Source organism: Plantibacter sp. 2H11-2, assembly GCF_050031945.1.
GTDB classification, from domain to species: Bacteria; Actinomycetota; Actinomycetes; order Actinomycetales; family Microbacteriaceae; genus Plantibacter; species Plantibacter auratus.
The window spans coordinates 225,038-334,936 of record NZ_JBNBBL010000004.1; the positions used below are offsets into that span (position 1 = coordinate 225,038).

General features: G+C 69.6%; 111 protein-coding genes (2 of these 111 only partly in view). 51 read left to right on the forward strand and 60 right to left on the reverse strand.

Annotation, left to right across the window (positions count from 1 at the left end; genetic code table 11):
* Positions 1–623: the 5' end (the start) of a DUF222 domain-containing protein gene (locus tag ACQG07_RS10530; RefSeq protein ID WP_426738255.1), read on the reverse strand. 799 nt of this gene lie to the left of the window's left edge; the window shows 623 of its 1,422 coding nt (coding positions 1–623); its start codon is at positions 621–623; the stop codon falls past the left edge of the window.
* 146 nt (positions 624–769) lie between these two features.
* Between ACQG07_RS10530 and ACQG07_RS10535 the strand changes: the two genes are divergently transcribed.
* Complete coding sequence (locus ACQG07_RS10535; protein WP_426738330.1) at positions 770–2,224, forward strand: threonine/serine ThrE exporter family protein; 1,455 nt, start codon at positions 770–772, stop codon at positions 2,222–2,224.
* Between the two features lie 10 nt (positions 2,225–2,234).
* Here ACQG07_RS10535 and ACQG07_RS10540 read toward each other — a convergent pair whose 3' ends face one another.
* The 11 genes from ACQG07_RS10540 to ACQG07_RS10590 form a co-directional block, all read right to left on the reverse strand.
* A complete protein-coding gene (locus tag ACQG07_RS10540; protein WP_426738256.1) occupies positions 2,235–3,464 on the reverse strand; it encodes an MFS transporter in 1,230 nt (409 codons plus the stop codon).
* A 138-nt stretch (positions 3,465–3,602) separates the two neighbouring features.
* Positions 3,603–3,743 (reverse strand): hypothetical protein, encoded by a 141-nt coding sequence (locus ACQG07_RS10545; protein WP_159877259.1) that lies wholly within the window; start codon positions 3,741–3,743, stop codon positions 3,603–3,605.
* A complete protein-coding gene (locus ACQG07_RS10550) occupies positions 3,733–4,185 on the reverse strand; it encodes an SRPBCC family protein (protein WP_124768446.1) in 453 nt (150 codons plus the stop codon). The genes ACQG07_RS10545 and ACQG07_RS10550 overlap by 11 nt, the downstream gene beginning before the upstream one ends.
* 154 nt (positions 4,186–4,339) lie before the next feature.
* Entirely contained in the window at positions 4,340–5,026 is a 687-nt protein-coding gene (locus ACQG07_RS10555; RefSeq protein WP_191940289.1) for a response regulator, read from the reverse strand.
* Positions 5,023–7,518 carry a DUF4118 domain-containing protein gene (locus tag ACQG07_RS10560; protein WP_426738257.1) on the reverse strand — a complete coding sequence of 832 codons (2,496 nt, stop codon included), beginning with the start codon at positions 7,516–7,518 and terminating at the stop codon, positions 5,023–5,025. The genes ACQG07_RS10555 and ACQG07_RS10560 overlap by 4 nt, the downstream gene beginning before the upstream one ends.
* A 76-nt stretch (positions 7,519–7,594) precedes the next feature.
* Positions 7,595–8,203 (reverse strand): potassium-transporting ATPase subunit KdpC, encoded by a 609-nt coding sequence (gene kdpC, locus ACQG07_RS10565; protein WP_426738258.1) that lies wholly within the window; start codon positions 8,201–8,203, stop codon positions 7,595–7,597.
* A gap of 92 nt (positions 8,204–8,295) precedes the next feature.
* Positions 8,296–10,461, reverse strand: a complete 2,166-nt coding sequence (kdpB, locus tag ACQG07_RS10570) for a potassium-transporting ATPase subunit KdpB (protein WP_426738259.1) — start codon at positions 10,459–10,461, stop codon at positions 8,296–8,298.
* 3 nt (positions 10,462–10,464) lie between these two features.
* Entirely contained in the window at positions 10,465–12,138 is a 1,674-nt protein-coding gene (gene kdpA / locus ACQG07_RS10575) for a potassium-transporting ATPase subunit KdpA (protein WP_192004347.1), read from the reverse strand.
* Positions 12,138–12,227: a K(+)-transporting ATPase subunit F gene (kdpF, locus tag ACQG07_RS10580; protein ID WP_056009336.1), complete on the reverse strand. Its 90-nt coding sequence runs from the start codon at positions 12,225–12,227 to the stop codon at positions 12,138–12,140. The genes kdpA and kdpF overlap by 1 nt, the downstream gene beginning before the upstream one ends.
* Positions 12,228–12,436: 209 nt before the next feature.
* On the reverse strand, positions 12,437–13,375 hold the full coding sequence (locus ACQG07_RS10585; protein ID WP_426738260.1) for a hypothetical protein: 939 nt from the start codon (positions 13,373–13,375) through the stop codon (positions 12,437–12,439).
* Positions 13,372–13,818 (reverse strand): carboxymuconolactone decarboxylase family protein, encoded by a 447-nt coding sequence (locus ACQG07_RS10590; RefSeq protein WP_426738261.1) that lies wholly within the window; start codon positions 13,816–13,818, stop codon positions 13,372–13,374. The genes ACQG07_RS10585 and ACQG07_RS10590 overlap by 4 nt, the downstream gene beginning before the upstream one ends.
* 14 nt (positions 13,819–13,832) lie before the next feature.
* On the opposite strand from ACQG07_RS10590, the gene ACQG07_RS10595 reads away from it, so the two are divergent.
* A complete protein-coding gene (locus ACQG07_RS10595; protein WP_426738262.1) occupies positions 13,833–14,369 on the forward strand; it encodes a CGNR zinc finger domain-containing protein in 537 nt (178 codons plus the stop codon).
* Positions 14,370–14,422: 53 nt separating this feature from the next.
* Here the strand turns inward: ACQG07_RS10595 and ppk2 are convergent, their stop codons facing one another.
* Together ppk2 and ACQG07_RS10605 are read right to left on the reverse strand one after the other, a co-directional pair.
* Entirely contained in the window at positions 14,423–15,247 is an 825-nt protein-coding gene (gene ppk2, locus ACQG07_RS10600; RefSeq protein ID WP_426738263.1) for a polyphosphate kinase 2, read from the reverse strand.
* Positions 15,248–15,427: 180 nt separating this feature from the next.
* A complete protein-coding gene (locus tag ACQG07_RS10605) occupies positions 15,428–16,105 on the reverse strand; it encodes a FadR/GntR family transcriptional regulator (RefSeq protein ID WP_426738264.1) in 678 nt (225 codons plus the stop codon).
* A 138-nt stretch (positions 16,106–16,243) separates the two neighbouring features.
* Here ACQG07_RS10605 and ACQG07_RS10610 point away from each other — a divergent pair, with 138 nt between their 5' ends.
* The 3 genes from ACQG07_RS10610 (at position 16,244) to ACQG07_RS10620 (ending at position 20,117) form a co-directional block, all read left to right on the forward strand.
* Entirely contained in the window at positions 16,244–17,914 is a 1,671-nt protein-coding gene (locus ACQG07_RS10610; RefSeq protein WP_426738331.1) for a 2-isopropylmalate synthase, read from the forward strand.
* A 50-nt stretch (positions 17,915–17,964) separates the two neighbouring features.
* Entirely contained in the window at positions 17,965–19,131 is a 1,167-nt protein-coding gene (locus tag ACQG07_RS10615; RefSeq protein WP_426738265.1) for a hypothetical protein, read from the forward strand.
* 119 nt (positions 19,132–19,250) lie between these two features.
* Complete coding sequence (locus tag ACQG07_RS10620; protein ID WP_426738266.1) at positions 19,251–20,117, forward strand: AraC family transcriptional regulator; 867 nt, start codon at positions 19,251–19,253, stop codon at positions 20,115–20,117.
* A gap of 25 nt (positions 20,118–20,142) precedes the next feature.
* On the opposite strand, the gene ACQG07_RS10625 is transcribed toward ACQG07_RS10620, so the two are convergent.
* Positions 20,143–21,369 carry an MFS transporter gene (locus ACQG07_RS10625; protein ID WP_426738267.1) on the reverse strand — a complete coding sequence of 409 codons (1,227 nt, stop codon included), beginning with the start codon at positions 21,367–21,369 and terminating at the stop codon, positions 20,143–20,145.
* A gap of 227 nt (positions 21,370–21,596) precedes the next feature.
* Between ACQG07_RS10625 and ACQG07_RS10630 the strand changes: the two genes are divergently transcribed.
* The gene (locus ACQG07_RS10630; RefSeq protein ID WP_064296018.1) at positions 21,597–22,244 is read left to right on the forward strand and encodes a TetR/AcrR family transcriptional regulator; all 648 of its coding nucleotides are present in this window, start codon (positions 21,597–21,599) and stop codon (positions 22,242–22,244) included.
* A 62-nt stretch (positions 22,245–22,306) separates the two neighbouring features.
* The gene (locus ACQG07_RS10635; RefSeq protein WP_426738268.1) at positions 22,307–25,201 is read left to right on the forward strand and encodes an MMPL family transporter; all 2,895 of its coding nucleotides are present in this window, start codon (positions 22,307–22,309) and stop codon (positions 25,199–25,201) included.
* 103 nt (positions 25,202–25,304) lie between these two features.
* On the opposite strand, the gene ACQG07_RS10640 is transcribed toward ACQG07_RS10635, so the two are convergent.
* Positions 25,305–25,952 carry a pyridoxal 5'-phosphate synthase gene (locus ACQG07_RS10640; RefSeq protein ID WP_426738269.1) on the reverse strand — a complete coding sequence of 216 codons (648 nt, stop codon included), beginning with the start codon at positions 25,950–25,952 and terminating at the stop codon, positions 25,305–25,307.
* A 157-nt stretch (positions 25,953–26,109) separates the two neighbouring features.
* On the opposite strand from ACQG07_RS10640, the gene ACQG07_RS10645 reads away from it, so the two are divergent.
* Complete coding sequence (locus ACQG07_RS10645) at positions 26,110–26,958, forward strand: alpha/beta fold hydrolase (RefSeq protein ID WP_426738270.1); 849 nt, start codon at positions 26,110–26,112, stop codon at positions 26,956–26,958.
* A gap of 51 nt (positions 26,959–27,009) precedes the next feature.
* On the opposite strand, the gene ACQG07_RS10650 is transcribed toward ACQG07_RS10645, so the two are convergent.
* Positions 27,010–28,509, reverse strand: coding sequence for a PucR family transcriptional regulator (locus ACQG07_RS10650; protein ID WP_426738271.1), 1,500 nt, complete (start codon positions 28,507–28,509; stop codon positions 27,010–27,012).
* A gap of 73 nt (positions 28,510–28,582) precedes the next feature.
* Here ACQG07_RS10650 and ACQG07_RS10655 point away from each other — a divergent pair, with 73 nt between their 5' ends.
* The 7 genes from ACQG07_RS10655 to ACQG07_RS10685 all read left to right on the forward strand — a co-directional run bounded on the left by ACQG07_RS10655 (position 28,583) and on the right by ACQG07_RS10685 (position 38,472).
* On the forward strand, positions 28,583–29,719 hold the full coding sequence (locus ACQG07_RS10655) for a DUF917 domain-containing protein (protein WP_426738272.1): 1,137 nt from the start codon (positions 28,583–28,585) through the stop codon (positions 29,717–29,719).
* The gene (locus ACQG07_RS10660; RefSeq protein WP_426738273.1) at positions 29,716–31,320 is read left to right on the forward strand and encodes a hydantoinase/oxoprolinase N-terminal domain-containing protein; all 1,605 of its coding nucleotides are present in this window, start codon (positions 29,716–29,718) and stop codon (positions 31,318–31,320) included. The genes ACQG07_RS10655 and ACQG07_RS10660 overlap by 4 nt, the downstream gene beginning before the upstream one ends.
* A 106-nt stretch (positions 31,321–31,426) precedes the next feature.
* Positions 31,427–33,019, forward strand: coding sequence for an ABC transporter substrate-binding protein (locus tag ACQG07_RS10665; RefSeq protein ID WP_194599538.1), 1,593 nt, complete (start codon positions 31,427–31,429; stop codon positions 33,017–33,019).
* Between the two features lie 2 nt (positions 33,020–33,021).
* Entirely contained in the window at positions 33,022–34,074 is a 1,053-nt protein-coding gene (locus ACQG07_RS10670) for an ABC transporter permease (protein ID WP_426738274.1), read from the forward strand.
* A 4-nt stretch (positions 34,075–34,078) separates the two neighbouring features.
* Entirely contained in the window at positions 34,079–35,920 is a 1,842-nt protein-coding gene (locus tag ACQG07_RS10675) for a dipeptide/oligopeptide/nickel ABC transporter permease/ATP-binding protein (RefSeq protein ID WP_426738275.1), read from the forward strand.
* Complete coding sequence (locus ACQG07_RS10680) at positions 35,917–36,705, forward strand: ABC transporter ATP-binding protein (RefSeq protein ID WP_079704789.1); 789 nt, start codon at positions 35,917–35,919, stop codon at positions 36,703–36,705. Before ACQG07_RS10675 ends, ACQG07_RS10680 begins: the two co-directional genes overlap by 4 nt.
* Positions 36,706–37,137: 432 nt before the next feature.
* On the forward strand, positions 37,138–38,472 hold the full coding sequence (locus ACQG07_RS10685; RefSeq protein WP_426738276.1) for a reverse transcriptase domain-containing protein: 1,335 nt from the start codon (positions 37,138–37,140) through the stop codon (positions 38,470–38,472).
* 111 nt (positions 38,473–38,583) lie between these two features.
* Here the strand turns inward: ACQG07_RS10685 and ACQG07_RS10690 are convergent, their stop codons facing one another.
* The 7 genes from ACQG07_RS10690 to ACQG07_RS10720 form a co-directional block, all read right to left on the reverse strand.
* Entirely contained in the window at positions 38,584–39,123 is a 540-nt protein-coding gene (locus tag ACQG07_RS10690) for a hypothetical protein (protein WP_426738277.1), read from the reverse strand.
* Complete coding sequence (locus ACQG07_RS10695; protein ID WP_426738278.1) at positions 39,120–40,298, reverse strand: XRE family transcriptional regulator; 1,179 nt, start codon at positions 40,296–40,298, stop codon at positions 39,120–39,122. Before ACQG07_RS10695 ends, ACQG07_RS10690 begins: the two co-directional genes overlap by 4 nt.
* A 410-nt stretch (positions 40,299–40,708) precedes the next feature.
* Complete coding sequence (locus ACQG07_RS10700; RefSeq protein WP_426738279.1) at positions 40,709–42,073, reverse strand: MFS transporter; 1,365 nt, start codon at positions 42,071–42,073, stop codon at positions 40,709–40,711.
* A 176-nt stretch (positions 42,074–42,249) separates the two neighbouring features.
* Positions 42,250–43,248, reverse strand: coding sequence for an ABC transporter substrate-binding protein (locus ACQG07_RS10705; protein ID WP_137242509.1), 999 nt, complete (start codon positions 43,246–43,248; stop codon positions 42,250–42,252).
* 60 nt (positions 43,249–43,308) lie between these two features.
* Positions 43,309–44,160, reverse strand: a complete 852-nt coding sequence (locus tag ACQG07_RS10710) for an ABC transporter ATP-binding protein (RefSeq protein WP_426738280.1) — start codon at positions 44,158–44,160, stop codon at positions 43,309–43,311.
* On the reverse strand, positions 44,157–45,212 hold the full coding sequence (locus ACQG07_RS10715) for a FecCD family ABC transporter permease (protein WP_064297044.1): 1,056 nt from the start codon (positions 45,210–45,212) through the stop codon (positions 44,157–44,159). The genes ACQG07_RS10710 and ACQG07_RS10715 overlap by 4 nt, the downstream gene beginning before the upstream one ends.
* Positions 45,209–46,219: a FecCD family ABC transporter permease gene (locus ACQG07_RS10720; RefSeq protein ID WP_426738281.1), complete on the reverse strand. Its 1,011-nt coding sequence runs from the start codon at positions 46,217–46,219 to the stop codon at positions 45,209–45,211. The genes ACQG07_RS10715 and ACQG07_RS10720 overlap by 4 nt, the downstream gene beginning before the upstream one ends.
* A 169-nt stretch (positions 46,220–46,388) precedes the next feature.
* Between ACQG07_RS10720 and ACQG07_RS10725 the strand changes: the two genes are divergently transcribed.
* Together ACQG07_RS10725 and ACQG07_RS10730 are read left to right on the forward strand one after the other, a co-directional pair.
* Complete coding sequence (locus tag ACQG07_RS10725; protein WP_426738282.1) at positions 46,389–47,663, forward strand: CaiB/BaiF CoA transferase family protein; 1,275 nt, start codon at positions 46,389–46,391, stop codon at positions 47,661–47,663.
* Positions 47,663–48,496, forward strand: coding sequence for an FAS1-like dehydratase domain-containing protein (locus ACQG07_RS10730; RefSeq protein ID WP_426738283.1), 834 nt, complete (start codon positions 47,663–47,665; stop codon positions 48,494–48,496). The genes ACQG07_RS10725 and ACQG07_RS10730 overlap by 1 nt, the downstream gene beginning before the upstream one ends.
* A gap of 316 nt (positions 48,497–48,812) precedes the next feature.
* On the opposite strand, the gene ACQG07_RS10735 is transcribed toward ACQG07_RS10730, so the two are convergent.
* The 3 genes from ACQG07_RS10735 to ACQG07_RS10745 form a co-directional block, all read right to left on the reverse strand.
* Positions 48,813–49,757, reverse strand: coding sequence for a PDR/VanB family oxidoreductase (locus ACQG07_RS10735; protein WP_426738284.1), 945 nt, complete (start codon positions 49,755–49,757; stop codon positions 48,813–48,815).
* On the reverse strand, positions 49,757–50,383 hold the full coding sequence (locus tag ACQG07_RS10740; RefSeq protein WP_139382378.1) for an MSMEG_1061 family FMN-dependent PPOX-type flavoprotein: 627 nt from the start codon (positions 50,381–50,383) through the stop codon (positions 49,757–49,759). The genes ACQG07_RS10735 and ACQG07_RS10740 overlap by 1 nt, the downstream gene beginning before the upstream one ends.
* Before the next feature lie 125 nt (positions 50,384–50,508).
* The gene (locus tag ACQG07_RS10745; protein ID WP_079704796.1) at positions 50,509–51,066 is read right to left on the reverse strand and encodes a TetR/AcrR family transcriptional regulator; all 558 of its coding nucleotides are present in this window, start codon (positions 51,064–51,066) and stop codon (positions 50,509–50,511) included.
* 172 nt (positions 51,067–51,238) lie between these two features.
* Here ACQG07_RS10745 and ACQG07_RS10750 point away from each other — a divergent pair, with 172 nt between their 5' ends.
* A complete protein-coding gene (locus ACQG07_RS10750) occupies positions 51,239–52,243 on the forward strand; it encodes an SDR family NAD(P)-dependent oxidoreductase (RefSeq protein ID WP_274499233.1) in 1,005 nt (334 codons plus the stop codon).
* Positions 52,244–52,500: 257 nt separating this feature from the next.
* Here ACQG07_RS10750 and ACQG07_RS10755 read toward each other — a convergent pair whose 3' ends face one another.
* Positions 52,501–53,697: an ROK family protein gene (locus ACQG07_RS10755; protein WP_426738285.1), complete on the reverse strand. Its 1,197-nt coding sequence runs from the start codon at positions 53,695–53,697 to the stop codon at positions 52,501–52,503.
* A 117-nt stretch (positions 53,698–53,814) separates the two neighbouring features.
* Here ACQG07_RS10755 and ACQG07_RS10760 point away from each other — a divergent pair, with 117 nt between their 5' ends.
* From ACQG07_RS10760 to ACQG07_RS10770, 3 genes are read left to right on the forward strand one after another with little or no spacing between them, the layout of a single operon-like run.
* Positions 53,815–54,951: a Gfo/Idh/MocA family protein gene (locus ACQG07_RS10760; protein ID WP_426738286.1), complete on the forward strand. Its 1,137-nt coding sequence runs from the start codon at positions 53,815–53,817 to the stop codon at positions 54,949–54,951.
* Positions 54,948–55,703, forward strand: a complete 756-nt coding sequence (locus ACQG07_RS10765) for a ThuA domain-containing protein (RefSeq protein ID WP_426738287.1) — start codon at positions 54,948–54,950, stop codon at positions 55,701–55,703. Before ACQG07_RS10760 ends, ACQG07_RS10765 begins: the two co-directional genes overlap by 4 nt.
* A 29-nt stretch (positions 55,704–55,732) precedes the next feature.
* Positions 55,733–55,999, forward strand: coding sequence for a DUF7218 family protein (locus tag ACQG07_RS10770; protein WP_426738288.1), 267 nt, complete (start codon positions 55,733–55,735; stop codon positions 55,997–55,999).
* A 22-nt stretch (positions 56,000–56,021) separates the two neighbouring features.
* On the opposite strand, the gene ACQG07_RS10775 is transcribed toward ACQG07_RS10770, so the two are convergent.
* The gene (locus tag ACQG07_RS10775; protein WP_124768476.1) at positions 56,022–56,339 is read right to left on the reverse strand and encodes a hypothetical protein; all 318 of its coding nucleotides are present in this window, start codon (positions 56,337–56,339) and stop codon (positions 56,022–56,024) included.
* A gap of 251 nt (positions 56,340–56,590) precedes the next feature.
* On the opposite strand from ACQG07_RS10775, the gene ACQG07_RS10780 reads away from it, so the two are divergent.
* Positions 56,591–56,872, forward strand: a complete 282-nt coding sequence (locus ACQG07_RS10780) for a hypothetical protein (protein ID WP_426738289.1) — start codon at positions 56,591–56,593, stop codon at positions 56,870–56,872.
* A 60-nt stretch (positions 56,873–56,932) separates the two neighbouring features.
* Complete coding sequence (locus ACQG07_RS10785; RefSeq protein ID WP_164486912.1) at positions 56,933–57,100, forward strand: hypothetical protein; 168 nt, start codon at positions 56,933–56,935, stop codon at positions 57,098–57,100.
* Positions 57,101–57,128: 28 nt separating this feature from the next.
* Here ACQG07_RS10785 and ACQG07_RS10790 read toward each other — a convergent pair whose 3' ends face one another.
* Positions 57,129–57,329 carry a hypothetical protein gene (locus tag ACQG07_RS10790; RefSeq protein ID WP_085512068.1) on the reverse strand — a complete coding sequence of 67 codons (201 nt, stop codon included), beginning with the start codon at positions 57,327–57,329 and terminating at the stop codon, positions 57,129–57,131.
* A gap of 102 nt (positions 57,330–57,431) precedes the next feature.
* Here ACQG07_RS10790 and ACQG07_RS10795 point away from each other — a divergent pair, with 102 nt between their 5' ends.
* Positions 57,432–57,773: a hypothetical protein gene (locus ACQG07_RS10795; RefSeq protein ID WP_138946167.1), complete on the forward strand. Its 342-nt coding sequence runs from the start codon at positions 57,432–57,434 to the stop codon at positions 57,771–57,773.
* A 28-nt stretch (positions 57,774–57,801) separates the two neighbouring features.
* Here the strand turns inward: ACQG07_RS10795 and ACQG07_RS10800 are convergent, their stop codons facing one another.
* The 4 genes from ACQG07_RS10800 to ACQG07_RS10815 all read right to left on the reverse strand — a co-directional run bounded on the left by ACQG07_RS10800 (position 57,802) and on the right by ACQG07_RS10815 (position 60,080).
* Positions 57,802–58,107 (reverse strand): ATP-dependent DNA ligase, encoded by a 306-nt coding sequence (locus tag ACQG07_RS10800; RefSeq protein WP_138946168.1) that lies wholly within the window; start codon positions 58,105–58,107, stop codon positions 57,802–57,804.
* A gap of 160 nt (positions 58,108–58,267) precedes the next feature.
* A complete protein-coding gene (locus ACQG07_RS10805; RefSeq protein ID WP_158596586.1) occupies positions 58,268–58,468 on the reverse strand; it encodes a DUF2795 domain-containing protein in 201 nt (66 codons plus the stop codon).
* Positions 58,469–58,638: 170 nt separating this feature from the next.
* Positions 58,639–59,379 carry an ANTAR domain-containing protein gene (locus ACQG07_RS10810; RefSeq protein ID WP_426738290.1) on the reverse strand — a complete coding sequence of 247 codons (741 nt, stop codon included), beginning with the start codon at positions 59,377–59,379 and terminating at the stop codon, positions 58,639–58,641.
* Positions 59,376–60,080 carry a GAF and ANTAR domain-containing protein gene (locus ACQG07_RS10815; RefSeq protein WP_159877321.1) on the reverse strand — a complete coding sequence of 235 codons (705 nt, stop codon included), beginning with the start codon at positions 60,078–60,080 and terminating at the stop codon, positions 59,376–59,378. Before ACQG07_RS10815 ends, ACQG07_RS10810 begins: the two co-directional genes overlap by 4 nt.
* Positions 60,081–60,288: 208 nt before the next feature.
* Between ACQG07_RS10815 and ACQG07_RS10820 the strand changes: the two genes are divergently transcribed.
* The 7 genes from ACQG07_RS10820 (at position 60,289) to ACQG07_RS10850 (ending at position 66,176) form a co-directional block, all read left to right on the forward strand.
* The gene (locus ACQG07_RS10820) at positions 60,289–61,287 is read left to right on the forward strand and encodes an SDR family oxidoreductase (protein ID WP_426738291.1); all 999 of its coding nucleotides are present in this window, start codon (positions 60,289–60,291) and stop codon (positions 61,285–61,287) included.
* A 5-nt stretch (positions 61,288–61,292) separates the two neighbouring features.
* Entirely contained in the window at positions 61,293–62,771 is a 1,479-nt protein-coding gene (locus ACQG07_RS10825; RefSeq protein WP_426738292.1) for a phytoene desaturase family protein, read from the forward strand.
* 33 nt (positions 62,772–62,804) lie between these two features.
* Positions 62,805–63,386 (forward strand): SRPBCC family protein, encoded by a 582-nt coding sequence (locus ACQG07_RS10830; RefSeq protein ID WP_426738293.1) that lies wholly within the window; start codon positions 62,805–62,807, stop codon positions 63,384–63,386.
* 12 nt (positions 63,387–63,398) lie between these two features.
* The gene (locus ACQG07_RS10835; RefSeq protein WP_137242490.1) at positions 63,399–63,905 is read left to right on the forward strand and encodes a DUF6328 family protein; all 507 of its coding nucleotides are present in this window, start codon (positions 63,399–63,401) and stop codon (positions 63,903–63,905) included.
* A 40-nt stretch (positions 63,906–63,945) separates the two neighbouring features.
* The gene (locus ACQG07_RS10840; RefSeq protein WP_274499241.1) at positions 63,946–64,368 is read left to right on the forward strand and encodes an HIT family protein; all 423 of its coding nucleotides are present in this window, start codon (positions 63,946–63,948) and stop codon (positions 64,366–64,368) included.
* 78 nt (positions 64,369–64,446) lie between these two features.
* A complete protein-coding gene (locus tag ACQG07_RS10845) occupies positions 64,447–65,544 on the forward strand; it encodes a type I restriction endonuclease (protein ID WP_274499242.1) in 1,098 nt (365 codons plus the stop codon).
* A 92-nt stretch (positions 65,545–65,636) separates the two neighbouring features.
* Positions 65,637–66,176 (forward strand): flavin reductase family protein, encoded by a 540-nt coding sequence (locus ACQG07_RS10850; protein WP_082916284.1) that lies wholly within the window; start codon positions 65,637–65,639, stop codon positions 66,174–66,176.
* On the opposite strand, the gene ACQG07_RS10855 is transcribed toward ACQG07_RS10850, so the two are convergent.
* A complete protein-coding gene (locus tag ACQG07_RS10855; protein WP_426738294.1) occupies positions 66,177–67,139 on the reverse strand; it encodes a proline dehydrogenase family protein in 963 nt (320 codons plus the stop codon).
* A 119-nt stretch (positions 67,140–67,258) separates the two neighbouring features.
* On the opposite strand from ACQG07_RS10855, the gene ACQG07_RS10860 reads away from it, so the two are divergent.
* Both ACQG07_RS10860 and ACQG07_RS10865 read left to right on the forward strand, forming a co-directional pair.
* Positions 67,259–67,831: a YdeI/OmpD-associated family protein gene (locus ACQG07_RS10860; protein WP_426738295.1), complete on the forward strand. Its 573-nt coding sequence runs from the start codon at positions 67,259–67,261 to the stop codon at positions 67,829–67,831.
* A 19-nt stretch (positions 67,832–67,850) separates the two neighbouring features.
* Positions 67,851–68,456 carry a maleylpyruvate isomerase family mycothiol-dependent enzyme gene (locus ACQG07_RS10865; RefSeq protein WP_426738296.1) on the forward strand — a complete coding sequence of 202 codons (606 nt, stop codon included), beginning with the start codon at positions 67,851–67,853 and terminating at the stop codon, positions 68,454–68,456.
* A gap of 318 nt (positions 68,457–68,774) precedes the next feature.
* On the opposite strand, the gene ACQG07_RS10870 is transcribed toward ACQG07_RS10865, so the two are convergent.
* The 3 genes from ACQG07_RS10870 to ACQG07_RS10880 form a co-directional block, all read right to left on the reverse strand.
* Positions 68,775–70,046, reverse strand: coding sequence for a DUF222 domain-containing protein (locus ACQG07_RS10870; RefSeq protein WP_426738297.1), 1,272 nt, complete (start codon positions 70,044–70,046; stop codon positions 68,775–68,777).
* Positions 70,047–70,530: 484 nt separating this feature from the next.
* Complete coding sequence (locus ACQG07_RS10875) at positions 70,531–70,962, reverse strand: hypothetical protein (RefSeq protein WP_124768492.1); 432 nt, start codon at positions 70,960–70,962, stop codon at positions 70,531–70,533.
* A gap of 142 nt (positions 70,963–71,104) precedes the next feature.
* The gene (locus ACQG07_RS10880; RefSeq protein WP_064297068.1) at positions 71,105–71,752 is read right to left on the reverse strand and encodes a TetR/AcrR family transcriptional regulator; all 648 of its coding nucleotides are present in this window, start codon (positions 71,750–71,752) and stop codon (positions 71,105–71,107) included.
* A 132-nt stretch (positions 71,753–71,884) separates the two neighbouring features.
* On the opposite strand from ACQG07_RS10880, the gene ACQG07_RS10885 reads away from it, so the two are divergent.
* From ACQG07_RS10885 to ACQG07_RS10910, 6 genes are all read left to right on the forward strand, one after another.
* Positions 71,885–73,543: an ABC transporter substrate-binding protein gene (locus ACQG07_RS10885; RefSeq protein ID WP_426738298.1), complete on the forward strand. Its 1,659-nt coding sequence runs from the start codon at positions 71,885–71,887 to the stop codon at positions 73,541–73,543.
* Positions 73,544–73,711: 168 nt separating this feature from the next.
* Positions 73,712–74,584, forward strand: coding sequence for an ABC transporter ATP-binding protein (locus tag ACQG07_RS10890; RefSeq protein ID WP_138946183.1), 873 nt, complete (start codon positions 73,712–73,714; stop codon positions 74,582–74,584).
* On the forward strand, positions 74,581–75,378 hold the full coding sequence (locus tag ACQG07_RS10895; protein ID WP_056009243.1) for an ABC transporter ATP-binding protein: 798 nt from the start codon (positions 74,581–74,583) through the stop codon (positions 75,376–75,378). Before ACQG07_RS10890 ends, ACQG07_RS10895 begins: the two co-directional genes overlap by 4 nt.
* Positions 75,375–76,358 carry an ABC transporter permease gene (locus tag ACQG07_RS10900; RefSeq protein WP_194643585.1) on the forward strand — a complete coding sequence of 328 codons (984 nt, stop codon included), beginning with the start codon at positions 75,375–75,377 and terminating at the stop codon, positions 76,356–76,358. The genes ACQG07_RS10895 and ACQG07_RS10900 overlap by 4 nt, the downstream gene beginning before the upstream one ends.
* Before the next feature lies 1 nt (position 76,359).
* A complete protein-coding gene (locus ACQG07_RS10905) occupies positions 76,360–77,412 on the forward strand; it encodes an ABC transporter permease (protein WP_079704857.1) in 1,053 nt (350 codons plus the stop codon).
* The gene (locus tag ACQG07_RS10910; protein WP_426738299.1) at positions 77,409–79,721 is read left to right on the forward strand and encodes a glycoside hydrolase family 3 N-terminal domain-containing protein; all 2,313 of its coding nucleotides are present in this window, start codon (positions 77,409–77,411) and stop codon (positions 79,719–79,721) included. The genes ACQG07_RS10905 and ACQG07_RS10910 overlap by 4 nt, the downstream gene beginning before the upstream one ends.
* 79 nt (positions 79,722–79,800) lie before the next feature.
* On the opposite strand, the gene ACQG07_RS10915 is transcribed toward ACQG07_RS10910, so the two are convergent.
* The 3 genes from ACQG07_RS10915 to ACQG07_RS10925 form a co-directional block, all read right to left on the reverse strand.
* The gene (locus ACQG07_RS10915; RefSeq protein WP_085512050.1) at positions 79,801–80,103 is read right to left on the reverse strand and encodes a hypothetical protein; all 303 of its coding nucleotides are present in this window, start codon (positions 80,101–80,103) and stop codon (positions 79,801–79,803) included.
* 181 nt (positions 80,104–80,284) lie between these two features.
* Positions 80,285–80,551, reverse strand: coding sequence for a hypothetical protein (locus tag ACQG07_RS10920; protein ID WP_086472956.1), 267 nt, complete (start codon positions 80,549–80,551; stop codon positions 80,285–80,287).
* Entirely contained in the window at positions 80,548–80,868 is a 321-nt protein-coding gene (locus tag ACQG07_RS10925; RefSeq protein ID WP_064297077.1) for a hypothetical protein, read from the reverse strand. Before ACQG07_RS10925 ends, ACQG07_RS10920 begins: the two co-directional genes overlap by 4 nt.
* A gap of 188 nt (positions 80,869–81,056) precedes the next feature.
* Here ACQG07_RS10925 and ACQG07_RS10930 point away from each other — a divergent pair, with 188 nt between their 5' ends.
* Complete coding sequence (locus ACQG07_RS10930; RefSeq protein WP_086472957.1) at positions 81,057–81,620, forward strand: Dps family protein; 564 nt, start codon at positions 81,057–81,059, stop codon at positions 81,618–81,620.
* Positions 81,621–81,712: 92 nt separating this feature from the next.
* On the opposite strand, the gene ACQG07_RS10935 is transcribed toward ACQG07_RS10930, so the two are convergent.
* Positions 81,713–81,841, reverse strand: coding sequence for a hypothetical protein (locus ACQG07_RS10935; protein ID WP_255467562.1), 129 nt, complete (start codon positions 81,839–81,841; stop codon positions 81,713–81,715).
* Positions 81,842–81,958: 117 nt separating this feature from the next.
* Here ACQG07_RS10935 and ACQG07_RS10940 point away from each other — a divergent pair, with 117 nt between their 5' ends.
* Positions 81,959–83,137 (forward strand): FUSC family protein, encoded by a 1,179-nt coding sequence (locus ACQG07_RS10940; protein WP_137242480.1) that lies wholly within the window; start codon positions 81,959–81,961, stop codon positions 83,135–83,137.
* 23 nt (positions 83,138–83,160) lie between these two features.
* On the opposite strand, the gene ACQG07_RS10945 is transcribed toward ACQG07_RS10940, so the two are convergent.
* Positions 83,161–84,000 (reverse strand): SDR family oxidoreductase, encoded by an 840-nt coding sequence (locus ACQG07_RS10945; protein WP_229939522.1) that lies wholly within the window; start codon positions 83,998–84,000, stop codon positions 83,161–83,163.
* A gap of 202 nt (positions 84,001–84,202) precedes the next feature.
* On the opposite strand from ACQG07_RS10945, the gene ACQG07_RS10950 reads away from it, so the two are divergent.
* From ACQG07_RS10950 to ACQG07_RS10960, 3 genes are all read left to right on the forward strand, one after another.
* A complete protein-coding gene (locus ACQG07_RS10950) occupies positions 84,203–85,987 on the forward strand; it encodes a glycoside hydrolase family 15 protein (protein ID WP_426738300.1) in 1,785 nt (594 codons plus the stop codon).
* A gap of 133 nt (positions 85,988–86,120) precedes the next feature.
* Positions 86,121–87,029, forward strand: coding sequence for an SMP-30/gluconolactonase/LRE family protein (locus tag ACQG07_RS10955; protein ID WP_426738301.1), 909 nt, complete (start codon positions 86,121–86,123; stop codon positions 87,027–87,029).
* A 58-nt stretch (positions 87,030–87,087) separates the two neighbouring features.
* On the forward strand, positions 87,088–87,984 hold the full coding sequence (locus tag ACQG07_RS10960) for an SDR family oxidoreductase (RefSeq protein WP_426738302.1): 897 nt from the start codon (positions 87,088–87,090) through the stop codon (positions 87,982–87,984).
* Positions 87,985–88,079: 95 nt separating this feature from the next.
* Here the strand turns inward: ACQG07_RS10960 and ACQG07_RS10965 are convergent, their stop codons facing one another.
* The 3 genes from ACQG07_RS10965 to ACQG07_RS10975 are packed head-to-tail and all read right to left on the reverse strand — an operon-like array spanning position 88,080 to position 89,840.
* Complete coding sequence (locus ACQG07_RS10965) at positions 88,080–89,153, reverse strand: YihY/virulence factor BrkB family protein (protein ID WP_274499252.1); 1,074 nt, start codon at positions 89,151–89,153, stop codon at positions 88,080–88,082.
* On the reverse strand, positions 89,146–89,388 hold the full coding sequence (locus ACQG07_RS10970; protein WP_064297084.1) for a DUF3618 domain-containing protein: 243 nt from the start codon (positions 89,386–89,388) through the stop codon (positions 89,146–89,148). Before ACQG07_RS10970 ends, ACQG07_RS10965 begins: the two co-directional genes overlap by 8 nt.
* Positions 89,385–89,840: a phage holin family protein gene (locus ACQG07_RS10975; RefSeq protein WP_071261765.1), complete on the reverse strand. Its 456-nt coding sequence runs from the start codon at positions 89,838–89,840 to the stop codon at positions 89,385–89,387. The genes ACQG07_RS10970 and ACQG07_RS10975 overlap by 4 nt, the downstream gene beginning before the upstream one ends.
* Positions 89,841–90,007: 167 nt before the next feature.
* Between ACQG07_RS10975 and ACQG07_RS10980 the strand changes: the two genes are divergently transcribed.
* Both ACQG07_RS10980 and ACQG07_RS10985 read left to right on the forward strand, forming a co-directional pair.
* The gene (locus ACQG07_RS10980; RefSeq protein WP_426738303.1) at positions 90,008–90,922 is read left to right on the forward strand and encodes a VOC family protein; all 915 of its coding nucleotides are present in this window, start codon (positions 90,008–90,010) and stop codon (positions 90,920–90,922) included.
* A complete protein-coding gene (locus tag ACQG07_RS10985; protein WP_426738304.1) occupies positions 90,919–91,551 on the forward strand; it encodes an alpha/beta hydrolase in 633 nt (210 codons plus the stop codon). The genes ACQG07_RS10980 and ACQG07_RS10985 overlap by 4 nt, the downstream gene beginning before the upstream one ends.
* A gap of 4 nt (positions 91,552–91,555) precedes the next feature.
* On the opposite strand, the gene ACQG07_RS10990 is transcribed toward ACQG07_RS10985, so the two are convergent.
* The gene (locus tag ACQG07_RS10990; protein WP_426738305.1) at positions 91,556–92,020 is read right to left on the reverse strand and encodes an Lrp/AsnC family transcriptional regulator; all 465 of its coding nucleotides are present in this window, start codon (positions 92,018–92,020) and stop codon (positions 91,556–91,558) included.
* 106 nt (positions 92,021–92,126) lie between these two features.
* Here ACQG07_RS10990 and ACQG07_RS10995 point away from each other — a divergent pair, with 106 nt between their 5' ends.
* Both ACQG07_RS10995 and ACQG07_RS11000 read left to right on the forward strand, forming a co-directional pair.
* Positions 92,127–92,600 (forward strand): DUF2000 domain-containing protein, encoded by a 474-nt coding sequence (locus ACQG07_RS10995; protein ID WP_426738306.1) that lies wholly within the window; start codon positions 92,127–92,129, stop codon positions 92,598–92,600.
* Between the two features lie 59 nt (positions 92,601–92,659).
* Positions 92,660–93,358: a Pr6Pr family membrane protein gene (locus ACQG07_RS11000; protein WP_426738307.1), complete on the forward strand. Its 699-nt coding sequence runs from the start codon at positions 92,660–92,662 to the stop codon at positions 93,356–93,358.
* 68 nt (positions 93,359–93,426) lie between these two features.
* On the opposite strand, the gene ACQG07_RS11005 is transcribed toward ACQG07_RS11000, so the two are convergent.
* Positions 93,427–94,467 (reverse strand): medium chain dehydrogenase/reductase family protein, encoded by a 1,041-nt coding sequence (locus ACQG07_RS11005; protein WP_426738308.1) that lies wholly within the window; start codon positions 94,465–94,467, stop codon positions 93,427–93,429.
* Positions 94,468–94,560: 93 nt separating this feature from the next.
* Positions 94,561–95,106, reverse strand: coding sequence for a TetR/AcrR family transcriptional regulator (locus tag ACQG07_RS11010; RefSeq protein WP_079704875.1), 546 nt, complete (start codon positions 95,104–95,106; stop codon positions 94,561–94,563).
* Between the two features lie 57 nt (positions 95,107–95,163).
* Here ACQG07_RS11010 and ACQG07_RS11015 point away from each other — a divergent pair, with 57 nt between their 5' ends.
* On the forward strand, positions 95,164–95,649 hold the full coding sequence (locus tag ACQG07_RS11015) for an SRPBCC family protein (RefSeq protein ID WP_085512028.1): 486 nt from the start codon (positions 95,164–95,166) through the stop codon (positions 95,647–95,649).
* Positions 95,650–95,657: 8 nt separating this feature from the next.
* On the opposite strand, the gene ACQG07_RS11020 is transcribed toward ACQG07_RS11015, so the two are convergent.
* Both ACQG07_RS11020 and ACQG07_RS11025 read right to left on the reverse strand, forming a co-directional pair.
* Complete coding sequence (locus tag ACQG07_RS11020; protein WP_426738309.1) at positions 95,658–96,410, reverse strand: YqjF family protein; 753 nt, start codon at positions 96,408–96,410, stop codon at positions 95,658–95,660.
* On the reverse strand, positions 96,407–97,615 hold the full coding sequence (locus ACQG07_RS11025; protein ID WP_426738310.1) for an FAD-dependent monooxygenase: 1,209 nt from the start codon (positions 97,613–97,615) through the stop codon (positions 96,407–96,409). The genes ACQG07_RS11020 and ACQG07_RS11025 overlap by 4 nt, the downstream gene beginning before the upstream one ends.
* 129 nt (positions 97,616–97,744) lie before the next feature.
* Here ACQG07_RS11025 and ACQG07_RS11030 point away from each other — a divergent pair, with 129 nt between their 5' ends.
* On the forward strand, positions 97,745–98,728 hold the full coding sequence (locus ACQG07_RS11030) for an alpha/beta fold hydrolase (protein ID WP_124768512.1): 984 nt from the start codon (positions 97,745–97,747) through the stop codon (positions 98,726–98,728).
* Between the two features lie 62 nt (positions 98,729–98,790).
* On the opposite strand, the gene ACQG07_RS11035 is transcribed toward ACQG07_RS11030, so the two are convergent.
* The 5 genes from ACQG07_RS11035 to ACQG07_RS11055 all read right to left on the reverse strand — a co-directional run bounded on the left by ACQG07_RS11035 (position 98,791) and on the right by ACQG07_RS11055 (position 105,035).
* Positions 98,791–100,254: an FAD-dependent monooxygenase gene (locus tag ACQG07_RS11035; protein ID WP_426738332.1), complete on the reverse strand. Its 1,464-nt coding sequence runs from the start codon at positions 100,252–100,254 to the stop codon at positions 98,791–98,793.
* A 159-nt stretch (positions 100,255–100,413) separates the two neighbouring features.
* Positions 100,414–101,019 (reverse strand): class I SAM-dependent methyltransferase, encoded by a 606-nt coding sequence (locus ACQG07_RS11040; protein ID WP_124768514.1) that lies wholly within the window; start codon positions 101,017–101,019, stop codon positions 100,414–100,416.
* 26 nt (positions 101,020–101,045) lie between these two features.
* On the reverse strand, positions 101,046–102,281 hold the full coding sequence (locus tag ACQG07_RS11045; RefSeq protein ID WP_426738311.1) for an MFS transporter: 1,236 nt from the start codon (positions 102,279–102,281) through the stop codon (positions 101,046–101,048).
* Between the two features lie 155 nt (positions 102,282–102,436).
* The gene (locus tag ACQG07_RS11050; RefSeq protein ID WP_426738312.1) at positions 102,437–103,834 is read right to left on the reverse strand and encodes an alpha/beta fold hydrolase; all 1,398 of its coding nucleotides are present in this window, start codon (positions 103,832–103,834) and stop codon (positions 102,437–102,439) included.
* Between the two features lie 4 nt (positions 103,835–103,838).
* Positions 103,839–105,035 (reverse strand): DUF418 domain-containing protein, encoded by a 1,197-nt coding sequence (locus ACQG07_RS11055; RefSeq protein ID WP_426738313.1) that lies wholly within the window; start codon positions 105,033–105,035, stop codon positions 103,839–103,841.
* A 46-nt stretch (positions 105,036–105,081) separates the two neighbouring features.
* On the opposite strand from ACQG07_RS11055, the gene ACQG07_RS11060 reads away from it, so the two are divergent.
* Entirely contained in the window at positions 105,082–105,660 is a 579-nt protein-coding gene (locus ACQG07_RS11060; RefSeq protein WP_167374516.1) for a TetR/AcrR family transcriptional regulator, read from the forward strand.
* Between the two features lie 16 nt (positions 105,661–105,676).
* Here ACQG07_RS11060 and ACQG07_RS11065 read toward each other — a convergent pair whose 3' ends face one another.
* The 4 genes from ACQG07_RS11065 to hpaE form a co-directional block, all read right to left on the reverse strand.
* Positions 105,677–106,888 (reverse strand): GNAT family N-acetyltransferase, encoded by a 1,212-nt coding sequence (locus tag ACQG07_RS11065; RefSeq protein ID WP_426738314.1) that lies wholly within the window; start codon positions 106,886–106,888, stop codon positions 105,677–105,679.
* Between the two features lie 96 nt (positions 106,889–106,984).
* On the reverse strand, positions 106,985–107,833 hold the full coding sequence (locus ACQG07_RS11070; RefSeq protein WP_426738315.1) for an Ltp family lipoprotein: 849 nt from the start codon (positions 107,831–107,833) through the stop codon (positions 106,985–106,987).
* Positions 107,834–107,986: 153 nt separating this feature from the next.
* Positions 107,987–109,126 (reverse strand): 3,4-dihydroxyphenylacetate 2,3-dioxygenase, encoded by a 1,140-nt coding sequence (hpaD, locus tag ACQG07_RS11075; protein WP_426738316.1) that lies wholly within the window; start codon positions 109,124–109,126, stop codon positions 107,987–107,989.
* A gap of 52 nt (positions 109,127–109,178) precedes the next feature.
* A protein-coding gene (gene hpaE / locus ACQG07_RS11080) for a 5-carboxymethyl-2-hydroxymuconate semialdehyde dehydrogenase (RefSeq protein WP_426738317.1) crosses the window boundary here: on the reverse strand, positions 109,179–109,899 show its final stretch. It continues 794 nt past the right edge of the window; only the last 721 of its 1,515 coding nucleotides appear in the window; its start codon lies off the right edge, out of view; the stop codon is at positions 109,179–109,181.

A 109,899-nucleotide genomic window follows, 5' to 3' on the forward strand; every position in this document is an offset into this window, starting at 1 on the left:
ATGCCGTCGGCCGCAGCTTCGAGCTCGACACGACGGTCGGTGATCGAGCGCGTGCGGCGAGCGGTGATCGATTCGGGGTGCAACCGCTCCCGCACGACCCTCGCGCGCTGCCGGAGGCGTGCGGTCGTCGATCGGAGGGCCACGGGCAGCACCTGCTCGAGGAACACCGTGCGGCCCTCCGCCGGGACGTCGCGCAGCTGGTCGGTGATCGCGCGGGCGTGACCGCCGCTGATGGAACCCTGCGCGAGCGCCTCGAGCACGACGGGTGCGTGGTGGACGAGCGCCTCGGCGTCGCCGACCCGCGCCTGGAGCGTCGGCTCGGACATCCTCGTGGCGATCGCGAGCGACGCGCACATCGACCGCCGCGCGAGGTCGCGGGCGTCGGTCGAGGTGGTGCTCGCGGAGACGAGCGCTGACGCGGTCGCATCGGCGTAGGAGAAGGCTTCGGCCAGCAGCTGCGCCTCCTCGGCGTCGAGCGCCGCGCGGCGGCGGGTGAGATCGACGAAGCGGTCGGTGAACGACGCCATCCGAGCAGCGAACACATCGCTCGGGTGTTCCGGGTGCTCCGGATACCCCGAGCGCTCGTGCACCTCGGGGTCGTCGAACGTGGCGGTCTCGGTCATGACTCCAGTCCAACATGGACCACTGACATTCGAGATGATCACCAGGATTCGGGCCGATCGGACCCGCCCATCACCTCGCACAGACGACCGCCGAACACCAGGGCGAGCCCGCCGTCACCGGTGGCTCGTACGATGAGCGGGTGGGTATGCGTTCGCTGCTGAGTCAGCTGGCCGGGGGAATCCGAGGAGCGGCGCCGGAGGGCATCGACGAGCAGGCGGTCGTCCGCCTCAATGCGGAACGGCCCGTGCGCGAGGTGCTCGAGCTGGCCGGCCGGATCGGCGAGTCGATGCTGGCTCTCGGAGCAGCAGCGGCCGAGGTCACCGACGCCATCCGTCGCGTGTGCCGCGCGTTCGACCTCGAATGCCAGGTCGACCTCACCTTCACCTCCATCCTCATCGCGCACGACGGGTCCGAGCTGTCACCGGGCGTCACCGTGCTCCGCGTGGTCCGCTCGCCCTCCGCCGACTTCGACCGCCTCGCCAAGGTCGTCGTGGTCGCCGAGGGCATCACCAACCGATCCGAACCGATCATGACGGTCACCGACGTCGCCCGCGACGACGAGGCCGACCTCCGCGACGAACTGCACGCCCGCCTCGGCGCCGCCCACCGCGACCTCGACCGCATCCTCACCGCACGACGGACCTACCGCCGCGGCTTCGTCACCGTGCTGCTGTCGACGATGGCGGCGGCCGTCGCCGTCCTCCTCGGTGGCGGCGTCGTCTCGATGCTGCTCGCCGCCGCCACCACCGCGCTCATCGACAGCGCCTTCCGCGCACTGAACGTCTGGAAGCTGCCGGTCTTCTTCCTGCAACTCACCGGGGCGGCCATCGCCACGACCGTCGCCGTCCTCATCTCGATCCTCAGCCCCTACGTCCCGGACGACCTCTCGGCCCTGCCGCCCGCCCTCATCGTCGCGTCGGGCATCGTCGTCCTCCTCGCCGGCGCTTCGCTCGTCGGGGCGGCCGACGACGCGATCAACGGGTTCCCCGTCACCGCGAGCGGACGGCTCGTCGAGGTGATGCTCCTCACCATCGGGATCGTGGTCGGCATCGGTGGCGTCCTCGACCTCGCCCGGCGCCTCGGCATCTCCCTCGTCCTCTTCGACCTCCCGGTGAGCCCGTGGCCCGTCGCCGTGCAGATCGTCGGCGCGGCCGTGGCCTCCGCCGCCTGGGCGATGGCTTCGCAGGCGGCCCTCCGTGCAGCGTTCTTCGCCGGGGTCACCGGCGCGATCGCGTTCTCTGTCTTCGTGTTCGTCTCCGGCAGTGGCGTCGCGCCCGCCGCAGCCAGTGCGCTCGCCGCGCTCATCATCGGCTTCGCCGCGGAGGCGCTCGGCCCGCGGCTGCGCATCCCGGCGATCATCCTCACCATCTGTGGGATCGTGCCGCTGCTGCCCGGGCTCGCGATCTACCGCGGCATGCTCGCGCTCGTGAACGGCGAGCAGGGTTCCGAGGGGGTCGAACAGCTGCTGCAGGCGGGCCTCACCGGCCTCGCGCTCGCCGCCGGCGTCACGCTCGGCGAGATCCTCGCCCGCCGCACGGGCGTCTCCGGCCGCGTGCTGCTGCCCGGATACATCCGGCGCTCCAAGCGCCACCCGCGCTGAGCGGGATGACTCATGGACCGGCTGGCGTGACCTGCCGCTCCTGCGGCTTCGCCGCGGACGTCAGGAAGGACGCCAGGACGACCACCGCGAGCACGACGATCATCGCGCCGCGCAGACCGAAGTGCTCCCCGAGGAATCCGAGCAGCGGCGGCCCGACGAGGAACGCGACGTAGCCGGCCGAGGCCACGGCGCCGACGGTCGTCGTCGGATCGTCGCTCTCACCCGCCGCCGAGAGGGTCACCGGGAAGCCGAGCGCCGCACCGAGCCCCCACAGCAGCACCGCGAGCCCTGCGACGAGGACACTGTCGGAGAAGACGACGAGCCCGATCCCGACCGCCGACACGAGGGCGCTCACCCGCAGCACGTTGGCCTTGCCGAAGCGGGCGAGGAGCGGTTCACCGGCGAAGCGACCGATCGTCATGGCGAGTGCGAACCCGGCGAAGACGATCGATCCGACGGCGGCCGTGGTGCCGTGCCCGTCGACCATGATGAGCGGCAACCAGTCGCCGGCGGCGCCCTCGGCCAGCGCGAGGGCGAGCACGATGAGGCCGAGGAAGATCACGCGCTGCTGCCGCCAGACCGCGAGCTGCGCACGGATCCCGGGGGAGCCGGCACCCGTGTCCGACTGTCGTCCGGTCTCGGCCGGGATCTTCGGGATCGCCCACAGCAGCGCCGCCAGCGCGACGGTCGCGACGATCAGTAGATGGATCATCACCGGGAAGGCGATCGCCGTGAGCGCGATGCCGGCGACCGAGCCGATGACGGAACCCAGGCTGTAGCAGCCGTGGAGCACGGGCAGGATGGACCGCCCGGACAACTGCTCGATCATCGCGCCCTCGATGTTGATCGCGATCTCGGCGAGGCCGAAGCCCAGACCGATGCCGGTCAGACCGAGGAAGACACCGACGCCCTGCCCGGCACCCGCCATGAGGGCGAGGAGCGCGAGTCCGATGACGAACGCCGCTCCGCCGATGATGATCGGACGACGCGCACCGAACCGACGGACGAGCGCCGCGGACGACAGGATGCCCGTCATCGATCCGACGGAGATGCCGAAGAGGATGAGTCCCATCTCGGCGGTGCTCGCGTGCACGAGGTCGCGGACGGCGGGCGTCCGGACGATGAAGGACGACAGACCCACGCCGACGGTGAGCATGAAGACGAAGATCGCCCCGCGCCGCCGCCGAAGAGGGGCGGACAGCGCGGGGCGGGGGTTCGCCTGACCGGCGCGAGCACTCATGCTCCGAGCCTAGAGGCGGCGGGAGTACCGGCCGGCAGGAATCAGGTGATCAGCCCGATGGGTTCTCGACGGGGTCGCCGTCGGCGTCGGTTCCCGTCTCGGGGCGGTGCTCGCCTCGGACGGGCCGATGCCGGAGGTTCAGCCCGATGGGTTCTCGACGGGGTCGCCCTCGGCGTCGGTCCCCGTCTCGGGGTCGACCTCCTCGGGCTTCGGCACGTCGTGTTTCACGTCGTCGTCGTGCGTGTGCGGGGGACCGGGGCGGGGGCCGTCACTCGACATCGCCACGCCATCCCTGTCCGGTCTGGCCCTCGGATTCGACGAGCTGCTTGAAGTTGCCGAGGTCCTTCTTGACCGCATGGCCGGCCACACCGACGGCTGCGCCGAGGTGCTCGAGGAGGCCCTTGGGCTCCCAGTCCAGCTGCACGGTGACACGCGTCTTGGCGTCCTCCAGGCGGTGGAAGGTGACGACGCCGGCGTGGTCCGCCTCGCCGCCGGTGCTGTTCCAGGCGACGCGTTCGTCGGGGTGCTGCTCGGTGATCTCCGCCTCGAAGGTGCGGGTCTGTCCGGCGACGGTGACCGTCCACTCCGTGAGGGTGTCGGTGACCTGCGTGATCGAGTCGACCTCGTCGAGGAACTTGGGGAAGTCCTCGAAGCGGGTCCACTGGTTGTAGGCGACGGAGACGGGAACGTCGACGTCGATGGTTTCGATGACCTGGGTCATGGGCGCCATCCTCTCTGGTTCTGCGGTACCTGCATGGGTCTCGTCCGGAAAGCCCGGACGCGACTGCGACGGTACGCGTGCAAGCTGCGATTCCGGGGGCATGGCCTCGGGCGCTGCAACCTGTTACCCTGCCCGACTCGACGCGAGCGCTCGCTCAGAGCTGGAAGCGGTACCCCATGCCGGCCTCGGTGAGCAGGTGGCGGGGAGTGGCCGGCTCAGGTTCGAGCTTCTTCCGCAGCTGCGCGATGTAGAGGCGCAGGTAGCCGGTGTCGGTCACGTGCGTCGGACCCCAGATCTCCGTGAGCAGCATCTGTCGGGTCACGAGCTTGCCGGCGTTCCGGATGAGCAGCTCGAGCACCTGCCACTCCGTCGGCGTCAGGCGGACGGTGGCCGGGGACGCACCAGGGATCTGCTTGGTGACCTGCTTCGCAGCGAGGTCGACCACGATGTCGCCGAACCGCACGGTGGGTTCGGCCTCGGCGCCGGGGACCCGCCGGGTGAGGGCGCGGATCCTGGCGAGCAGTTCGTCGATCGCGAAGGGCTTCGTCACGTAGTCGTCGGCTCCGGCGTCGAGGGCCTCGACCTTGTCGGTCGATCCGGCACGACCGGACACCACGAGGATGGGCGCGTCGGTCCAGCCGCGGAGGCCCTCGATCACCTGCCGCCCGTCGAGCCCCGGCATGCCGAGGTCGAGCAGGTACAGGTCGGGGCGGTGCGTCGTCGCGGCGTTGAGCGCAGCGGTGCCGTCCTCGGCCGTGATGATCTCGTAGCCGCGGGCGGTGAGCGTGATGCGCAGGGCCCGGAGGATCTGGGGGTCGTCGTCGGCGATCAGGATCTTCATCGAGCGGTCCCTTCCTGATCACGTGTCGCCGGCAGCGACACCACCATGGTGAGGCCCCCACCCGGCGTGTCCTCCGGTTCGAGTGTGCCACCCATCCCCTCGACGAAGCCCTTCGACAGCGCGAGTCCGAGGCCGAGCCCGGTGAGGTTGTCGGTGTCGCCGAGGCGCTGGAAGGGGACGAACACGTCCTCGCGTCGGTCGGGCGCGATGCCCGGGCCGTGATCGACGATGCGGATCTCGACGGCGTCGCGGAACCCGCTCGTCGCGATCCGGACGGGGGTGTCGTCCGGGCTGAAACGCTGCGCGTTCGTCAGGAGATTTACGATGACGCGCTGGAGGAGGCCGGCGTCGGCGAGGACGGGCGGGAGGTCGGGTGCGAGGTCGAGTTCGGCGTCGTGCGGCCCGATGCCGAGCTCGTCGAAGGCCGGCAGGATCGCGTCCTCGACGTCGATCGGGGCGACGGTCACGGCGAGGACACCGGCCTGGAGACGACTGACGTCGAGCAGGTTGGTGACGAGGGCCGCGAGCGTGCGCAGGCTGTCGTCCGCGGTCTCGAGGAGGTCGCGGCGGTCCGCCGTGGTGAGCTCGACGTCGGTCGCGCGCAGTCCGGTGACGGCGGCGGTCGCGGCGGCGAGGGGGCGCCGGAGGTCGTGACTGACCGCCGAGAGCAGCGCGCTCCGCACCCGGTCGGTCGCGGCCAGCGGGCCGACCTCCTGGGCGGTGGCGCGCAGATCGGTGTGCTCGAGCGAGGCGTCGAGCTGCGCCGCGATGACGGCGAGCAGGCGGCGGTCGGACGCGGCGAGCACGCCACCGTGCAGTTCGAGCACCGCGCGGGTGCCGATCGGGATGCTCGTGAAGTCGCCTCCGCGGGTCGGTTCGCCGTCGACCGCGAGGACCTGCTCACCTGCGACGAGCCGCACCCCGGCGAGCGAGAAGGACTCGCGGGTCCGGCTGACGAGCGCCTGCAGGGCACCCTCGCCGCGGAGCACGCTGCCCGCGACCGTCGCGAGCAGCTCGGACTCCGCGGCCGCGCGCCTCGCCGTGCGAGCCCGTCGCGCCGAGAGGTCGACCACCCCGCTCACGATCACCGCGATGACGACGTAGAGCACGAGCGCCACGAGGTGCGCCGGATCGTCGATGGTCACGGTGTAGAGCGGTTGGACGAAGACGAAGTCGAGCGTGACGCCCGACAGGACGGCAGCGAAGACCGCCGGCCAGAACCCGCCCACGAGCGCGACGAGCACGACGAGCAGCTGGTACGACAGCACCTCGCTCGTGATCGACTCCTCGGTGCGGGCGAGGTGGAGGAGCCAGGTGACGAGCGGCCCGCCGATGAGCGCGAGCGCGAAGCCCGCGATGTGGCGCCGTGCGCTCAGAGCACCGCCGAGCTTCGGCAGTCGGAACCGGCCGCCCGCCGCCTCGTGGTTGACGATGTGGACGTCGATGTTGCCCGACTCGCGGATGACCGTGTTGCCGATGCCGGGCCCCGTCACGGCGGCGGACAGGCGACTGCGTCGGCTGACACCGATGACGAGCTGCGTCGCGTTCGCCGCCTTCGCGAAGTCCACGAGCGCGCGCGGCACGTCGTCGCCGACCACCTGGTGGAAGGTGCCGCCGAGGGTGTCGACGAGCGCCCGCTGCTGCGCGAGTGCACCGGGGTTCGCGGACCGGAGGCCGTCCTGCGTCGTCACGTGCACCGCGATGAGCTCGCCACCGGAGGAACGGGCGGCGATCCGGGCGCCGCGTCGGAGCAGGGTCTCGCCCTCCGGGCCGCCGGTGAGGGCCACGACGACCCGCTCGCGCGCCTCCCAGGTGCTGTCGATGCCGTGTTCGGCGCGATAGTCGCGGAGGGCGGAGTCGACCTCGTCGGCCAGCCACAGCAGCGCCAGCTCGCGCAGTGCCGTGAGGTTGCCGAGGCGGAAGTAGTTGGACAGGGCGGCGTCGATCCGCTCGGCCGGGTAGACCCGGCCACCGGCGAGCCGGTCGCGGAGGGCCTGTGGAGCGAGGTCGATGAGTTCGATCTGGTCGGCCGCCCGCAGCACGGCGTCGGGGATCGTCTCCCGCTGCGGCGCCCCGGTGATCTGCCGGACGACGTCGTTCAGCGACTCGATGTGCTGGATGTTCACCGTCGAGAGCACCGAGACACCGGCGGCGAGCAGGGCCTCGACGTCCTGCCAGCGCTTGTCGTTCGTGGAGCCGGGGGCGTTCGTGTGGGCCAGTTCGTCGACGAGCGCGAGTCCGGGGTGGCGCGCGAGGACTGCCTCGAGATCCATCTCGTCGAGCGTCACGCCCCGGTGCTCGACACCCCGACGCGGCAGCGTCTCGAGCCCCTCGGTCAGGGCGGCGGTCGCGGCCCGACCGTGGGTCTCGACGACCGCGACGACCACGTCGACGCCCTCCCCGGCGAGGCGGTGCCCCTCCTCGAGCATGGCGTAGGTCTTGCCGACCCCGGGGGCCGCGCCGAGGAGCACCCGGAGTCGTCCGCGCTGCATGGTGTTCAGTCCTCCTGGAGCATGGCGCTCTGCCTGCCGACCTCGGGGGCCGCGCTGTGTCGTCCGCGCTGCATGGTTATCCGTCCAGTCCTGCCACGGCGAGGTTGAGCTGCAGGACGTTGACCGTGGACTCCCCAAGGTAGCCGAGGTCGGGGCCCTGCGTCAGGCGCTCGACGAGGGCACGGACCTCGTCCTCGTCGAGGCCGCGCTCGGCGGCGACACGGGGCACCTGCAGCAGTGCGTAGGCCGGGCTGATGTGCGGGTCGAGGCCGGACGCGGAAGCCGTCAGCGCGTCGGCGGGGATGCTCGACGGATCGACGTCCTCGAAGGCGGCGATGGCCGCGCGGCGCTCCTCGATCGAGGCGACGAGGTCGGTGTTCTCCGGCCCGAGGTTGCTGCCGCTCGACGCGCCACCGTCGTAGCCGTCGCCGGCCGCCGACGGACGCGACTGGAACCACTGCGGCAGCGGCTTGCCGTCGGCGTCGGTGAACGACTGCCCGATGAGCGCTGAGCCGACCGTCGTGCCATCCTCGGTGACGGCGGATCCGTTGGCCTGCCAGGACATCGTCGCCTGCCCGATGCCGGTGACGATGAGGGGGTAGCCGACGCCGAGGACGACGGTGAGGGCGAGCATGGCCCTGATGGCGACCCAGTACTGGGCGATGCCGCTGCGGGATGCACTCATGATGATCTGTCTGCTTTCGTGTGCTGGGTGCGGCTCAGAAGCCGGGGATGAGGGTGACGACGAGGTCGATCAGCTTGATCTGGGTCGTCGGCTCAGAAGCCGGGGATGAGGGTGACGACGAGGTCGATCAGCTTGATGCCGATGAACGGCGCGATCACGCCACCGAGCCCGTAGACCAACAGGTTGCGGCTGAGGACCTTCGAGGCGCTGAGCGGTCGGTACTTCACACCGCGGAGGGCCAGCGGGATCAGGATCACGATGATGATGGCGTTGAAGATGATCGCCGAGAGGATCGCCGACGCGGGGGAGTGCAGCTGCATGATGTTGAGCAGTGCGAGCCCCGGGAACACCCCGGCGAACATGGCCGGGATGATCGCGAAGTACTTGGCGACGTCGTTCGCGATCGAGAACGTCGTGAGCGCGCCTCGCGTGATGAGCAGCTGCTTGCCGATCCGGACGATGTCGATGAGCTTCGTCGGGTCGGAGTCGAGGTCGACCATGTTGCCGGCCTCCTTCGCAGCGGAGGTGCCCGTGTTCATCGCGACACCGACGTCGGCCTGTGCGAGCGCCGGAGCGTCGTTCGTGCCGTCACCGGTCATCGCGACGAGGTTGCCGCCCTCCTGCTCCTTGCGGATGAGCTCGAGCTTCTGCTCGGGCGTCGCCTCGGCCAGGAAGTCGTCGACTCCGGCCTCGGCGGCGATCGCCTTCGCGGTGAGCGGGTTGTCACCCGTGATCATGACCGTGCGGATGCCCATGGCGCGCAGCTCGGCGAACCGCTCCGCGATGCCGGCCTTGACGACGTCCTTGAGGCGGACGACGCCGAGCACCCGCGCGGTGCCGCTGGTGTCGGTCTGCGCGACGACGAGCGGGGTGCCGCCGCCGGCGGACACCGCCTCGACGTGCTCCTGGAGCTCGGCGCGGGTCGCCTCGGCGAGGGGGCCGAACGACTCCACCCAGGCCAGAACGGCCGAGCCTGCGCCCTTGCGGATCTGTGCACCGTCCGGCTGGTCGAGGCCGCTCATGCGGGTCTGCGCGGTGAACGGGACGATCTCGCCAGCCCCGGACCCGTCCAGGTGGATGCCCCGCTCGGCGGCGAGGTCGACGATCGACTTGCCCTCGGGCGTCGGGTCGCTGAGCGAGGACCGGGCTGCGGCCTGCGCGAGCTCCTCCGGCGTGACACCGCGGAGAGCGATGAACTCGACCGCCTGCCGGTTGCCGTAGGTGATGGTGCCGGTCTTGTCGAGCAGCAGGGTCGTGACGTCGCCGGCGGCCTCGACCGCGCGGCCGGACATCGCGAGCACGTTTCGCTGCACGAGTCGGTCCATGCCGGCGATACCGATCGCCGAGAGCAGGGCGCCGATGGTCGTCGGGATGAGGCAGACGAGCAGGGCGATGAGGACCGGGACGCTGACGGGAGCCGCCGCATAGGAGGCGATCGGGTTGAGCGTCAGCGCCACGACCACGAACACGATCGACAGGCTCGCGAGCAGGATGTTGAGCGCGATCTCGTTCGGCGTCTTCTGCCGCGCCGCACCCTCGACGAGGCCGATCATGCGGTCGACGAAGGTCTCACCGGGCTTCGAGGTGATGCGGACGACGATGCGGTCGGACAGCACGCGGGTGCCGCCCGTGACGGCGCTGCGGTCACCGCCGGACTCGCGGACGACCGGGGCCGACTCGCCCGTGATCGCCGACTCGTCGACCGAGGCGATGCCCCAGACGATGTCGCCGTCGCCCGGGACGAGCTCGCCGGCGGTCACCACGACGACGTCGCCGAGGGTGAGGTCCGCCGAGGAGACCTGGCCGATGGCGGCGTGCTCCGCGGACGGGTCCGCCGAGGCGTCGTAGTCCGTGACCTGGTTCGCCATGGTCGAGGTGCGCGTCTTGCGGAGGCTGTCGGCCTGCGCCTTGCCGCGTCCCTCGGCGACGGACTCAGCGAGGTTCGCGAACACGACCGTGAGCCACAGCCAGATCGCGATGCCCCAGGTGAACGACGCCGGCACGGCCGAGCCGCCGGACTCCTGCGCACCACCGAGGAACGGTTCGGCGATCGCGAGGACGGTGGTCAGTGCCGCGCCGACCTCGACGATGAACATGACCGGGTTCTTGACCATGAGCCGCGGGTCGAGTTTGCGGAAGGCACCCGGGGTCGCGGCGAGCAGCTGCGCCGGACCGAACGCGGCCTTCGCGGGCTCGTGGTGGTGGTCCTGCTCCTGCTCGGGTTCCGCCGGGGCGGGAAGCGTGTGCGTGGTGGACATGGTTTATGACAGCCCTTCCGCCAGGGGACCCAGCGCGAGTACGGGGAAGTAGGTGAGTGCGGTGATGATCACGGCGACACCGGTGAGGAGGCCGACGAACTGCGGCCGGTTGGTCGGGAGCGTTCCGGCGGTCGACGGCACCCGGTCCTGTGCGGCCAGCGAACCGGCGAGCGCGAGGACGAGCACGATCGGGACGAAGCGACCGAGGAGCATCGCGACGCCGAGTGCCGTGTTGAACCACGGGGTGTTCGCCGTGAGGCCGGCGAACGCGGAACCGTTGTTGTTCGACGCAGAGGTGAAGGCGTAGAGGACCTCGGAGAGGCCGTGGAGGCCCGGGTTCCAGATCGACGTCGTCTCCACATCCGAGCGGACGCCGGGGATGGCGAAGCTGAGAGCGGTGCCGGCGAGCACGAGGGTCGGCGTCACGAGGATGTACAGGCTCGCGAGCTTGATCTCCCGCGGGCCGATCTTCTTGCCGAGGTACTCCGGGGTCCGGCCGACGAGCAGTCCACCGATGAACACGGCGATGACGGCGAGCACGAGCATGCCGTACAGGCCTGAACCGACGCCGCCGGGGGCGATCTCGCCGAGCATCATGTTGATCATCGGCATCATGCCGCCGAGTGCCGTGTAAGAGTCGTGCATCGAGTTGACGGCACCCGTCGAGGTCAGCGTCGAGGTCGAGCCGAACAGCGTCGAGGCGAAGACGCCGAAACGCTGCTCCTTGCCCTCCATCGCACCGCCGGCCGCCATCGGTGCCGCTCCGAGGCCGCGGGTTTCGAGCGCCGTGAGGATCGAGAACGAGGCGAGGAAGATGACGCCCATGACCGCGAGGATCGTGTAGCCCTGCTTGTGGTCGCCGACCATGCGGCCGAAGGTGCGCGGCAGGGAGAACGGGATCGCGAGCATGAGGATGTTCTGCACGAGGCTCGTCCAGGCGGTGGGGTTCTCGAAGGGGTGCGCGGAGTTCGCGTTGAAGAACCCGCCGCCGTTCGTGCCGAGGAGCTTGATGGCCTCCTGCGAGGCGACCGGTCCGCCGGGGATGGTCTGCGTCGCGCCCGTGATGGTCGTGACGTCGGTGAAGCCGTTGAGGTTCTGGATGGTCCCGCCCGCGATGAGCACGACCGCCATGACCACCGAGAGCGGCAGCAGCACGCGGAGGGTGCCGCGGGTGAGGTCGACCCAGAAGTTGCCGATGGTGCCGCTGCGGCGACTCGCGAAGCCGCGGACGAGGGCGATCGCGACGGCGATGCCGACGGCGGCGGAGACGAAGTTCTGCACCGCGAGGCCCGTGAGCTGCACGGTGTACCCCATCGTGACCTCGGGCGAGTACGACTGCCAGTTGGTGTTCGTGACGAAGGACACGGCCGTGTTGAACGACAGGCCCTCGGGGACGGCGGGGAGGCCGAGTGCGAAGGGCAGGACGGCCTGCGCACGCTGGAGGGCGTAGACGAGGAGGACGCCGACGAGCGAGAAGGCGAGCACCCCGCGGAGGTAGGCCTGCCAGGTCTGCTCGGAGCGGGCGTCGACACCGATCACGCGATAGAAGCCGCGCTCGACGGCGAAGTCCTTGCTCGAGGTGTACACCCGGGCGAGGTACTCACCGAGCGGACGGTAGAGCAGCACGAGGACCAGGACGAGGGTCGAGACCTGGAGGATCGCGAAGAGGGTCTGCATCAGAACCTCTCGGGTTTCACGAGCGCGTACACGAGGTACACGACGGCGGCGACGGCCAGGACGGCGGCGAGGAGTTCGAAGACGATCACAGTCTCTCCACTCCCCGGGCGACGAGGCCGACCAGAGCGAACACGGCGATGACGCCGAGCACGTAGACGAGGTCGAGCAAGAGGACTCCAGTGGGTGCGTGGTGCGGGTGCGTGGTGCTGCGTCCCGTTCGGGACAGCTCAGAGCCAACACCCGTCAGCGACCTCCGACGGCGGTCCTCACGGTTTCCATACGCCTTCCGCGTGGATCCTCACGACCTCCCTACGGTGCGTGGTGCGCGGGGCACGAACGCCCACGCGCGGGCGGGGTTGTCGCGGGTGATCGTCGACACCGCTTCCGCGCCGAGGGCCTGCGCCAACTGCGGTGCGACGGTCGTCAGGAGCGCCGCCGGACCGTACTCCTCCGGCCGAACGCGGGAGGCGGACGTGGTCGTGTCGGCGCCGAGGAGCAGCGCGGGCAGGTGCCCGTCGTCGATGAGGTTCTCGAGGACCCGCGCCAGTCGAGCGGGGTCCATCGGGTGGCCCGGCGACGGTGCGTCGATGCATACCCACGCGCCGGAGCGGGCGGCCTGGAGGATCTGCTCGACGTGAGGGTTCCGGCCGAGATGCCCGAGGACGATGGACCTCGGGTCCACCTCCTCTGCGTCCAGCGCGGCCAGGACGAGGTCGGCCGCGGCTCCCTGCTCGAGGTGCACCGCGATGGGCACTCCGGTGGCGTGATGCGCCACTGCGGCGGCCCGCAACGCGTCCCGCTCGTCCTCGGCGAGGCGGTCGGGGCCGACACCGATCTTGATCAGTCCGCACCGGTGGCGGTCGACGTCGTCGATGAACGCCGCTGCGAGCTCGTCGGCCGAGCGCGTGGGTTCCCCAGCGCCGTCGGGGTAGACGCGTCGCAGATGTCGTCCGGTCGCTGCCACGAGGTGGACCCCCCTCGACGCACTGATCCGCCGAAGTGCCGGGAGGCCGCGTCCGAGACCCCGAGGCGTCCACTGGACGACGGTCCTGCCGCCCACCGCTGCGAAGCGCGCGACCGCGGTCGTGGCGTCAGGCTCGTCGACCAGGTCGTCACCGGCCAGGAACGGTGTCCGGAGGAAGAGGTGGTCGTGGGAGTCGACCACGCCCGCCGTGGCCGGGTCGATGTCGCCGAGCACCGTGCGGATCACCCGGGTCTCGAGCCGCACCCGGGTCACCGGGCGTCGTCGTCGCGGTCGGTCGCCGGTGGCTCGGTCGCCGCCTCGGGGAGGAGCCGCAGGGCCGCCATCACCCGGGGCAGCCCGACATACGGCACGAGGTGGACGAGCGCCTCGGCGAGCTCGGTCCGGGTCATCCCGATCCGGAGCGACGTCGTGAGGTGACCGCTGAGTTGTGGGTCGACGCCGCCGAGCGCCGTCAGCGCACCGATGATGAGCAGTTGTCGGTCGCGCGGCGTCAGGCCGTCGCGTTGATAGGTCCCACCGAACACGGCGCCGACGATCCATTCGTCGAAGCCCGGCGCCGCCGCATCGACCGTCGCGCGCCAGGCGGCGGTCGTCGTCTCGTCCTGCAGCTCCGCCAGTCGTTCGCGGCCGGCCGCCACATCGAACACCTCGTGCATCGTCGCTCCCTCGCTCGTCTCGGTTGTAACGGTTGACACGTTACACTTGAACCGTGACCACCGAGACCGACTTCCGCTTCGACGGCGGAGCCACCTGGCTGAACCTGCTCGCCACGCAGGGACAGAGCTTCGGAACGCGGCCGGTGGAGCGGATCGGGACGCCCGAGGCGGGGCATCGGTGGCTCGGCCTGGTCGGGTTCGGTGTGGATGGCGAGCTGAGCGCCGACGACCTCGATCGCCTCGTGAGGCTGCGGGAGTCGCTCCGCGAGCTGGCGATGGCGTCGGTCGCCGGGCGCGAACCGGCCCCGGACGATCTCGCGCAGGTGCGTGGACACGCGTCGGGGTCGGCCGGAGCGCTGTGGAGCGGTCCCGCTCAGGCCGGCGTCACGCTCGCCGCGGCGCTCGCCGCGATCGCCGTCCAGGCGCTGGTCATGCTGCAGGGGCCGGACCGGGAGCTGTTGCGTCAGTGTGCCGAGGTCGACTGCCGCTGGGTGTTCCTCGACACCTCCGGCAGGCGCCACTGGTGTCCGTCACCGGCCTGTGCCAGTCGGGGTCGGGTACGCGCCCACCGCGCGCGCCGGGGGCCCTGAGCGTCGACTGACGCGGGCCGTCCCTCCTCCGCGACGTGCAGTGCCCGCGATGCTCAGTGCCCGAGCGTGTGGGCGTGATCGGGCACGTACCGGTACCGTTCTCGCGCGGGTCGCTCGTAGGTGTCGGAGCCTGGTCGGTCGGGGATGTCGATGGGCTTCGGGTCGCGGTGCTGATAGGGGACCTGCGAGAGCAGATGGGCGATGGCGTTCAACCGTGACGCCCGCTTGTCGTCGCTCTCGATGGTCCACCAGGGCGCGTCCGCGTGGTCGGTGGCCTCGAACATCTCGTCCTTGGCCCGCGAGTAGTCCTCCCAGCGGGTGATCGACTGGAGGTCCGTGTCGGACAGCTTCCAGCGGCGCATGGGGTCGTCCAGTCGCGAGCGGAACCGCTGCTCCTGGACGTCGTCGGAGACCGAGAACCAGTACTTGACGAGGATGATGCCGTCCTCGACGAGCATCCGCTCGAACACGGGGGTCTGGCGGAGGAATCGCCGGTACTGCTCAGGGGTGCAGTAGTCCATCACCCGTTCGACGCCGGCACGGTTGTACCAGGAGCGGTCGAACAGCACGATCTCGCCCGCCGTGGGCAGGTGCTGGACGTAGCGCTGGAAGTACCACTGACCACGTTCCTGCTCACCGGGTGTCGGCAGGGCCGCCACCCGGGCGGACCGTGGGTTCAGGTATTGGACGATGCGCTTGATCGTGCCGCCCTTGCCTGCGGCGTCTCGGCCCTCGAAGACCACGACGACCCGCGCGCCGGTCTCGATCACCCAGCGCTGCATCGTGACGAGCTCGATCTGCAGTCGTTCCAGCTCGGCCTCGTAACGGTCCTTGCGGATGCGTTCCGGTGGTTTGTTCCGGTTCGGAATCTTCGACATGCCTCGTGTTCCCGCCCGTCCCCGCGAGGACTGGTTCGACGCCTGCTCGGCGCGATGGTGCAGTGCTCGGTGCCCGCCCCGGCGGAGCGGTACTCGCGGTCAGCCTGCGCCTGCCGGCCGACTCCCGTGGGGGCCTGTCATGCGCGCGCCGACAGGCGTATAGTCGCGCGCGCGCTGCGATCAGTCCGAACGGGTCAACCCGTCGCGAAGGGCGACGAGATGGGTGCGGCTGCGCTCGAACGCCGCGGTGGCATCGCGATCGGCGACCGCCTGCACGATGTGCTCGTGGACGAGCTGGTCGTGGTCCGTCCCCGGCTCGCCGCTGAGGCGGAGCATCTGGATCATCGCCTCGCGGCTGCGCTCGGCGAAGGTGTCGAACAGTTCGGTGAGGATCTCGTTCCCGCTCGCGGCGACGATGCTCCGGTGGAGCGCCGTGTCGGCGTCGACCCGCCCCTCGATGGTCGCGCGATCGGCGTTCCGATGGGCCAGCGCTGCCCGGATGGCGGCCAGATCGGACGCCGTGTGGCGTTGCGCGGCAAGGGCTGCCGCTTCACACTCGATGGCGATGCGCGCCTCGATGACCGAGCCGATCGCGGTCCGCAGGACGAGCGCGTCCCAATCCTGGACCGGCGTGCGCGACCGGAGGAAGTTCCCCGATCCCTGCCGGGTCGAGAGCACGCCTTGGCCGGCCAGCTGACGGATCGCCTCGCGCATGGTCGACCGGCCCACGCCGAGCTGCGGTGCCAGGGTCGTCTCGCCGGGCAGCTTCTGGCCGATCTCCCACTCGCCGGCCTGGATGCGTTGCAGCAGCAAGCGTGCGACCTGGTCGGAGAGCGATTCGCGGTGCACCGTGTCCATGGCTCGATCATAGTCCTCAGCTTGTCTGACAAGTTGTGTTAGCGTTACCGCGTGATCCCCGCAGACCCCCGACTCTCCACACCCGCCGGCCCCGTTCCGTCCTCCGCGCCGAGTTGGAATCGCCAGCGCCACTCGCAGATGCCGTCCCACCGGTACCAGGACCTGTACTCGCGGGTGGACGTCCCGCTCCTCGACCGCACCTGGCCGTCACGGCGCCTGACCGAGGCGCCGCTCTGGGTGCCGGTGGACCTTCGCGACGGCAACCAGGCGCTCGCCGAGCCCATGGACCCCGAGCGGAAACGGGCGTTCTTCGAGCTGATGGTCACCATGGGGTACAAGGAGATCGAGGTCGGGTACCCCTCCGCCTCGCAGACCGACTACGACTTCGTCCGCTTGATCGCCGAGACCGACATCGCTCCCGAGGACGTCACGATCGTCGTCTTCACGCCCGCCCGCCGCGACCTGATCGAGCGCACGGTCGAGTCGATCCGTGGGATCCGGAACCCGGTCGTCATCCACCTGTACACCGCGACGGCGCCGCTCTGGCGGGAGGTCGTCCTCGGACACGACCGCGACTCACTCCGCGCGCTCATCCTCGCCGGCGGCTCCGACGTCCTCGAGTTCGCCGGCGACCTCGACGGGGTGCGGTTCGAGTTCTCCCCGGAGGTCTTCAACCTGACGGAGCCGGACTACGCCCTCGAACTCTGCGACGCCATGACGACCCTGTGGGACGCCTCTCCGGACCGCCCGGTGACCCTCAACCTGCCCGCCACCGTCGAAGCGGCGAGCCCGAACGTCTACGCGGACCAGATCGAGTACATGCACCGGAACCTCGACCGTCGTGACGCCGTCATCCTGTCGGTCCACCCGCACAACGACCGCGGCACGGGGATCGCGTGCGCTGAGCTCGCGGTCCTCGCTGGCGCCCAACGCGTCGAAGGATGCATCTTCGGCAACGGCGAGCGGACCGGCAACGTCGACCTCGCGACCCTGGCGCTCAACCTGCACGCGCAGGGGGTCGACCCGATGATCGACTTCTCCGACATCGACCACATCCGTCGGGTCGTGGAGCACAGTAACCGCATCGAGATCCACCCGCGCCACCCCTACGTCGGCGAGCTCGTCCACACCGCGTTCTCGGGGACGCACCAGGATGCGATCAAGAAGGGCTTCGCCGAACACCGAGCGCGGGCTGACGCCACCGGCAGCCGCCCGGAGGACCTCCCGTGGCGTGTGCCCTACCTGCCGGTCGACCCCGCGGACCTCGGTCGGAGCTACGAGGCGGTCATCCGCGTGAACTCGCAGTCCGGCAAGGGCGGCATCGCCTACCTGCTCGAACGCGACTACGGCATCGAGATGCCCCGTCGTCTCCAGGTGGACTTCTCGCGTCGCGTCCAGCAGCAGGCGGACGAGACGGGTCGCGAACTGGACGCCGAGGCGTTGCTCGCGGCGTTCGAACGCAGCTACCTGTCTGCGACGCCGTCTCGGGTCGAGCTGCTCGAGGTCGATGTGGCGACGACCGGCGAGACCTCGCGGACGACGATCAGTCTCCGGATCGACGGGGACCGCCATGAGGCCACCTTCGTCGACGTCGGTCCGGTCGAGGCGGCGACCCGTCTCCTCGCCGACCACGGCGTCCACGTCGAGATCGTCTCCCTGCATCAGACCTCGCTCAGTGCCGGGAGTGGCGCCGAGGCCCTGACCCTCCTGGAGATCCGCCGCGGGGCGGAGACGGTGTGGGCAGCCGGGCGCCATCGCTCCGTGCTGGAGGCGTCGGTCCGCGCCGTCGTCAACGCTGCGAGCCGGTAGTCGCCCTGCCCTACGCTGGGAGGCCGAGGGCGTCGAGGGGATCTGGATCAGTGGAACTGCGGTGGCTGACGGCGCCCGAACACGAGGTCGCCGCGGCGATGGCGGATGAGCGTCGCTCCGGCCGGCCCAAACGGGTGCCCACCGGGCGGAGAGTGCTCTTCCACCTATACTTCAGCCTCGTCCTCTGGTACCTCGCGATCGCGCTCGTCTCGGTCGGGGTCAGCGTCGACGAATACCACGACCGTCGCGTCGAGCCTGATGACGTCATCGGCCTGGTCGTCGCCGCGCTCGTCCTCGTCGGGCTGCTCGTCGGTGCCTGGTTCCTGTACCGCTGGTCGCGACGCCCGCCGTCGCCGAAGGCGCGTCTCGCCGGATGGCGGACCCACCTGACGGCGGTGGCCAACGGCTTCGAGGAGCAACCGAAGGGTCGGGCGATGTTCTCCTCGCTCATCACCACGACGGGGAAGTACAACAACGCCTTCATCACCGTGCCGGGACCACAGGTGCAGTCGTATCCACGATTCGTCCGCGGGAACATCGAGTTCGGCAACCTGGTCGACGACGTGAAGCGGTCGAGGGACTGGCATTACCTCGTAGTGCGGCTGCCGGCACCCCTCCCGCATCTGCTGCTCGACGCGACGACGAACGACACCGTCCGCAGCGACCTGCCGCCGGGCCTCGACCGGGGTCTGCAAATCTCCCTCGAGGGCGACTTCGACCGGTGGTTCCGCGTCTACGCGCCGTCCGGGTACGGAGCGGACGCGCGATACGTGCTGACCCCCGACGTGATGTCGTCGCTCGTCAGCACCGCGGCGTACTACAACGTGGAGATGGTCGACGACCGGGTCGTCTTCTTCAGCAGGCCGGCCGCCGACTTCGCCTACGCCGCCCCCTGGGCCGCCATCGATGCGATCCTCACCGACCTGGTGCCGCGGCTCATCACGAGGGCCGAGCGGTACCGCGACGAACGGGTGGCGGGACAGGACGCCGAGAGCGTCCTCGAGGCGGCGCGGGACGCCATGGAGGCTGAGCAGGTCTGGACCCGGAAGGAGACGGTCGTCGGCGAGGAGGGCCGTCGCCTCACGGTGCGCGCGCGCTTCCATGCGATCTGGGTGGCTATCGGTGCGGTCAGTTGGCTCGTCACCCGCACGCTGCTCTACTTCATCCCCGCCGCCTTCGCCTTCGCGGGGTTCATGTCCGTGGTCGACGGGCGCTAGCCTCCGCGCCCCCTGAGTCGCCCGGATCTGCTCCGATTTCGGCCGAAAACGGGCAGATCCGGGCGAGTCAGTGCGGAGGGCGGCGGAACATCCGGCGACGCGATCGCGTTCACGACGGTGTGACCCTCACCGCGACCCCTCCAGCGTCGACGATCGACACCTTCGATCGCGCGCTCGCGAGCCTCGAGTGGACGATCCACGGCACCGACCGCGACCGCCTCGTCGCGGGCACACCGCTGCGGCGACCGCACACGGCGTCCGGCTTCGTCTACCTCTCCAGCGGACGTGTCCGCCTCACCGCCGCCGACGGCACCCGCGACCTCGACGCCGGCGACCTCGTCTTCTTCCCCCGCGCCCACGCCACGACGTTGGTCGCGCTCGAGGACGCCGAGCTCCTCGACGTCGCCTTCACCCCGCCGGGTCAGCGCCAACAAGTGGCGGAGACGCTGCCCGAGCACCTGTACGTCGCCGACTTCGCCGGTCAGGAGCCCTCGATGGTGGCGCTCATCGAGGGCATGGGCTGCACGCAGGCGACTGGTCGTCCGCGGCCGGGCGACGCCGTCATCTGCAGCCGCATCGCGACCACCATCGTGTCGGCAGCGCTCCGCACGTGGAACGAGGCCGGCTGCGCGCCGGATCGCTGGCTGCAACGCATCGGCGACCCGCACATCGGCGCGGTCCTCGACGCCCTGCACGCCGAACCGGGGCGCCCGTGGACCTTCGAGACGCTCGCCCGCATCGCCATGATGTCGCGGTCGGCGTTCGCCGAGCGGTTCCGCGAGGTCGTCGGGCACACCCCGCGCGCCTACCTCACGACCGTTCGCATGGAGACGGCCAAGGGGCTCATCCTCACGGGCGACGCGTCCGTGGCCGAGCTCGCCGGCGCGCTCGGCTACGTGTCGGAAGACGGCTTCGCGCGCGCCTTCCAGCGGTACACGGGCCTGACGCCGGCCCGTTGGCGCGCTGAGGCGGCGCTCGCCGCGTAGGCGGTCGGCCGGGCAGCCTTCGGCATCACCGTGCGGTGCGCGCCGACCCGAAGACGATGCCACCGACGATCGCGGAGATCGCCGCGACCGTGAGCGCCGGGACGATGCCGACCGCGTCGACGAGCAGTCCACCCGCTCCGGCACCGACGGTGATGGCGAGCTGGAACCCTGCGACGACGAGTCCGCCACCGGACTCCATGCGGTCCGGGACGAGGCGACCCATCCAGGTGCTCAGGGTCGTGAGCCAGGCGCCGAAGCCCATGCCCCAGGTGGTGATCGCGATGGTCACGATCCAGGGCTGCCCCGGGAACAGGGTCACGAGGGCGATCGAGATGCCGATGAAGGCCGGGACGACGTAGCGCAGGGCTGCGAGGTGGCGGTCGACGAGGAGCCCGATGACGAAGTTGCCGACCACGCCGCCGAGGCCGAATGCCGCGAGGAGGACGGCCACACCGGCCGCGTCGAGGTCGGGCACCCGCTCGATCGCGAGTCGGATGTAGGTGAAGGCGATGAAGTGGCCGAGGACGGTCAGGATGTGCCCCGTGAGGCCGACGCGGATGCCGGGGACGCGGAGCGTGTCGACGAGCGACCGCAGACCGCCGCTCGACGGTGCCGGCGCGACGGGCGGGAGTACGAGCCGCAGTGCGACGGCCACCACCGCGGTGATGACCGCGACACCGGCGAAGATGAGGCGCCAGTCCATGACCGAACCGAGGTACGTGCCGACCGGGACACCGGCGACCGTCGCGACGGTGGTGCCGGTGTTCACGAGCATGATCGCCCGACCGAGGTGGTGCGGAGCGGACAACCGGGCGGCGATCGCGATCGACATCGCCCAGAACGCGCCGAGGGCCGCACCGAGCAGGAGTCGGGCGATGAGCAGCATCACGAAGTCGGCGGAGATCGCGACGAGGGCGCTCGACACCGCGGCGGCCGCTGCGAGCAGGACGAGCAGGAGGCGACGGTCGAGTCGCGGGACGAGGATACCGATCGTCGGTGCGGTGAGGAAGCCGATGAAGGCGGTCGCCGTGACGGCCTGGCCGGCCTGGCCCTCGGTGATCCCGAGCGACGCGGCCATCGACGGCAGCAGGCTCGGCGGCAGGAACTCGGCGAGCACGAGCACGAAGCTCGTCGCCATCATGACGGCGACGGCCGCCCAGGCGGTCCGCGTGCGCGGGGCGTCGGACGCGGCTGCGTTCGTCGTGGGGACCGAGCCCGTTCGTGGTGCGTCGAGCTTCTCGTCTGTCGTCATGCTCTCAGCTTGCCGGAGCCGTGACCCCTCCACCCGACGCCCAGTCCACCCGACCCGACCATCCGTCCATCCCGGCACTCGTCCCGGCGTACCTGAGCCGCCCGATCCTGCACGGAAATCGCGGAAACCCGTGCAGCTTCGGGCGAGTCAGCGGACCTTCCTGACAGATCGGTGAACACTGGGTCAACAAGTTGCACTGAGTGCATCGGTGCACGTAGTGTACCCACGTGTCCACCACCGCCCCCGCCGAGGATCGACGCGCCGCCCTCCGCGCGCGCCACCATCGGGCGATCCTCGACGCCGCCCGCGTCATGATCGCGGAGCAGGGCATCGCCGGCTTCAACGTCGACGTCATCGCCGAACGCGCCGATGTCTCCCGTCGCACGGTGTTCAACCACTTCTCCTCGATCGACGACCTCGTCACCACCTCCTGCACCGAGGAGCTGGCCGTCGTGATCGAGAGCTTCCGGTCCGCCGTCAACGCCCGACCGGCAGGCCCCGGGTCGCGCGTCTCGATGTTCGAGGACGTCGCTGCGGCACTCCGCACGACCGACATCCCCCGCGTCATCGCCTTCCTCTGGAACGCGCTCGGCGGCTTCGCACCCGACGACTCGCGCCCGCAACAGCTGTTCCAGGCCACCTTCTCCCGCACCACCCAGGAGCTCGCCCACGAACTGGCCGAGCGCAACACCGACGTCGACGAACTCGAGGCCGGCTTCCTGGTGTCCTCCCTCATGCACGGTGTCGAAGTGCTCGCCCATCACTGGATCGCGAGTACCGGCGCCACCACGGACGATGAAGCCCGTGCCCTCTGGACCGACCTGCTGGAACGGCTCATCGCGAGCGTCCGCACCGGCTACGCGTCCACGCACTGATCCGCTTCCGCTCCGTCCCCGCACACGTCACCAGCACCACCTCCCGAAGAATCGAGACTCCCTTGGCTGAACTGCTGTATCGCCTCGGACGCTTCTCCGCGCGTCGCGCGTGGGCCGTCCTCATCTCATGGATCGTGATCCTCGGCATCTCGGTGGGTGCGTTCCTCGCCTTCGGCGGCACCCTCTCGAGCGCCGTCACCATCCCGGGCACGCCGACCGCGAAGGTCACCGACCAGCTCGAGGAGTCGTTCCCGAGCGCATCCGGCGGCACCGGGGCCATGGTGTTCCACACCAAGGACGGCGACGCCTTCACCGACAGCCAGAAGACCGCGATCGGCGAGCTGCTCGACGAGACGGCCGACCTCAAGGGCGTCGACTCCACGGTCAACCCCTTCGAGACGCAGGAGACCATCGCCGACCAGGCGAAGCAGATCTCCGACGGCAAGACGCAGATCGACGACGGCCGCACCCAGCTGACCGACGGCCAGACGCAGCTCGACGCCGGACAGCAGCAGCTGACCGACGCACAGACCCAGCTGAGCGCCGCGCTCGCCCAGGCGCAGCAGGCCGCCGGCGGCACGCTCCCGGCCGCCGCACAGGCCCAGTTCGACGCGCAGCAGACCGCGATCACGCAGCAGCAGACGGCGCTCGACGCCCAGCAGGCCACCATCACCGAGAACCTCGCGAAGCTCGACGAGCAGAGCACGAAGCTCGAACTCTCCTCCCAGCTCCTGGACCTCTCCTCGGGCATCCGCACCGTCTCGACCGACGACACCACCGCGGTCGCCAACGTCGTCTTCGACAAGCGTCAGCAGGAGGTCACGCCGGAGACCAAGCAGTCGGTCATCGACCAGGTGAAGGAGGACGTCCCGTCGGGCGTCGAGGTCGAGTTCTCGAACGAGCTCGCGCAGAGCCTGCCGCAGCTGTTCGGCGTGGGTGAGGCGATCGGCCTCATCATCGCGGCGATCACGTTGCTCGTCATGCTCGGCACGGTCATCGCCGCATCGCTCCCGCTCGTCTCCGCGATCGTCGGCGTTGGCGTGGGCGTCACCGCGTCGCTGTCGCTCTCGGGTGTCGTCGACATGCTCTCGATCACGCCGGTGCTCGGCGTCATGCTCGGGCTCGCGGTCGGCATCGACTACTCGCTGTTCATCCTGAACCGGCACCGCAAGCAGCTGCTCGCGGGCGTGGAGCTGCACGAGTCCATCGGCCTCGCGAACGGCACCTCGGGCAACGCCGTCGTCTTCGCCGGATCGACCGTCCTCGTCGCGCTGCTGGCGCTCAACGTCACGGGGATCCCGTTCCTCGGCCTGATGGGCACCGTCGGCGCGATCTGCGTCGCCGTCGCGATCCTGCTCGCGGTCACCTTGACGCCCGCCCTGCTGTCGCTGCTCGGCCTCCGCATCCTCAGCCGGAAGGCACGCGGCACCATCGGAACGCCGCGCCCGGAGGCCGTCCCGACCAAGCCCATGGGCACGCTGCGGGCCGTCGGCACGCTCGTCGCCGGACTCGTCGTGCTCGGCGTCGTCGCGATCCCCGCGCTCGACATGCGTCTCGGCCTGCCGGACGGCAGCTCGGAGGCCGTCGACTCGACGCAGTACCAGTCCTACACGCTCATCGAGGACAAGTTCGGTGCCGGCGTCAACGGTCCGCTGCTCGTCGTCGCGACGCTGCCCGACGCCGCCACCGACGAGGAGGTCCTCGAGGAGCAGGTGCGGATCGGCCAGGAGATCGCCGACCAGGACGACGTGAAGGCCGTCGCGCCGGTGGGCGCATCGGACGACAACTCCGTCCTCGCCTTCCAGGTGATCCCGAAGGAGGGCCCGAACGCGGTCTCCACGGAGCAGCTCGTCCGCGACCTCCGCGACCTCTCACCGCTGTCGGGTGACGTCGAGCTCGGGGTGGCCGGCAGCGCGAGCGGCAACATCGACGTCTCGAAGCAGCTGTCCGACGCCCTCCCGCTCTACCTGGCGCTCGTGGTCGGCCTGTCGCTGATCATCATGATCCTCGTGTTCCGCTCGATCCTCGTGCCGCTCACGGCGACGCTCGGCTTCATGCTGTCGCTCGCGGCGACCTTCGGCGGCATCACGGCGATCTTCCAGTGGGGTTGGCTCGGACCGGTGTTCGGCGTGCACGACCCGGGGCCCATCCTGAGCTTCCTGCCGACGATCCTCATCGGCATCCTCTTCGGGCTCGCGATGGACTACCAGCTGTTCCTCGTGTCCGGCATGCGTGAGGCGTTCGCCCACGGTGCCCCGGCGCGCCTGGCGGTCCAGCGCGGGCTGCACGCCGGCCGGACGGTCGTCGTGGCGGCGGCGATCATCATGATCTCCGTCTTCGGCGGGTTCATCTTCTCCCACTCGGCGATGATCCGGTCCATCGGCTTCGGTCTGGCGTTCGGCGTGCTCGTCGACGCGTTCGTCGTCCGCATGCTCCTCATCCCGGCGGTCATGCACCTGCTCGGGAAGAGCGCCTGGTGGATCCCGAAGTGGCTCGACCGCATCCTGCCGAACGTCGACGTCGAGGGTGCCGCGCTCGAGCGCAGCCACCCGGCGCATCACGTCGAGGCCGGTGACACGGGTTCGGTCGCGACCGCCCCGTCGAGCGGCGAGCCGCGGAACGCGGTCGACGGCGCGGAGACGGCGGCCCTCGGTGCCGGCGTGACCGCGGGGACGGCGGCACACGTGGCCGCACCGTCGAGTGAGCTGACCCGTCGGGAGGCGGCGGCCGCGGCCGAGCGGACGCACCCGGCGCACGTGCTCACGACCCACCCCGACCCGGCCGACCAGCAGGTCTCCCAGGTGGAGCCCGGGCTCGACGTCATCGTGCACCCGGCGACCGCCGGTGTGCAGCGCGTGGCCGTCGGTGCCTACGTCATCGCGGTCGACGCCGACAACGGCACCGCGGTCGTCGAGCCGCCCGTCGGTGGCGTCGTGGTCGTCCGCGCGCCGAGGTAGCGCGGCGCTCGGTCCCTGAGCCCGTCGAAGGGTGGGGGCTGGGCGGGTTCTCGGTCCCTGAGCTTGTCGAAGGGTGGGGAGGCGGCCGGTGGTCGCCCCTCCGCTACGGCTGCAGGCGGTCCACGATCCAGCCGCCGTCGGCTGCGAGATAGCGGAGGCGCCGGTGCATGCGGTCGCGGCTGGCGTGCCAGAACTCGACCATGTCGGGGACGAGCCGGAACCCGACCCACGTGGCCGGCCGGGGGACGTCGTCGCCCTCGCGCTCGAGCAGCTCGTTCGCCTGCGCGATGAGGGCGTCGAGCGTCTCCTCGGGGCCGTCGCGGAACGGCGTCGACTGGTGGGCGACCGCCGTCGCCGCTCGTGATTTGGGCGAGCGGTCGGCGAACAGTGCGTCGGACTCCTCGTCGCTCAGCTGCTCGACGCGGCCCTCGAAGCGGAGCTGCTGCATCGTCTCGCGCCAATACACCTGGAGGGCGGCGCTCGGGTTCTCGGCGAGCTGCCCGCCCTTGCGGCTCTCGGTCGAGGAGCCGAAGATCAGGCCGCGATCGTCGAGGGTCTTCACGTCGACGGTGCGCGCGCTGACGACACCGACCGAGGTGGCGGTCGCGAGGGTCATCGATCGGGGTTCGCTGACGTCCCGCTCGATCGCTGCGGCGAGCCACTGCTGAGCGAGCAGCATGGGCTCGGCGGGCGGGGTCTCGAACTCGGGCAGCTGCAGGGTGTCGTCTCCGGAGAGGGGTTCGGCGCTCATGTCGCGAGCCTACCCGCGTTGCCCTCAGTCCCGACGGCTGGGGCGTCGGCACAGTCTCCACCGGAACCGTGGTGTCCGGGCACATGGTGCCCGGCCAGGCCGCGGGCTAGCCTCGGAACGCCCGCCAGGGAGCACGTTCGAGGAGAGTGAGCACCGCATGCCGTACACCGACACCGACGACGTCTCGATCTACTACGAGGTGGAGGGCGACCTCGCCGATCCGGTGATCGTCCTCATCGCGGGCGGCGGCGCGCAGCTGCTCACCTGGCGCGACCCGTTCCGGAAGATGCTCGTGGACGAGGGTTTCCGCGTCGTGCGGTTCGACAACCGCGACGTCGGCTTCTCGCAGCGGTTCGGTGGTGAGACCGACCTCGACGGCGGGTACTCGCTCGCCGACATGGGTGACGACGTCCTGCGGGTGCTCGACCACCTCGGGGTCGAGCAGGCGCACCTCGTCGGGCACTCGATGGGCGGCATGATGGCGCAGATGGTCGCGCTCGACCATCCGGAGCGCGTGCTGAGCCTCGGTCTGCTGTCCACGATCCCTGGCCAGGACCCGCGCTACATCCTGCACGGCGACCGGCGCGAGCTGCTCGTCGCGCCTGTGCGGTACACCCGGGAGGAGTCCGTCGCCGCGATGGCGGAGCTCGCCGCACCCGTGCCCGGCGCGCGCTACCAGCCCGACACCGCGTGGGAGGTGTGGGCGACGGGGGAGGCCTACGACCGCGGGTACGCGCCGGAAGGGTTCAGTCGCCAGTGGGCCGCGTTGCTCCGCGCACCGGAACGGCTCGACCGGCTGCGCGAGGTGACGGTGCCGACGCTCGTGCTGCACGGACGCGAGGACGACGTGCTGCACTGGCGCTCGGCGGTGGACATCGCCGAGGCGATGCCGGCGGCCGAGCTGCACGTGCTGCCCGACATGGGGCACCTCATCCCGCCTCAGCTGTGGCCGACGCTCGTCGCGGGCGTCGTGCGGACGGCGAGGCACGCGGCGTCGCTGGGCTGAGGTGAGGCGATTCGTCGCACTGGACGCCCGGGAACGACGAATCGCCTCACCTCACGGCATGCCGATGAGCCGCACCCGGCAGGCGAGCTCCGCGGCGAAGCGGACGTCCGGGTCGGCGAGGTCGAGTTCGAGCGACTGCTCGATGCGCCGGATCCGGTAGTTCACCGCGTTCGGATGCAGGTTCAGCTCGGCCCCGGCACGCGCCAGTGAGTTCCGATGGCTGAGGTAGGAGAGGAGCGTCCGCACCGAGATCGTGGCCCGCTCCGGACCGAGGGCGTCGAGTGGCGAGAGGATGTCGTCGAGGAGCGTCCGACTGAGTGGTGAGGCGTAGAAGTCGAGGAGCACCCGCCGCAGCCCGGTGACGTCCGTCGCCTCCATGGTGCCGAAGCGACCACCCGCAATGGCGGCCTCCGCCGCGACCCGCGCCTCGGTCGCCGACTGCCGGAGCCCCGCCGCCCCGCTCTGCGGCGTCCCGAGCCCGACGGTGAACGTCCATTCCGGCCCCGCGATCGTCGAGGCGTGCGCGACGATCCGCTCCATCACGTCGCGCAGGCGCCGCTGGTGGTCGGGTGCGCCGAGCTCCTCCGAGGAGATGACGACGATCTCGTCGCGCCGCATCGCGAGGTGCCACTGCTCCTCGCGCTGGTCGACGAGTTGCAGCGCGAAGAGCTCGACGGAGGGCGCGAGGACCGTGGGTGCGCGGCGGTCCGGGTCGCTCGCGTGCTTCGGGGTCAGCCACGCCACCGCGTGCGACAGCTGCAGCGGCAGGCCGGCGCGGACCGCGTCCATCGCGAAGCCGTCGATACGGGACGACTCGGCGAAGATCAGCTCGATGATGAGCTCCGCCCGCGAGCGCACCGAACCGAAGCGTCCGTGCAGTTCCCGTTGCAGGGCGCGCGAGAGGACGGAGGCGATGACCGGGAGGGCGATCGCCGCGGCCGGGTCGTCGCGCTCGGCGTGGACCCGGCCGATCGGGATCTCACCGATGCACACCGCGTCGGGTTCGAGCCAGCTCGCGCTCGCGTCCTCGACGAGGGTGACCGGCACCCCCAGGGTCGTGCTGGCGACCTCGAGGATCGCCTCCCGCACGCCGACACCAGACGCCTGCTCTGCTTCAGCCGCGGACGCGCTGATCACCCGTTGGATCGCGAACTCGGCGCGTGACATCGCCTCTTCCGCTCCACCGCGGATCGTGCGGTCCATGAGCACGGCGAGGTCGGAGGCGATGCCCTCGCTCATGATGACCGGCAGGCCACCGCGGTCCGCGAGGGCCCGCGAGGTCTCGGCGACGGGGAACGCACCGACGAACACGAGGCCGGCACAGCCCGCGGCGATGGCCCGGCGGATGGCGATGTCGACCTGGTACGGCCTCGGGACGGCGCCGTCGGGGGTCGTCACGATGGCGATGGAGTGCTCGGTCGCGTCGTTCAGCTCGTCGAGCGCGAGGATCTCGACGCCGGTGACCGGGACGCCTGCAGGGGCGCCGGCGACGCAGCGGGCGCCGAGATGCTCGGCTTGGAGGATGACGTCCGCAACGGAGACTTGGGCCATGAGCACATTCTGCCCCGATTGTGTGGGCTGTGGGAACATTGTCGTGCTTCCCGACCCTGCCTACGCTCGGTACATGTCAACGAACCACCCCGCTGCACGCTCCGCAGCGTCGGCCACGCCGATCACCAGCATCACCCTGGCCGACGTGCCGGCGCTCGCCGCAGGATGCGCCATCTTCGGCACCGGTGGCGGCGGCGCGGTGCAGACCCCGCAGCTCGGCGTCGAGATCGCCCTGGAGCAGTTCGGTCCGGTCCCCGTCAAACAAGTCGACGACCTCGACGCGGACGACGTGGTCGTCGCCATGTCCGGCATCGGAGCACCTTCCGTGGGCTTCGAGATGCTCGGCGCGAGCGGCCAGGCCGAGATCATCGTCGAGGAGATCGAGCGCCTCACCGGTAAGCGCATCACCACGATCATGGCGACGGAGATCGGCGGCAGCAACGGTGTCGGCCCCGTCGGCTGGGCCGCGAGCCTCGGCCTCAGCATCCTCGACGCCGACGGCATGGGACGCGCCTTCCCGGAAGCGCCGATGACCGCGATGAACGTCGCGAACCTCCCGCCCGGATACGCGGTCCTGAGCGATGTGATCGGCAACGTCTCGATCCTGCGTCCCGTCAGCCTCGCCTGGCTCGAGCGCCACGCCCGCGCCCTCACCGTGGCGAGCGGTGCGATCTCGATCGGCGCCAACTACGTCATGGACCGCGACACCGTCCGCGGAGCCGTCATCGAGGGCAGCGTCAGCCGCGCCGTGCAGGTCGGGCGCCGGCTCCTCACCGCCACCGACCCCGTCGGCGCGCTCACGGACGAACTCGGCGCGTCCCTCATCACGGGCGGCAAGGTCGTCGACATCGAGCGCCGCACCGAGGGCGGGTTCACCCGCGGTTCCGTCACGGTCGAGGGGATCGGCGAGCACCGCGGTCGCCTCACCCGCGTGGAGATCCAGAACGAGAACCTCGTCGTCATGGAGGACGGAGCGGTGATCGTCAGCGTCCCCGACCTCGTCACGATCGTCGACTCCGAGACGGGCGACGCGATCTCCACCGAGATGCTGCGCTTCGGGCAGCGGGTGAGCGTCCTCGCCTGGGCGTGCAATCCACTGTGGCGCACCGAGCGCGGCCTCGAACTCGCCGGCCCGCGCGCGTTCGGCTACGACCTCGACTACGAGCCCTTCGGCGTGAGCGCCGACGAGACCATTGGAGCGACCCGATGAGCGCCGGCACCAGCACCGTCACCGACACCTCGGGCGAACTCGCGATCGGCATCGACGTCGGCGGGACCAACACCGACGCCGTCGCGCTCTCGGGAACGGGCGAGGTCGTCTCGTGGACGAAGCAGCCCACGACCCGCGACGTCACCGGCGGCATCCGGGCCGCGCTCGCCGAGGTCCTCGACCAGCTGGGCGACGACCGGGGCATCGTCACCCGCGTCATGCTCGGCACCACCCACGCGACCAACGCGATCGTCAACCGCCGCGACCTCGGACGCGTCGTCGTCATCCGGCTGGGCTCGCCTGCCGCCACCTCGCTCCCGCCGCTCGCCGGCTGGCCGCGGGAACTGCGCGACGTCGTCCTCGCGGGGAGCATCCTCGCGGGCGGTGGCCACCTCGTCGACGGCTACCCGATCGCCCCGCTCGACCGCGACCTCATCCGCCGGGAGCTCGACGCCCTGGCCGGCACCTTCGACGCGGTCGCCGTCTGCGGGATCTTCAGCCCGTCGTTCCCCGAGCAGGAGCTCGAGGTCGAGGCGCTCGTCCAGGACCACGTCGGGGTCGACATCCCGGTGTCGCTCAGTCACGAGATCGGCGCGCTCGGGTTGTTGGAGCGCGAGAACGCGACGGTCCTGAACGCGTCCCTCTACGCCGTCGCCCGCGACGTCACGAACGCGCTCACGACCGTCGTCGCCGAGGAGCGACTCGACGCGACCACGTACTTCGCCCAGAACGACGGCACGCTCATGGCCGTCGAGTATGCGGCGCGTTACCCCGTGCTCACGATCGGTTCCGGGCCGGCGAACTCCATCCGCGGCGCCGCCTTCCTCTCCGGTGCCGACAACGCGATCATCATCGACGTCGGCGGCACGACGAGCGACCTCGGCGTGCTCGTCGACCGGTTCCCCCGCGAGTCGACCCTGCCCCGCGAGGTCGGTGGCGTGCGGACGAACTTCCGCATGCCCGACATCCTGAGCGTCGGCCTCGGCGGCGGCACGATCGTCGACACCGCGACCGGTGTCCCGCGCCACGACTCGGTCGGTTACCGCCTCACCGAGGAGGCGCTGCTGTTCGGCGGCACCACCCCGACCCTCACCGACGCGGCCTCGCTCCAGTTCGGCATCGCCGACCGCGAGCTGCCGCCCCTCGACCGCGTGACCCGCCAAGCACTCGAGCACGCGCTCGGCGTCGCCCACGAACGCATCGAGTCCGCCGTCGAGCGCATGTCGCTCGGCCGCACCGGCCTCCCGCTCGTCGTCGTCGGCGGCGGAGGATTCCTCGTCCCGGACGCCGTCCTCGGCGCGAGCGAGGTCCTGCGCCCGGCGCGCGGCAACGTCGCCAACGCCGTGGGCGCGGCCATCGCGCTCGCCGGTGGGCGCTCCGATCAGCTCTGCGACTTCGCCGACCGCGCAGCCGCCATCGAGGAGGCAGGACGCTCCGCGATCGAGAAGGCGATCCAGGCCGGCGCAGACCCGCGCTCGGTCGAGATCGTCGACGTGCTCGAGACCCCCGTCTCGTACGCGACCCGCCCCACCCTGAAGGTCTCCGTGAAGGCGGCGGGTCCCCTCGCCCGCATCGGCACGGCGACCCGACAGCGCATCTGACGCACCACAGCACCACCACAGCTCTCCACCAGCACCAGCACGGCACCTCACCCCATCTGATCCGGCCACCCGCGCACCACGGCCACCCGAGTACGAAGGATCCAGCATGAACAGCAAGCGGAAAGCCGCGGCGGCACTCGCCACCGCGGCCCTCACCGCGGTGGCCCTCACCGCGTGCACCTCCTCGCAATCCTCCGATTCCTCCGGCGAGTACGTCTCCGGCGGCACCTTCGTCACCGCGATGAGCGGCGACCCGGGCAGCCTCGTCCCCATGACGGGCATCAGCCTCGAGGCCCGCGAGATCATCAGCTTCCACTACGAGTCGCTCGTGTACGTCAACGCCGACGGCGAGCTCCTGCCCTGGCTGGCCGAGAGCTGGGAGGAGGACGCGAGCTCCACCTCCATCACCTACACGCTCAAGGACGGCATCACCTGCGCCGACGGCACCCCGTTCACCGCGGAGACCGCCGCGGCGAACATCACCTACAACGCCGACCCGGCCAACGCGACCTTCTACTACGGCGCGCAGGTCTCCGAGCGGATGACCGCGACCGCCGACGGCAATCAGCTCACCGTCACGAGCACGACGCCCGACCCGTTCATCCTCGCCAACACGGGCACCGTCGAGATGGTCTGCCAGGCCGGCCTCGATGACCCGGACTCCCTCGTCGAGACGATGAACGGCACCGGCCTCTTCACCCTCGACAAGGCGACCCCAGGCTCCAGCTACACCTTCACCAAGCGCGACGACTACACCTGGGGTCCCGAGGACGTCACGAGCGACACCAAGGGCCTGCCGGACACCTTCGAGGTCCGCGTCGTCACCGACCCCGGGACCGCCGCGAACCTGCTGCTCTCCGGTGACGTGAACGCCGCGAGCATCGGCGGCGCCGACCAGGACCGCGTCGAGGCCGCCGGTCTCGGCAGCGAGGGCGTGCGCAACCCGATCGGCGAGATGCTCTTCAACGAGCGCCCTGAGCGCCCCACCTCCGACCCGCTCGTCCGTGAGGCCCTCGTCACCGCGATCGACCGCGAGCAGGTCGGTGAGGTCGTCACCGACGGCACCGCCGAGGAGTCCAAGTCGCTCGTCGTGAAGAGCCCGTACCTCTGCGTCGCCGACGGCCCGCAGTGGACGCTCCCCGAGACGGACGTCGAGAAGTCCGGCGAACTGCTCGACGAGGCGGGCTGGACGCTCGGTTCCGACGGCAAGCGGTCGAAGGACGGCGAGCCGCTGACGATCAAGTTCATCTACGACGCGGCCACCCCGAGCCACGCTGCGGCGGCCGAGCTCGTGCAGCAGACCTGGGACGAGCTGGGCGTCACGACGGAGCTCTCGGGCAACGACGCGAACGCCTGGTCCGAGCAGCTGTTCTCGACCTTCGACTGGGACACCGGCTTCGTGCAGATCGCTCCGGGCGGACCGGTCATCGTGAACACCTTCTTCGGTGGCGAGACCCCGGACAAGGGCGGCAACAACTTCATGTTCGTCGACAACCCGGAGTACGACGCGCTCGCCGAGCAGGCCAAGACGGCCAGCCCGGAGGAGACGTGTGACCTCTGGCAGCAGGCCGAGGCGAAGCTCATCGAGCGGACGGACGTGTTCCCGATCGCCGACGCGCAGGACTTCCTGTACCTGAACGGCGCCGAGGTCGAGCGTCCGAACTTCATCCGCCCGACGAGCATCCGGATGGTCGGCTGATCATGACGAGCCCCTCGACCGTGACCACCGAGCAGGCCACCGACCCGGCCCAGGGCCCCGGCGGCCCGGCGGTCGCGCGTCGAGGGGGTCGTGGCGTCCTCGGCGGACTCTCCCCGCGGACCTCGTTCATCCTCCGACGACTGGGCCGGGTGCTCGTCTCCCTCGCCATCGTCATCGTCGCGACGTTCCTGATCGTGCAGCTCGTGCCGGGCGACCCGGTGCGGGCTGCGCTCGGGAACAGCGCGACGCCGGAACTCGTCGAGCGGACGCGCGCCGACCTCGGCCTGAACGTGCCGGTGCCGGAGCAGTTCGTCAACTACGTCAGCGGGCTGTTCCGTGGCGACTTCGGCACGGCGATCGGGTCGCAGCGGCCGGTCGCCGACACGATCGCGCAGCGGTTCCCGGTGACGCTCACCCTCGCGGTCGCGTCCTTCCTGCTCGCGGCGATCGGCGCCTTCCCCATCGGTGTCGCGACCGCGGTGTCCTCGCGCACCGGCCGCCGCCGCCTCGCCGACCTCGGCGTCTCGGGTCTACTCGGCGTGCTGATCGCCATCCCGAGCCTCCTGCTCGCCGTCGGTCTCATCGCCGTGTTCAGCATCGGGCTCAAGGTGCTCCCGGCCGCCGGCTGGGGAGGTTTCGACCAGGCGATCCTGCCGGTGGTGGCCCTCGCGGTCGGTCCGATGGCGTACCTGGCCCGCATCGTGCACGTGGAGATGCTGGCCGTCCTCGAGATGCCGTACATGACCACGGCACGGAGCAAGCGCCTGCCGACGCACCTCGTCTACCTCCGGCACGCGCTGCCGAACATGGTGACGTCCACGCTCACGATCGGCGGCATCATCCTCACGGGCATGGTCGCCGGCACCGTGCTCATCGAGACGGTCTTCGCCATCCCGGGCCTGGGGACGAGCATCGTCTCGTCGATCACCTCGAAGGACTACCCGATGATCCAGGGCATCGTCCTCGTGTACGCGATCCTCGTCCTCGGTCTCAACCTCCTCATCGACATCGCGCTCGCGACGATCGATCCGCGCTCCTCGATCACGGAGGGCTGAGCTCATGAGCACCCGTCCGACCACCTCCGGTCCCACCCCCTCACGCCGGTCCCCGGTGCTCGACCGCCTCCGCACCCCGCGCGGCCTGACCGGCGCGATCGGAGCGCTCCTCATCATCGTGGTCGCGGTCGTCGGCCCGACTGTCTGGGGGTCCGCCGCCGACACGACGTCCGTGGCCGACCGCCTCGCCGGTGCGAGCCTCGCCCACCCCTTCGGCACCGACGAGCTCGGACGCGACGTCTTCGCCCGGGTCATGGTCGCCACGCGGGTGTCCGTCCTGCTGACCCTCGGCGCCACCGCGATCTCCGTCGTCGGCGGCGTCCTGCTCGGGGCCGTCGCGACGGTCCTGCCTCGCCCGCTGCGTCGACTCGTCACCGCGCTCATCGACATCCTGTTGTCGTTCCCCTGGCTCCTCATGGCGCTGTTCTTCTCGGTGATCTGGGGCGCGAGCGCCACCGGCGCGATGCTCGCCGTCGGGTTCGCCGGCGTGCCGACCTTCGCCCGCCTCACCTACACGCTCGCGTCGTCGCTCATCGGTCGCGACTACGTGAAGGCCGCGCGGATCGCCGGCGTCGGGCAGGCGGAGGTACTCGTCCGGCACGTCATGCCGAACATGCTGCCGCCCATGCTCGTGAACGCGGCGGTCTCCGCCTCCGGCACGCTGCTCGCCTTCGCCGGCCTGTCCTTCCTCGGTCTCGGGGTGCAGGCGCCCGAGTACGACTGGGGTCGCCTCCTCGGCCTCGGGATCGCCCGCATCTACGGCAACCCGATGGCGGCGATCGGTCCCGGCATCGCGCTCGTCGTGTGCGGCGTCATCTTCACGCAGCTCGGCGAGCTCTGGAACGAGTCGTCGAAGCGGCTCCTCGGCCTGCCCGCGCCCGCGCGTCGTTGCACCGCGGCTCCCGCGACCGCCTCGGCTGCGGCTGCGACGCCCGCCGACCAGGAGCCCGTCGTGCAGGTGCGCGATCTCCGCGTCGCCTTCCCGGACCGCGACGGCCGTCTCGTCGAGCGCGTCCACGGCATCAGCCTCACGATCATGCCCGGCGAGGTCGTCGGTGTCGTCGGCGAGTCCGGATCGGGCAAGTCGGTGAGCGCGATGGCGATCGCCGCCCTCCTCGGGCCGGACTCCTCGGTGCAGGCCTCGGAGCTGAGCTTCCGCGGGATCGACATGACCGCACCGCTGACGAAGGCCGAGCGCAGCCGCCTCGGCCTCGAGCTCGCGATGGTCTTCCAGGACCCGCTCACCTCGCTGAACCCATCGCTCACGATCGGCAAGCAGCTCCGCGAGACCGTCGAGGTCCACGAGGGGCTGTCGGCGGCCGAGTCGACCAAGCGGGCCGAGGCCGCGCTCGAGTCGGTGCGGATCCCGCTTCCGGCGAAGCGCCTGAAGCAGTTCCCGCACGAGCTGTCCGGCGGCATGCGGCAACGGGCCATGATCGGCATGGGGCTCATGGGACGCCCGAAGCTGCTCATCGCCGACGAGCCCACGACGGCGCTCGACGTGACGGTGCAGCGCCAGGTCCTCCGCGTGCTCCACGAGGCGCAGGAGCAGACGGGCGCCGCGATCCTGCTCATCTCGCACGACATCGCGCTCGTCAGCGGGTTCTGCGACCGCATCCTCGTCATGAAGGACGGCCGCATCGTCGAATCGCTCGACGCCGACCGCCTCCACGAGGCGCGACACCCGTACACCCGCGGGCTCATCGCCTGCGTCCCCGACATGACCTCCGACCGCACCATGCCGCTCCCGGTCATCGGTGAGTCGTTCTCGGTCCCTGAGCCTGTCGAAGGGCCGGTCCCTGAGCTTGTCGAAGGGCCCATCACCACCGAAGGACAGCGCGCATGACCGGTCTCGAGTTCTCCGGCCTCACGGTCCGCTACGGCCACGGCGCGTCCGCGCACACCGCGGTCGACGGCTTCGACCTGACGGTCCGCCCGGGCACGTCCCACGGCCTCGTGGGGGAGTCCGGCTCGGGCAAGTCGACGGTCGCCGCGGCCGCCGTCGGTCTCGTCATCCCGAGCGCCGGCGGCATCCGACTGAACGGCGCCGACATCGTCGGGCGCTCGTCCGCTGCTCGTCGTGCGCGTCGACGCGTGCAACTCGTCTTCCAGGACCCGTACTCCGCGCTCGACCCACGCATGCCGATCGGTCTGTCGATCGCCGAGGGGTCCCGGGCGACCGGGCGCTCCTGGAGCCGCTCCGAGCAGCGGTCCCGGGTGGGCGAGCTGCTCGAGCGCGTACACATCGACCCGGACCGGGCTGGGGACCTGCCGTCGGCGTTCTCGGGCGGTCAGCGGCAGCGCATCACGATCGCCCGGGCGCTCGCGGCCGAACCCGAGGTCCTCATCGCCGACGAGATCACCTCGGCGCTCGACGTGTCGGTGCAGGGCGTCGTCCTCAACCTGCTGCGCGAGCTGCAGCGCGAGCTCGAACTCACGGTGCTGTTCATCTCCCACAACCTCGCCGTCGTGAACTACATGTGCGACACGGTGAGCGTCATGCAGGCCGGCCGGGTCGTCGAGGCGGGCCCCACGGCCACCGTCCTGGCCGCTCCCGAGGACGCCTACACCCGTGAGCTCCTGGCCTCCGTGCCCGTGATGGGCCGTCGCATGACCTGGGACGAGGAGTAATTCTTGAAGGAGGGTCTTGCAGCCCAGGCTTTCACCTAACAGGCCCGGCTAAATATCCAGTACGCTGACTCTTAGCCGGCAGGGTCGGTCAGGCTTGGAGCCGGGCTTTCACGCGGAATCGCGTTTGAGGCTGTGACTACCAAAGTTCACTGTTGCGGGAGCGTACTTTCTTCCCGGCCCAGCCGTCCCCCTTCCCTTGCTCGTGGAGGTGCAATGTTGCGCATTACCGAAGACCAAGTGCTAGCGGAGTGTAGAAAGTTAATTAGCAAGCACGAGCGCTATGCGCGTGAGCTTCGCAATGAGGATGTGAGGCGCAGGCGTAGAGTCACCTCTCCCAACCACGGTCAGATATTGCGACCGACCTACTGGGCTGTAGATGGCGGCTTCGATCCGTACCACGTACGAGCGAATGTGCGTTCGATAGTACGCGCGGTGAATCGAGCGATCGCGAAGAGAGACTACGAGCCGCGCCCACCTGTAGCTCATACCGTGCCCAAGCCGAGCGGAGGTGAGCGAATTGTTTCGATTTTCCAGATCGCCGATGCAGTGGTTTCGCGCGAAGCATTCAGATCTCTTTCTGGGAAGAATAGAGCTCTAATGAGTGCGCGATCGTACGCCTATCGAGACGACCTTTCAACGCATGATGCAATTCAATACATTTCGAGCGAATTCAAGTCACCAGAGCGTGTTTTCGTGGCCGAGTACGACTTTTCGACCTATTTTGATTCGATATCTCACGCTCACCTCTGGGGTGTGATTGAAAACCAGGGATTTCTGGTGACGTCCACGGAGCGCCGAATCATCGAGGCGTTCCTTGGGGTGGGGATGGCGGAGGAGTCAACCTACGGAAGATTGTCGGTCACAACTCGGACTATAGGAATACCGCAGGGCACGTCGCTGTCTCTGTTTCTTGCAAATGTAGCAGCGTGGCCACTCGATCGACTATTGGAGCGAATTGGTGTTGGATTTGTGAGGTATGCGGATGACACGCTGATCTGGTCGCGTGATTATGGGCAGATCAATGAAGCCGTAAATGTGTTGAAACGAGAGAGTGCCAACATCGGTGCGGAATTGAATCGCTCGAAGTCTGAAGGAGTGCGACTTTTTGTCCCGACGGGTGAAAAGGCTGAGATCCGTTGCACCGATCAGGTCGGCTTCGTGGGTTATCGTTTTGCGCGTGGAGCGGTAGGGATGAAATCCTCCGTGGAAGCGCGGATCAAGGAGAGAATTGGCTACCTCATATGGGCGAATCTGTTGCAACCTATCCAACAGGGAGGATTCGCTTCGAGGCGGGTGGCGCCTCCTATCGATCGGGACTATGTCGTTCTGCTTGGCCAGATTCGTCGCTACCTCTACGGCCATTACACGGAAGCAAGAGTCCGCGAGCTTGAGCACGGTGCGGCGAAACGAGTCCGTTTTCCCGGTGTCCTGTCGTACTTTCCTCTCGCCAGTGACGATAGTCAGCTGGCCGCGCTAGATGGTTGGCTAGCCGATACGCTTTTCCAGGCGATGCGGAAGAGAGCCCGATTACTCCGAGCGAAGGGTGGACCTGAGGGTCTCCCGCTACCGCATGACTTGCCGAGAGTGGATTTCATCCGAGCCATGGCACCAAGGTCGGACGGTTCCGTGGCTGATCTGCGCGTTCCGTCCATCGCGCGCTTTGTTTCGATTCTTCGACGCGCCGCTACTGAACACGGGGCTAACGTCGTCGGACGGGGTACTGGAGCGGAACAGTATCAGTACGGCTTCCCTGCGGGACCTGAATAGTAGCAAACGGTCCCCAGTTCTTAGGCCTAGTATTGCGTGTCCTGAGCGCGATAGCCAAACCCAGCGGCTTTGTATTCGGTGCGACTCGGCTAAGAGTACTGAGACCTGTAGCTATTGAAAGTACTTGTGTGACGTAGGACTTTCCAGAAAGCCCCGCCCTGCTTCCCATGCCTTTACGTACATCGCATAAGCTTCTTCCGCAGTGCACTCGTTGCGAATGACGAGTTCTTGCAGGACGGTGAGAGAGTGCTTGGTGGGGACTCCCTGGCGGGGAAATAGATCATAGGCATCCCGATCATCGGTGATGAAGCAAGAGTCGGCGTATTCCCCTCGCTGCCGCATGACTACAAATGTCATACTTTCACCGAGGTGCTGGGTCGGGATCTTCGGATCTCCACCCAGGTTCACCGTTCGAAACCGTTCGACCTCGAGTGATTCGCCAGTATCGGATATTGACTCGGCGTCGGGCATCCAACGTTCGTCAAAAACTCTTCCAAGTCCGGCATGTGCGCGAATGGATTTACGGACCTCGTCCTCAATGACGTCAGTCCATCGCCCATGGTCTCCGAGATACGTAGCCAACCAGTCAAGCTGATTGCCTGCTTCAAAAGTTCTGAATACGGTCGTATCAGGAAACCAGTAGTGCGTCACGGCAGAAAGACTACTTCGCTCGCGTGATCCGAATCCTCGGGAGGTTGCGAGGCATCCCAGGCAATTTGAGGAGAAGAATCCAACGAATCACGCCATTGTTCCGCATCAATGCCGGAAAGCCTGACCAGGTGTCGAGTTGTGGTCTCTCCTTCGAGATACGCTTTTACGAATTGAGAAAGCATAAAGAGGGGCGGCATCTCTTCGGTCGAGAATGACTGTTCCGTTATCATTTCAGCCATAGCATCCGTTGCCTGGGCGGAGTCTAGAGATCTGTAACCCCGAAAGAGGTTGGTCTGAGATTCGGAGACTAGTCCGAGCTTCAACAATCTCGCAATGAGAGCGCTCGGCGAAACTTTGAAGCGCATCGTCATCAAGTGGAATGATTGCTCACTGAGTTGCTTCTTCTCTAGGTATTCGCGTACTAAGCGCTCAGGCATCAGAAAATTAGCTGCAAAAGAGTTGGCGCGTTTTTCCTTGTAGTCATCAGTTCGCGCGACGTGTAGTTGTTCAGTGATCCACGTGCAGCGGGCATCGCCCCAGAGAATGTGGCCAAGCTCATGCGCCAACGTAAATCGCCTTCGCGTCCAGTTTGGTGTTGTGGCGAGGAGGATTAAGCGAAAGTCTGCATCGGGATCCTCGTATGAAAGACCATCGCACTTGTCTGGAAGCGAAGAGGTGCTGGCGATGTTGAGACCGAACGCAGATTCTAGGGCAATGTTAAATCTTAGCGACGGTCCAAGGAGTGATGCGGCGCTAATTTGATCGATAGCCCACTCGGCCATTCGTGCGCCCTCACTGACGAAGGAACCGTTCTCGGCGAGGCGAGGCACCGTAATCGTCCTTCGGCCACGATTCAGATCCAAAAGTGCGTCATGGGCGTGTAAGAACTTCTCCGCGAGAGCCTTTCCCGATTCCAGGAAGCTTGTCTGATCTTTGGGCGCCGATCGAGCTGCGAAAGCGATTTCTCGAGGCGCGCGGCCGGAAATGAGCCACTCTACGGTGCGGCCGCCGGTTTGGGCAATCCTGGCCAATTCGAGTGAGGTAAAGTTTCGCACGCCATTCAGAGATTTAGAGAGCTTGGCTTCATCCATTTCGACCTGAGCGGCAAAGTCTCGCTGTGACAATCCAAGGTCTCGTATTACCTCGAGCACGCGACTGGGGATGGTCGACGACATACGAAGACCATAACACCAACTTGCGAAAATCGCAAGTTGGTGTTATGCGTCGTCTGTCGCGTTCGCCAATGCCGAAGTGAGCGGCTTCGAGGTGTTCATAGCTGACGTCTCTGCCCGAACCCTCGCTGCCCCATCCCTTCGCCGCTGTCCGGGCCCCGTCCCCGGCCAACGTAGATAGAGCGAAGCAGGTTGTACCGAATAGGTTGCCGCGCCCGAGAACGCTTAGACCCTTAAGCTGCCGGCCCCGTAGACGTCATGGTGCAGTGCGTGACCTGGTACGGAGAGTAGGCGACCTTCGACATGCTCAGCCACTGGTCGTCGAGCCAAAGTGTGCCGCTGGTCAGATCATTGAGCCTGTAACTACAGGGCCCGGTTGTCGCGCCGGGCCACTCCTGCAGCCGGCACTCGCGTCAGCCGCGCTGCTTGCGCGGCAGGGTCTCCGGGAGGAAGGCGATCCCGACGATGCCGATCGCGCTGAGCACCAGCAGGTACGCCGCCACCAACCACGGTGCGCCACCGCTCGCGGCGACGAGCGCGGTCGCGACGAGCGGGACCGTCCCGCCGACGAGGGCGGCCGGGATCTCCCGCGAGAGTGCGATGCCGCTCCAGCGCATCGAGGTCGGGAAGATCTCGGCGAGCAGTGCACCCGAGGTGCCGATGGTGGCCCCCTGGATGACGGCGAGGCCCAGGATGAGGCCCAGGGCGACGAGGGCCGACTGCTCCGTGTCGTAGAGCAGGAACATCGGGAACGCGTAGACCACGCCGAAGATCGCGGCGCCCATGAGGACGGGCTTCCGACCGATGCGGTCGGCGAGGCGACCGAACAGCAGCGCCGTCGGGATGGTCAGGACCTCGGCGACGATGAGGCCGATGAGCGCCTCCGTCGGGTTCACGCTCAGCGTGCCCGTCACGTATGACAGCGAGAACACCTGCACGACGTAGACCCACGGCAGTGCGAACGCGAAGAGCCCCATGCCGCAGAGGATCACCCGCCAGTGCGAGCGGATGGCGCCGACCAGCGGTGCCGAGGTGACCGCGCCGCGCTCCTCTGCGCTCTCGAACGCCTTCGTCTCCTTGACCCGCAGCCGGAAGTACAGCGCGAACGCGACGATGACGACGCTCGCGAGGAACGGGATCCGCCAACCCCAGCTTTGGAACTGCTCGATCGGCAGGGTGCTCACCACGGCGAAGACGGTGGTCGCGAGCGCCATGCCCACGTACACGGAGGCGCCGGGGAACGACGCGGCGAACGCACGGTGCTTCACGTCGGCGGACTCGCTCGCCATCGTGATCGCGCCGGCGAATTCGGCACCCGAGCCCATGCCCTGGAAGATCCGCAGCACGATGAGCAGGATCGGAGCCCAGATGCCGATGGCGTCGGCGGTGGGGAGGAGGCCGATGAAGGTGGTCGCGACACCCATGAAGAGGAGCGTGATGAGCAACGTCGGTTTGCGCCCGAGCTTGTCGCCGTAGTGGGCGAAGATCAGGCCGCCGATCGGGCGCGCGCCGAAGCCGACCGCGAAGCCGGCGAACGCGCCGAGCAGGCCGGCGAGGTCACCGGCGCCGGGGAAGAACAGCGGCGCGAACACGAGCGCGGAGGCCAGCCCATAGAGGGTGAAGTCGTACCACTCGATGACGGTGCCGACCGAGCTGGCGAGGATGGCGCGGCGGCGCTGCACCCGGGAGTCGAGGCCGTCGCGATCGATGTCGCTCTGGCCTGCGGTGGTGGTGTCTGCTCCGCGTGGGTTGTTCTCGCGCGCGCTCTGGATGGCCATGGCACTCCTTCGTGTTGGGCGCACCCGGACGGCCGGGACGCCTGACGAGGCTACCGGCCGTCTGGAGGCTCAGCCCATGTGCGGTCGGCACACTCCGAAGCCGATCCGGTGCGTCGGGAGCACACGGGGTGGGGTGCGCATGAGCGGCGCGCCCCACCCCACCCGACCCCGTCTCGCTACAGCGCCTTCGACTCGCGGAGGATCCCGGCGAGCGTCTCCATCTGCTTCGCCTGCGACGTGTAGTCGAGGGCGGCGGTGTTCCAGGAGTGGATCTGACCGGCGACGAGTGCCGGGTGCGAGGCGAAGGTCGCCTGAGCCTCGAGGTCGCTCTGCTGGAAGCCCTCGACGTTCACGAGCAGGACGTCACCGGTCATCGCCTGGCCAGCGTTCTCCCAGCTGTAGATGTCCCAGTAGTAGTAGCCGTCCGGGTTCGCGTTCGTGTACTTCACGCCGAGTTCGCTGTACAGCTCGGTCTCCGGCTCGTCCTGCGGCTTGACGACGTAGACCCCGCTCGCGTCCGCGTACATCTGCGTGACCTCGAGGTCGGTCTCCTTCGCTGCGGCGGTCAGGTCTGCTGCTGCGGCGTCGTACTTCTCCTTCGCCGCGGCGATGGTGTCGTCGTCGGCTCCGAGCGCCTTGGACAGCTTGTTGAGCGAGGCGATGACGTCGGCACCCTTGCCGCCGACCTTGATGGCGACGACCGGAGCGATCTTCTCCAGCTGCTCCTGCTGCTCGACGTCGGCGACGCCGTAGTAGGGACCCTTGAGGTCGAGCGTGCCGTCGCGGTCGGTCGGGTAGATCCCGGTCACGATGAGGTCGGGTGCCGCCTCGGCGAGTGCCTCGAGGTCGATCTCGCCGTAGCTGTTGCCGACGATGGCCGTGTCGCCGAGGTCGTAGTCCGCGAAGCGCTTGTCGGTGGCGACGTCGACGCGACCGAAGACCGCGACGGGGTCGATGCCGTTGCCGTGCAGGCCGAGCGCGTAGTCGGCGAAGCTCGCGACGCGCTTCGGCTGCTCGTCGAGCTTGACCGTGGTGCCGGTGTCGTCGGTGTAGCTCCAGGCGCCGCTGCTGTCGGCGTCGGATGCGGCGGTGGGGGAGCAGCCGGCGAGGCCGACCAGGGCGAGCGCCGGCACGAGTACGAGTGCGGCGCGGCGGAGGCGTGAAGAGATCGTCATGATACTTAGGGTAGCCGAACCTAAGTCACAAAACGATATCGGAATGCCCGATCGCCCGGATCACTCCGCGTCGAGGGCGATCGCGTCGTCGGGGTCGACGGGCACGATGAGCGGCGAGCCACTGCTCGGATCGGGGATGACGATGGCGTCGAGGTCGAACGCCTCCCGGAGCACGGCCGGGGTGAGGACCTCCCAGGGTGTCCCGTCGGCGATGACCCGGCCGCCGCCCACGACGACGAGCCGGTCGGAGTACCGGCCGGCGAGGGTGAGGTCGTGCAGGACCATGACGACCGTCGCTCCGCGCTCGCGGTTGATCGACCGCACGAGTCGGAGGACGTCGAGCTGGTGGCTGAGGTCGAGGAAGGTCGTCGGCTCGTCGAGCAGGATCGTGGGGGCACGCTGCGCGAGCACCAGGGCGATCCAAGCGCGCTGCAGCTGCCCGCCCGACAGGGAGGCCGTGTCGCGGTCGGCGAGCGTCTCGAGACCGGTGGCGGCGAGGGCCTCGTCGACGGCGATCGTGTCGGCGGGCGTCCACGGCTTGAGGAGGCTCTGGTGCGGGTGCCGTCCCCGCGAGACGAGGTCGCGGACGGTCGTCGCCGACGGCGTCAGTGGCTTCTGCGGCAGGATCGCCAGTCGGCGCGCGACCTCGCGGGTCGGGATCGAGCGCACGCCGCGACCATCGAGTTCGACCGTGCCGGCGGTCGGGGTGAGCAGGCGGCCGAACGCCTTCAGCAGGGTCGACTTGCCGCAGCCGTTGGCGCCGATGAGGGTCGTGACCTCGCCCGTCTCGATGCGGAGGTCCAGTCCCTCGAAGACCACCGTCTGGTCGTAGGCCAGGGAGACGCCCCGAGCCTCGAGGGCGGGCGTCGGGCGCTCCTTCACGAGCGATGGGGTCGAGGCGGGGTCGGTCATGCGGAGGTCTCCCGTTCCTTGCGGCGCGTCAGCAACCAGATGAGATACGGTGCGCCGACGATGGCGGTGATGATGCCCACCGGGATCTCGCCCGGCAGGACGCCACGGACGAGTGCATCGCCGCCCGTCACGATGACGGCGCCGAGCAGCGCGGAGGCGAGCAGCGGCGGGCGACCGGTGCGGGCGAGGCGGCGGGCGATCTGCGGTGCGACGAAGGCGACGAACTCGATCGGCCCCGCGGCGGACACGGCTGCGGCGACGAGCAGGACCGCGCACGCGATGACGACGATCCGATGCCGCTGGACCGCGACGCCGAGGCCGGTCGACAGCTCGTCACCGAGCTGGCTGATGTCGAGGCTGCTCGTCTGCAGGACCGCGATCGGCGTCAGGATCACCAGCGCGACGAGCACCGGCCACACGCTCGACCAGGAGATGCCCGAGAGGCTGCCGACGAGCCACTGCGCAGCCGCTGCCGCCTCGGTGATCTGCGCCCGGGCGATGAGGTAGCTCGTGATGCCGCCGAGGGTCGCGGTGGCACCGATGCCGATGAGGATGAGTCGGAAGCTGTCGACCCCGCCGCGCCAGGACAACGCGTACACGGCGGCCGAGGTGACGAGCGCGCCGATCGCCGCCATCGCCGGCAGGCCGAGGCTGAGTGCGCCGGCACCGACCGAGTAGCTGCCGCCGACGAGGACGATCGCGGCGACGGCCCCGAGCGCGGCACCCGAGGTGACGCCGAGGATGTCCGGCGTGGCGAGCGGGTTGCGGGCGAACGTCTGGGTGAGGGCCCCGGCGAGTCCGAGGGACGCACCGACGAGGAGACCGCCGACGACCCGGGGGAGGCGGAGCTCGAACACGATGAGTTCCTGACCGCCGGTCCCGCCGCCGAGCAGGGTGGTGATGACGTCGGGGATCGTCAGGGATGACGAGCCGGCGACGATCCCGAGCAGGGCGAACGCCAGGGCCACGACGAGGCAGGCGATCGTGACGCCGACGACCCGACCTCGCCACAGACGGCCGAAGAAGCGGCTGCCCTCCCGCACGGCGCTCACAGCTCCGCCATCCGTCCGCGGCGCACGATGGCGATGAAGGCGACCCCACCCACGACGGTGAGGACGACACCCACGGGCACCTCGGCGGTGCCACCGATGAGGCGACCGATCACGTCGCACGCGAGCAGCACGCTCCCGCCGACGAGTCCCGAGGCGGGGAGCAGCCAGCCGTGATGCCCGCCCACGAGCGTGCGGGCGATGTGCGGCGCGGTGAGTCCGACGAAGGCGATCGGGCCGGTCAAGGCGACGGCGGCGGCCGTGAGCAGGGTGATCGCGGCGAGTCCCACGAGTCGCGCGCGGATGAGGTTCTCGCCGAGACCGTTCGCGAGTTCGGTGCCGAGTGCCAGGGCGTTCAGCGAGCGGATGTTGGCCACCGCGAACACGAGGCCGAGCCCGGCGAAGACCAGGGCCGCGTCGACGCCCGTGAGCGATCGTCCGGACAGCGAACCGACCACCCAGATGCGGTAGGCGGCGAGGGTCGTCTCGTCGGACAGCACGAGGTACGAGGTCAGGGCGACGAGGAGGGCCGAGACGGCGGTGCCGGCGATCGCGAGCGGGACGGGACTCGAGAGTCCGCGGCCGAGTGCGGCGACGGAGAACACGATGACGCTGGCGACGGTGGCGCCGAGCAGAGCGAGCCAGAGCGTCGTGACCACCGAGCTCGTGCCGAGCACGTAGACCCCGACGACGACCGCGAGACTCGCGCCGGCGGAGACGCCGAACAAGCCGGGGTCGGCGAGCGGGTTGCGGGTCTGCCCCTGCATGACGGCACCGGCGATCCCGAGGCAGACGCCGACGAGGACGCCGAGCACCGTGCGCGGCACCCGCGACCCCCACACGACGGCGCCGGTGTCCTGGGCGGGGTCGAACAGGGCGGTGAGGACGGCCACGGGGCTGATGAGGTTGCTGCCGAGCATCAGACTCGCGAGGGCGACGACGAGGAGCGCGGCGGCCAGTGTGCCGACGGCGAGCGCGCGTCTCGATCGGAGGAGGGTCGCGCTGCGCATGGAGTTAGCCTAGCCTCACCTATCCCGGTCGCGATGCACACCCGTCGTCGTCGGTGACGGACGGGCGGTCCATGGATCGGCACCGGAGGTGTGGGGTTCACCCATGGGTGAGGCCTCCATCGCCCGATACCGTTGACCGGTACGGAGTACAGCGATCAGGAGGACACGCATGGCCGAGCAGCCGTCGACCGGAGCCGACACCGAAGCGGTCCTCGCTGCCACGGAACGACTCGCCGTCCCGCCGGGCTCGCTCGAGGGCGTGGTGGTCCTCGACCTCTCCCGCGTCCTCGCCGGCCCCTACGCAGCGTCGATGCTCGCCGACCTCGGCGCGACCGTCATCAAGATCGAGAACCCGAACGACCCCGACGTCTCCCGGGGCTTCCCGCCCTACCTGCGTGACGGCGACGAGGAGTTCAGCGGCTACTACGGCCAGTACAACCGCGGCAAGTTCGGCCTCGCGCTCGACCTCGCGAGCGACGCCGGCAAGGAGGTGCTGCGCGACCTCGTCGCGAGCGCCGACATCCTCGTCGAGAACTTCCGACCAGGGACGATGGCGAAGCTCGGCCTGCCGTACGAGGCGCTCGCCGCCATCAACCCGAAGCTCGTGTACACCGCGATCTCCGGCTACGGGCAGACGGGTTCCCGGAGCCGCCGTCCGGCGTTCGACAACACGGCCCAGGCCGCCGGCGGGCTCTGGTCGATGAACGGCTACGCGGACCAGCCGCCCGTGCGCGTCGGCGTCACGATCGGGGACCTCTCCGCCACGATGTTCGGCGTCATCGGCACCCTCGCCGCGCTCCGGCACGCCGAGCGCACCGGCGTCGGGCAGCTCGTCGACGTCGCCCAGGTCGACAGCATCATCGCGATGACCGAGACCGCCGTCGTCGACTACACCGTCGACGGGACGGTCGCCTCGCCGTCCGGCAATGAACACGCCTGGGTCCGGCCCTACGAGCTGTTCCCCTGTGCCGACGGACAGGTGTTCTTCGGCGCGTACACCGACAAGCTCTGGAAGGCGAGCTGCGAGTTGTTCGGCACACCCGAGGCGATCGCCGACCCCGAGATCGACACCATGCGCAAGCGCTTCGACGAGGAGGTCTACGCCCGCCGTGTGAAGCCGCTCGTCGTCTCCTGGTTCGCAGACCGCACCCGCGCCGAGCTCGAGGAACTGGCCGGCGACGTCGTCCCGCTCACCGCCGTGAAGACCATCGGCGAGGTCGTCGACGACCCCGGGACCGCCGAACGCGACATGGTCGTCGAGACCGACTACGGCTCCTTCGGCACCCTCCGCTCCTTCGGCCAACCGATCAAACTGAGCGCGACCCCCGCGACCACCGACCGCCCCGCGAACCACATGGGCGAACACGCGGACGACGTGCTCACGGCGCTCGCCGGGTACGACGCCGACCGCATCGCGGCGTTGCGCTCCGGCGGGGTGATCTAGTGGACCGCGAGGAGACGCTCGATCTGCGTCCCGCCTCCTGGTACCGCAGCACCTTCGCGACCGCGGCACCGGAACCGGTCCTCGGAGAGGGGCTCCCCGCCGGTTGGGAGGGCGTCCACTTCCCGTTTGAGACGCCGTTCGCGCAGCTCCGGGAGGACGGCTCACCGGCGGAGGACGGCGTGCTGCCGATCATCGACCTGCCGCGCCGCATGTACGCGGGGGAGGACACCGAGTTCCTGTCGCCCCTCCGCTACGGCGACGTGGTGACGCAGCGCACGAGCCTCGGTTCGCTCGTCGAGAAGCAGGGGCGGGCCGGACGGCTCGTCTTCGCCGACCTCGTGCGGGAGTACCTCGTCGACGGCGAGGTCGCCGTCCGCAGCACCTGGCACGACGTGTTCCTCGAGGCGCAGCCCGCGGTGCCCTCCCCGCGGACGGCGGCGCCCGAGGTGGCCGCCGAGGACGCGGTCGATCCCGACGCCGGAGCCGACTGGGCCGTGACCCGGTCACTCGACTCCCGCCAGTTGTTCCGCTTCTCGGCCGTGACGGGCAACACGCACCGCATCCACTACGACCGGCAGTGGGCGCGTGAGGTCGAGGGGCTCGACGACCTCCTCGTGCACGGTCCGCTCACCCGCATCCTGGTGCTCGACGTCCTCACCGCGAACGCCGGTGGTCGTCGGCTCGCGTCGGTCCGTTTCCGGGCGAAGGCGCCGGTGCTCGTCGACACGGCGTTCCGCATCGCGGGGACGGACGGCCCGGAGGGCACCTCGGTCGTCGTGCGTGCCGCCGACGGCACGGTCCTGGCCTCGGCAGACGCCACCTGGCGCCCCTGACCGTCGGGTGCGCCCTCCGCCTCCGGTCACTGACCCCTCCTCCTCCGCTCACTGACCCCTCCTTCGGTCACTGAGCTTGTCGAAGTGCCTCCGGAGGATGCCGCCCTTCGACAGGCTCAGGGACCGGGGGAGGTTGTCCGGCTCTGGGGCCGGATCCGCTCTTGGTCGCTGTTCCGTCCTCGGGTCGCTGGGCTCCCTTCCTTCGGTCACTGAGCTTGTCGAAGTGCCTCCGGGGGACGCCGCCCTTCGACAGGCTCAGGGACCGGGGTGGGGGTGTGCGGGTTCCGGGGCCAGGACCGGGGGTGCGCCGGGGGGCCTACGCGTCGATCACGAGCGTCGGCGTCAGCGACCGCGACACGCACGGGTACATGATCATCGATGCGTCGTCGGTCGTCAGGGAGTCGCGATGCTCCGGCGTCCCATCCACCACCTGCACGGCACAGGAGCCGCAGACGCCGCGCATGCACGACCCGGCGACACCGACCCGCGCGGCCTGCATCGCCTGCAGCATCGTCTGTCCGGCGGGAACCTCGACGGTTCGCTCCGACCTCGCGCACTCGACGGTGAACGCCGTGTTCGGCAGGTAGGAGCGGGGCTTGGGTTCGAACCGCTCGAGGTGCAACCGGCAGTCCTCGGGCAGCGTCTCGGCCAGGTTCGTGAGGGTGTCGGTGAAGCCGCGCGGCCCGCAGGCCGACACGTCGGTGCCCGGCTCGAGTCCCGCGAGGAGGCCGGCTAGGTCGAGTCGGCCGCTCTCCGCGCTGACGTGGATCCGCACATGGTCGCCCAGGGCTTCGAGTTCCGGCGCGAACGCGATGTCCTCCCGCGTGCGCACCGCGTAGACGAGGGACCAGTCGGCGTCGCCCGCCGCCAACCGCCGAGCCATCGAGAGCAGCGGCGTGATCCCGATGCCGGCAGCGAGGAGCAGGTGCCGCTTCGCGTCCGAGAGCGGGAACAGGTTCCGTGGTGGCCGGATGAACACCTTCCGACCGACCTTGAGGAAGTTGTGGATGTAGTGCGACGCACCCCGCGAGTGCTCCTCCCGCAGGACGGCGATCCGATACCGGAACTCGTCCGCCGGATCACCGCAGAGTGAGTACTGCCGTTCGTGGCGGGTGATGAGCTGCAGGTCGATGTGCGCTCCGGGGTCCCACGGCGGGAGCCGGCGACCCTCCGGATCGGCGAGCACGACGCTGACGATCGTCGGCGTCTCGCGCACGATCTCCTGGACGATGAGCGGGGTCATGCCCGCGCGGTTGCGCATCAGTACAGGCTCTGGTTCCCGACGGCGACCGCCTCGTCGATGGCGTCGCCGACCTCGGTGCTGAGGCCCGACATGCTCGCCCAGATCCGACCCGCACTCGGCACCTCGGCCGCGAGCTCCTGCATCTCGGCGTCCCACAGCCCGCCGCGGAGGAGTGCCCGCCCGCAGTGCAGGTAGACCTCCTCGGTGCGTATGACGATCGCGAGCTGCGGGGTCACGTGATCCTGCTCGAGCATGGCCATCAGTGCCGGGTCGTCGGTGACGGTGGCCGTGCCGTTGATCCGGAGGGTCTCGCTCATGCCGGGGACGAAGCACAGCATGCCGATGTGGCCGTTCTGGACGATGTTCTGCAGGGAGTCGGCCAGGCGGTTGCCGAGGCGCTCCGGGATCACGAGTGTGCGGGTGTCGAGCGCCCGGACGAACCCCGGGTAGTCCCCGCGCGGGGAGTTGTCGCACCGGCCGTCGGCGTCGGACGTCGCGATGGTGCAGAATGGTGAGTGGGCGAGGAAGGCGAGGCAGTTCTCGTCGAGCTCGTCCATGATCTTGGCCGTCGCGGCGGGATCCGGTTCGCCGAGCGACCGACGGATGGTGTCGACGTCGATCGACGCGAACGCGCTGGCCTGCATGGCGGACCCCTTCTCTGTCCCTCCGACCCTACGGTCGTCCCTCGCGCGCCTCAATGGGCTGTTGGCACACGGTTCGAGTGTTTCCTGTGCCACCGACCCAGCCGCATCGATCGTCCCGCCCCGGTTCATCGGCCGAACGAGCGGCGGAACATCGCCTTCGCGCGCGCCGCGGTGTCGGCTCGATGGGAATCGGGGATGCGGGTGAGCGTCGCTCCCACCATCGAGATCGCCATGAGGATGTCGTCGGGCTCGACGTGGTCGGCGATGCGATGCGCAGCCAGTTCCTTCGCATGCAGGGCGTGCGCGAGGCGGTCGAGGCGGGTGCCGAGCGCGATCACGCGCGGGTCGTCGCCCTCGCCGAGGATCGCCTCGACGAAGGGCGAGGTGACGAGGGCCTGGTCGATCACGACGTCGAGCAGGGTGTCGAGGGTCGCATCGGGCAGCCCGGCGTGCTCCTCCAGCTCGCCGACGTTCTCGTCGAGCACCGCGAGTGCGAGGGAGAGTCGGTCGGGGAAGTGCCGGTACAGGCTGCCCTGTCCGACGCCCGCCCGCTTCGCGACCGCGCTGAGGGGAGCGCTGAAGCCGTCCGCGGCGAACACCTGACGCGCCGCGGCGACGAGCGCTCGGCGGTTCTCAGGGCCTGCGCTCGGGCCGCGGTTCGGCTTGGGGGGCGTGGACGACATCCCGGTAGCGTAACGCCGCGCGGCCGGTCCGGTGGACTCGGCTGGGAGCCCACCGTGAGGGCTGGCGGCCGTGCCATGGACGGCGTAACGTGTACCGGACAATGATGTCCGGTATGGATCGAAGTCCATACGATCCCGCCGCTCATCGTCCTCCCAAGACCGAAGGAACCCCATGAGCGCCCTCACCGCCAACACCCCGATCGCCGCGTGGCTCGCCGACCCCACCGGCGGACCGCTCATCCGCGGCCTCCTCACCCAGCTGGGCACCGAGGAGTCGCAGCTCGCCCCGATCTCGGGCCTCCCGCTCCAGCAGCTCGTCGCCCTGAGCCAGGGCAAGCTGCCCCAGTCGCTCATCGACGAGCTCGTCCTCGCCGCGAACGACGGTGTCGCACCCGTCGACGACGCGCCTCAGGGGTGGCAGGAGCGCATCACCGTCGGCCGGTTCGCAGGCAAGACCGTGATCGTCACCGGGGCTGCCTCCGGGATCGGCCGTGCCACGGCATCCCGCGTCGCCCGCGAAGGGGGTCGGGTCATCGCCGTCGACCTGTTCGAGGACAAGCTCGCCGACCTCGCCTCGAGCCTCCCGGACGCCGACCTCGTCACGGTCGCCGGCGACATCACGAAGCAGGACGACATCGACGCGATCGTCGCCGCGGCGGGGGAGCGGATCGACGCGCTCGCCAACGTCGCCGGCATCAACGACGACTTCTCCCCGCTCCACGAGACCTCGGACGCGACCTGGGAACGGGTGATGGGTGTGAACGTCACCGGCGCCTTCAAGCTGACCCGCGCGGTCCTGCCGTCGATGGTCGCGGCCGGATCCGGTTCGGTCGTCAACATCGCGTCCGAGGCCGGGCTTCGCGGCAACGCCTCGGGGAACGCCTACACGACCTCGAAGCACGCGGTCGTCGGCATGACCAAGAGCGCCGCCTTCATGTACGGCCCGCACGGTGTCCGGGTCAACGCGGTCGCTCCTGGCGGCGTCGCGACGGGCATCCCCTTCCCGCCGAACGTCTCCGAGGCGGGTTCGGCGCGGCTCGGACCGTTCCAGGCGGCGATCCCGACGATCGCGACCGCGGAGCAGCTCGCGGCGTCCATCACCTTCCTGCTGAGCGACGACGGCGTCAACGTCAACGGCGTCATCCTGCCGTCCGACGGCGGATGGTCGGTGCAGTAGCCGTCGACCCGCAGAACTTCAGCGATCGGTAAGAAGGGCGATTCTTAACGACTGTTCGGGGCAGGATGAACGCGTTTCTGCTGCGAATCTTGAAGCACACGGGCCGCTCTGCGTCGCCCGTCCCCTGCGAACGGTCTGAACGAGTACGGCCGGAACGACTGTTCGCACTGCGGTGACACCGCTCACAGGGCCCCACCGATCTTGGCGGAAGGTGGGGCCCTGCGCCGTGTCCGGGCCGCCCTGCGCCGTGTGCGGGCTCAGCGCGGGATCGCAGCGGCGAAGCGCCACGGTTGGGAGCGGATCGTCGCGACGGCACGGGTGATCGCACCGAGGGCGACGACGTCCGCGCCGAGTCGTGAGGCCCGCACGATCGGCGTCGGCGCGTAGGTGCCTTCGTCGAGCCAGGTCTGCGCCGCGGCGATGACGGGGGAGGCGACGCGGGCCACGCCTCCGGCGACGACGACCTCGTCCACGCCGAGCAGGCTGCCGAGCAGGACGCACACCCGCCCGAGGCGCTCCCCGAGACGTTCGACGAGTCTGCCGGCGTAGGCGTCGCCCGAGGCTGCGGCGTCGATGATGCGGCCGACGTCGAGGGTGCCGATCGGCATCCGGGCGAGCGGGGAGGCCGCCGGAACCGCGCCGGATCGCTGATCCTCCTCCAGCCACGACCGTGCCGCACCGTCGAGGCCCTCCGGCGAACCGACGCCCTCGACCATGCCGAGCACGCGGAGTTCGCCTGCGCCGCCGGCCCCGCCGTGCAGCAGCACGCCGTCGACGATGAGTCCCGCGCCGAAGCTCGCCTCGGCCAGGAGGACGGCGATGGACTCGCGTGCCACCTCCCCGAGGGCGCGCTCGGCCGTGGCTGCGAGGTTGGCGTCGTTCTCGAGCACGACGTCGCCCCAGGGGCCGAGGCGGCTCGCGAAGTCGGGGTTCATCCGGGCCCAGTAGTCGTGATCGCCGCGCGGGGAGCGGCCGTGCGCGTCCACCGGAGCCGGGACGCCGACGGCGGTCACGAGCACCTGTCCCGGGGTCGCGCCGGCCTGCGCGGTCGCCTCCTCGACGACCGTCCGTGCGGTCGCGAGGCGGAGGTCTGGGTCCTCGTCCCCACCCACGATGGGGCGTTCGGCCCGGCCGACGACCTCACCACGGAGCGTCGCGACGAGTGCCGCGACCCGGTGCTGCCCCACGTCGAGTCCGACCACGAACGCGGTGTCCGCGGCGAGTTCGTAGCGCCTGGCGGGTCGTCCCCGCCGGTAGTCACCGGCGGCCCGGGCGTCGTCGAGCTCACGGATCCAGCCGCGGTCGGCGAGGGCGTCGCAGGCGTTCAGCACGGTGGCGCGGGTCAGACCGGTCCCATCCATGACGTCACTCGCCATGAACGCACCGTGGTCGAAGGCGTAGGCGGCGACGAGTTCGACGCTCGCCCTGCCCGTCTCGATCCCCGGTTCCGCCATGGGGCGACTGTAGCAGGGTTGCATTACTAGATATGGCCGCTATATTTAGTGGCGAAGGTCGACCACCGCCGGTCACGACAGTGCTCGGCTCCGCACCCCGAAAGGAACCGTCCGAGCATGAGCACCAGTACCGCCCCGACATCATCAGACGCTCCGGATCTCCGGGTCGGCGTCATCGGCCTCGGCTTCGCCGGGACCACGCACCTGGACGCCTTCACCGCGCTCCCCGGTGCCACCGTCGTCGCCCTGTCCGGCCAGGAACCGGCGCGCCTCGCCGAGCTGGCCGAGAGCCGTGGGGTCCCCGAGACCTACGCCGACTGGGAGGACCTCGTCGCCCGCGACGACCTCGACATCGTCTCGATCGGCGTCCCGAACGCCCTGCACCACCCGATCGCCGTGGCCGCGCTCCGCAGCGGCAAGCACGTCTTCTGCGAGAAGCCGCTCGCCACGACCGCCGACCTCGCCGCCGAGATGGTGGAGGCCGCGACCGCCGCCGACCGCGTCCTCGAGGTCGCGTACAACCACCGCCGTCGTGCTGACGTCGCCTACCTCGCGCGCTACCTCGCCGAGGAGCCGATCGGTCGCGTCTACCACTCGCGTGCCTCCTGGCTCCGTCGACAGGGCGTGCCCGGCATCGACTCCTGGTTCACGAACAAGGCTGCTGCCGGTGGCGGGCCGCTCATCGACCTCGGCTCCCACGTGCTCGACATCGCGCTGTCGCTCCTCGGCGAGCCGCGCGTGACGCACGTCTCGGCCGTCGCGTACAACGAGCTCGGCCGCGCCGGTCGCGGTGGCTCCTCCGGCGGTGGTCCGGTCTCGAGCCGGTCCACGCACGCCTTCGACGTCGAGGACTTCGCGTCCGCCCTCCTGCGTTTCGAGGACGGCGGCAGCCTGCACCTCGAGGCGTCCTGGGCGTCCTACTCGAAGGCCCACGAGGACATCTCGGTCGAGCTCCTCGGCTCGGAGGGCGGCGTCCGCCTCCACGTCGACAACTACAACACCGAGGGGACCGTCACGATCTACCGCGACGTCGCCGGTGCGCCGACGATCGAACGACCCGCAGTCCAGGTCCCGGCCGGCCACCACCAGTCGGTCATCGCGGAGTTCCTCGACACCATCCGCGCGGGCGAGACCGCCGGCGGTGAGCTCCGGTTCGCCGGTCACCACGGCGAGTACGCCCTGCACCGCAGCCGCGTCATCGACGCAGCCTACGCCTCGGCCGCCGCCGGGCACGAACTGGAGATCCCCGCATGAGCACCACGACACCGATCCGCATCCGCGTCTGGAACGAGTTCGTCCACGAGTCCCGCGGCGACGCCGTGGTGCTCGGCCACTACCCCGACGGCATCCACGTAGTGATCGCGGCGGGCCTCGAGGAGTCGCTCGGCGACGCCGTGTCCGTCTCGACCGCGACCCTCCAGGATCCCGAGCACGGTCTCACCGAGGAGGTCCTCGCGAACACCGACGTCCTCTTCTGGTGGGGGCACATCGCCCACGACCAGGTCTCCGACGAGGTCGTCGAGCGGGTCGTGCGCCACGTCCACGCCGGTATGGGCATCGTCGTGCTGCACTCCGGGCACTACTCGCGGGTCTTCCAGCGGCTGATGGGCACGAGCTGCGCCCTCAAGTGGCGGAACGACGGCGAGCGAGAGCTCGTCTGGACGGTGCTCCCGGACCACCCGATTGCGCAGGGCGTCCCGCACCCGATCGTCATCGACCGCCAGGAGATGTACGGCGAGCAGTTCGACATCCCGCGTCCCGACGAGGAGGTGTTCCTCTCCACCTTCGCCGGCGGCGAGGTGTTCCGGTCAGGTGTCGCCTACCACCGCGGTCGAGGGCGCGTGTTCTACTTCTCACCCGGCGACCAGGAGTACCCGGTCTACCACCACCCCGACATCCGCCGAGTGCTGGCGAACGCGGCCAAGTGGGCGCGCCCGACGATCGAGCGCACGCCGCCGACCGCGGATCAGCACCCACGGGACTGGTTCCTGCACGCGCAGGGGTAGTCTGCCCGCAGATCATCTGGAGGGACGACATGCCTGACGAACAGAACCCGTCACTGAAGGACCCCGAGCTCTACGAGAAGCTCCGCGACGACGGCGCGTCGAAGGGCAAGGCCGCTCGGATCTCGAACGCCGCCGCGAAGCAGGGACGCTCGACGATCGGGGAGAAGGGCGGTGAATCCGGCTCCTACGACGACTGGACCGTCGCGCAGCTCCGCGAGCGCGCGAAGGAGATCGGTCTGAGCGGCTACTCCGGCAAGCGGAAGAGCGAACTCATCTCGATGCTCCGCGACAGCTGAACAGGCGGCGCGATCGCCCGGGCTACTTCGCCTGGGCGGTCGCGTCGTCGCCGGTCGTCGCGTGCACGACGACCTCGCCGGTGTTCGCCTCGTGCATGAAGCCTTCGAGCAGTGCGCGGTCCATTTCGCCGACCTCGTCGGAGTCGAAGGAGAACTGCAGGGCGATCGCCGGGTGCAGCCAGAGCGTCGTGCGTCCGTCGCTGGTGGAGTCTTGTCGGATCGTGAGCGCGAACGACTCGTTCCGCCTGAGCTTCATGAGCGCGATCGTCTTGACATGGGCGAGCGTTCGATCGTCGAGCCGAACGCGTGCATCGCCGGTGCCGTAGACCAGTTGTCCCATGGGATCCCTCGACTTCCGACCCCTGCGATGGCCGACGACGCGAGCGGCCGACTGCTGTGCGCATCCCGACGGGGTCCGGGCCGGTGAAGCGCTCTCTCAGGATACGAGACATTCTTGGCGCGCGCCCGATTATCCACAAGGCGATGACTGTTCGCCGACGCGCATTGTCCGCTGCCCGAGCCATCCGCGCAATGGCCCGGGCGCCCCCATCTCTGCGCGCTAGCGTGGCACACCTGAGAAAGGGGCTGACGATGGGATTCTTTCGCCTCGGTGCGCTCCGATCACAGGTCGACGACCAGACGCTCGCCCAACTGGAACGCGTGATCCTCACCCGCATGCTCGGCGAGCGCTCGTTCCGACTGCAGCTCCACCGTGGGCGCTTCCAATCGTCCGAGCCGGTCACCGTGTCGCCCGAGCAGCCGATCGTCTTCGCGTTCGACGCGGAGTTCGAGCCACCGATCGACGAGCGCATGGCCGCCGAGATGCTCGAGGAGATCGAGATCACGGGCGGATTGCACGTCGTCGTCGCCTGACCAGCAGCAGACCGACACCAGTACCACATCGAAACCACCACCACAGGAAGCAGGAGCGACATGAGCGACTTCACCGGAGCAGACGCATTGGGTACGGACCCGGACATGGTGGTCGGCACGCCGCCCACCGAGGTCCCGGACGAGTCGACGGACGAGGACACGGCGGACGAGCCGGACGTGCTCGAGCAGCCGGACACGGCGCCGTTGGAGGACCCCGACGCTCGCTGACCCCGTCAGACGTGGAAGCGGGCGGGGCTCAGCCCTGCTCGGTGTCCTCGGGGTCCGCGCCCGGCCGCACGGCCGCGTCGTCGCGGATGTCGATCCGGGTCACGCCGTCGCCCTGGTCGGTGACGTCGATGCGGGGAGCCGCGTCGGCTTCGGTCGCGTTCGGGGCGGTCGTCAGCTGGTCGTGGCGGTTCTCGTCGTGCGTGTTGGGAGTCTGGTCGCTGTCGGTCATGCCCAGACGATAGCGCACGGGCGCGTGGTGCCTCCGGTATACCTTCCGGGTTGCGGATGCAAGGTCTGCCGGTCCGGCCGCTTCGGTTCCCAGAATGGTCGTATGAGGAAGTTGCACTACGCCAGCGGCTATCTGCTGATGGCCGACAAGACCTGTAAGGCGCTGCTGCGATACGCACGGGCCCTCTCCCAGAGCGGTGAGTCCGACATCGTGATGGTACCGACCATCTCGGAAGGCGGCAGCCTGGGATACGCCCACCTCCTCATCGGACCGGCGAGCCAACTGTTCTCGACGCCCGTCGAGAATGCTTCGGAGGAACCGTTCGACGAACAGACCATCGTCGAACTCGAACAGCGGACCGCCGAGCTGCAACCGGCGCGACCGGAGTGGGCGACGGAACTCACGGACATCGACGACCTGGAGTTCGACGAACGTTCGAGGTGAGCAGGGCCGGAGACCCGGTCGGCGAGGTTCAGACGCGCGGGCCCGGCTCCGGCACGAGGACGAGCCCCTGGTTCGAGTCGGCGCTGATCGCGAGCGCATCGAGCCAGGCGCGGTTGAGTTCGACCGGGACGCTGCCCGCGTACTTGAACCGGAGGGACATCGCCGGGTGGAGCCAGATCGTCGTCCGGCCGTCGCCTGACCGAGGGTCGTCCTTCCACCCGAAGTAGAACGCTTCGCCGCGACGCAACTTCGCACCGATGACCTGTTGCAGGTGGGCGAGGACGCGGTCGTCGAACGTCACCGACACGTCGGCGTCGTAGATCATCTTGCCCATGGGTTCTCCTGCTCCGCTCTCCGGTTTCCACCGTAAGCCCGGTCCCGCGGAAGTGCCACGATGCCCGAGGGGGTTGCGAACCGGCGCGAGTCACCGGACCTGACACGCCGAAGCGGCACCGGCGCGATGCCGGTGCCGCTCAGCGGTGGTGCGCGATCGCTCAGACGCTGATCGGCAGCGCCTCCGCGATCGAGGTGCGGTGTAGGACGTCCCAGCGGCTGGTGTAGCTGCGCTCGGGGAGTGAGCGGAGCGCTTCCACCAGGTGGGTCGGGAGCAGGTCGCGGCGGGCCTCACGCGTCAGGTCGCTGGGGCGGCAGGGGTACTCCATGCCGCGTAGGAATTCGTCGAGCTCGGTGAACACGAGCATCTCCTCTCTGGGCGCGTCGTGGCACCCGATGTCAGGCGGGCCGGCTGCGTCGACCGGTCGTCAGACCGCCGTGCCCTCCTTCGAGTGTCGTTCCCGTTCGGCCGTTCGGCGCGCTCTTGCCTTTCCGTCGTCGAGCTGCTACGCGGCCGGAGTGAGGTGCACCCTCAGAGCTCGAGGCGTCGCTCCACGATGTCGCGGGCGACGTCGGCCAGGGCACGACGTCCGCCGCGAGCGTGCTTCCGGATGCGCTCGAAGGCCTCTTCGACCGAGATCGCGGCGGTGTAGGCGACGACGCCCTTCGCCTGCTCGATGACGACCCTGGACTGCAGCGCGGACTCCAGCTGCTCGCGGGTCGCGTCACTCTCGCGGAGGGTCCGCTCGTGCAGGATGCCGATGGTCGCGACGTCCGCCATCGCCTGTGCGGCTCGCGACTCGAACCGGTCGAGGGCTTCCGGTGTCGTGCGGAACAGGTTGAGGGTGCCGATGGTCGTCCGGCGGAGCCGCAGCGGGAAGGCATGAGCGGAACGGAACCCAGCGGTCGCCGCGACCTCGGCGAATCTCGGCCAGTCGGCTGCGACCGCGGCGATCTCGGGGATCGACACCGGCGTCGCATCACGGAAGCTGTCGATGCAGGGGCCTTCGTCCGCGCTCAGCTGGATGAGTTCGACGAGCTTCCCGGACTCGCTGGTCGACGCGATGAGTTCGAGGTCGCCGTGCGGGTCCGCCAGGAGGATGCCGGAGGCCTGGACGTCGAGGAGGTCGACGGTGGCGTCGACCAGGGCCTGGAGGAGGTCGACGACGTCGTAGTCGTCCACCAGGGTGTCGGCGAGCGTCGCGAACACGTCGAGCAGGGCGGTCGAGTGACGGAGCTCGGAGCCGGTCCCGTCGTCGCCGCACTCGCTCATCGCTCGTCTTCGATCGTGTCGTCGTGCAGCACGTAGCCGGTGCGACGTTCGAGGATGTCCTCGGCGACGTCCGACATCGAGCGGTTCTGGGCGAAGGCCTGCGCCTGGATGAGCAGGTGGGCGTCGTCAGGGGTGAGGCCGAGTTGCGCGATCACGAACCCGGTCGCCTGATGGATCCGGCGTCGGGCGTGGGGCTTGAGCTGCGTCGTGTCGGGGAGGCTCGCGAGTTCGAGGGTGCGTCGGAGCACGTACCGGCTGAGCGGGCGGGTGAGGGACATCATGTCCTCGACCGCCTGCGTGTCCAGCGTGCGCTCCTCGGTGTCGTACAGCTCGACCGCGCCCACCTGGAGCGGCCCGACGCGGAGGGGGAAGGCGAAGATGGAGCCGACCGCATGGTCGCGGATCGCCTCGGTGAACGACGGCCAGGAGTCGTAGCCGTTCCGCTTGACGGCCTCCTCGAGCACCGGGCGGCCGCTGCCGACGGCGTCCCAGCAGGGGCCTTCGGAGAGGTCGAACTGGAGTTCGTCGATCAACGCGATCTGCTCGTCACTCGCGGCGATCGTCTCGGGGCTCAGGGTGTCGCCGAGCGTCGCGATCGAGACGCCGCTGAGGGGCATGAGCCGCAGGATCGGTTCCACGAGCTGGTCGTCCTCGTCGACCCGGTCGAGTGCGCTGTACACGATGGCGAAGGTGTCGCTCATGTCCGCATTCCTTCCGGGCTCGAGGGTGGTCTCCGCTCATCGTACGGCTATCCCGCTGCGATCGCCGGGTGGCGATCCGTCCTGCCTGGGAAAGCAAGGGGAGGCACCGACCGGGTCCCGTCGCCTACCGTGGCGTCATGCCTCTGACGACGACAACCCCTCCGCGCCCCTCCGCCCACCGGTCCGCAGCAACCGATCGGTCGGCGCGATGAGCCGCGGGGTCGCCGTCGTCACCGGCGGAACCGCAGGGCTCGGTCGTGCGACCGTCCGTGAACTCGCGAAGCGCGGCTGGGACGTCGCGGTGCTGGCGCGTGGCGAGGACGGACTCGAGGCGACCATCGCCGAGGTCGAGCAGGCCGGGCGTCGTGCTCTCGCGGTGCCGACGGACGTCGCCGACCGGGAGGCCGTCGAGCAGGCGGCGGACCGGGTCGAGGCGGAACTCGGACCGATCGAGCTCTGGGTGAACTGCGCCATGGTCGGCGTCTTCGGGGAATTCCTCACGACCGAACCGGCGGACTTCGAACGCGCCGTCGCCGTCAACTTCTTCGGCTTCGTCAACGGAACCAGGGCCGCCCTCTCGCGAATGACGCCGCGCGACCGTGGGCACGTGATCCAGGTCGGTTCCGCCCTCGCCCACCGCGGCATCCCGCTGCAGGCCGCCTACTGCGGGTCGAAGTTCGGTGCCCGAGGCTTCACGGAGTCGGTCACCGCTGAGCTCCTCCACGACGGCAGCAACGTCAAGCTCTCGACCGTGGACATGCCGGCGCTCAACACCATCCAGTTCAGCTGGGTGAAGTCGCAGCTGCCCGAGCACCCGCAGCCGGTGCCGCCGATCTACCAGCCCGAGGTCGGTGCGACCGCCATCGCCGACGTCGCAGACCGACCGAGGCGACGCACCTGGGTGGGGGAGTCCACCGTCGGCACGATCCTCGGCGACCGCTTCGCCGGCGGATTCCTCGACTGGTTCCTCGCCCGGACGGGTTACTCCGGTCAGCTCGCTCCCGACAAGCACGACCCGCGGATGCCCGACAACGTGTACGAGCCGGCCCCCGGCGACCACGGTGCTCGCGGCGTCTTCAGCGACAAGGTGCACTCGTGGAGCCCGCAGACCTGGGCGATCCGCCACCGGCGGGCCGTGTACGCGGCGGCCGCCGGCACCCTCGCAGCGGGTGTCGCCCTGGTGGCCGGCGCGGCGAAGCGGCGCTGAGCACGATGGCGCGGCGCGAGCAGTTCGACGCGGTGGTCGTCGGCGCGGGCCCCAACGGGCTCGCAGCCGCGGTGACCCTCGCCCGGGCCGGCCTGCACGTGCAGGTGGTCGAGCGCGGTGACACGGTCGGTGGTGGTGCCAGGACCGCCGAGCTGACGCTCCCCGGCTTCCATCACGACATCTGCTCCGCCGTGCACCCGATGGCGCTCGCCTCCGGGTTCTTCCGTTCCTTCCAGCTCGAACGCCGCATCGAGCTCGTCGTCCCGGAGATCTCCTACGCCCACCCGCTCGACGGCGGCCGTGCCGGCATCGCCTACCGCGACCTCGCCCGCACCGCGGACGCCCTCGGTCGCGACGGTGCCGCCTGGCGCTCGCTCATGGGACCGCTCGCCGCCGACGCCGACCGTGTCTCCCAGTTCACCGGCGGCAAGCTGCTGCAGGTGCCACGTCACCCGATCACCGTCGCCCGCTTCGGACTGCGCGCGCTCGAGCAGGGCAGCCCCGCGTGGAACCTCCGCTTCCGTGAGGAGACCGCCCCGGCGATGCTCAGCGGCGTCGCCGCCCACTCCATCCGCCCGATGCCGAGCCTCGCGACCTCGGCCGCCGCCCTGTCGCTCGGCGCGTATGCGCACGCCCGCGGTTGGCCCATCCCCGTCGGTGGCAGCCAGGCGATCGTCGACGCGCTCGCCGCCGACCTGCTGGCCCACGGCGGTGAGATCGTCACCGGAACCGAGGTGTGCTCCATCGACGAACTGCCGTCCGCCCGCGCCGTCCTGTTCGACACGACGCCGAAGGCGCTCGCCGAGATCGCGGGCAGCCGACTGCCCGACGCGTACCTCCGTCGACTCTCCCGGTTCCGGTACGGCGACGGCGTAGCCAAGGTCGACTTCGCGCTCTCGGGCCCCGTCCCGTGGACGAACCCGGAACTGGCCCGGGCCGGCACGCTCCACCTCGGCGGCACCCGCCGGGAGATCGCCGCCGCCGAGCGCGACGTCGCCCGCGGTCGGCACAGCGAGTCGCCCTACGTCCTCGTCTCGCAGCCCGACGTCGGCGATCCTGGTCGCGCTCCCGGTGACGCCCAGGTCCTCTGGGCGTACACGCACGTGCCGAGCGGGTCCGGTCTCGACCAGACCGAGGCGATCACCCGGCAGATCGAGCGCTTCGCCCCCGGGTTCCGCGACGTGATCCTGACGTCGGCGTCGATGACCGCCCGCGACATGGCGCGGTACAACCCGAACTACGTGCTCGGCGACATCGCCGCCGGCGCTGCGAGCTTCGCGCAGCTCGTCGCGCGTCCCGTGCTCTCGAACGACCCTTGGCGGACGCCGGCACCGGGGATCTTCCTCTGCTCCTCGTCGACCCCGCCCGGCCCGGGCGTCCACGGTCTCGCCGGCTGGCACGCCGCCCGCAGCGCCCTCCGCTCGGTCTTCGGCCGCGACCGCATGCCGTCGCTCGCGCCCGACCGCCCGCGTCCGACCCCCTGACCTCGTCCCTGCTCCAGCGAAAGGAACACCACCGTGTCCCACACCACTCGGATCCTCGACTGCCCACCCGACCGTGTCTTCGCCGTCCTCGCCGACGGCTGGCTCTTCCCGGCGTGGGTGGTCGGCGCGTCCCGCATGCGCGACGTCGGTGACCGGTGGCCGCACGTGGGTGGGAAGCTGCACCACTCCTTCGGTGTCTGGCCGGCGGTGCTGAACGACGAGACGACCGTGCTCCAGTGGGACGCGCCGCACCGGTTCGTCATCCAGCCGAAGGGGTGGCCGCTCGGTGAGGCCCGCGTCGCGGTCGAGGTCGAGCCGCACGAGCGCGGGTGCATCGTCCACCTGCATGAGCACGCCGTGACGGGCCCTGGTGCGCTGATCCCGGTCTGGCTCCTCGACATCGGGCTGCACATCCGCAACAGCGAGACGCTGCGCCGACTCGCCCACCTCGCTGAGGGCGGTGCCGGCGGCACCCACCTCGTGGAGGCGGCCGAGCCGACGGCCGAAGATCGGAAGCGCGCCGAGTTCCCGAAGCGATCGTTGTTCGCGCGGGTGGCGTCGGTCCTCGTCGTCGCCGTGCCGGTGGTCGCGGTGGCGCGCAAGCTCGCCCGCTGACGGTGTCCGGTCATGCCCGCCGCAAGTGATCCGGCCGACGCCCTGCCCGGGGACGGTCGCGACGAGACGCTGAACGAGCGATCCGACCGCAACTGGTCGGAGCTGCTGCAGGAGTTCCGGGTCCTGCAGACGGGCACGCAGATCCTCGCGGGCTTCCTGCTGACGCTGCCGTTCCAGCCACGCTTCACCGAGCTCAATGGATTCGACCACGTGCTGTACCTCGTCCTCGTGGTCCTGGCCGTGACGGTCACGCTCCTCGCGCTCGCACCGGTCATCATGCACCGGCTCGTCTTCGGGCGACTGGAGAAACCACAGCTGGTGCGGCTGTCCAGCAGGATCCTCATGGTGTGTCTCGGGGCCGCGTCGCTGCTGTTCGCGGGGATCGTCCTGTTCGTCTTCGACTTCGTCGCATCGCCTGCGGTCGGGCTGTGGGCGGGTGGGGCCGTGGTCGTCGTCATCGGGCTGGTGTGGATCGTCGGCCCGCGCCTGATCCGGGGTGCGCGCGACCGCGTGTCCTGAGGTGATCGACGTGCCCGCGGTGAGCGCCGAGAATGGGACGATGCCCGACACCTGCACCTTCTGCCGCATCCTGCGGGACGAGCCCGACGACGTCACCTGGGTGGAGCGCGAGGACGAGGCGGTCGCCTTCCGGCCGTTGCCCGAGTCGGAGCTCGCGCCCGGCCACACCCTGGTGGTGCCGCGGGCGCACAGCGTCGGCCTGCTCGACGCCGATCCGCGAGCCCTGCAGGCGACGACGGCCCTCGCTCAGCGGGTGGGACGCGCGATGCGGGCGGCGCTCGGGGCGACCGGGGTCGTCGTGCTGAGTGCGTCCGGTGCCGACGCCGGGCAGAGCGTCCCCCACCTCCATCTCCACGTCGTCCCGTGCTGGGATGACGACGGGGTCACGCTCTGGCCCGAGGGTCGCTCGAAGCACCGGGTCGACGGCGACCCGCATGCGCTCCTCGCGGAGATGTTCGAGTAGGGACCAGCCAGCCGCGGTCTCAAGTTCCCATGAACGAGTCGGTGCACCAACTATGGTGATGCTGACCCAGGAGGAACAATGGAGTTTGAAGAGCGTCTGGCCGCGTTGGCCACGAAGGTCCGCAATCAGCGGGCGGCCATCCAGACAGAAGAGGCCACGAAGAACGCATTCGTCATGCCGTTCATTTCGACGATTCTCGGTTACGACGTCTTCAACCCGATGGAGGTCGTGCCCGAGTTCACCGCCGACGTCGGGGTCAAGCGTGGCGAGAAGGTCGACTACGCCATCATGCGCGACGGCGAGGTGCAGATCCTCATCGAATGCAAAAAGTCCACCGAGCCGCTCAAGATCGAGCACGCTTCGCAGCTGTTCCGGTACTTCTCCGTGACGAACGCACGGATCGCCGTGCTCACCAACGGTGAGGTGTACAACTTCTACACCGACCTCGACTCTCCGAACAAGATGGACGATCGACCGTTCCTCGTCCTCGATCTCGCGGACATCGACGAGACGCTTCTGCCTGAGCTGCGAAAGCTGACCAAGGAGGTGTTCGACCTCGACTCGGTCATCAGCGCTGCTGAGGAGTTGAAGTACGTCGGCGCACTCAAGCGTTCGATCGCCGCCCAGTTCCGCGAGCCCGAGGAGGACTTCGTCCGGCTGTTCACCTCTCGTGTGTATGACGGTCGATTCACCCAGGACGCCCGCACACAGTTCACGACGCTCGTCGCGAAAGCGTCGAAGCAGTTCCTGAACGAGCAGGTGAACGATCGGTTGAAGACTGCTCTCGGAGCGTCGTACAGTGCGCCTCTCGGGGCAGAGGCTCCAGCCGAGTCGGTTGCAAGCGCCGGCGTCGCGGAGAGCGATCTCGACCGCGACACTGAGATCGAGACGACGCTCGAAGAACTCGAGGGCTACCAGATCGTGAAGGCGATCGCCTGCAGCGAAGTGAAGCCGGAGCGAATCGTCCACCGCGATGCGAAGTCGTATTTCGCGATTCTGCTCGACGACAACAACCGCAAACCCATCGCCCGCCTCTGGTTCAACGGGAAGAAGCAGAAGTACCTCGGCCTCTTCGATGAGGCGAAGGTCGAGACGAAATATCCTCTGGAGACCCTCGACAGCATCTATGAGCACGCAGAGTACATTCGGGCGAGTGTCCGGAGGCTGTCCGCGTAAGATCCGGGCAGGACGGTGCGGCGGCGAGTCGCATCCTCGGAGTCCTCTCCTTGAGTTGACCTCAAGACCGATTGAGGTTCTACGGTTGAAGCATGACCATTCCCACCACGCCGTCCGCTGATCCCGATGCCCTCGCCCGCGCCGCGACCGTCGACGGGTTCAAGACGGCGTTCCGTGACCACCCGGCGGGCGTCGCGCTGATCAGTGCCTCGACCGATCGGGGAGACGTCGGGCTGACGGCGTCATCGGTCGCGTCGGTGGCCGTCGACCCGCCGATGCTGTCCTTCTCGGTCACGCGGGCGACGGGGTCCGCGGGCGGACTGCTCAGCGCGGGAACGGTCGTCGTCCACCTCCTGGCGGACCACCACCTGGAGGTCGCGAAGGCGTTCGCCAAGACGGGGGAGCCGCGCTTCACTCCGGAACAGCACTGGGAGCGACTCGCGACCGGCGAGCCCTACCTGCCGAGCGCCCGTGCGGCGCTGCGCTGCCGGATCGTACAGACGGTACCGGCCGGCAGCTCGATGCTCGTCATCGCCGAGGTGCTGGAGGTCATCCCGCCCGGCACGGACGCGCCGGCGCTCGTCTACCAGAACCGCAACTTCCACCGCCTGGAGTCCGACCCGCTGGGCTGATCAGGCGAGGAGCGCGATCGGGCCGATGTCCGCGATCGCCTCGATGACCCGCTCAGGGTGCTCGGCGATCCGGTTGAGGACGTAGAGCCACCACTCGGGTCCGTAGACGAGGTACTCGCGCGTCGCGAACCCGCGGCGGCGGAGGTCGTCGAGCAGTTCGGTGCCGAGTCCCTGCAGCATCTCGAACTCCACGTGCGGCTGACGGAGGTCGTCGCCGAGCGCGCCCTCGAGTGCGGCGACGAGGTTCGCGTCGTGGGTGGCGAGGTTGACCCGGTGACCCGACCCCACGAGTCGCGTGACCATGCTGATGTAGGCCGCGGTCATCGGCGCCGAGTCGCGGGGGTGGGCCACCTCGGTCGACTCGAGGAAGGCGCCCTTGACGACGCGGATCGGCCCGGGTCGGTTCAGCACGCGGTCGAGGTCCGCGGGGGTGCGGTGCAGTCGCGCCTGCAGGGTGATGCCGGTCTCCGGGAAGGCGTCGGCGATCTGCTCGTAGATCGACAACACGAGGTCTGTGCGGTCGGAACCCTCCGCGGAGATCATGAGCGAGGTGTCGGCATCCCGTGCCGCCTGTGCGAGCGCCAGGCCGTTGCGCAGGCCGAGCTCGGGCGAGACGACGGAACCGATGTGCGAGAGGTCGAGCGAGATCGTCGCGGTCTGGTCGGATTCGCTGATCCGGCGGGCGAGGTCGATGAACTCCGCGGTCTGCTCGTCGGCGACACGTGCGTCGCGGACGGACTCGCCGACGAGCTCGATGCTCCAGCGATGCCCACGATCGGCGTTCGCTTCGAGGAGCCGCAAGGCCGAGGCCGCGTCCTCGCCGGCGATGTATCGCAGGGCGGCCCGCTTGGCGACGGCGGCGGCTTCAGGGTGAGCGAGGACCCGTGCTTTGAGGTCCTCGTCGAGGGCCCAGGTTCGCAGGGTGTCGGCGGCGCGCGACAGCGTCTCGTCGTTCATCAGCATGCTTCGACCCTATCCAGTCGTGGGTGGCGGTCCGGTCGGCACCGGGGTCTGAGCTGCACCGGGGTCTGGGCTGCGTCGAGGTCTGGGCTGCGTCGCCCGTGCGCGCTACGCTCGCTCACGTGGCGAGCTTCGAGGAGAAACCGATCCTGGACCTCACGCTCGATGAGTGGGAGGCCTACCTCGCTGGCGCGCCGAGCGACGCAGGCGTGCGGTTGAAGCTGCGGAAGAAGACCTCGAAGGCGTCGGGGATCACCTGGTCGGAGGCACTGGACGTCGCCCTCTGCTACGGATGGATCGACGGACAGAGCAAACGGTTCGACGACGACTACACGCTGCAGGCGTTCACCCCGCGGCGGAAGAGCAGCCCGTGGTCGCAGATCAACCGGGAGCACGTCGCCCGCCTCATCGAGGAGGGGCGGATGCGTCCCGGTGGGCTCGCGGAGATCGAACGCGCCAAGGCCGACGGGCGGTGGGACGTGGCGTACCGGCAGAAGGACGCCGTCGCACCGGATGATCTGCAGGCGGCGCTCGAAGCGAACCCCGAGGCGTCGGCCTACTTCGCGACCCTCGGTCGCACCGACCGCTTCCGTGTCTTCTTCCGCCTGAGCAACATCAAGACGCCCGCGATCAGGGCCGCGCGCATCGCGGACGTGGTCGAGAAGGCCGCCCGGGGCGAGCAGCACTACCGCTGATGATGGGGGACCGGCGCGGATGAGGGTGTCACCGGGGACCGTGTGGCCGGTCGTCCACGAGGAGCGTCGGCGGCTCGTCGCGGACCTGTCGGTGCTGAGCGACGAGCAGTGGGGGAGGCCGTCGCTCTGCACCGGATGGGATGTGCATGACGTCGTCGCCCATCTCGTCGATTCGGCGAAGACGACGCGGCTGGGATTCGCCCGACGACTCATCGCCGCGCGGTTCGATTTCGACCTCGACAATGAACGCGGGGTCGAGCGGGAGCGGCGGAACGATCCGCAGGAGACGCTCCGCGCCCTGGCGGACGCCACCGAGCTGAGGCGCACCCCGCCGGCGAACCTCGCGACCAGGCTCGTCGAGGCCATCGTGCACGGTGAGGACGTCCGTCGGCCGCTCGGCATCCGCGCGGACTACCCGACAGCGGCGGTCCTGGAGGCGTTGGAGTACCAGCTCCGGACCGGCGTCTCGATGGGCGGCGGCAAGGAACGTGCCCAGGGGGTTCGGCTCGTCGCCGAGGACGCCGGGACGAGCTGGGGCGAAGGCGACGAGGTCCGGGGATCGGCGCTCGACCTCTTGCTCGCGGTGTCAGGGCGACCGACCGGGCTGGCTCTGCCTGGGCGGTGAGGGACGGGCTGGAAGTCACCCGCGCGTGCCTCTTCCGTGTGTCGAGGTGTCGCGGCTCGGCTGCCCTTCGACAGGCTCAGGGACCGGATTACTCCCGGTGAACCTCCTCCGGTCACTGAGCTTGTCGAAGTGCCCACGAAGGACCCCTCGACAGGCTCCGGGATCGGGTGCATCCGGGTGAACCTCTTCCGTTGACCGAGGTTGCGCGGCTTGGCTGCCCTTCGACAGGCTCAGGGACCGAAATGGTTCGGGCACACTTCTTCCGGTCACTGAGCTTGTCGAAGTGCCCACGAGGAACCCTCCGACACGTCGACAGGCTCAGAACGGCGCGGGATCGGGTTCCGTCCGGTGGTGTTTCCCATCGGGTGTCGTCCAGTCGAGGACCCCGCGGGGTCCGTGGTCGAGGTTCCATCCTGGGAGGTGCTTCATGCGGTGGTGATGTCGACACAGGCAGGCAAGATTGCCGACATCTGTCGTCCCGCCGTCCTCCCACGCGACCGAATGGTCGAGATCACACGCTCTGGCCCGTCTGCCGCAGCCCGGTGCCCGACAAGTGCCGTCCCGCAGCCGGACCGCCCGCTGGAGGTCGGCCGGGACCCGGTACTGGTTCCGCCCGACGGAGAGGACCGCACCCGTTTCCGGTTGGACGAGGATCCGGGTGAAGCTGGGGGCGTTCACCGCGATACGGGCGGCGGTCTCGGGGTCGATCGGACCGTAGCCGTCGAGCATGCCGGGTGCGTCGGAGACGCCGGCCATGGTGAGCGCCGGGACGGTGATCTGCACGGTCGGCTTGATGTGCTCCTGCACCTCGATGGGGTGCGGGAGGACCGGGCTCGACATGACGTCTTCCGGGGTGACGCCGGTGAGCGCGAGCGCCGCTAGGGCGTCGGCCTGCAGTTGTGCGCAGGTGCGCGTATCTCCTGCTGCTCGCGACTTCGCCGCTGCTGCTTCGACCCGCTCGACGAGCCCCTGGGCGATCGGGGCGGTGGTGAAGAGGTGCACCCACGCCATGCCATCGGCTGCGGGCTCGAACTCGACCCGGCGGTCGGCCTCCGACCGCCGGGCGCGTGCGGTGATGGACTCGGGGTGGAGTCGCTCGCGGAGCGTGCGGGCGCGCTTGCGGAGGTTCGCGTTGGTCGTCTGCTCGGCGACCGGCAGGACTTCCGCGAGGAACACCGCCCGCCCAGCGATCGGCACGTCACTGAGTTGGTCGATGATCGTCTGCGCGTGCCGGGCCGAGATGCGCCCGGCCTCGAGCGACTCGAGCACTGCTGGGGCTTCATTGACGAGGCGTTCCGCGTCGTTCGTCGCCCGCTGGACCGTCTGCTCAGGCGTTCGGGTCGCCATGGCGAGGGCCGCGCAGGTGGAGCGGCGGGAGAGCGCAAGGCGCTCGGCCGGCGGGAATGCGGCCGGAACGACCGAGTCGGCGAGCGCATCGGCGTAGGCGGCGGAGCGGGCCAGGAGGCGCGCTTTCCGCGCGTCCAGGACGGCTTGCTGCCGGTGGATCTCAGTCCACTCGTCCGAGAACTCCGCGAGCTGCGCGGCGTAGTCGTCGCTCGCGCGGATCGCAGCGGAGGTGGTCTCGGTCATGGGACAAGTTCACCATGGACCACTGACATTCCAGATGCCGAGTTGCGCCAGTTATGGAAGTTGCTCGTGTGCCCTTCGACAAGCTCAGGGACCGGGGGAAGGGTGCCCGATTCGCGGGTCCGTGTGCCCCTCGGCAGGCTCAGGGACCGGGAGAAGATCACCGGAGCAGGAGGTCCCTCGTGGGCCCTTCGACAGGCTCAGGGACCGGTGGAAGGGCGCCGGATTGGCGAGGTTTCCTCGTGTGCCCCTCGGCAGGCTCAGGGACCGGGGGAAGGGTGCCGGATTCGTGGGGTTCCTCGTGGGCCCTTCGACAGGGTCAGGGACCGGTGGAAGGGCGCCGGATTCGTGAGGGTGTCCGTGGGCCCTTCGACAGGCTCCGCGAGCGGGGGAAGGGTGCCCGATTCGCGGGTCCGCGGGCCGTTCTGCAGGCTCAGGGAGCGGAGGAGGCCTGTCGACGGGCGACCGGCCCAGCGACCGGGCGGGGTCAGACGGCCCGGGCGAGCAGGTCCGCGACGCGCTTCGCGACGGCGTCGTTCCACGCGGTGACACCGAACGCGGTCGGCCACAGGTCACCGTCGTCGAGCTTCGCGGAGTCGTTGAATCCGATGGTCGCGTAGCGCGCCTTGAACTTCGCCGCCGCCTGGAAGAACACGACCGCCTTGCCGTCGGCGCCGACGTAGGCGGGCATGCCGTACCAGGTCTTGGCCGCGAGGCCGGAGTCGCCACCCATGATCAGTTCGTGCAACGGCTCGGCGATGGCGCGGTCCGCGTCTTCCATCTCGGCGATCGCGTCGACGACGGCCTGCAGGGCCTCCTCGCGACTCGCGGCCGCCTTCAGCTCCTTGGCGCGCTCCTTCATCGCCGCGCGTTCCTCGGCGCTGAATCCGCTCTTCGTGCTCGACTGCTTCTCGGCCATGTCGGCGTCCTTCCGTTCGGGGCTGTGGTCCGCCTCTCACGGTAGCCCTGCGAGCCCCACGGCGCTTCTCGAATCCTGCTCGGCCCAGTGAGTCGCCCGAAAGCGCTCGAAGTCAGCTGGAAAACGGACCGATCCGGGCGACTCAGTCGTCCAGCGCGCCCGGCCCGAGCACCGACTCGACGATGACCCGGATCGCGTACTCGCTCGTCTCGGCGAGGTCGACGTCCGCAGGGTCGATGAGCCACTGCACCTGCAGGCCGTCCATGACCGCCAGGATCGACGCCGCCGCACGGTGGATCGTCTCGGGCGCATCCACGCCCCGCTCGGCGCACACCACCTCGAACGCTTCCGCGATCTCACGCCGCAGGGTCCGGTAGCGGTCGTCGAAGTAGTGCCTGGCCGGGTGGTCCTCCGTCACCGACTCCGCCGACAGGACGACGAACGCCTGCACGATCCCGGCGCGCTGCGCGTTCGCGGCGGCGGTGCGGATCAGGTGCTTGAACAGGTCGATGCCGCCGGGGATGTGCTGGTCGTCGAGGTCCTGGACGTCCGTCGCGTCGCGGTAGCTGAGCACCTCGAGGAGGAGCTGGTCCTTCGACCCGAAGTGGTGCAGGATGCCCGCCGGCGTCATGTCGACGAGCTCGGCGATGTCGATGAGGGTTCCGTTCGCGTACCCCTTGGCGCCGAAGACGTCGAGCGCCGAGCGGACGACCTCGGCTCGCCTCGCCACGGTCGCCGGGCGTGGCTGGGCCGGTCGTTTCACCGTGTTCTGTCGTTTCACCGTGCTCATGGTGTCCGTTCCGCGGGGGACTCGATGCGCCCGACACTACCGCGCTTGCCAACTTACTGAATGGTCAGTAAGTTATCACCGAATCCCGACTTGCGCCGCACTGCCGCAGCGCACACCCAAGAGGAGAAAGCGATGAAGCTGAGAACCCCACTGCTGGCCGCGTTCGCGGCCACAGCCCTGCTGCTCACCGGATGCACCGGTGGCGGCGGGTCGAGCGACGGACCCGAGAGCGGCGCCGCCCTGACGATCGCGAAGCCCGACGGCTCGATCGCCACCGAGTCCAACAACCCCTACGTCGGCGACTCGTCCGCGATGAAGCTCGGCTACATCAACGCGATCCTGGAGCCGCTCGCGATCGTCAACCTCGTCGACCCGAGTGCCGAAGTGAAGCCGTGGCTCGCGTCCGAGATCGCCTGGTCCGACGACTACACCTCCGTCGCTCTGACCGCCCGCGACGGTGTCACCTGGAACGACGGGGAGGCGTTCAGCGCCGACGACATCGCATTCACCTTCCAGCAGTTCATCGACCACCCGGAGCTCGACAACTCGGCCCTCGGCCTCACCGCGGTGGCGACCGAAGGCGACACCGTCACCCTGTCGTTCACGAACCCCATGTTCGTGAAGCAGGACAAGGTGCTCCTCAAGCAGATCGTCCCGAAGCACGTGTGGGAGTCCGTCGACGACCCCGCCACTTTCGAGAACCCGGAGCCCGTCGGCACCGGTCCGTACACGCTCACGAGCTTCAGCACCGAGAGCGTCGAGCTCTCCGCCCGCGACGACTACTGGGGTGAGCAGCCGGCCGTGCCGACGCTCTACTACGTGTCGTACAACGACAACACGGCCCTCACCACCGCGCTCGCGAACGGTGACGCCGACTGGGCGCAGGCCTTCATCCCGAACGTGCAGTCCGCGTACCTCGACAAGGACAAGGAGCACAACGTCTACTGGGCGGCCGCCGGTCTCGCCGTCGACGCGATGTTCGTGAACACGCAGACGAAGCCGTTCAACGACCCGGCGTTCCGCCAGGCGGTGAACCTCGTCATCGACCGCGAGCAGCACCAGCAGATCGCCCGCGAGGGCGGCGTCCCCGAGCTCAGCTCGGTGACCGGCCTCCCGACCCCGGCGGGCGACGCGTTCATCGCCTCCGAGTTCGAGGGCGAGGACTACACCGTCGACGCGAAGGCCGCGAAGCAGGTCCTGACCGACGCCGGCTACACCTGGGAGGACGACGTCCTCACCGACCCGTCCGGCGAGGCCGTCACCTTCACGCTGTCGGTGCCGCAGGGCTGGAACGACTACGTGACCGGCATCAGCCTCATCGCCGACTCGGTCAAGACGCTGGGCGTCACCGCCACGGTCGACACCCCCGACCAGGACACCTGGTGGGCGGCGAAGTCGGACGGCGACTTCCAGGCCATCCTGCATTGGACGGACACCGGCGCGACGCCGTACGACCTGTACTCCGACATCATGGACGGCCGTTGGCTCGTCGCCGAGGGTGAGGCGGCCGACTTCAACTTCGGTCGGTACGACAGCCCGGAGGCCACCGCGGCGCTCGCCGCCTATGCCAACGCGACGGACGACGCGACGCGGGCAGCCGCCCTCGAGACCGTCCAGAAGCTGTTCGTCTCGGACGTCCCGGCGATGCCGATCGGTACGCGTCCGTTCATCGGCTCGTACAACACGCGGAACTACACCGGATGGCCGAGCGAGGACGACCCCTACGCGCCCGCCGACCCGACGCAGCCGACCGCGGTCTACATCCTGACGCAGCTCAAGGCCGCGAAGTAGACACGGGCACCACACCGACGGGCGGGGCGCTCATCCGCCCCGCCCGTCACCTCCCGCATGCGCAACGGCATGCACCGCGATCAGCACAGAACGGACTCATGCAGTGACCAACGACGACCTGCTGACGGTCCGGCACCGCTCTTCATCAGCACAGAACGGACTCATGCAGTGACCAACGACGACCTGCTGACGGTGTCCTCCTTCAGCGTCACCTACGACGTGGAACCACCCGTCGAAGCCGTGCGCGACGTCTCGCTCACCCTCCGCCGCGGCGAGATCCTCGGCCTCGCCGGCGAGTCCGGCTGCGGCAAGACCACCCTCGCCTACGGCCTGCAACGGCTCCTCAAACCACCGGCGGTCATCACCGGCGGGACCGCCGTGTTCCACGACGAGTCCGGCGAGGACATCGACCTCGGCCGGCTGGGCGAGGAAGAGATGCGCGCGTTCCGCTGGGACAAGGCCTCCATGGTGTTCCAGGGCGCGATGAACGCCCTCAACCCGGTCACCTCGATCGGGCGGCAGCTCGACGACGTCTTCACCACGCACCGCCGAGGCATGTCGCGCGCTGAGCGTCGCGAGGAGGCGGGCAAGCTGCTCGACATCGTCGGGGTCGGCCGCGACCGCCTGAAGTCCTACCCGCACGAGCTCTCCGGCGGCATGCGTCAGCGGGTCATGATCGCGATGGCGCTCGCCCTGAAGCCGCAGCTGATGATCATGGACGAGCCGACCACCGCGCTCGACGTGCTCGTGCAGCGCGAGATCCTCCAACAGATCTCCGAGCTCCGCACCGAGTTCGGCTTCTCGGTCATCTTCATCACCCACGACCTCCCGCTGCTCCTCGAGATCTCCGACCGCATCGCCGTCATGCGTGCCGGCCGACTCGTCGAGATCGACACGGCGGAACGCATCTACCGACAGGCGAAGGACCCGTACACGCGGAAGCTGCTCGCGTCCTTCCCGAGCCTCACCGGCGAGCGCGGCGACTTCGTCCGTGGAACCGGTGCCGCCACGTCGGCCACCCAGGCAGGAGTGACCGCATGACCACCCTCGAGTTCTCGCACGTCTCGAAGCGCTACCGGGTCCGTGGTTCCGGCCACATGCTCGCGCTCGACGACGTCAGCTTCACCCTGCGGTCCGGCCAGACGCTCGCCCTCGTCGGTCAGTCCGGCAGTGGCAAGTCGACCATCGCGAAGATCCTCACCCAGTTGGAACGGGCGACGAGCGGCGACATCCTGCTCGACGGCAAGGCCATCCCGCGTCGTGGTCGTGCACTCCGCCGCTACCGCCAGCAGGTCCGCATGGTCTTCCAGGACCCGTTCGCCTCGCTGAACCCGTCGCACACGATCCGCCACCACCTGGAGCGACCGCTGCGCCTCGACCACGTCGTCCCCGAGGCCGAGGTGGAGGACGAGGTGCACCGCCTCCTCGAGCGCGTGCAGCTCGACCCGGCCGGCACGATCGACCGTCGGCCCCACGAACTGTCCGGCGGTCAGCGCCAGCGGGTCGCCATCGCCCGTGCGCTCGCGTCGCGTCCGTCCCTCCTCATCGCCGACGAGCCCGTCTCGATGCTCGACGTCTCCATCCGGCTGGGTGTCCTCAACCTCCTGGCCGAGCTGCAGCGCGAGTCGCAACTCGGCGTGCTCTACATCACGCACGACCTCGCGACCGCGCGGCACTTCAGCGACGAGATCATGGTCCTGCACCACGGCGAGGTGGTCGAGCGGGGCCCGGCCGACGATGTGATCCTCCGCCCGCAGCACCCCTACACGCTCGCCCTCCGCAACGCGTCGCCCGACCCCGACCGCCACTTCGCGGGAACGGAGACCATCGCATGACCTTCTTCCTCCGTCGCGCCGCCTTCTACGCGTTCACCGCGTGGGCCGCGATCACGATCAACTTCTTCCTGCCACGGATGCTCAAGGGCGACCCGGTCTCGGCGTACATCGCGAAGAACCAGGGCCGCATCAGCCCCGAGGCGGCGGACTCGCTCCGCACCCTGTTCGGACTCGACGCCGACAGGTCGATGCTCGAGCAGTACCTCGACTACTGGCGGCTCCTCTTCTCGGGCGACCTCGGACGGTCCTTCTCGAAGGGCCTCGCGCCCGTCACCGACGTGATCGCCGCCGCCCTCCCGTGGACCGTTGGTCTCGTCGGGATCGCGACGATCCTGTCGTTCGTCCTCGGCACGTCCATCGGCGCCCTCATCGGCTGGCGACGCGGCAGCAAGGCGGACTTCATCGTCCCGCTGTCCACCTTCTTCTCGACGGTGCCGTACTTCTGGATGGGCCTCATCGCGATCGCGGTGTTCTCCACCCTGCTCGGCTGGTTCCCCGCCTCCCACGCCTACGGCAAGGGATCGAGGCCCGAGTTCTCGCTCGACTTCTTCGGGCAGGTGATCGCGCACGGCTTCCTCCCGGCGGCGACGATCGTGCTCGCCTCGCTCGGCGGCTGGATCCTCGGCATGCGCAACATGATGGTCACCGTCCTCGACGAGGACTACGTGACCGTCGCCCAGGCGAAGGGGCTGCCGACCCGCCGGGTGCTCGTCGACTACGCCGCACGCAACGCGATGCTGCCGCAGCTGTCGAGCTTCGCCCTGTCGCTCGGCTTCATCGTCGGCGGCACGATCGTCATGGAGATGGTCTTCTCCTACCCGGGCGTCGGCAAACTCCTGCTCGACGCCACGACGGCGAAGGACTACCCGCTCATGCAGGGGCTCTTCCTCGTCATCACGCTCACCGTCCTCGTCGCGAACATCCTGGCCGACGTCGCCTACGCGGTGCTCGACCCCCGCACCCGCCAGATGGAGTCCTGACATGACCATCCCCACCACCGAGGCCCTCGCCACCGCCGAGGCACCCAAACCGACGCCCGCGGGCCGCTCGTTCGCCGCCCGGTTCGCGTCGTCGTTCGCGATGTTCCGGAACGGCAAGTCGATCGCCGGGCTCTGCATCCTCGGGTTCTTCGTCCTCGTCGCGGTCTTCGGCGACCTCATCGCGCCGTACGGCCCGCTCGAGAAGGACTTCACCGCGCTGCGCCAGGCGCCGTCCGCCGCGCACCTGCTCGGCACCACGCACATGGGCGAGGACGTCCTGAGCCAGCTCATCTACGGCACCAGGGGCGTGCTCCTCGTCGGCTTCCTCGCCGGGATCTTCGCGACGATCATCGCCGTCGCCATCGGGGTCACCGCCGGGTACGTCTCCGGGTTCACGAGCGAGTCGCTGTCCGCGCTGACGAACGTGTTCCTCGTCATCCCGGGGCTCCCGCTCATGATCATCGTGGCGTCCCAGTACGACAACCCGAGCCTGTTCCTCATCGCCGGCGTCTTGGCGCTCACCGGGTGGGCGTGGGGCGGACGGGTGCTCCGCGCGCAGACGATGTCGCTCCGGAACCGCGACTTCATCCAGGCGGCGAAGGCGAACGGGGAGTCCCTCTTCCGGATCATCACCGTCGAGATGCTGCCGAACCTCACCGCCATCATCGCCTCGAGTTTCGTCGGCACGGTCACTGCGGCCGTACTGGGGCTCACCACGCTCGCGTTCATCGGCGTCATCCCGATCACGAACCTCAACTGGGGCACCATCCTGTTCTGGGCGCAGCAGAACGGCGCCTTCCCCGACTTCTGGTGGTGGTACGTGCCCGCCGGCGTCTGCATCGCCCTGCTCGGTGTCGCGCTGTCGCTCATCAACTTCGGGATCGACGAGTACGTGAACCCGAGGCTCCGCTCGGCGGGTGAACGCGCCAGGGCCCTGCGCAAGCGCGGCATCAAGCCCGGGGCGAGCGTCACCGCCGTCCGCACTGAGACGACCGGCCCGTCCACGATCACCGACACGACCCACACCGAACGCGCTGGAGCCACCGAACGATGAAGACCGACACCGCCCCTCACCTCGAGGACGCCCGCTACCTCGACCCCGCGCTGCCGATCGCGGCCCGCGTCGACGACCTCGTCGAGCGGATGACCGTCCGCGAGAAGGTCGGGCAGATGATGCAGCTCGACGCCCGCGACGACATCGAGGCGCACGTCCTCGAGACCCACGTCGGCTCGATCCTGCACGCGTCACCGGAGCGTCTCGCGGTCGCCCATGAACTCGTCGGGCGGACGCGACTGCGGATCCCGCTGATCGTGGGGGAGGACTGCATCCACGGTCACTCCTTCCACCTCGGCGCGACGATCTTCCCCACGCAACTGGCCATGGCCGCGAGCTGGGACGCCGGGCTGCTCGAGCGGGTGGCCAGGGCCACGGCCGTCGAGGTCGCCGCGACGGGTGTCCACTGGACGTTCTCGCCGGTGCTCTGCATCGCCCGCGACCTCCGCTGGGGGCGCGTCGGTGAGACCTTCGGTGAGGACCCGTTCCTCATCGGTGAGCTGGCCTCCGCGATGGTGCGCGGCTACCAGGGCGACGGCCTGTCCGACCCGACCGCCATCCTCGCGACGGCCAAGCACTTCGCCGGCTACTCCGAGACGCAGGGTGGCCGCGACGCGAGCGAGGCCGACATCTCCCCGCGCAAACTGCGGTCATGGTTCCTCCCGCCGTTCGAGCGGGTCGCCCGCGAGGGCTGCGCCAGCTTCATGCTCGGCTACCAGTCGATCGACGGGGTGCCGATCACGGTCAACGAGTGGCTGCTCAACGACGTCCTGCGCGGTGAGTGGGGGTACGAGGGGACGCTCATCACCGACTGGGACAACGTGGGCCGCATGGTGTGGGAGCAACACGTCAGCCCGGATTACGTGCACGCCTCGGCTGCCGCGATCCGTGCCGGGAACGACATGGTGATGACCACCCCTGGCTTCTTCGAGGGCGCCCTGGAGGCGCTCGAGCGCGGGCTGCTCGAGGAGGCCGACCTTGATCGGGCGGTCCGTCGCATCCTCACCCTGAAGTTCGCGCTCGGCCTGTTCGAGCACCCGCGGCACCCGGACACCGCCGAGCAGCTGGCGGTGATCGGCTCGCCGGAGCACACCGGACTCAACCTCGAGACCGCGCGGCGCTCGCTCGTCCTGCTCCGCAACGAGGGCGTGCTGCCGCTCGCCGGCGGCTACCGGGCGGACGAGGCAGGCAGGGCGATCGCGACGTCCGAGGCCGGGCCGCAGCGCATCGCCGTCGTGGGTCCGCTCGCGGACGACGCGCAGATGCAGCTCGGCGACTGGGCGGGCAACTCCGGCCAGGCCGGTTGGTTGCCCGACGGCCAGCCGCGCGAGATGATCACCACCGTGGTCGACGGCCTGCGTGCGGTCGCACCCGCCGGGAGCACGGTCACGACCGCGTTCGGAGCCGACATCCTCACGCTCTCACCCGATCCCGCGGGGGCGACCTTCCCCGACGGCCAGCCGCGTCCGCCGTTCGTCACGCCCGCGCGACCTGACGAGGCGCTCATCGCGGAAGCCGTCGCGCTGGCCGAGGACGCCGACGTGGTCGTCGCCGTCGTGGGCGACCGCATCGAGCTCGTGGGGGAGGGCCGCTCCACCGCGACGCTCGAGCTCATCGGCGGACAGGTGGCACTGCTCGACGCCCTGGCCGCCACCGGCAAGCCGCTCGTCGTGGTCCTGCTCGCCTCGAAGCCGCTCGTGCTGCCGCCGTCCGCGCTGCACGCCGACGCGATCGTGTGGGCGGCGAGCCCCGGCATGCAGGGTGGCCGCGCGATCGCGGAACTCCTGCTCGGTCTCATCGAGCCGACCGGTCGCCTGCCGATCTCCTTCGCGCGGCACGCCGGCCAGCAGCCGACGTACTACAACCAGATCCGCGGACAGCACGGCGACCGCTACGCCGACCTCACCCAGGAGCCCGCGTTCGCGTTCGGCGACGGGCTGTCCTACTCGAGCGTCGAATACGGAGAGCCGCACCTCGACCAGGCCGTCTACCGAGGTGGCGACACCCTGCGCGCCGAGGTCGAGGTGCACAACAGCGGTTCGCGTCCCGTCCTCGAGACGGTGCAGGTGTACGTCAGTGACCTCGTCACCTCGGTCAGCTGGGCCGACCAGGAGCTGAAGACGTTCCGCCAGGTCGCGATCCAACCGGGCGACACGGCGACAGTCACGATCGAACTGCCCGTCGCCGACTGCTCCATCGTCGACGCGAGGGGACGACGGGTCGTCGAAGCGGGCGAGTTCGAGCTGCGGGTGGGCGGCTCGTCACGGGCCGATGCGCTGCACGCGGTCCGCTTCACGATCGCCGACTGAGCCGTCGGCGGCCGGGATGCTCACGGGGCCGCACGAAGTCCCTCCTGTTTCGTGCGGCACCCGTGAGCGGTCCCGAGGGCTACGCCAGTTCGTCCGCGTCAGCGCGGACGGTGACCTCGCCGCCGTTGGCGCCGTGCATGAGGTCCTCGAGCAGGGGGCGGTCCATCTCGAACGTCTCGTCCGAGTCGAAGCTGAACTGCAGCGGGATCGACGGGTGCAGCCAGAGCGTGACGCGGCCGCGCTCCGTCGAGGTGTCGCGCAGGGTCACCGAGAACGACTCGTTCCGGCGGAGCTTCATGAGGGTGATGGTCTTGACGTGAGCCAGCATCCGGTCTTCGAGGTGGAACCGGTTCTCGCCCGTGCCGTATACGATCGCGCCCATGTGCTGTGCCCTTCTTCGGGCCTCCGACGATCGACACGGCGAGATGCGCCGGTGTCGAGCGGCCAGCCTGGAGACCCACTTCAATGTCCGCCGAACAAGTGTAGGAAACTTGAAATCGTCGCTCTGAACTGTTGATTTCCAGGTGTCGGCTGCGCTATGCCAGCTTCCGCTGGCGAGGCGGTCAGGACAGCAGGTCGGGGTCCTGTCCCTGGGGGAGTGCCGAGGACGGGGTGTCCTGGGAAGGACCGTCCGGTGTGCCCATCGCGATGCCGATCCCGGGGCCGATCAAGATGGTGATCGGCTCCAGCTGACCCTCACCGCGGTCGACCTGCAGCCACCGGAACTGTCCGGCGGAGATGCTGTCGAGCACCTCGGCGCGGAACTCGTCCGGATCCTCGACGGCGATCGAGTACGGAAGTCCCTGGTAGACGATCTCCATGCGGCTCATGCGACTTGTCCTGTCCGGCTCGGAGCGGGCTCCGCGATGACCGAGAGGCCGTGGGCGGAGTTCGCCGTGACGTTCAGCGCGTCGATCCACGCGCGGTTGAGGTCGATCGGGACACTGCCCGAGTACTTGAAACGCAATGGCACCGAGGGGTGGATCCAGATGACGCTGCGCCCGTCGCCGGCGCGCGGGTCGTCCTTCCAACCGAAGTAGAAGGCCTCGTTCCGGCGGAGCTTCGCACCGATCACGAACTGCAGGTGCGCAAGCAGCCGGTCCTCGAAGGTGATCGAGACCTCAGAACCGTAGATCAGTTTTCCCATGGCGGGCCGTGCTCTCCTCGTTGTGCGTCACGCGGTGTCTATCGCGGTGTCGCTTCACCTTAAGACTCTCGGCTCCGAAAACCCAGCTGGCGGCCGCGCGGGCACGGATGGGACGCTTCGGCGTCGATGTCAAGGGCCCCGGGATCGACAGGTACGGTGCGTAACCTGCCGTGCAGGAGGTGCCAACCATGGCAACAGCAGAGAAGACCAGCAAGACCGAGAGCACGACCCGATCGGCTCCCGGAGGATCCGGGCCGAAGCCCACCCGTCGGCAGAACGCCGAGAAGGGCTTCGTCGCGTCGAAGGAACTCGACGCCAACATGCAGGCCGTCCTCGTCGACCTCATCGAGCTGTCGATCCAGGGCAAGCAGGCGCACTGGAACGTCATCGGACGCAACTTCCGCGACACGCACCTGCAGCTCGACGAGATCATCGACGCCGCGCGCGAGTTCAGCGACACCGTCGCGGAGCGCATGCGTGCCCTGCACGCCGTGCCGGACGGCCGCAGCGACATCGTCGCCGAGACCACGACACTGCCCGAGTACCCGCAGGGCGAAATCGACACCTCGGAGACGATCGACCTGATCACCGTCCGACTCGAGGCGGTCGTCGGCACGATGCGTCGGGTCCACGACGACGTCGACGATGAGGACCCGACGAGCGCGGACATCCTCCACGCGATCATCCAGCAGCTGGAGCAGTTCGCGTGGATGATCAGCGCGGAGAACCGGACGGCGACCCGCAGTCGTTGACCTGCAGGCGGTGACCCTGGGCGGCGCCCGACGACCACGCGTCGTCGGCAGCGCCGCCCGGTCGTTCGTCGACGACCAAGGGCCGGCGACGACTACTTGTCGTCGGCGCCGCCACCCGACGCCGTGTCCTCGCCGTCGTTCGGCTCGGAACCGTCGGAGCCCGAACCGTCGGGGATCTCTTCCGCGTCGGGACGTGAGGATGATGCAGATGCGTTCGTCATGTTCGCTTCCTTCCTGGTTGTCGCCATCGGAGATGACCAGACCAACGCTAGGCCGCCGAGCTGATCGGCGCGTGGGGGTTGACGCTTCGACAGGGCCAGACCAGCATGGCGGCTGTGATGAGCGGTGATGAGGTGACCGGGCGCGAGACCCCGACGGGGAGCATCCGCACACCGAAGCAACGGGTCGGCGCGTGGATCATGCCCGCGCTGCGCCCGTGGCGCCTCATGCTCGCGCTGAAGGTGGCCATCGCGGCCACCGCGGCCTGGTTCCTCGGCAGCCTGCTCCCGGGCGAGCTCGGCGACTTCTCCTACTACGCCCCGCTCGGCGCCCTCGTGAGCCTCACGCCGACGCTCATGGACTCGGTGCGCTCGAGCCTGCAGACCCTCATCGGTCTGGGCCTCGGCATCGGACTCGCGTGGCTGCTCATCATCTCGCCCGCGCCCGGCTGGGTGTCCGTCTCGCTGTCGGTGGGGCTCGGCACGCTGCTCGCCGGCCTGCCGGGGCTCGGACAGGGCCGTGACTACGTCCCCATCGCGGCGCTGTTCGTCATCATCATCGGCGGAGCGAACGCCAACGACTTCTCGGTCGGCTACCTCGTGCAGATGGCCCTCGGCGTGCTCGTCGGGCTCCTCGTGAACCTGCTCATCATGCCGCCGCTGTTCGTCCGCGAGTCGGCAGCCGGGATCTCGGCCGCGAGGTCACGGATGGTCGGTGCGCTCCGGAGCATGTCGGACACCCTCCGATCCGAGTCGGCACCGACCCCGGACGACCCGCCGTCTTGGGACAGCTCGCTGCTCGCCATCCGGCACGACGTCGACGCCGCGCGCGGGCTGATGAAAGACGCCGCGGAGAGCCGCCGGGCCAATCCGCGCACGCGGTGGAACCGGCACGACTTCCGCGGGGATGAGGGGGCGCTCGCCGCCCTCGAGCGGATCGCGCCGGTGGTCGTGGAGATCGGTGACGCCCTGCGTGCGGCGCTCTGGGGGATCCCGGTGCCGGTCGACCTCGACGAGGGCGTCCGGAGTGCGCTCGCCGATGCGATCGACGCCTCGGCCGACCTCGTCGAGGCGGCGATCGACGACGAGCGTCTCTCCGATGCGCTGCGTGCGTCCGACCAGGCGCTGACGATGCTGCGTCGGGCGGTGCGCTCGGCCCACGCGGGCGCGAACGGTGCGGCCGGTCGGGAGTCGGACGACGCCGACCCGGCGGAGGATGCGGGTGGCGAGAACCTGCTGTTCGCGCTGCGTCGCATCCACGCCGAGATCGAACGCTCGGAGCGGTCGCCGGACGCCTGAGCGGCGCCCGGCGCGCCCGGTCCTCAGAGGATCGGCTTGCCGCCGGTCACCGCGATGACGGCGCCCGAGATGTAGCTCCCCTCGTCCGAGGCGAGCAGCACGTAGGGCGGAGCGACCTCGGCAGGCTGGCCCGGACGCCCGAGCGGGGTGTCCGTCCCGAACGACTCGACCGTCTCCGGCGGCATCGTCGACGGGATCAGGGGCGTCCAGATCGGACCGGGGGCGACGGCGTTCACGCGGATCCCGTCACCACCGAGCATCTGCGCGAGCGACGCGGTCATGCTCGCGAGACCCGCCTTGGTCATGGCGTAGGGCATGAGCTGCGGCGACGGCGAGTCGGCCTGCACCGAGCTCGTCGCGATGATCGAGGAGCCCGGAGCCATGTGGGGGACGGCCGCCTTGCTCAAGTGGAAGAACGCGCTCAGGTTCGTGGCGAGCGTGTGGTCCCACTCCTCGTCAGGGATCTCGGCCAGGCTCTCCCGGGTCATCTGGTACGCGGCGTTGCTCACCAGGATGTCGACCTTCCCGAAGCGTTCGACCGTCGCGCGGACGATCTCGCGGCAGTGCTCTGGGCTCGTGAGGTCACCACCGATGCTGAGGGCGGTCCGGCCGGCCTCCTCGACCCAGCGGACCGTGTCGGCCGCGTCCTCGTCTTCATCGAGGTAGCTGACGACGACATCCGCCCCTTCGCGGGCGTAGGCGATCGCGACGGCCTTGCCGATACCGCTGTCGCCACCGGTGATGATGGCGACCTTGCCCTCGAGCTTGCCCGAACCCCGGTAGCCGGTCTCGCCGTGGTCGGCCTGCGGCGTGAGCGCTCCCTCGGTCCCGGGTGGCTGCTGCTGCTGAGCGGGCTGGTTCATGGTGTTCCTCCCTGTGCTGCTGCGGATCCGTGCTGCTGTGCGTGCCAGCATGCTGTGGTTGCGGTCCGTCCACCCAAGCCGATCCGAGCGATCCGCCTCCAGGGGTTGACGCCCGCCCGGCACCCGGCGTCCCGCGCTAGCAGCCGCGTGGCGGGGCCGCCAGCCCCGGCGATTCGGAGGTGCGGCTCGTAGGGTGAATCGCATGACCGCAGCTGGCGAGGATCTCCGTTCGTACGCACCGATCGGGGACGGCCGCACCGTCGCCCTCATCGGACTCCGTGGCCAGGTCGACTGGCTGCCGATCCCCGACCTCGGCTCCATGCCGGTGTTCGCCCGGCTGCTCGACGACGACTCCGGCGGGTGCATCGAGCTCGAGCCGGTCGGCGAGTACACCGTCACGCGGCGCTACGTGTCCGGCACCAACGTGTTGCGCACGACCTTCACGACCGAGCACGGGCGAGCGACGATCACGGACGCACTCGTCACGGGCATCGCGGGTCGCCTGCCCTGGGCCGAACTCGCGCGCCGGATCGACGGGGTGTCCGGCAGCGTCGAGTTCACCTGGCGCGTCCGGCCCGGGACGGCGCTGGGGACGGCCTCGCCCTGGATCGAGGACAGCACGCGCGGCCCCATCATCCGCTCCGGCGCGACGACGATCGCGGTCGTCGGCGACGAGTACGGGCCCGAGGCGGTCGAGGTCGACGGGGCCATGCCGACGGAGCTCTCCGGTCGCTTCACGACGACCGAGAACTCCCGTCACCTGCTGATCATCGTCGCCACCCACGGCGAGCCGATCCATCTGCCGGTCCCGGCGAACGTCGACGTGGGTATCGATCGGACGATCGACAACTGGCGCGCCTGGTCCCGGGCCTTCTCCTACGAAGGCCCATGGGCGGATCAGGTGCAGCGCAGTGCCCTCGCCCTCAAACTCCTGATCTTCAGCCCCACCGGTGCCATCGCGGCCGCGGCGACCACCTCGCTCCCGGAGAACCCGCGCGGGGCCAAGAACTGGGACTACCGCTTCGCCTGGGTGCGCGACCTCGCGTACACCGCGCACGCCCTCGTCCGCTTCGGCCTCCGCGAGGAGACGCACGCCGCCGTGTCGTGGCTGCTGCGCACCATCCGCGAGAACGGACCGGAGCTGCACATCTTCTACGGCCTCGAGGGCGGCGTGCCCGATGGTGTGGTCGAGCACGACGTCGCCGGCTGGCGCGGCATCGGTCCGGTGGTCAGCGGGAACCCGGCTCAGGGGCAGCTGCAGCTCGGCGTCTACGGCGACCTCTTCGCGATCTGCCGCACCTACGTCGACGCCGGCAACGTCCTCGACGTCGAGACCGGCCGTCTCCTCGCCGAGGTCGCGGACCGCACCTGCGACCTGTGGCGGAACCGCGACGCCGGCATGTGGGAGCTGCCCCAGGAGGAGCACTACGTCTCGTCGAAGATGGGCTGCTGGCAGGCGCTCGGCGACGCCGTGCACCTGGCGGAGCTCGGGCAGGTCGCCGGCAGTGCCGACCGCTGGCGCACCGAGCAGACCCGCATCCGGGAGTGGATCGACGAGCACGGGTGGAACGAGGAGCGCGGGGCGTACGTCATGTTCCCCGGGAGCGACGACCTCGACGCCTCCGTGCTGCTGCACGCGATGAGCGGGTTCGACCGCGGTGACCGGATGTCCTCGACGATCGACGCACTGACGGCCGAACTCGGCGAGGGGGCGCTGCTGTACCGGTACTCGGGGGTGCAGCAGGAGGAGTACACCTTCGTCGCCTGTGCGTTCTGGCGGGCCTCCGCGCTCGCCTGCGTCGGTCGTCACGACGAGGCGATCGCGGCCATGGACGAGCTCGTCGGCATGACCAACGACGTCGGGATCCTCGCCGAGATGATCGACCCGGCCGACGGCGCGCACTGGGGCAACCTGCCGCAGGCGCTGAGCCACCTCGCGCTCATCAACGCGGCCCTCACGATCAAGGAGCTCACCGAGCAGGATTGAGCGCTCCCGGTCCCTGAGCTGCGCCGCACTGAGTCTGTCGAAGTGTCGAAGGGCCCACGCACGCGGGTACCGGCCGGATGCTGGGAAAGCAAGCCCCGCGGGGACACCCGTCCGGGTCCGTACCGTGGAGGCAATGGATGTTCACCCACAGGTCTTCCGAGACACCCCCGCGATCCTCGTCGAGAGCATCTGGTGGGACGCCCGCACCGACGAGGTCGTCTGGGTCGACATCACCGCGGGCACGCTCCACCGCGGACGGATGGACGGCGCCGTGGACGGCAGTGACGACCGCGTCACCGAGCTCCCACCGCCGCTGAGCGCCGTGCAGCCGCGTGCCGCCGGCGGCTACATCGCCGCACTCGGTGACCGCATCGTCACCCTCGACGACGACGGGCTCATCGCCGAGACCCTGGCGAGGCTCGACCACGTCCACGCCGGCCTGCGCAGCAACGAGGCGAAGGTCGACCCGTACGGCCGGTTCCTCGTCGGCTCCATGAACGTCACCACCGGCGAACCGAATGCCGCCCTGTACCTGCTCGACGACACCGGACTCCGCACGCTCCTCGGCGGCTTCGGCGTCACCAACGGCTTCGAGTGGTCCGACGACGGTCGTACCGTGTACGTGACCGACACCACCGTGAAGACGGTCTACCGGGCGAGCACGGGAGAAGACGGCCGACTCGGGCCGCTGGAGCCCTTCCTCGTCGGCTACGACTCCGACGGCCTCGCGCTCGACACCGACGGTCGATTCTGGAACGGCGTCAACGGCGGTGGTCGCGTGCTCCGGTGGAGCCCGGACGGCACCGTCGAGGACGAGCTGAGCGTGCCGGCCCCGGGCGTCACGTCGGTGGCCTTCGGCGGGCCCGAGCTCACGACGCTCTTCGTCGGGACGGCCCGCGAGAACCTCACCGAGGCGGACCTGGTGGATGCACCGCTCAGCGGCGGCATCTTCCGATTCGACGGACTCGCGACCGGCCGACCCGTCAATTCCTACGGACGCCGATCGACCTCGGGGCCCGACCCGGCGACCGACCGCATCTGACCTGAACCATTCCGACCTGTCCGACCACGACCGAACACTGAACGAGAGGACCATCACCATGGCCAACGACCAGTACACCTTCACCGACCCGGCGAAGCTCTACGCCCACATCACCGCCGAGAAGCAGCACCAGCCCGAGCCAGGCCTCGACGCGAAGCTCGACCCGAAGGCCGACCTCGGCGAGGAGAGCTACCGCGGCTCGGGTCGTCTCACCGGCCGCAAGGCGCTCATCACCGGCGGCGACTCCGGTATCGGTGCCGCCACCGCGATCGCCTTCGCCCGCGAGGGTGCCTCCGTGGCCCTCTCCTACCTCCCGGAGGAGGAAGAGGACGCGCAGCGCATCGCCGGCATCGTCCGCGAGGCCGGCGCCACCGTCCTCACCCTGCCGGGCGACCTGCGCGACCCGTCCTACTGCCGCGACCTCGTGGAGCGCGCGGTCGAGGGCCTCGGCGGCCTCGACATCCTCGTGAACAACGGCGGCAAGCAGAAGTTCAACGAGGACCTCACCACCCTGACGGACGAGCAGTTCGACGACACCTTCAAGACCAACGTCTACGCGATGTTCTGGATCACGAAGGCCGCCCTGCCGCACCTCCCGGCCGGTTCGTCCATCATCAACACGACGTCGATCCAGGCGTACTCGCCGTCGGACATCCTCGTCGACTACGCGTCCACGAAGGCGACCATCAACGCCTTCACGAAGGCGCTGGCGCAGCAGCTCGCGCCCAAGGGCATCCGCGTCAACGCGGTCGCTCCCGGCCCGATCTGGACGCCGCTCCAGGTCTCCGACGGACAGCCGCAGGACAAGATCGCCGAGTTCGGCGAGGACACCCCGCTCGGCCGCATGGGCCAGCCGGCCGAGCTCGCGCCCGCCTACGTGTTCCTCGCGTCGGCGGAGTCGTCCTACGTGCTCGGCGAGACCCTGAACGTCAACGGCGGTATGCCCACGCCGTAACCCCGTCCCACCCCACAGCAGCCCGCGAACTGTCAGTTCCGGCTCGTCAGACGCCGTCCGACTATCTTCTTCTGACAGTTCGCGGGCTGTTTGGGTCAGTCCGTGCGGTCCGCCGCACGTCGGACGCGACGGCCCTCGAGGGCGTCCTTCGCGTCGCGGTCGGCGAGCGCCTTGATCGCGGCGTCCGACCGCAGGGGCAGCTGCAGCTCCTGCTCGGCGGCGACACCCGAGGCGAGCTGGCGGCCACGCTGGATCTCGATGTCGAGCTGGGCACCGAACAGCAGTGCGAGGTTCGCGATCCAGATCCACAGCAGGAAGATGATGATGCCGGCGAGCGAGCCGTAGGTGGCGTCGTAGTTGCTGAAGTTGGCGATGTAGAAGCCGAACCCGACCGAGGCGATGAGCAGGATCAGGAGTGCGGTGAGCGCACCGATGCTGATCCAACGGAACTTCTCCGGCTTGATGTTCGGCGTCGCTGAATACAGCACGGCGATGACGAAGACGAGCGCGGCGGCCATGACCGGCCACTTCGCGATCGACCAGACCGTGAGGCCCGTCTCACCGAGACCGACCGCCTGTCCGATGGCCTGCGCGACCGGGCCGGACACGATGAGTGCGAGGGCGATCACCGAGATGACGAGCAGGACGACGAGGGTCACGCCGAGCTGCGTCGGACGCAGCGACCAGATCTTGCGACCCTCCTCGACCCCGTACATACGGTTGAGCGCGCGACCGAAGCCGCCCACGTAGCCGGATGCCGACCACACGGCACCGGCGATACCGGCGATGAGCGCGAAGCCGATCGCCGGTGACTCGACGAACTGGTTCACCGCGTCGGTCAGGAAACCGAGGCTGTCGCCCGGGGCGAGGTTGCCGACGATCTCGAGGAGGGCGTCGGTGCCGTTGCGGCTCTGTCCGAAGAGGCCGAGGATCGAGACGAGCGCCAGGACGGCCGGGAAGAGCGACAGGATCGCGAAGTAGGTGAGCCCCGCGGCGAGGTCGGTGCACTGGTTCGAGGTGAAGGAGTGCAGCGTCCGCTTCAGGACGTAGCCCCAGGGGACGGGGACGCGCTGGGGGTTCATCGTCTCTTCCGCGTGGTCCGCATCGCGGTTCCGCGGATCGTCCGGCGTGCTGCGCTCGAGACGGTCCTCCTTGGTGGACTCAGACACGGTGCCCTCGGTTCGCACGCCACAGCAGGACACCGGCACCGACGACCGCGACCGAGGCGACGACGATGGCGGTGGTGCGCAGGTGGTACGCCACGGCGGTGCGGACGTCGAACTTCTGGAAGAGGAGGTCGAGCGTCTGCGCGAGGTGCTCACGCGTCTGCTCGACGTCGAGCTGCAGGGTGTTCAGACCGGCGCCCTCGGGGGGAGTGGGGCGGGCGAGATCCTGGTCGCTCATGCTGCGGCCTCCTTGGTGTCGTGCTTCGAGTCGTGCTGCTGGTGCTCCGCGAGGTGGTCGCCGGTGAGGGCTTCGACACTGCGCTCGGGAACGGGCTTCGCGCCGGCCTTAAGCTTCTTGACGCCGACGAGCGCCAGGATCCCGGCGACGAGGATGAGGACGACGCCGACGATGAGGGCGGCGAGCCAGGCGGGGAGCACGGTGGCGAGTCCGAGGACGGCTGCCGCGATGAGCGTCCCGAAGCCGAAGAGCACGAGCACCAGGGCGACGACCAGCATCCCCGCGCCGATCCCGAGGTCCTTGGCCTTCTTCGTCATCTCCGCCTTGAACAGGGCGATCTCGCCCGTGACGAGGCGGACGACGTCCTCGCGGAGGTCGGTGAGGAGGGTCTTCATGGGAGGAAGTCCGCGGCGACTCCGTCTGCGGTCGGCCGCGCTGCTGGCATCGGTCATGTGAGCACTCTTCTCGTTGTGGTCCTCCAGCCCACACCCCTCGCGCGCGCGAGACAAGGGCTTGACAGGCGTGTCGGCCGATCGCGGAATACGGCGACACTCAATTGGTTACATCTACAAGTAAACGGGGTAGCCTGTACCGACCCCATCACCCGATCGGAGACCGAATGTCCGCTGTGCTCGACGAGCGTCTGCTCGCCCCGGAGACGTCGATGGGCGCGGTCACGCTCCGCGTCGGCGACCTCGACCTCATGTCCGGCTACTACGCCAACGCCTTCGCGATGGAGCCGCTCGAGGAGCGCAGCCGCGACCGCGAGGTGCACCGGGTGCTCGGTCGTGGCGACACCCCGCTCGTGCGGCTCGTGCACACGCCAGACCTGCCGGCCGTCGACCGGCGGCAGGCCGGCCTGTTCCACACGGCGTTCCTGTTCGAGGACGAGTCGAGCCTCTCGGCGACGGTCTATCGGGCCGCGCAGGACCCCCGCGGACAGTTCGTCGGGTCGAGCGACCACTTCGTGAGCGAGGCGTTCTACTTCACCGACCCGGAGGGGAACGGCGTCGAGCTGTACACGGACCGCCCGCGCAGCAGCTGGGTGCGCTCGGGCGACCAGATCGCCATGACCACCACCTACCTCGACCCGAACGCCTACCTGCAGCGGCACCTCACGGAGGACGCCCTCGGCGCCGGGCCCTCGTTGGCCGGTGCCGTCGGGCACGTGCACCTGCAGGTCGGAGACCTCCAGACCGCCCGAGCCTTCTACGTCGACGCCCTCGGATTCGAGACGACGCAGACCGAGTACCCCGGCGCGATCTTCGCCTCCGCCGGCGGGTACCACCACCACATCGCGATGAACGTCTGGAACAGCCAGGGCGCCGGTCCTCGCGCGGCCGCCCTCGGCCTCGGCGACGTGTCGATCACCGTCCCCGACCTCGCGAACCTCGATACGCTGGGCGCGAGGCTGCGCGCCCGCGCGATCCCCTTCGACGCGGACGGTCGTTCCGTGACCGTCTCCGACCCGTGGGGGACCCGCGTGACCGTGGCCCTGCCCGACCTGTCGACCGAGGAGCTGCTGTCCCGATGACCACCGCACTGCGCGACGTCCGTTCCGCCGACTGGGCCGACGCCGCGTCGTCCGCTCCCGTCGTCGCGGTGCTCCTCCACGGCTACGGCTCCAACGAGCACGACCTCACCGGTCTCGTCGGGCCGCTCGCGCTCGGCATGCCCTGGGTGTCGCTGCGCGCGCCGCTCGAGATGGGCCACGGTGGCGCGGCCTGGTTCGAGATCACGACGCCGGGCAACCCGGACCCGGAGCCGATCGCCCGCGCGACGGACGCCGTCTGGGGCTGGATCGACGAGCACGTGTCGGCCGAGGCGCGCGTCGTGCCCATCGGCTTCTCGCAGGGCGGCTTCATGGCCTCGCAGCTGCTGCGCACGCGACCCGAGCGGGTCGTGGCGCCGGTCATCCTCGCCGGGTTCGTGCTGAGTTCGCCGCAGCCCGGCGACGAGGTGTTGGCGGCGACGAAGCCCGCGGTGTTCTGGGGACGGGGTCTCGAGGACCGCGTCATCGCCGCGCCGGCCGTTGCGCGGACCCACGCCTGGTTGCCGCTCCACACGACCCTCACCGAGCGCACCTATCCGGGGCTCGCCCACGGGATCCACCAGGCCGAGATCGACGACGTCCGCGCGTTCCTCGGCGAGCACGTCGGCTGATCGCTCAGTCCCTCGGCTCCGCGGGTGACACCACCTGCGGTCGCACGTGCTCGTAGACGACGCTCGTCCGGACGTCGGCGACCTCCTCGCGTTCGGTCAGCTTGTCGATGACGAAGGCGTAGAGCGCGTCGTTGTCGGTGACGGCGACCTGGAGCAGGAAGTCCTCGTTCCCGGAGACGACGAACACGCCGATGGTCTCCGGGAGGGTGATCGCCCAGCTGCGGAACGCGTCGATGTTGACGCGCGACGGCGGTCGGATCCGGATCGCGATGAGCGCCTGGACGGAGCGACCGAGCGACGGCAGATCGACGTCGAGTCGCGCGCCGCGGATGACGCCGCGGCGGTACAGGCCGCGGGTCCGGTCGAGCGCGGTGGTGGGCGAGACGCCGACCGCGGCAGCGATGTCCCGGTTGGTGCGCCGGGCGTCGCGCTGGAGTTCGCGCAGGATCGCCGTATCAAGTTCGTCCATGCGGTCGATTGTGCCAGTTCGGCCGGACGATGTACGGGCTCGGAGCGACCAAGGTTTCGCTCGACATAGCCTGAGGGTCGATCCGCGTACGACATCAGGGAGAGACATGACGGAAGAACAGCTCGTCGGCTTCGCGCCGGAGGAGATCGACACGGCGGCGCCAACGCGGTCCGCCCGGCTGAAGTGGGTCGTCGTCGTGCAGCAGGACCTCCCGGCCGGTCGAGCCGTGAATGCTGCGGCCTGCGTCGCGGCGGCGATCGGAGCACGGGTGCAGGGACTCCTCGGACCGGACGCCGTCGACGCCGACGGCTCGGCTCATCCCGGACTGCCGTGGGCCGGGTGCAGTGTGTTGTCCGCTCCGACTGAGCAACTGGCGGCGATCCGGGCCAAGGCGGCGGGCTCGGACGGCGTGCTCGTCGTGGACATGCCGGAGGTGGCCCAGCTCACCCGGGTCTACGACGAGTACCTCGAGGTGGTGGGGGACACCGTGTCGGATGCACTCGCCCCGCTGGCCGTCGCCCTGGTCGGGCCGCGCAACCGGGTGGACCGGATCGTCGGGCGACTGCCGCTGTTGGCCTGAAAGCGCATGCGTCAGGGCTTGAGGGAGGTGGGGTGCGGCGGGCTGGCTAGGGTTGGCGGGTGAGCACCACCGTCCATCCCACGCAGGTCGCGCCGTCCGCAGCCGTCGTCACCGTCAGCCGCGTGGTCTACCTCCTGATCGCCGTGATCATCGCGATCTCGCTCGTCATCCAGATCGTCCTCGTCATCACCGGCGGCGCCGACGCCCGCTCGGGTGGCGTCGACATGTCCGTCGGACTGGCGACCCGCTTCGCGCGCATCTTCAGTGCGTTCACGATCCTCAGCAACCTCATCGTGCTCACGGTGTCCGTCCTGCTGGCGATCGACCCCCTGCGCGACGGCCGGCTCTGGCGGGTGGCGCGGCTCGACGCCCTGCTCAGCATCGTCATCACCGGCATCGTCTACGCGGTGGTGCTCGCGCCGCAGGTGAACCTCACGGGGTGGGCGCTCGTCATCACGATCGGGTTCCACTACCTGTCCCCGTGGCTCACGCTCGGCGCCTGGCTCGTGTTCGGTCCGCGTCCGCGCTTCACTTGGAGCACCGTCGCCTGGGCCTTCCTCTGGCCGCTCGCCTGGGTGGTCTTCACCTTCATCCGTGGCGGCATCACCGGCTGGTACCCCTACCCCTTCCTCGATGCAACGCAGCTCGGCTTCGACGGCGCCGTCCGGAACGCGCTCATGGTGCTCGTGGTCGCGATCGTGTTCGCCGTGCTGCTCAAGCTCGTCGACCGGGTGCTGCCCGCCGCGCTCCGCCGCTGAGGTGAGGCACCTGGTCGCCCGGCAGCGTTCCGGGCGACCATCTGCCTCACCTCGGCCTGCGGCCCGGCTCACGGGTGCAGGACCACCTTCCCGTTGAGCGTCCGCGACTCGGCGAGCTCCATCGCGGGCACGATGTCGGTGAGTGGGAAGCGCGCGGCGATGTTGGCCGTGATGTCACCGTGCTCGAGGAGCCGGAAGACCTCGCCGAGGTCGGCCTCCAGGCGGCGGCGGAACCTGGCGGGACGGAGGCGGTGGCCTGCCCACAGGTCGTAGAAGGTCGAGCTGCGGCCGTTCGGGAGGGCCGTCCAGAGCAGCGCCTGACCGATCGCCAGCAGGAACGGCGCCATCAGCGGTCCCGTGCCGCCGACCGTTGAGATGATCGAGTAGGTCACGAGCGTGCCGCCGCGGGCGAGGAGCCCGAAGGCCGTGCGGGTCGTCTGGCCGCCGACGTTGTCGAAGACGGCGTCGACCCCGTTCGGCGCCAGCTCGCGGACCCGTGCCCCGAGCTCGGGGTCCGCGTAGTCGACGGGGATGACGCCCGCCGCGCGGAGTGCCTCGTGATGCCGGGGCGACGCCGCACCGATGACCCGGACGCCGTGGAGTCGCGCCAGCTGGATGAGGATTCCGCCGACGCCCCCGTTCGCACCGAACAACAGGATGGTCTGGCCCGGCTGGACCCGCGCAGCGCGATGCAGCATCTGCCACGCGGTGACGCCGTTCACGACGACCGTCTCGGCGTCCTCTGAGCTCACCCCGTCCGGCACGAGGATGCTGTCGCGCGCGGGCACGACGGCGTGGGTCGCCCAGGCACCCGTCTTGGTCAGGGTCGCGACCCGTTTGCCGATGAGGGTCGGGTCACCTCCGGTGCCGACCTCCAGCACCCGTCCGACGAGGTCGTATCCCGGGACGAACGGGAACGCCGGTTGGCCGAAGTACCGGCCCTTGCGCATCGACTGCTCGGCGAAGGAGACCCCGGTGGCCTCCATCTCGACCAGAAGCTGGCCGGCGTCGGGAGTCGGCGTCGGCACGGTGGCCAGTTCGAGGCCGGCCGGCTCGACGAGGCCCGGCAGGACGACCTGGGTGGTGGTCGCGGATGGTGTGGTGTGCATGATGTGTTCCGATCTCGTGATGGTTGTGTGTGACTGAACAGTCACAACTGTGGGTACGAAAAACAGCAGGTGCGGTCGGTGGCTCTGAGTTGATCAGTCGTGCCGGATGCCGTGGTCGACGACACGCGCCCAGTCGGCGTCGACGTCGCCGAGGCCCGCCTGCACGACGAGGTGACAGAGCTGCCCGTAGGCGAGACTGCGCTGGACGGCGCCGGCGTCCGCCCCGGAGTCACGGGACATGACGCGCACCACGAGTGCGAGCCCGGAGCGGACCGCCTCCTGGATCTCGGGGACGTCGCAGGCGCTCTGTGCGTGCACCTGGAGGGCGATGAGGCTGCGGTCGCGGATGAGCTCGATGTACGCCTGGGTCATCGCATCGAGCTTGTCGTCCGGGCTCCACTCCGGGTGGTCCTCGACGGCTGCGGACATCGCGTTCGCGACCTGCTCGTAGCAGTGCTCGACCGCGGCGACGAAGAGGCCGAGTTTGCCGTCGAACAGGCGGAAGACGTAGGCGGGGGAGATCTTGGCCGCAGCAGCGACGTCCGCGACGGGGGTGGCGCGGTAACCGGCGATCGAGAAGACCTCCACCGCACTCGCGATGGTGCGGACGCGTTGGTCCTCGGCGGTCGATCGGCTCATGTGACTGATTGAACACGAACAAGCGATACCCGTCAAGCACCCGTGTCAGGATGGGGCATGCCCGTCGTCGAATCCCGCTGCACCGTGCCCGTCCCGCCCGACGTCGCGTTCGCGATCTCCCAGACCACCGGCGAGACCCGGATGCGCTGGGATCCGTTCATCCGGAGGCAGTACTTCCTCGACGGCGCGAAGGAGGCCGCCAAGGGCGTCCGCACCTTCACCGTCCAGCGGTTCGGGTTCCGGATGGTCAGCGAGTACGTGTCGTACCACCCGCCGACCAACGTCGGTATGAAGATGACGAAGGGCTCATGGTTCTTCGAGCGGCTCGCCGGCGGCTGGCGCTTCAGCCCGGTGGAGGGCGACGACCAGCGCACTCTCGCCGTCTGGCGCTACAACTTCACGTGCAAGCCGCGGTGGCTGGCGCCGATCGCCGAGCGCATCGGTGCGATCGTCCTGCAGCGCGACATCGACCGCCGCATCCGAGGCTTCGCGCGCGGCTGTGAGGATCCCGCCGTGCTCGCCGCGGTCGCTGCAGCGGACTGATCCGCCACTCAGCGGGCGAGGAACGAGCCGATGCCGAATCGGGCGGTCACGCCGGGGCTGAAGAGCACCGAGTCGGGCTCGTGCTCGACGACACCCGGGAGGCCCGCCGCCGCGCAGAGCTCGTCGCGCAAGGAGGTGACGCGCGCCGGGTGGAGCACCCAGGGTTCGTGCTCGTTCGGCAACCACTGCGTCCGACCGAAGCGGCTCTGGAAGAGCCCCCACCGCGCCGTCAGGAACTGCGACAGCTCGTCGTCGACGGTCGTCGCGCGGTCGACATCGACGCCGAGCTGGAAGCCCGGACCTCGTGTCGTCGGCGACGTCGTGATCCGCCGCGACGCGTACTCCCAGCCGTCGTCCGTCGGTCGCTGCGCGGTCCGCGCCCACTGGTAGGGCAGGCCGAACATCGCGCGAGCCGCGAGGACCGCCGGCAGGCTCGACGCCTCCAGCGACCGGAACACGACGCCGCGACGCCCCTCGCTGTCGACCCCGTACAACCGGACGTTCACCTCCGTGAAGGAGCCGCCGATGGGCGACGGCGGCAGCGGACCGATGCGGGCGTCGCCCAACTGGAAGGCGATCAGCCCGACCCAGGTGGAACCGTCGAAGACGTCGGGGACCACCCCGCGCGGGAGCAGTGGCGCGACGGCGCTCGCCGGGACGCGCCAGTGGACGAACGCCAGGTCCCGCCACTCCTGCGCGGCGACCACCGGGCCGGACAGTGCCGGTGCGCTCGAGGCGATCGGCCGGGGCTCGCCGGTCATGCCAGGTGCTCGTACTCGGGCAGGTCGATCTTGTCGGCCGGCGGGGAGAACAACTGCGCACCGACGAGTTTCGCCGGCTTCGACCCGGCCACGCGGAGTGCGGTGCGGAACGCCGCGACGCCGGCTTTCGAGGTCGGGTTGGCGAGCTGCGGCGTACCCGGCGGCAGCGACTGGGCCTGCTCCACGTACGGGCGCATGATGCGTTCGTACCCGCGGAAGGCGTCCCGGTGGTGCACGTGCGCCGCCAGCTCACCGGCCAGCACGTAGGCGCCGACGATCGACAGGCTCGTCCCCATGCCGCTGACGGGCGACGCGCACCAGGCCGCGTCACCGAGCAGTGCGACCCGTCCGGATGCCCAGCGGGGCGTCCGGACCTGGCCGATGGACTCGTAGTAGACGTCGTCGCTGTCGTCGAGGTGCTCGAGGATCCGGTTCGCCTGCCAGGGGAGTCCGACGAACCGGTTCCTGAGATGCCGTCGCTGCGCGTCGAGGTCGCGGCGCGCGGGAACGACGCCGTCGCCGCGGTCGGACGTGACCTCCGTGAGGACGGCCCGGGTGGTGCCGTGCCGGTCGGGTCGGAGCGTGACGCTGCGGCCGCCGACGCCCGAGTACCACTGCCACCACGGCACGTCGGCGTCGTCGCGCGGAATGGTGAGGTACGTCATCTCGAGCCCGAGGGACCGGGTCACCGCCTCGCCGGGGAAGGCCAGCTCACGCGTCGACGATCGGATGCCGTCAGCCGCGATCACGAGGTCGAACGCCTCATCCTCGCCATGTGCGAAGGACACGAGGACCCGTTCACCGTCGTCGTCGAGCCCGGTGATGTGGTCGCCGTACCGATAGCTGGTGGTGCCGTCCGTCGCGTCGATGAAGATGCGGGCCAGGTCGCCACGGAGGATCTCGACCTCGGCGGTCGCGCCGTCGGTCTCGGAGTCCGACACCGGGAACTCGGCGATCGTCTCACCGGCGTCACCGACGAACCGGGTGCCGCGCTCGCCGGTGGTCGCCTCGCGTGCCGCGTCCTCGAGGACCGCGCGTCGCAGGACCTCGCGAGCAGCGCCCCGCACGTCGATGTTCTGGCCGCCGTCGCGGAACGCCGGCGCGCGCTCGACGACCGTCGTCTCCCAGCCGTAGCGGTTCAGCCAGAACGCCAGGCCGGGGCCGGCGATGCTGGCTCCGGAGATCAGGACGCGGGGAACGGTCATCGTGGTGCCACCTCTCAGGGAGCGTGGGATTGCCGCTCCGGTCGCCTCCATCATCGCGCTCGCCGATCCGAATCCCGCATGGTTGACAGCTCCGGCGGTGCAGGCGTCGGCCGCTTGTACGCTGGGGGCATGTCGAGGATCGAACGCAAGCGTCGCAAGCGGAGTGTGCGGGTCGATCGCGTCTACGACGGCGACGTCTACGTCCGGGTCAACTCCGTAGGGTCCAGCGGGGATCGCTCCTTCATCCTCATCCCCGGCATCGGTGTCTCGTCCACGTACTTCGAGCGCCTCGCGCCGCACCTCAACGAATTCGGGCCGGTGCACGCGCTCGACCTCCCCGGCTTCGGCGGAGTGCCGCACCCCTCGTCGACGCTCACGATCCGCGAGTATGCGGACCTCGTCGGTCGGGTCATCGACGAACTCGATCTCAAGGACCCGATCATCGTCGGCCACTCGATGGGCAGTCAGGTGGTCAGCGACCTCGTCTCCCGTCGCCCCGAGTTGTCGACCCTCATCCTCATCGGGCCAGTCGTCGTGCCCGGTCAGCGGCGGGTGCTCACCCAGGCGGTCCGGTTCCTGCAGTCGAGTTGGCACGAACCGCTCACGGTGAAGGTGCTCGCCGTCAGCGCCTACGTCTTCTGCGGGTTCAAATGGTTCTCGCGGGTCCTGCCGGAGATGCTGACCTACCCGATCGAGGAGGCCCTGCCGAAGGTGCAGGCGCACACGCTCGTCATCCGTGGCGAGTACGACGCCGTCGCACCGCGCGAGTGGGTGGAGCGGGTCGGAGAACTCCTGCCCTCCTCACGCCTCTGGGAGATCCCCGGCGCAGCGCACTCCGTCATGTACGCGCACGCCGAGGAGGTCGCGAAGCTCTGCGTCGACCACGCCAGGCGCACGGTGGCGGACGGCGACGACGACCGACTCCAGGTCTACCCCGAGGACTCGGACGGGAGCGACGACAAGGAACCGGAGGCGCCGCAGCCCGCGGCCATCATCCAGGCCGTCGGAGGTCGGATCGAGGAGACGATCGGGATCGTCACCGACGACGACGACCGCGTGGCCGAGGGGAAGTCGCAGGTGGCCGACGCGGTCGCCTCCATCGACCACGACTGAGCGCTCGCTGAGATGCGGCGGATCGTCGCTCAGCCTCGGGCCGGGCGACGAACCGCCTCACCTCACCGCGTCGGCTCGCCGAACCAGCGCCGGAGGGCCGGTTCGAGTGGTTCCCGCCCGTCGGCCAGCCAGACCACGTGGCCATCCGGGCGCAGGAGCACCGCCGTGGCCGCGAGCTCCGGGGTCGTGGTGGCGACCCGGTCGACGCGGTCCGCCCAGCCGGTGACGTTGTGGGTCCCGGTCTGGTCGAGCAGGAGTCCGCGACCCTCGTGGAGGAGGGTGAACAAGCGCCCGCCGTCGGCCAGGGGGAGGTCGTGGAGCCGTCGACCGAGCAGCGACCCGTCGTCAGAGCCGTCGTCCACCGCTGCGCCGGGACCTCCGACGTCGTATCGGATGCCGGTGGACGCGATCCGCTCGCCCAGGAAATGGGCCACGTCGTCGAACCGCATCAGGTCCGAGAACAGCCGACGCACCGCCTGCGGGCCGGGGTCGGGGGACAGGAGGACGCTCTGTGCTCGGGTGAGCGTGAGGACGTCGTCGGCGACCGGGCGGCGCTCGGTCGCGTAGGTGTCGAGGAGGTCGGCCGGTGCCCACCCGGCGAGCTCGGCGGCCAGCTTCCATCCGAGGTTGAACGCGTCCTGGACCCCGAGGTTGAGGCCCTGCCCGCCGAGGGGCGGGTGCACGTGGGCGGCGTCGCCAGCGATCAGCACGCGGCCGACCCGGTAGCGCTCGGCGAGTCTCGTCGCATCGGTGAAGCGCGACAGCCAGCGCGGGGAATGTGCGCCGAAGTCGGTCCCGGCGAAGCGCTCGAGCCGGGCCCGGAACTCCTGGATCGTCGGAGTCGCCAGGCGTTCGTCGGCGGGGGCGTCGGCGGGCGCCACCGCGCGGAAGAAGCCGCCCGACACCGGTCCGATGCCGAAGCCACGGTGCGTCTTCCGGACCTCGTCGGCGATGGCGGCGACCTCGTCGGCCGGGAGGGTGACCTGGATCTCCCCGAGAATCCACTCGGTCTGCGCGGGCTCGCCTGGGAAGCCGATGCCGAGGCTCTTCCGGACGGTGCTCCGCCCGCCGTCGCATCCGACGAGCCACCGTGCCCCCAGGCGCTCACCGTCGTCCAGCTCGACGGTGACGCCGTCATCGTCCTGTTCGAGGCCGACGAGTCCGTTCCCGCGCCGCAACTCGGCACCGAGCTCGAGCGCGCGTTCGGTCAACAGCCGATCGGTGACCGGCTGCGGGAGACCGAGGATGTAGTCGTGCGCGGTGTCGAGCGGTACGGGTCGCGGCGGGACGATCCCGGCGAAGTGACCGGCGGCGCCCGGGTACCGCGTGCCCTCGGCGAGGAACCGGTCGAGGATGCCGCGCTGGTCGAGGATCTCGATGCTCCGCGGGTGGAGGCCCAACGACCGCACGGCAGGGGTCGGCTCGGTGTCCCGCTCGAGGACGAGGACGTCGACCCCGTGGAGCCGGAGTTCGGCTGCCAGCATCATGCCGGTCGGGCCGCCACCGCTGATGATGACGTCGTGCATGAGGACCCCGTTCTCGCGGTCGGAGGCGACCGCGGCCACCCATTCTGGAGGCCGGAGGGGGTCTTGCGGCAAGCCCCGGTGCCCGGCATACTCTGGAAATGCAGCGGCAGTGAGATGCGGCGGACCGTCGCTCAGCCTCGGGCCGGGCGACGAACCACCTCACCTCACCGCGTCGGCTCGCCGGGCCAGGACCGCGCCGTGGGGCCGCTGGTCGAGGCTCGTCCTGGTGTGCGTCTCGACGACCTCGAAGCCCGCCCGACGCACCCGCTCGGCCAGCTCCATGACCGGCCAACGATAGGCCGTCACCACGGCATGGTCGAACGCCTCGACCGCCGGACCCTCGAAGCAGCCGACCAGCAGTTCGCCGCCCGGTCGGAGCACGCGTCCGAACTCCGCGAGCGGTGTCTCGATCGTGTCGGGACGGTGGTGGATCAGCGAGTACCAGGCGAGGACGCCGCCCACCGATCCGGTCTCGGCGTCGAGGGCGTCGAGGCTGCCGAGGTCGAACCGGGTCTCCGGGTGCTCGGCGCGGGCATGCGCGATGAACTCGGGGACCAGATCGACGCCACGGATGTCGAGCCCGCGCGAGGCGAGGTACGCCGTCCAATGGCCCGGGCCGCAGCCGGCGTCCAGCGCGGGACCGGCGATCCGGTCGGCCCAGGAGGTCACGAGCTGCCGGTCCGACGGGTGCACTGACGCCATCGTGCCCAGCAGCGTCGCGTACTCGGCGGACCGACGGGCATAGGCGTCTCGGACGGTGCGCATGCTCTCACCGTATCGATAGGCCCCGATCACGTTCGCGGTGAGTCGTCCCCGGTGGACGACTCACCCGGCGTGAGCCTGGCGAGCGTCGCCGCGACGAGGACGACGACGGCTGCCGCCGCACAGATGCCGACGACCGCGGTGGGTGCCCCGGTCGCCTGGATGAGGACGCCGGCGATCGCACTGCCCGCTGCCGCCCCGATGTTGTGTCCCGTGTTCACCCAGGTCGTCGCGGCGTTCTGCTGGTACCGCCCACCGGCTGCGTGCGCGGCGACGTAGGAGACGATCATGATCGGCGAGAAGAACAGCCCGGTGACCGCGAGGACGACGCTGACGGCGAGGAAGCCGGTCACCGCGGCGATGAGCGATGCCGAGACGAGCAGTGCCCCCGCGAGTGCGACCAGCTGGCGGACGGCCGACCCCGGGACCGAGAGTGCCCCGTAGAGCAGCCCGCCGAGGGCGCTCCCGCTGGCGAAGAGTCCGAGGGCGATGCCCGCGGCGGCCGCACCACCGTGTTCCGCGAGCACGACCGGTACGGCGACACTGATCGTGCCCGAGACCGCCCCGGCGACCAGCACCGGCAGGAGTATGGCGATGAAGCGGGCGTCGAGTAGGAGTGACCGCCCACGGTCCTGCCGGGGGACGCTGCGATCCTGCGGCGCCATGCTGCCGACGGTCGAGGTGCTCACGAAGAGGAGTCCGCCGATGAGGACGAACCCGGCGGGCACGAGGAGCGCCGTCCCCGGGGCGATGACGGCGAGGGCCAACCCGGCCGCCGCGGGTCCCGCGAGGTAGAGGAGTTCCTCGACGACCGCATCCAGGCTGAGTGCCTTGCGCAGGAGTTCACCGTCTGGCGTGAGTCGACCCCAGGCGACTCGCATCGTCGGCCCGAGTGGGGGAGCGAACGCGCCCGCCAGTCCCGCGAGCGTGATCAACAGCGCCCCGGGAGCGGCGGTGAGCGACGCGACGGCCAGGCCCGCGATGGCGCCACCGAAGACGAGGACCAGGATGGCCAGGACGCGACGCGCGCCGTGGCGGTCGATGAACCAGGCCCGAAGCGGTGCGAGGAGGCTCGCCGTTGCGCCGTAGACGGCCACCGCGACACCCGCGAGGGCGATCGAACCCGTCGCCTCGGAGACCGCGTAGAGCAGGGGGAGCAGTACCAGCGCGTAGGCGGATCTGCCGACGAGAGCGGACCCGAAGGTCAGCGGGACATGGGGAAGTGCGAGCACGTCGAGATAACGCGCTGTCCGGGTGGACGACATGAGAAGGACTCCAGTGAAACGGGCGCGCTCGACGGCGCGCGGGGTGATCAGGATCGGGACGACGAGCGTCGGGGACGACGCGCGGGCCGATCAATCACGAACTGGAGACATGTGGGGCAGCCTATCGGCAACGACGAGCGCCGTGCTGCCGTCCGCTACAGCGTCGTCAGGAACGCCCGGATGTCGTCCGCGAGGAGCTCGGGCTCCTCGTGCGGGGCGAAGTGGCCGCCTCGGGGCATGGTCGTGAACCGTCGCACGGCGTAGCTCCGCCCGGCCCAGCTGCGCGGCGGGCTCGCCAGGTCGTGCGGGAAGAGCGCGACCGCGGTCGGCACCTCGACCCGGTCGACACGCGTCGTGATCCCGGTCGCGGACTCGTAGTACGGGCGGAGTGAGGTGCCGATCGCGTTCGTGAACCAGTAGACGGAGGCGAGTGTCGCGAGGTAGTCGTCGCTGAACCGGGATGAGACGTCGCCGCCGCAGTCGCTCCAGGCCCGATGCTTCTCGAGGATCCACGAGAGTAGGCCGACTGGGGAGTCGGACAGCGCTGGAGCGAGCGTGAGCGGACGCGTGTGGTGCTGATGCTCATACGCACCCTCCTCGGCGTCCCAGGCCTCGACCCGGGCGAGATGCGCCTGCTCCTCCTCGGTGAGCGTCTCGGCGTCGACCTCGAGCGGCGCGGCGACCGCGAGGAGGTGGATGCCGGCGACCGCCTCTGGATGCGCCTGCGCGAGCCGAGAGGTGATCCCGGCCCCGAGGTCGCCTCCATGGGCGGCGTACCGGGCGAAGCCGAGGTGATCGTGCATCAGCGTGTGCCACAGCTCGTGCGTCTGATCGCCGAAGGTCGGGCGTTGCGGCGAGAACGGCAGGCCGGGCAGCGCTGGGACGATGACGGTGACGGCGCTCGCCGGGTCTCCGCCGAAGTGGGACGGCGTCGCGAGGCGCCTGGCCAGCTCGACGAGTTCGAGCGCGGTGCTCGGCCAGCCGTTCGTGAGGACGATCGGGATCCCGCCTGGAGCCTCGGCGTCGAACCGGAGGTAGGCGATGGTGGCTCCATCGATCTCCGCCCGGTGCCACGGCAGGGCGTTGATGTCCCGCTGCTGTGCCGCCCAGTCGAAGTCGTCCGCCCAGTACGTGACGAGCCGCCGTAGCTCGTCCTGGTCGGTGCCGGCTTCCCAACCGGCGGTCGGCCACCGGTCAGGCCAGCGGGTGTCGTGGAGTCTGCGGCGGAGGTCGGCGAGGTCGTCGTCGCTGACGTCCATGACGGTCCGGCCCGCTGGCGACCGGGTCACCTGGTAGCGGCGCTCGATGCCCGCGGTCGCGCGGCCCCACTCGCTGGACGCGACGCGGGCCTGGTGTGCCGCGAACGACTCGTCGTCCTCGAAGACCTCGGCGACGTCCCAGACGAGCGGGTCGTCCGTCGGCGTCACCTCGAACGACACGCACCCCGGTTCGGCGCGGGTGAGCGCGACATGCTCCGGCAGATGGGTCTCCACGGTCGCCACGTCGGTCGGTGTCGCGCAGATCAACTGGCCGGTCAGGTGCACGGTGGTCATGGTCTCACCGTAGCGAGGGTCGGCCCTCCGGCTGCTTCGTCCCGAGCTCCGCACCGCGTTTCCAGAGCCATTCGACGGGGCCGAGTGCGAACCGTCGGAGCCAGAGGTGGGCGAAGCCGGTCACGAGCGCGGCGATGACGACGAACGCGGCGACGGTGACCGGGACACGCCAGGGAGCAGTGAGTTCGGCGAGGCCGAGACCCCAGCCGTAGAAGATCGCGCCACCGAGGAGGTTCTGGAGCAGGTAGGCGCTCAAGGCGACCTTGCCGAGTTCGCTGAGGCGTGAGGCGATCCAGCCGTCGGTGCCGAAGCGACGACAGAGCTCGACGGTGGCGCCGAGGATCCCGAGCGCCACGAGGGGTGCGGCCAGGTAGCGTTCGGCGAGGAGCCCCGCGGTGCCTCCGGCGATGCCCAGCAGCAGGTCGACCGGCAGCGCGCACGTGCCGATGATCATCAGGCGGCGTCGGAGTCGACCACCGGTCTCACCGAAGACCCCGGCGTGGAAGAGGTGTGCGCCGGCGAGGAACATCGCGAGCGTGAGGAATCCGATCAGCACGGGCTCCGCGCGGAAGACCCCCATGTTGTCGAGCCGGAAGGCCGCCAGGCCGAGGAACGATTCAGTGGCGTAGGGGCTCGGTCCGGCGGGGAGCGGGAGGTCGCCCGACACCGCCGGCGTCGTGGCGATGAACGCGACGATCGCGCTGATGAGGAGGACGTGCAGCGCGCCGAAGACGGCGATCATGGCGCGCTGGGCGCGGGGCCTGGTGAGCAGGAGCCAGGCGACGATGGCGCCGGTGACCGCATAGCCCATGAGGACGTCGAACTCCGCGATGAGGACGTAGTTCACGGCACCGTCGATGAGGAGCAGAGTGGCGCGCCACAGGTACCGGCCCGGCCAGCGTTGCTCGCGTCGGTGTGCAGTGGCGTGCTGGATTGCGAGTCCCGCGCCGAACATCAGGGTCAGGAGGGCGAGGAACTTGCCCTGCGTGAGTGCCATGAGGGCGAGCTGGATCGTGCCCGCCGCGCGGCCGGTCTCCGGCGTCACCGGGCCCGAGAGCATCCCGAGCAGACCCCAGGGGTGCGAGAACACCCAGATGTTCGTGCCGAGCGTGCCGAGGATCGCGAGTCCGCGGACCACGTCGAGTGCGGCGATGCGTCGGGAGGTCGGCGGTGATGGCGGCAATACGCTCGTATTGGTCATGTGAAGACCGTACCCTGTCGAGTGGGCGATGGCGAAAGCGGAGGCGATGACCGAGCAGGACACGAACAGGGATCGGATCCTCGATGCACTGCTGCGGATCATGGCGTCGCGCGGTGCCGATGCGCTGACCATCCGCACGGTCGCGAGCGAGGCCGGTGTCTCCATCGGCGCGGTCCAGCATCACTTCCCGACGAAGGATCGACTGGTCGTCGCGGCCATGACCGAGGTCAACGAGCGGTTCCGTCGGCGTGTGGCAGCGCGGCTCGAGGCGGTGACGTCCGAGGGGGAGCGACTTCGGATCTTCTGTCGTGAGATCGCCTGTGTCGAGGGTGATGACCTGACCGACGGGATCGTCTGGGTCGCCTTCGCCGCTCGGGCGAGCACCGAGACCGAGGTGCGCGCGATCCACGCTGCTGACTGGGCCCGCACCGAGGAGGTCCTCTTGCGGCTGCTCGTCGCCGCGTTCCCGGAAGACGGCCTGGCCGCGGACGATGCGGCACTCCTGCTGGCGGTGCTCGACGGCATCGCGGTCGCGCGAGCAGCGGAGCAGTCGGACCGGATGACCCCGGAGCGCGCCGAACGCCTGATCGACGCGACGCTGCTGGGCCTGCGCCGCGCGGACTGAGCCACGCCGGTCCGGCTCAGTCGGCGTCCAGGTCGAGCTCGACGAGATAGCCGACCAGCCGGGGTGCGACCTCGCCCGGTGGTGGTGGGTCCGTCGTCTGCGCCGCTCGGGCGGCCGCTTCCGCCGCCTGCGCCGCTGCGCGTGCCGCGGCCGCCGCTGCCTGTGCCCCTGCTTGGGCGTCGGGGTGATCGATCCCGCGCGTGAGTGGGATCCGCGGTGTCCCCTCGACGACGGGCGGTCCGGGGGCGGTCTCGTGGTGGGTGACGTACGCGGAGGGTCGCATCTCCGCGAACCACGGGCTGTCTGGCGAGCCGAAGAAGCGAGCCGGGGCGGAAGAGACTCCGGGCGGTAGCGGTGGTCGCTTGGTGTGGATGAGGCGCGAGGGTATCGACACCCTCGACAGCTTCGCCAGCCTGCCCGTCAGCCGCTCCGGTGCGGGGTCCTCCTCGTGGTGCATCTCAACACCGTCGATTTGAGCGGTGAGGTCCGCGCCGATCGCCTCGGTCAGCCAGGTCCGCTGTCCATCGTCGACGGGCCAGACGGAGAAGGTCGCCCGTTGGCCGGTTTCCAACGGCCCGCCGCAACAATCCCACTCCCAGGGGCTGAGCCAGAGCGTCCGCCGGATCATCCGTGCCGACTCGGGGTTGGTGGGTCGCAGGCGCGAAACCAGCTCGGTCGTGGGCGCGGTCAGGACGCGGAGGGCGATCGCGTCGCCGGGCATCGGTACCCGGCCGAGCTCACTGAGTCCCCAGCTGCGGTACATCGCTGCAGCCTCGGTCGCGCGCTCGTAGACGCCGATGAAGGTCTGTGTCTCCGTCCGGTCCTGCAGGACAGCGGCCAGGCAGCCGCGGGCGATCCCACGTCCGCGCTGATCCTCAGCGACGGCGAGTTCGTGGACGACGACGGCGTCCGCCGGACGCGCGAGGGCAGCCGACGCGGTGCTGCTGGAGTCGGCCAGCTGCGCCAGGATGCCGAGCCAGGCCGGGTCGGCGTCGAGGCCGTGGGCGAGCGCGAAGCCCACGACCCGGCCGTCGACCGTGGCGATGACGAGGCGTCCGCCGCGGTGGCCGAGATGCCCCGGGCCCCACTGTCGGATGGTCGCGAGGTCGATCGCGTCCTCGTTGTACGGCTCGGCGGTGAACGCCTCCACGAACAGCTGCGTGACCTCACCCCACACATCGTCGGGCGCGGATCCGGTGAACGAGGTGTAGCCGACCGGGCTCATCATCCAGCCAGCATAGGGAAGTGGCAAAGCATCGAGCCCGCGAAGTGAGGCAAATCGTCGTCAGAGAGGTGAGCGTGCGACGATCTGCCTCACCTCAGGTCAGTCGTTGAGGTGCAGGATCGCGTAGTCGGCCTCTTCGGGCGTGAATTTCTCGCCGTACTCACTGGTCAGCTGGTCGCGGATCGCTTCGGGCGACATCGACATGGTCTCCTGATAGGACTTCGCCTTCGCGAGCGCGTTCGCGTTGTAGTCGGCCTGCAGGTTGTCGACGGCGTACTGGCCCGCCTCTGCCGAGAACTGTTCGCCGTATTCGGAGGTCAGCTGGTCGTAGATGCCGGCCTTGCTCATGTGCATGAGGTCCGAGTAGCTCTTCGCCTTGATCAGCGCTGACTGGTATTCGACGGGCACTGCGGGTGCAGCCGGAGCTGCGGGAACCGGAGTCTCGGCGACGGGTGCAGTCGTCTCGACGGGCTTGGCTGCTTCGTCGGCCGGCGCCGAGGTCTCCACGATCGCGGCAGGCTTGTCATCGGACACGCTGTTCACCGCTGCGCCGATTCCGATGAGGGTGCCGAACGAAGCGAGGGTCGCGACGGCTCCGAGGATGAGACCGGTGACCGCGAGTCCCTTGGACTGTCGCTTCTGCAGTGCGAGCACCGCCAGGACGATCGCCGCGATACCGACGAGCGCGCCGGCGACGGGGAGGAGCCCCATGAGGAACGCGACGATCCCGACGGTCAAGGCCGCTATCGCGAGCCCGGCCGAGGTCGAACGCGGCGGTGTCTGCTGCAGCTGCTGACCGTACGGCTGCTGGCCGTAGGGCGGCGGTGCCGTGGTGTCGGTGTACGGGGCCGTCGGTGCGTACGGGTTCGTGTAGGGCGCGGTCGGCTGCGGTGCGTAGGCGGGGTCGGGCTGCTGTGAGCCGCCCCCCAGTGGTTCGGATGTGGTCACGCTCTGAGCATGGCAGTCGAGCGACCGACTTCCGAGAGTGGTGTTGCCCCCAGTGCAGGGGTGATTCGGGAGGTTTCCCCTGGCCCAGTTCGTTCGCCCATGTTCGGGCGAGCGGACACTGCGTCGCCCAAAGATGGGCGAACCAACCGAGGCCTAGAGCGTGTTGCCGAGCTTGAAGCCCTGCGCTTCGTCGCCCTTGCGGGTGTAGGAGAAGCCGTCGGCACCGATGGTGACCTCGAGCTCGGAGTCGTCGGTCCGGGAGACGACCGGCTTCGGCTCGCCGTCGAGGTCGAGGACGAGCGATGCGTCCGTGTACCAACTCGGCACGACGGCGTTGCCCCACCAGTCGCGACGCTGGTTGTCGTGCACGTCCCACGTGACCACCGGGTTGTCGGGGTCGCCGGTGTAGTAGTCCTGGGTGTAGATCTCGATCCGGTGGCCGTCGGGGTCGCGGATGTACAGGTAGAACGCGTTCGAGACGCCGTGCCGGCCGGGGCCGCGCTCGATGACGTCCGACATCCGCAGCGCGCCGAGCTTGTCGCAGATCGCGATGATGTTGTGCTTCTCGTGCGTCGAGAACGCCACGTGGTGCATGCGCGGTCCGTCGCCACCCGTCATCGCGGTGTCGTGCACCGTCGGCTTCCGCCGCATCCAGGCCGCGTACGTCGTCCCGGCCTCGTCCTGGATGTCCTCGGTGACCCGGAACCCGAGGTCCTCCATGTACGCGACCGCCCGCGGCACGTCGGGCGTCACCTGGTTGAAGTGGTCGAGCCGCACGAGCGCGCCCGGCGTGTACAGGTCGTAGCGCCAGGCCAACCGCTCGACGTGCTCCACGTCGTAGAAGAACTCGTAGGGGAACCCGAGCGGATCCTCGACGCGCACCGAGTCGCCGATGCCCTTCACATACCCCTCGGCCCGACGCTCCACCCGGCACCCGAGCTCCGTGTAGAAGGCGACCGCGCGGTCGAGGTCCTCGGGGCTCCGCACCCGGTAGCTGAACGCCGCGACGGCCGCGACTGGCCCCTGCCGCAGCACGAGGTTGTGGTGGATGAACTCCTCGAAGCTCCGCAGGTAGACGGTCGTCTCGTCCTCCTCCGTGACCACGAGGTCGAGGACGTCGACGTAGAACTTCCGGCTCGCGGCGAGATCCGTGACGACGATCTCCATGTACGCGCAGCGGAGGATGTCCGGCGGGGTGGCGGCGGGCGTCGGGATGCGGTTCACCGGCACGGGGATCGGGTCGGTGGCGGTCACGATGGGCTCGGCCGACGACGGGGTGATGGGGTTCGACATGATCTGCGTCCTTGCTGATCTCGGTTGCTGGGTGGAGGTCGACCGGGAGCGGTCAGTGCGCGGCCTGCAGCGGCCCGCCGGTCCCGAAGCGTGGGGAGTGCGCCTGGTTCAGCGAGATGTGCACCGCCTGCTGGTCGGTGTAGAAGTCGATCGAGCGGTAGCCGCCCTCGTGCCCGAGCCCCGAGGCCTTCACCCCGCCGAACGGGGTGCGGAGGTCGCGCACGTTGTTCGAGTTCAGCCACACCATCCCGGCCTGCACGTTCTGCGAGAAGGTGTGAGCGCGCTTGAGGTCGTTCGTCCAGATGTAGGCGGCGAGCCCGTACTTCGTGTCGTTCGCGAGCGCGAGTGCCTCCTCATCGGAGTCGAAGGGGGTGATTGCGACGACCGGACCGAAGATCTCCTCCTGGAAGATCCGTGCGGTGGGTGGGACGTCCGCGAACACCGTCGCCGCGACGTAGTTGCCGGTCGGGAACCCCTCGGGGCGACCGCCGCCGGCGACGAGGCGGCCCTCGGTCTTGCCGATCTCGACGTAGCCCATGACCTTCTCGTAGTGCTCGGGGTGCACGAGCGCGCCGACCTCGGTGGCCGGGTCGTTCGGGTGCCCGACGACGATGTTGCGGGCCCGCTCGGCGTAGCGCTCGACGAAGTCGTCGTAGACACTCCGCTCGACGAGGATGCGGCTGCCGGCGGTGCAGCGCTCGCCGTTCAACGAGAACACCCCGAACACCGTCGCGTCGAGGGCGTCGTCGAGATCGGCGTCGGCGAACACGACG

What these genes read in the sequence shown, in the direction of transcription:
- ACQG07_RS10745 (WP_079704796.1), bottom strand. Translation starts at nt 51,066, where the DNA reads ATGTCGTCCACGCCCCCCAAGCCGAACCGCGGCCCGAGCGCAGGCCCT.
- ACQG07_RS10700 (WP_426738279.1), bottom strand. Translation starts at nt 42,073, where the DNA reads ATGGCCATCCAGAGCGCGCGCGAGAACAACCCACGCGGAGCAGACACC.
- ACQG07_RS10955 (WP_426738301.1), top strand. Translation starts at nt 86,121, where the DNA reads ATGGATGTTCACCCACAGGTCTTCCGAGACACCCCCGCGATCCTCGTC.
- ACQG07_RS10840 (WP_274499241.1), top strand. Translation starts at nt 63,946, where the DNA reads ATGCCCGACACCTGCACCTTCTGCCGCATCCTGCGGGACGAGCCCGAC.
- ACQG07_RS10640 (WP_426738269.1), bottom strand. Translation starts at nt 25,952, where the DNA reads ATGAGCGCCGAACCCCTCTCCGGAGACGACACCCTGCAGCTGCCCGAG.
- ACQG07_RS10660 (WP_426738273.1), top strand. Translation starts at nt 29,716, where the DNA reads ATGAGCGCCGGCACCAGCACCGTCACCGACACCTCGGGCGAACTCGCG.
- ACQG07_RS10985 (WP_426738304.1), top strand. Translation starts at nt 90,919, where the DNA reads ATGACCACCGCACTGCGCGACGTCCGTTCCGCCGACTGGGCCGACGCC.
- ACQG07_RS10925 (WP_064297077.1), bottom strand. Translation starts at nt 80,868, where the DNA reads ATGGGAAAACTGATCTACGGTTCTGAGGTCTCGATCACCTTCGAGGAC.
- ACQG07_RS10905 (WP_079704857.1), top strand. Translation starts at nt 76,360, where the DNA reads ATGACCATCCCCACCACCGAGGCCCTCGCCACCGCCGAGGCACCCAAA.
- ACQG07_RS10820 (WP_426738291.1), top strand. Translation starts at nt 60,289, where the DNA reads ATGAGCCGCGGGGTCGCCGTCGTCACCGGCGGAACCGCAGGGCTCGGT.
- ACQG07_RS10990 (WP_426738305.1), bottom strand. Translation starts at nt 92,020, where the DNA reads ATGGACGAACTTGATACGGCGATCCTGCGCGAACTCCAGCGCGACGCC.
- ACQG07_RS10735 (WP_426738284.1), bottom strand. Translation starts at nt 49,757, where the DNA reads ATGCGCAACCGCGCGGGCATGACCCCGCTCATCGTCCAGGAGATCGTG.
- ACQG07_RS10625 (WP_426738267.1), bottom strand. Translation starts at nt 21,369, where the DNA reads ATGACGACAGACGAGAAGCTCGACGCACCACGAACGGGCTCGGTCCCC.
- ACQG07_RS10960 (WP_426738302.1), top strand. Translation starts at nt 87,088, where the DNA reads ATGGCCAACGACCAGTACACCTTCACCGACCCGGCGAAGCTCTACGCC.
- ACQG07_RS10775 (WP_124768476.1), bottom strand. Translation starts at nt 56,339, where the DNA reads ATGGGACAACTGGTCTACGGCACCGGCGATGCACGCGTTCGGCTCGAC.
- ACQG07_RS10550 (WP_124768446.1), bottom strand. Translation starts at nt 4,185, where the DNA reads ATGACCCAGGTCATCGAAACCATCGACGTCGACGTTCCCGTCTCCGTC.
- ACQG07_RS11055 (WP_426738313.1), bottom strand. Translation starts at nt 105,035, where the DNA reads ATGACCAATACGAGCGTATTGCCGCCATCACCGCCGACCTCCCGACGC.
- ACQG07_RS10930 (WP_086472957.1), top strand. Translation starts at nt 81,057, where the DNA reads ATGGCAACAGCAGAGAAGACCAGCAAGACCGAGAGCACGACCCGATCG.
- ACQG07_RS10645 (WP_426738270.1), top strand. Translation starts at nt 26,110, where the DNA reads ATGCCGTACACCGACACCGACGACGTCTCGATCTACTACGAGGTGGAG.
- ACQG07_RS10670 (WP_426738274.1), top strand. Translation starts at nt 33,022, where the DNA reads ATGACGAGCCCCTCGACCGTGACCACCGAGCAGGCCACCGACCCGGCC.
- ACQG07_RS10870 (WP_426738297.1), bottom strand. Translation starts at nt 70,046, where the DNA reads ATGACCGAGACCACCTCCGCTGCGATCCGCGCGAGCGACGACTACGCC.
- ACQG07_RS11060 (WP_167374516.1), top strand. Translation starts at nt 105,082, where the DNA reads ATGACCGAGCAGGACACGAACAGGGATCGGATCCTCGATGCACTGCTG.
- ACQG07_RS10850 (WP_082916284.1), top strand. Translation starts at nt 65,637, where the DNA reads ATGACCATTCCCACCACGCCGTCCGCTGATCCCGATGCCCTCGCCCGC.
- kdpA (WP_192004347.1), bottom strand. Translation starts at nt 12,138, where the DNA reads ATGCAGACCCTCTTCGCGATCCTCCAGGTCTCGACCCTCGTCCTGGTC.
- ACQG07_RS10755 (WP_426738285.1), bottom strand. Translation starts at nt 53,697, where the DNA reads ATGGCGGAACCGGGGATCGAGACGGGCAGGGCGAGCGTCGAACTCGTC.
- ACQG07_RS11040 (WP_124768514.1), bottom strand. Translation starts at nt 101,019, where the DNA reads ATGCGCACCGTCCGAGACGCCTATGCCCGTCGGTCCGCCGAGTACGCG.
- ACQG07_RS10915 (WP_085512050.1), bottom strand. Translation starts at nt 80,103, where the DNA reads ATGGGCGCGATCGTATACGGCACGGGCGAGAACCGGTTCCACCTCGAA.
- ACQG07_RS10680 (WP_079704789.1), top strand. Translation starts at nt 35,917, where the DNA reads ATGACCGGTCTCGAGTTCTCCGGCCTCACGGTCCGCTACGGCCACGGC.
- ACQG07_RS10825 (WP_426738292.1), top strand. Translation starts at nt 61,293, where the DNA reads ATGGCGCGGCGCGAGCAGTTCGACGCGGTGGTCGTCGGCGCGGGCCCC.
- ACQG07_RS10655 (WP_426738272.1), top strand. Translation starts at nt 28,583, where the DNA reads ATGTCAACGAACCACCCCGCTGCACGCTCCGCAGCGTCGGCCACGCCG.
- ACQG07_RS10710 (WP_426738280.1), bottom strand. Translation starts at nt 44,160, where the DNA reads ATGACCGACCCCGCCTCGACCCCATCGCTCGTGAAGGAGCGCCCGACG.
- ACQG07_RS10975 (WP_071261765.1), bottom strand. Translation starts at nt 89,840, where the DNA reads ATGACCGATGCCAGCAGCGCGGCCGACCGCAGACGGAGTCGCCGCGGA.
- ACQG07_RS10675 (WP_426738275.1), top strand. Translation starts at nt 34,079, where the DNA reads ATGAGCACCCGTCCGACCACCTCCGGTCCCACCCCCTCACGCCGGTCC.
- ACQG07_RS10605 (WP_426738264.1), bottom strand. Translation starts at nt 16,105, where the DNA reads ATGGACACGGTGCACCGCGAATCGCTCTCCGACCAGGTCGCACGCTTG.
- ACQG07_RS10885 (WP_426738298.1), top strand. Translation starts at nt 71,885, where the DNA reads ATGAAGCTGAGAACCCCACTGCTGGCCGCGTTCGCGGCCACAGCCCTG.
- ACQG07_RS11030 (WP_124768512.1), top strand. Translation starts at nt 97,745, where the DNA reads ATGTCGAGGATCGAACGCAAGCGTCGCAAGCGGAGTGTGCGGGTCGAT.
- kdpB (WP_426738259.1), bottom strand. Translation starts at nt 10,461, where the DNA reads ATGTCCACCACGCACACGCTTCCCGCCCCGGCGGAACCCGAGCAGGAG.
- ACQG07_RS10865 (WP_426738296.1), top strand. Translation starts at nt 67,851, where the DNA reads ATGAGGGTGTCACCGGGGACCGTGTGGCCGGTCGTCCACGAGGAGCGT.
- ACQG07_RS10970 (WP_064297084.1), bottom strand. Translation starts at nt 89,388, where the DNA reads ATGAGCGACCAGGATCTCGCCCGCCCCACTCCCCCCGAGGGCGCCGGT.
- ACQG07_RS10770 (WP_426738288.1), top strand. Translation starts at nt 55,733, where the DNA reads ATGCCTGACGAACAGAACCCGTCACTGAAGGACCCCGAGCTCTACGAG.
- kdpC (WP_426738258.1), bottom strand. Translation starts at nt 8,203, where the DNA reads ATGAGTGCATCCCGCAGCGGCATCGCCCAGTACTGGGTCGCCATCAGG.
- ACQG07_RS11045 (WP_426738311.1), bottom strand. Translation starts at nt 102,281, where the DNA reads ATGTCGTCCACCCGGACAGCGCGTTATCTCGACGTGCTCGCACTTCCC.
- ACQG07_RS10760 (WP_426738286.1), top strand. Translation starts at nt 53,815, where the DNA reads ATGAGCACCAGTACCGCCCCGACATCATCAGACGCTCCGGATCTCCGG.
- ACQG07_RS10555 (WP_191940289.1), bottom strand. Translation starts at nt 5,026, where the DNA reads ATGAAGATCCTGATCGCCGACGACGACCCCCAGATCCTCCGGGCCCTG.
- ACQG07_RS10950 (WP_426738300.1), top strand. Translation starts at nt 84,203, where the DNA reads ATGACCGCAGCTGGCGAGGATCTCCGTTCGTACGCACCGATCGGGGAC.
- ACQG07_RS10705 (WP_137242509.1), bottom strand. Translation starts at nt 43,248, where the DNA reads ATGACGATCTCTTCACGCCTCCGCCGCGCCGCACTCGTACTCGTGCCG.
- ACQG07_RS10800 (WP_138946168.1), bottom strand. Translation starts at nt 58,107, where the DNA reads ATGGGCAAGATGATCTACGACGCCGACGTGTCGGTGACGTTCGACGAC.
- ACQG07_RS10650 (WP_426738271.1), bottom strand. Translation starts at nt 28,509, where the DNA reads ATGGCCCAAGTCTCCGTTGCGGACGTCATCCTCCAAGCCGAGCATCTC.
- ACQG07_RS10940 (WP_137242480.1), top strand. Translation starts at nt 81,959, where the DNA reads ATGAGCGGTGATGAGGTGACCGGGCGCGAGACCCCGACGGGGAGCATC.
- ACQG07_RS11035 (WP_426738332.1), bottom strand. Translation starts at nt 100,254, where the DNA reads ATGCACGACGTCATCATCAGCGGTGGCGGCCCGACCGGCATGATGCTG.
- ACQG07_RS10545 (WP_159877259.1), bottom strand. Translation starts at nt 3,743, where the DNA reads ATGTCGAGTGACGGCCCCCGCCCCGGTCCCCCGCACACGCACGACGAC.
- ACQG07_RS10835 (WP_137242490.1), top strand. Translation starts at nt 63,399, where the DNA reads ATGCCCGCCGCAAGTGATCCGGCCGACGCCCTGCCCGGGGACGGTCGC.
- ACQG07_RS10725 (WP_426738282.1), top strand. Translation starts at nt 46,389, where the DNA reads ATGGCCGAGCAGCCGTCGACCGGAGCCGACACCGAAGCGGTCCTCGCT.
- ACQG07_RS10855 (WP_426738294.1), bottom strand. Translation starts at nt 67,139, where the DNA reads ATGCTGATGAACGACGAGACGCTGTCGCGCGCCGCCGACACCCTGCGA.
- ACQG07_RS10720 (WP_426738281.1), bottom strand. Translation starts at nt 46,219, where the DNA reads ATGCGCAGCGCGACCCTCCTCCGATCGAGACGCGCGCTCGCCGTCGGC.
- ACQG07_RS10535 (WP_426738330.1), top strand. Translation starts at nt 770, where the DNA reads ATGCGTTCGCTGCTGAGTCAGCTGGCCGGGGGAATCCGAGGAGCGGCG.
- ACQG07_RS10665 (WP_194599538.1), top strand. Translation starts at nt 31,427, where the DNA reads ATGAACAGCAAGCGGAAAGCCGCGGCGGCACTCGCCACCGCGGCCCTC.
- ACQG07_RS10945 (WP_229939522.1), bottom strand. Translation starts at nt 84,000, where the DNA reads ATGAACCAGCCCGCTCAGCAGCAGCAGCCACCCGGGACCGAGGGAGCG.
- ACQG07_RS10815 (WP_159877321.1), bottom strand. Translation starts at nt 60,080, where the DNA reads ATGAGCGACACCTTCGCCATCGTGTACAGCGCACTCGACCGGGTCGAC.
- ACQG07_RS11065 (WP_426738314.1), bottom strand. Translation starts at nt 106,888, where the DNA reads ATGATGAGCCCGGTCGGCTACACCTCGTTCACCGGATCCGCGCCCGAC.
- ppk2 (WP_426738263.1), bottom strand. Translation starts at nt 15,247, where the DNA reads ATGTCGAAGATTCCGAACCGGAACAAACCACCGGAACGCATCCGCAAG.
- ACQG07_RS11025 (WP_426738310.1), bottom strand. Translation starts at nt 97,615, where the DNA reads ATGACCGTTCCCCGCGTCCTGATCTCCGGAGCCAGCATCGCCGGCCCC.
- ACQG07_RS10790 (WP_085512068.1), bottom strand. Translation starts at nt 57,329, where the DNA reads ATGACCGACAGCGACCAGACTCCCAACACGCACGACGAGAACCGCCAC.
- ACQG07_RS10910 (WP_426738299.1), top strand. Translation starts at nt 77,409, where the DNA reads ATGAAGACCGACACCGCCCCTCACCTCGAGGACGCCCGCTACCTCGAC.
- ACQG07_RS11015 (WP_085512028.1), top strand. Translation starts at nt 95,164, where the DNA reads ATGCCCGTCGTCGAATCCCGCTGCACCGTGCCCGTCCCGCCCGACGTC.
- ACQG07_RS10785 (WP_164486912.1), top strand. Translation starts at nt 56,933, where the DNA reads ATGAGCGACTTCACCGGAGCAGACGCATTGGGTACGGACCCGGACATG.
- ACQG07_RS11010 (WP_079704875.1), bottom strand. Translation starts at nt 95,106, where the DNA reads ATGAGCCGATCGACCGCCGAGGACCAACGCGTCCGCACCATCGCGAGT.
- ACQG07_RS10780 (WP_426738289.1), top strand. Translation starts at nt 56,591, where the DNA reads ATGGGATTCTTTCGCCTCGGTGCGCTCCGATCACAGGTCGACGACCAG.
- ACQG07_RS10880 (WP_064297068.1), bottom strand. Translation starts at nt 71,752, where the DNA reads ATGAGCACGGTGAAACGACAGAACACGGTGAAACGACCGGCCCAGCCA.
- ACQG07_RS11050 (WP_426738312.1), bottom strand. Translation starts at nt 103,834, where the DNA reads ATGACCACCGTGCACCTGACCGGCCAGTTGATCTGCGCGACACCGACC.
- ACQG07_RS10875 (WP_124768492.1), bottom strand. Translation starts at nt 70,962, where the DNA reads ATGGCCGAGAAGCAGTCGAGCACGAAGAGCGGATTCAGCGCCGAGGAA.
- ACQG07_RS10895 (WP_056009243.1), top strand. Translation starts at nt 74,581, where the DNA reads ATGACCACCCTCGAGTTCTCGCACGTCTCGAAGCGCTACCGGGTCCGT.
- ACQG07_RS10750 (WP_274499233.1), top strand. Translation starts at nt 51,239, where the DNA reads ATGAGCGCCCTCACCGCCAACACCCCGATCGCCGCGTGGCTCGCCGAC.
- ACQG07_RS10765 (WP_426738287.1), top strand. Translation starts at nt 54,948, where the DNA reads ATGAGCACCACGACACCGATCCGCATCCGCGTCTGGAACGAGTTCGTC.
- ACQG07_RS10795 (WP_138946167.1), top strand. Translation starts at nt 57,432, where the DNA reads ATGAGGAAGTTGCACTACGCCAGCGGCTATCTGCTGATGGCCGACAAG.
- ACQG07_RS10695 (WP_426738278.1), bottom strand. Translation starts at nt 40,298, where the DNA reads ATGTCGTCGACCATCCCCAGTCGCGTGCTCGAGGTAATACGAGACCTT.
- ACQG07_RS10560 (WP_426738257.1), bottom strand. Translation starts at nt 7,518, where the DNA reads ATGCAGCGCGGACGACTCCGGGTGCTCCTCGGCGCGGCCCCCGGGGTC.
- ACQG07_RS10540 (WP_426738256.1), bottom strand. Translation starts at nt 3,464, where the DNA reads ATGAGTGCTCGCGCCGGTCAGGCGAACCCCCGCCCCGCGCTGTCCGCC.
- ACQG07_RS10920 (WP_086472956.1), bottom strand. Translation starts at nt 80,551, where the DNA reads ATGAGCCGCATGGAGATCGTCTACCAGGGACTTCCGTACTCGATCGCC.
- ACQG07_RS11020 (WP_426738309.1), bottom strand. Translation starts at nt 96,410, where the DNA reads ATGACCGGCGAGCCCCGGCCGATCGCCTCGAGCGCACCGGCACTGTCC.
- ACQG07_RS10740 (WP_139382378.1), bottom strand. Translation starts at nt 50,383, where the DNA reads ATGCAGGCCAGCGCGTTCGCGTCGATCGACGTCGACACCATCCGTCGG.
- ACQG07_RS10810 (WP_426738290.1), bottom strand. Translation starts at nt 59,379, where the DNA reads ATGAGCGAGTGCGGCGACGACGGGACCGGCTCCGAGCTCCGTCACTCG.
- ACQG07_RS10980 (WP_426738303.1), top strand. Translation starts at nt 90,008, where the DNA reads ATGTCCGCTGTGCTCGACGAGCGTCTGCTCGCCCCGGAGACGTCGATG.
- ACQG07_RS10900 (WP_194643585.1), top strand. Translation starts at nt 75,375, where the DNA reads ATGACCTTCTTCCTCCGTCGCGCCGCCTTCTACGCGTTCACCGCGTGG.
- ACQG07_RS10610 (WP_426738331.1), top strand. Translation starts at nt 16,244, where the DNA reads ATGCCGTCCCACCGGTACCAGGACCTGTACTCGCGGGTGGACGTCCCG.
- ACQG07_RS10995 (WP_426738306.1), top strand. Translation starts at nt 92,127, where the DNA reads ATGACGGAAGAACAGCTCGTCGGCTTCGCGCCGGAGGAGATCGACACG.
- hpaD (WP_426738316.1), bottom strand. Translation starts at nt 109,126, where the DNA reads ATGTCGAACCCCATCACCCCGTCGTCGGCCGAGCCCATCGTGACCGCC.
- ACQG07_RS11005 (WP_426738308.1), bottom strand. Translation starts at nt 94,467, where the DNA reads ATGCACACCACACCATCCGCGACCACCACCCAGGTCGTCCTGCCGGGC.
- ACQG07_RS10845 (WP_274499242.1), top strand. Translation starts at nt 64,447, where the DNA reads ATGGAGTTTGAAGAGCGTCTGGCCGCGTTGGCCACGAAGGTCCGCAAT.
- ACQG07_RS10935 (WP_255467562.1), bottom strand. Translation starts at nt 81,841, where the DNA reads ATGACGAACGCATCTGCATCATCCTCACGTCCCGACGCGGAAGAGATC.